Origin of the sequence: Sanguibacter keddieii DSM 10542 (genome assembly GCF_000024925.1) — a bacterium.
Classification (GTDB): domain Bacteria; phylum Actinomycetota; class Actinomycetes; order Actinomycetales; family Cellulomonadaceae; genus Sanguibacter; species Sanguibacter keddieii.
Genome location: NC_013521.1, coordinates 1 through 113436, shown reverse-complemented (window position 1 = coordinate 113436; position 113436 = coordinate 1). Strand labels below are relative to the sequence as shown.

At 71.9% G+C, this 113436-nt stretch carries 104 protein-coding genes, 3 tRNA genes, 1 pseudogene and 2 riboswitches (1 of these 110 only partly in view); of the genes and pseudogenes, 47 read left to right on the top strand and 61 right to left on the bottom strand.

What is annotated here, in order from left to right:
- The 7 genes from SKED_RS18745 to SKED_RS00500 all read right to left on the bottom strand — a co-directional run.
- Positions 1-194: the 5' portion of a hypothetical protein gene (locus SKED_RS18745; RefSeq protein WP_052293852.1), read on the bottom strand. Its footprint begins 100 nt before the window's first position; only the first 194 of its 294 coding nucleotides appear in the window; the start codon lies at positions 192-194; the stop codon falls past the left edge of the window.
- 154 nt (positions 195-348) lie between these two features.
- Positions 349-732 (bottom strand): D-ribose pyranase, encoded by a 384-nt coding sequence (gene rbsD / locus SKED_RS00525; protein ID WP_012865151.1) that lies wholly within the window; start codon positions 730-732, stop codon positions 349-351.
- On the bottom strand, positions 729-1814 hold the full coding sequence (locus tag SKED_RS00520) for a ribokinase (protein ID WP_245534596.1): 1086 nt from the start codon (positions 1812-1814) through the stop codon (positions 729-731). The genes rbsD and SKED_RS00520 overlap by 4 nt, the downstream gene beginning before the upstream one ends.
- Positions 1811-2770, bottom strand: coding sequence for a substrate-binding domain-containing protein (locus SKED_RS00515; RefSeq protein WP_012865149.1), 960 nt, complete (start codon positions 2768-2770; stop codon positions 1811-1813). The genes SKED_RS00520 and SKED_RS00515 overlap by 4 nt, the downstream gene beginning before the upstream one ends.
- A gap of 100 nt (positions 2771-2870) precedes the next feature.
- Entirely contained in the window at positions 2871-3881 is a 1011-nt protein-coding gene (locus SKED_RS00510) for an ABC transporter permease (RefSeq protein WP_012865148.1), read from the bottom strand.
- Positions 3878-5500 carry a sugar ABC transporter ATP-binding protein gene (locus tag SKED_RS00505; RefSeq protein ID WP_012865147.1) on the bottom strand — a complete coding sequence of 541 codons (1623 nt, stop codon included), beginning with the start codon at positions 5498-5500 and terminating at the stop codon, positions 3878-3880. The genes SKED_RS00510 and SKED_RS00505 overlap by 4 nt, the downstream gene beginning before the upstream one ends.
- Positions 5497-6507 carry a LacI family DNA-binding transcriptional regulator gene (locus tag SKED_RS00500; protein ID WP_012865146.1) on the bottom strand — a complete coding sequence of 337 codons (1011 nt, stop codon included), beginning with the start codon at positions 6505-6507 and terminating at the stop codon, positions 5497-5499. The genes SKED_RS00505 and SKED_RS00500 overlap by 4 nt, the downstream gene beginning before the upstream one ends.
- A gap of 333 nt (positions 6508-6840) precedes the next feature.
- Here SKED_RS00500 and SKED_RS20190 point away from each other — a divergent pair, with 333 nt between their 5' ends.
- The 3 genes from SKED_RS20190 (at position 6841) to hrpA (ending at position 12669) form a co-directional block, all read left to right on the top strand.
- Complete coding sequence (locus SKED_RS20190; protein ID WP_012865145.1) at positions 6841-7608, top strand: hypothetical protein; 768 nt, start codon at positions 6841-6843, stop codon at positions 7606-7608.
- A gap of 67 nt (positions 7609-7675) precedes the next feature.
- Complete coding sequence (locus SKED_RS20185; protein ID WP_012865144.1) at positions 7676-7840, top strand: hypothetical protein; 165 nt, start codon at positions 7676-7678, stop codon at positions 7838-7840.
- 146 nt (positions 7841-7986) lie between these two features.
- On the top strand, positions 7987-12669 hold the full coding sequence (gene hrpA, locus SKED_RS00490) for an ATP-dependent RNA helicase HrpA (protein ID WP_012865143.1): 4683 nt from the start codon (positions 7987-7989) through the stop codon (positions 12667-12669).
- Positions 12670-12676: 7 nt separating this feature from the next.
- Here hrpA and SKED_RS00485 read toward each other — a convergent pair whose 3' ends face one another.
- The gene (locus tag SKED_RS00485) at positions 12677-13051 is read right to left on the bottom strand and encodes a hypothetical protein (protein ID WP_143755603.1); all 375 of its coding nucleotides are present in this window, start codon (positions 13049-13051) and stop codon (positions 12677-12679) included.
- A 21-nt stretch (positions 13052-13072) separates the two neighbouring features.
- On the bottom strand, positions 13073-13702 hold the full coding sequence (locus SKED_RS00480; protein ID WP_012865141.1) for a hypothetical protein: 630 nt from the start codon (positions 13700-13702) through the stop codon (positions 13073-13075).
- A 146-nt stretch (positions 13703-13848) separates the two neighbouring features.
- On the opposite strand from SKED_RS00480, the gene SKED_RS00475 reads away from it, so the two are divergent.
- Together SKED_RS00475 and SKED_RS00470 are read left to right on the top strand one after the other, a co-directional pair.
- On the top strand, positions 13849-14688 hold the full coding sequence (locus SKED_RS00475) for an alpha/beta fold hydrolase (protein WP_012865140.1): 840 nt from the start codon (positions 13849-13851) through the stop codon (positions 14686-14688).
- On the top strand, positions 14681-15268 hold the full coding sequence (locus tag SKED_RS00470) for a TetR/AcrR family transcriptional regulator (protein WP_012865139.1): 588 nt from the start codon (positions 14681-14683) through the stop codon (positions 15266-15268). The genes SKED_RS00475 and SKED_RS00470 overlap by 8 nt, the downstream gene beginning before the upstream one ends.
- On the opposite strand, the gene SKED_RS00465 is transcribed toward SKED_RS00470, so the two are convergent.
- Positions 15246-16673, bottom strand: coding sequence for an MFS transporter (locus SKED_RS00465; protein WP_012865138.1), 1428 nt, complete (start codon positions 16671-16673; stop codon positions 15246-15248). The two genes, SKED_RS00470 and SKED_RS00465, sit on opposite strands and share 23 nt — an antisense overlap.
- A 459-nt stretch (positions 16674-17132) precedes the next feature.
- Here SKED_RS00465 and SKED_RS00460 point away from each other — a divergent pair, with 459 nt between their 5' ends.
- Both SKED_RS00460 and fdxA read left to right on the top strand, forming a co-directional pair.
- Positions 17133-17804: a dihydrofolate reductase family protein gene (locus tag SKED_RS00460; protein WP_012865137.1), complete on the top strand. Its 672-nt coding sequence runs from the start codon at positions 17133-17135 to the stop codon at positions 17802-17804.
- A gap of 112 nt (positions 17805-17916) precedes the next feature.
- Positions 17917-18243: a ferredoxin gene (gene fdxA, locus SKED_RS00455; RefSeq protein ID WP_012865136.1), complete on the top strand. Its 327-nt coding sequence runs from the start codon at positions 17917-17919 to the stop codon at positions 18241-18243.
- A 12-nt stretch (positions 18244-18255) separates the two neighbouring features.
- On the opposite strand, the gene SKED_RS00450 is transcribed toward fdxA, so the two are convergent.
- The 7 genes from SKED_RS00450 to nirD form a co-directional block, all read right to left on the bottom strand.
- Positions 18256-18834, bottom strand: coding sequence for a sugar O-acetyltransferase (locus tag SKED_RS00450; protein WP_012865135.1), 579 nt, complete (start codon positions 18832-18834; stop codon positions 18256-18258).
- Positions 18835-18910: 76 nt separating this feature from the next.
- Positions 18911-19339, bottom strand: coding sequence for a hypothetical protein (locus tag SKED_RS00445; protein ID WP_012865134.1), 429 nt, complete (start codon positions 19337-19339; stop codon positions 18911-18913).
- Positions 19340-19432: 93 nt separating this feature from the next.
- Entirely contained in the window at positions 19433-20026 is a 594-nt protein-coding gene (locus SKED_RS00440) for a GNAT family N-acetyltransferase (protein ID WP_012865133.1), read from the bottom strand.
- A 13-nt stretch (positions 20027-20039) separates the two neighbouring features.
- Positions 20040-21278: an amidohydrolase gene (locus SKED_RS00435; RefSeq protein WP_012865132.1), complete on the bottom strand. Its 1239-nt coding sequence runs from the start codon at positions 21276-21278 to the stop codon at positions 20040-20042.
- A gap of 88 nt (positions 21279-21366) precedes the next feature.
- The gene (locus SKED_RS20180; protein WP_012865131.1) at positions 21367-21522 is read right to left on the bottom strand and encodes a hypothetical protein; all 156 of its coding nucleotides are present in this window, start codon (positions 21520-21522) and stop codon (positions 21367-21369) included.
- A gap of 61 nt (positions 21523-21583) precedes the next feature.
- Positions 21584-22339, bottom strand: coding sequence for a sirohydrochlorin chelatase (locus SKED_RS00430; protein ID WP_012865130.1), 756 nt, complete (start codon positions 22337-22339; stop codon positions 21584-21586).
- A complete protein-coding gene (gene nirD, locus SKED_RS00425; protein WP_012865129.1) occupies positions 22336-22746 on the bottom strand; it encodes a nitrite reductase small subunit NirD in 411 nt (136 codons plus the stop codon). The genes SKED_RS00430 and nirD overlap by 4 nt, the downstream gene beginning before the upstream one ends.
- Positions 22747-23009: 263 nt before the next feature.
- Here nirD and nirB point away from each other — a divergent pair, with 263 nt between their 5' ends.
- Genes nirB through SKED_RS00410 form a run of 3 tightly spaced genes read left to right on the top strand, consistent with a single transcriptional unit; the run spans position 23010 to position 27808 of the window.
- A complete protein-coding gene (gene nirB, locus SKED_RS00420; protein ID WP_012865128.1) occupies positions 23010-25652 on the top strand; it encodes a nitrite reductase large subunit NirB in 2643 nt (880 codons plus the stop codon).
- A 3-nt stretch (positions 25653-25655) separates the two neighbouring features.
- Positions 25656-26678, top strand: coding sequence for a uroporphyrinogen-III C-methyltransferase (gene cobA, locus SKED_RS00415; protein WP_012865127.1), 1023 nt, complete (start codon positions 25656-25658; stop codon positions 26676-26678).
- The gene (locus tag SKED_RS00410; protein ID WP_012865126.1) at positions 26675-27808 is read left to right on the top strand and encodes a uroporphyrinogen-III synthase; all 1134 of its coding nucleotides are present in this window, start codon (positions 26675-26677) and stop codon (positions 27806-27808) included. The genes cobA and SKED_RS00410 overlap by 4 nt, the downstream gene beginning before the upstream one ends.
- A 9-nt stretch (positions 27809-27817) precedes the next feature.
- On the opposite strand, the gene SKED_RS00405 is transcribed toward SKED_RS00410, so the two are convergent.
- The gene (locus SKED_RS00405) at positions 27818-28516 is read right to left on the bottom strand and encodes a DUF47 domain-containing protein (protein WP_143755602.1); all 699 of its coding nucleotides are present in this window, start codon (positions 28514-28516) and stop codon (positions 27818-27820) included.
- A complete protein-coding gene (locus SKED_RS00400) occupies positions 28429-29400 on the bottom strand; it encodes an inorganic phosphate transporter (RefSeq protein ID WP_012865124.1) in 972 nt (323 codons plus the stop codon). The genes SKED_RS00405 and SKED_RS00400 overlap by 88 nt, the downstream gene beginning before the upstream one ends.
- Positions 29401-29647: 247 nt before the next feature.
- Between SKED_RS00400 and SKED_RS00395 the strand changes: the two genes are divergently transcribed.
- The 7 genes from SKED_RS00395 to yczE all read left to right on the top strand — a co-directional run bounded on the left by SKED_RS00395 (position 29648) and on the right by yczE (position 37306).
- Positions 29648-30565, top strand: coding sequence for a carbohydrate ABC transporter permease (locus SKED_RS00395; protein ID WP_012865123.1), 918 nt, complete (start codon positions 29648-29650; stop codon positions 30563-30565).
- Positions 30565-31383 carry a carbohydrate ABC transporter permease gene (locus SKED_RS00390; RefSeq protein ID WP_012865122.1) on the top strand — a complete coding sequence of 273 codons (819 nt, stop codon included), beginning with the start codon at positions 30565-30567 and terminating at the stop codon, positions 31381-31383. Before SKED_RS00395 ends, SKED_RS00390 begins: the two co-directional genes overlap by 1 nt.
- Before the next feature lie 38 nt (positions 31384-31421).
- Complete coding sequence (locus tag SKED_RS00385; RefSeq protein ID WP_012865121.1) at positions 31422-32735, top strand: extracellular solute-binding protein; 1314 nt, start codon at positions 31422-31424, stop codon at positions 32733-32735.
- A gap of 74 nt (positions 32736-32809) precedes the next feature.
- Positions 32810-33445 (top strand): 2'-5' RNA ligase family protein, encoded by a 636-nt coding sequence (locus SKED_RS00380; protein ID WP_012865120.1) that lies wholly within the window; start codon positions 32810-32812, stop codon positions 33443-33445.
- A 148-nt stretch (positions 33446-33593) separates the two neighbouring features.
- Positions 33594-35882: a glycerophosphodiester phosphodiesterase family protein gene (locus tag SKED_RS00375; protein WP_081447867.1), complete on the top strand. Its 2289-nt coding sequence runs from the start codon at positions 33594-33596 to the stop codon at positions 35880-35882.
- A 32-nt stretch (positions 35883-35914) separates the two neighbouring features.
- On the top strand, positions 35915-36517 hold the full coding sequence (locus SKED_RS00370) for a class I SAM-dependent methyltransferase (protein WP_012865118.1): 603 nt from the start codon (positions 35915-35917) through the stop codon (positions 36515-36517).
- An 84-nt stretch (positions 36518-36601) separates the two neighbouring features.
- The gene (gene yczE, locus SKED_RS00365) at positions 36602-37306 is read left to right on the top strand and encodes a membrane protein YczE (protein WP_012865117.1); all 705 of its coding nucleotides are present in this window, start codon (positions 36602-36604) and stop codon (positions 37304-37306) included.
- On the opposite strand, the gene SKED_RS00360 is transcribed toward yczE, so the two are convergent.
- The 3 genes from SKED_RS00360 to SKED_RS00350 form a co-directional block, all read right to left on the bottom strand.
- On the bottom strand, positions 37290-37775 hold the full coding sequence (locus tag SKED_RS00360) for a hypothetical protein (RefSeq protein ID WP_012865116.1): 486 nt from the start codon (positions 37773-37775) through the stop codon (positions 37290-37292). The genes yczE and SKED_RS00360 overlap by 17 nt on opposite strands.
- A 112-nt stretch (positions 37776-37887) precedes the next feature.
- Positions 37888-38775, bottom strand: coding sequence for a formate/nitrite transporter family protein (locus tag SKED_RS00355; RefSeq protein WP_012865115.1), 888 nt, complete (start codon positions 38773-38775; stop codon positions 37888-37890).
- 170 nt (positions 38776-38945) lie between these two features.
- The gene (locus SKED_RS00350) at positions 38946-39407 is read right to left on the bottom strand and encodes a MarR family winged helix-turn-helix transcriptional regulator (RefSeq protein ID WP_012865114.1); all 462 of its coding nucleotides are present in this window, start codon (positions 39405-39407) and stop codon (positions 38946-38948) included.
- Positions 39408-39551: 144 nt separating this feature from the next.
- On the opposite strand from SKED_RS00350, the gene SKED_RS00345 reads away from it, so the two are divergent.
- On the top strand, positions 39552-41030 hold the full coding sequence (locus tag SKED_RS00345) for an MFS transporter (RefSeq protein ID WP_245534595.1): 1479 nt from the start codon (positions 39552-39554) through the stop codon (positions 41028-41030).
- Between the two features lie 145 nt (positions 41031-41175).
- On the opposite strand, the gene SKED_RS18740 is transcribed toward SKED_RS00345, so the two are convergent.
- Entirely contained in the window at positions 41176-42054 is an 879-nt protein-coding gene (locus SKED_RS18740) for a hypothetical protein (protein ID WP_012865112.1), read from the bottom strand.
- 174 nt (positions 42055-42228) lie between these two features.
- Here SKED_RS18740 and SKED_RS00330 point away from each other — a divergent pair, with 174 nt between their 5' ends.
- Positions 42229-43224: an LLM class flavin-dependent oxidoreductase gene (locus tag SKED_RS00330; RefSeq protein WP_012865111.1), complete on the top strand. Its 996-nt coding sequence runs from the start codon at positions 42229-42231 to the stop codon at positions 43222-43224.
- Positions 43225-43277: 53 nt separating this feature from the next.
- Here the strand turns inward: SKED_RS00330 and SKED_RS00325 are convergent, their stop codons facing one another.
- From SKED_RS00325 to SKED_RS00315, 3 genes are all read right to left on the bottom strand, one after another.
- Positions 43278-44210, bottom strand: coding sequence for an ROK family protein (locus SKED_RS00325; protein WP_012865110.1), 933 nt, complete (start codon positions 44208-44210; stop codon positions 43278-43280).
- Positions 44207-44989 (bottom strand): glucosamine-6-phosphate deaminase, encoded by a 783-nt coding sequence (gene nagB, locus SKED_RS00320; RefSeq protein WP_012865109.1) that lies wholly within the window; start codon positions 44987-44989, stop codon positions 44207-44209. The genes SKED_RS00325 and nagB overlap by 4 nt, the downstream gene beginning before the upstream one ends.
- 109 nt (positions 44990-45098) lie before the next feature.
- Positions 45099-46256, bottom strand: coding sequence for an ROK family transcriptional regulator (locus tag SKED_RS00315; protein WP_012865108.1), 1158 nt, complete (start codon positions 46254-46256; stop codon positions 45099-45101).
- A gap of 89 nt (positions 46257-46345) precedes the next feature.
- Between SKED_RS00315 and SKED_RS00310 the strand changes: the two genes are divergently transcribed.
- Positions 46346-47767 (top strand): family 20 glycosylhydrolase, encoded by a 1422-nt coding sequence (locus SKED_RS00310; protein WP_012865107.1) that lies wholly within the window; start codon positions 46346-46348, stop codon positions 47765-47767.
- A gap of 13 nt (positions 47768-47780) precedes the next feature.
- On the opposite strand, the gene nagA is transcribed toward SKED_RS00310, so the two are convergent.
- Entirely contained in the window at positions 47781-49010 is a 1230-nt protein-coding gene (gene nagA / locus SKED_RS00305; RefSeq protein ID WP_012865106.1) for an N-acetylglucosamine-6-phosphate deacetylase, read from the bottom strand.
- A 150-nt stretch (positions 49011-49160) separates the two neighbouring features.
- Here nagA and SKED_RS00300 point away from each other — a divergent pair, with 150 nt between their 5' ends.
- From SKED_RS00300 to SKED_RS00260, 9 genes are all read left to right on the top strand, one after another.
- Positions 49161-49898, top strand: a complete 738-nt coding sequence (locus SKED_RS00300; RefSeq protein WP_052293850.1) for a helix-turn-helix transcriptional regulator — start codon at positions 49161-49163, stop codon at positions 49896-49898.
- Positions 49899-49973: 75 nt separating this feature from the next.
- On the top strand, positions 49974-50513 hold the full coding sequence (locus tag SKED_RS00295) for a PH domain-containing protein (RefSeq protein WP_012865104.1): 540 nt from the start codon (positions 49974-49976) through the stop codon (positions 50511-50513).
- Positions 50514-50598: 85 nt separating this feature from the next.
- Positions 50599-51186 (top strand): DUF2238 domain-containing protein, encoded by a 588-nt coding sequence (locus SKED_RS00290; protein ID WP_012865103.1) that lies wholly within the window; start codon positions 50599-50601, stop codon positions 51184-51186.
- Positions 51183-52079, top strand: coding sequence for a glycosyltransferase family 2 protein (locus SKED_RS00285; RefSeq protein WP_012865102.1), 897 nt, complete (start codon positions 51183-51185; stop codon positions 52077-52079). Before SKED_RS00290 ends, SKED_RS00285 begins: the two co-directional genes overlap by 4 nt.
- A 7-nt stretch (positions 52080-52086) precedes the next feature.
- Positions 52087-52191: riboswitch (SAM riboswitch) on the top strand.
- Between the two features lie 6 nt (positions 52192-52197).
- Positions 52198-53262, top strand: a complete 1065-nt coding sequence (locus SKED_RS00280) for a methylenetetrahydrofolate reductase (RefSeq protein ID WP_012865101.1) — start codon at positions 52198-52200, stop codon at positions 53260-53262.
- Positions 53263-53273: 11 nt separating this feature from the next.
- Positions 53274-55631, top strand: coding sequence for a 5-methyltetrahydropteroyltriglutamate--homocysteine S-methyltransferase (gene metE / locus SKED_RS00275; protein WP_012865100.1), 2358 nt, complete (start codon positions 53274-53276; stop codon positions 55629-55631).
- Positions 55632-55728: 97 nt separating this feature from the next.
- Complete coding sequence (locus SKED_RS00270; RefSeq protein WP_012865099.1) at positions 55729-56613, top strand: sugar phosphate isomerase/epimerase family protein; 885 nt, start codon at positions 55729-55731, stop codon at positions 56611-56613.
- Positions 56614-56722: 109 nt separating this feature from the next.
- Positions 56723-57100, top strand: coding sequence for a hypothetical protein (locus SKED_RS00265; protein WP_012865098.1), 378 nt, complete (start codon positions 56723-56725; stop codon positions 57098-57100).
- A gap of 234 nt (positions 57101-57334) precedes the next feature.
- On the top strand, positions 57335-58150 hold the full coding sequence (locus SKED_RS00260; RefSeq protein WP_012865097.1) for a PadR family transcriptional regulator: 816 nt from the start codon (positions 57335-57337) through the stop codon (positions 58148-58150).
- A 43-nt stretch (positions 58151-58193) separates the two neighbouring features.
- On the opposite strand, the gene SKED_RS00255 is transcribed toward SKED_RS00260, so the two are convergent.
- Positions 58194-59267 (bottom strand): LCP family protein, encoded by a 1074-nt coding sequence (locus SKED_RS00255; RefSeq protein WP_012865096.1) that lies wholly within the window; start codon positions 59265-59267, stop codon positions 58194-58196.
- A gap of 285 nt (positions 59268-59552) precedes the next feature.
- Between SKED_RS00255 and SKED_RS00250 the strand changes: the two genes are divergently transcribed.
- Complete coding sequence (locus SKED_RS00250) at positions 59553-61001, top strand: SDR family NAD(P)-dependent oxidoreductase (protein WP_012865095.1); 1449 nt, start codon at positions 59553-59555, stop codon at positions 60999-61001.
- A 32-nt stretch (positions 61002-61033) separates the two neighbouring features.
- Here SKED_RS00250 and SKED_RS00245 read toward each other — a convergent pair whose 3' ends face one another.
- The 5 genes and pseudogenes from SKED_RS00245 to gcvP all read right to left on the bottom strand — a co-directional run bounded on the left by SKED_RS00245 (position 61034) and on the right by gcvP (position 66871).
- Positions 61034-61471 carry a (deoxy)nucleoside triphosphate pyrophosphohydrolase gene (locus tag SKED_RS00245; RefSeq protein WP_012865094.1) on the bottom strand — a complete coding sequence of 146 codons (438 nt, stop codon included), beginning with the start codon at positions 61469-61471 and terminating at the stop codon, positions 61034-61036.
- A gap of 139 nt (positions 61472-61610) precedes the next feature.
- Positions 61611-61838, bottom strand: a pseudogene (locus SKED_RS20590) (LuxR C-terminal-related transcriptional regulator); the annotation flags it as partial.
- 356 nt (positions 61839-62194) lie between these two features.
- Positions 62195-62566 (bottom strand): glycine cleavage system protein GcvH, encoded by a 372-nt coding sequence (gene gcvH, locus SKED_RS00235; RefSeq protein ID WP_012865093.1) that lies wholly within the window; start codon positions 62564-62566, stop codon positions 62195-62197.
- A 59-nt stretch (positions 62567-62625) separates the two neighbouring features.
- On the bottom strand, positions 62626-63771 hold the full coding sequence (gene gcvT, locus SKED_RS00230; protein WP_012865092.1) for a glycine cleavage system aminomethyltransferase GcvT: 1146 nt from the start codon (positions 63769-63771) through the stop codon (positions 62626-62628).
- Between the two features lie 70 nt (positions 63772-63841).
- Positions 63842-66871: an aminomethyl-transferring glycine dehydrogenase gene (gcvP, locus tag SKED_RS00225; protein ID WP_081447865.1), complete on the bottom strand. Its 3030-nt coding sequence runs from the start codon at positions 66869-66871 to the stop codon at positions 63842-63844.
- 156 nt (positions 66872-67027) lie between these two features.
- A riboswitch (glycine riboswitch) is annotated at positions 67028-67139 on the bottom strand.
- 132 nt (positions 67140-67271) lie between these two features.
- Here gcvP and SKED_RS00220 point away from each other — a divergent pair.
- The gene (locus SKED_RS00220; RefSeq protein WP_012865090.1) at positions 67272-68318 is read left to right on the top strand and encodes an NAD(P)-dependent alcohol dehydrogenase; all 1047 of its coding nucleotides are present in this window, start codon (positions 67272-67274) and stop codon (positions 68316-68318) included.
- Between the two features lie 103 nt (positions 68319-68421).
- Here the strand turns inward: SKED_RS00220 and SKED_RS00215 are convergent, their stop codons facing one another.
- Positions 68422-68994 (bottom strand): NADPH-dependent F420 reductase, encoded by a 573-nt coding sequence (locus SKED_RS00215; protein WP_012865089.1) that lies wholly within the window; start codon positions 68992-68994, stop codon positions 68422-68424.
- Between the two features lie 102 nt (positions 68995-69096).
- On the opposite strand from SKED_RS00215, the gene SKED_RS00210 reads away from it, so the two are divergent.
- Positions 69097-69579: a MarR family winged helix-turn-helix transcriptional regulator gene (locus tag SKED_RS00210; protein WP_012865088.1), complete on the top strand. Its 483-nt coding sequence runs from the start codon at positions 69097-69099 to the stop codon at positions 69577-69579.
- Here SKED_RS00210 and SKED_RS00205 read toward each other — a convergent pair.
- The 7 genes from SKED_RS00205 to SKED_RS00175 all read right to left on the bottom strand — a co-directional run bounded on the left by SKED_RS00205 (position 69571) and on the right by SKED_RS00175 (position 76027).
- Positions 69571-71124: an AlkA N-terminal domain-containing protein gene (locus tag SKED_RS00205; RefSeq protein ID WP_012865087.1), complete on the bottom strand. Its 1554-nt coding sequence runs from the start codon at positions 71122-71124 to the stop codon at positions 69571-69573. The two genes, SKED_RS00210 and SKED_RS00205, sit on opposite strands and share 9 nt — an antisense overlap.
- Before the next feature lie 67 nt (positions 71125-71191).
- The gene (locus SKED_RS00200; protein ID WP_012865086.1) at positions 71192-72052 is read right to left on the bottom strand and encodes an isocitrate lyase/PEP mutase family protein; all 861 of its coding nucleotides are present in this window, start codon (positions 72050-72052) and stop codon (positions 71192-71194) included.
- 115 nt (positions 72053-72167) lie between these two features.
- Positions 72168-72560, bottom strand: coding sequence for a type II toxin-antitoxin system VapC family toxin (locus SKED_RS00195; protein WP_012865085.1), 393 nt, complete (start codon positions 72558-72560; stop codon positions 72168-72170).
- Positions 72557-72787 (bottom strand): type II toxin-antitoxin system Phd/YefM family antitoxin, encoded by a 231-nt coding sequence (locus tag SKED_RS00190; RefSeq protein ID WP_042437634.1) that lies wholly within the window; start codon positions 72785-72787, stop codon positions 72557-72559. The genes SKED_RS00195 and SKED_RS00190 overlap by 4 nt, the downstream gene beginning before the upstream one ends.
- 90 nt (positions 72788-72877) lie before the next feature.
- Positions 72878-73555 carry a DedA family protein gene (locus SKED_RS00185; RefSeq protein ID WP_012865083.1) on the bottom strand — a complete coding sequence of 226 codons (678 nt, stop codon included), beginning with the start codon at positions 73553-73555 and terminating at the stop codon, positions 72878-72880.
- Between the two features lie 106 nt (positions 73556-73661).
- Positions 73662-74834 (bottom strand): pyridoxal phosphate-dependent aminotransferase, encoded by a 1173-nt coding sequence (locus SKED_RS00180; protein ID WP_012865082.1) that lies wholly within the window; start codon positions 74832-74834, stop codon positions 73662-73664.
- Complete coding sequence (locus SKED_RS00175; RefSeq protein WP_042438230.1) at positions 74831-76027, bottom strand: App1 family protein phosphatidate phosphatase; 1197 nt, start codon at positions 76025-76027, stop codon at positions 74831-74833. The genes SKED_RS00180 and SKED_RS00175 overlap by 4 nt, the downstream gene beginning before the upstream one ends.
- 263 nt (positions 76028-76290) lie before the next feature.
- On the opposite strand from SKED_RS00175, the gene SKED_RS00170 reads away from it, so the two are divergent.
- Positions 76291-77742, top strand: a complete 1452-nt coding sequence (locus SKED_RS00170; RefSeq protein ID WP_012865080.1) for an outer membrane protein assembly factor BamB family protein — start codon at positions 76291-76293, stop codon at positions 77740-77742.
- Positions 77743-77770: 28 nt separating this feature from the next.
- Here the strand turns inward: SKED_RS00170 and SKED_RS00165 are convergent, their stop codons facing one another.
- Both SKED_RS00165 and SKED_RS00160 read right to left on the bottom strand, forming a co-directional pair.
- Entirely contained in the window at positions 77771-78286 is a 516-nt protein-coding gene (locus SKED_RS00165; protein ID WP_042438227.1) for a low molecular weight protein-tyrosine-phosphatase, read from the bottom strand.
- Between the two features lie 526 nt (positions 78287-78812).
- Positions 78813-79727 (bottom strand): LysR family transcriptional regulator, encoded by a 915-nt coding sequence (locus tag SKED_RS00160; RefSeq protein ID WP_012865078.1) that lies wholly within the window; start codon positions 79725-79727, stop codon positions 78813-78815.
- 143 nt (positions 79728-79870) lie between these two features.
- Here SKED_RS00160 and SKED_RS18735 point away from each other — a divergent pair, with 143 nt between their 5' ends.
- The 4 genes from SKED_RS18735 (at position 79871) to SKED_RS00140 (ending at position 83118) form a co-directional block, all read left to right on the top strand.
- Positions 79871-80326 carry a CBU_0592 family membrane protein gene (locus SKED_RS18735; RefSeq protein WP_012865077.1) on the top strand — a complete coding sequence of 152 codons (456 nt, stop codon included), beginning with the start codon at positions 79871-79873 and terminating at the stop codon, positions 80324-80326.
- Complete coding sequence (locus tag SKED_RS00150) at positions 80327-81460, top strand: LLM class flavin-dependent oxidoreductase (RefSeq protein WP_012865076.1); 1134 nt, start codon at positions 80327-80329, stop codon at positions 81458-81460.
- Positions 81461-81615: 155 nt separating this feature from the next.
- Entirely contained in the window at positions 81616-82047 is a 432-nt protein-coding gene (locus tag SKED_RS00145) for a hypothetical protein (protein ID WP_143755601.1), read from the top strand.
- 135 nt (positions 82048-82182) lie between these two features.
- Complete coding sequence (locus tag SKED_RS00140) at positions 82183-83118, top strand: endo alpha-1,4 polygalactosaminidase (protein WP_012865074.1); 936 nt, start codon at positions 82183-82185, stop codon at positions 83116-83118.
- Between the two features lie 12 nt (positions 83119-83130).
- Here SKED_RS00140 and SKED_RS00135 read toward each other — a convergent pair whose 3' ends face one another.
- Positions 83131-83322 (bottom strand): hypothetical protein, encoded by a 192-nt coding sequence (locus tag SKED_RS00135; RefSeq protein WP_012865073.1) that lies wholly within the window; start codon positions 83320-83322, stop codon positions 83131-83133.
- Positions 83323-83412: 90 nt separating this feature from the next.
- The gene (locus tag SKED_RS00130) at positions 83413-84021 is read right to left on the bottom strand and encodes a winged helix-turn-helix domain-containing protein (RefSeq protein ID WP_042437627.1); all 609 of its coding nucleotides are present in this window, start codon (positions 84019-84021) and stop codon (positions 83413-83415) included.
- 165 nt (positions 84022-84186) lie between these two features.
- Between SKED_RS00130 and SKED_RS00125 the strand changes: the two genes are divergently transcribed.
- Positions 84187-85338, top strand: coding sequence for a glycerol dehydrogenase (locus SKED_RS00125; protein WP_012865071.1), 1152 nt, complete (start codon positions 84187-84189; stop codon positions 85336-85338).
- Between the two features lie 206 nt (positions 85339-85544).
- Here SKED_RS00125 and SKED_RS00120 read toward each other — a convergent pair.
- Positions 85545-85627 (bottom strand) — tRNA-Leu (locus SKED_RS00120).
- A gap of 196 nt (positions 85628-85823) precedes the next feature.
- Here SKED_RS00120 and SKED_RS00115 point away from each other — a divergent pair.
- Genes SKED_RS00115 through pknB form a run of 7 tightly spaced genes read left to right on the top strand, consistent with a single transcriptional unit; the run spans position 85824 to position 95645 of the window.
- The gene (locus tag SKED_RS00115; protein WP_012865070.1) at positions 85824-86543 is read left to right on the top strand and encodes an FHA domain-containing protein; all 720 of its coding nucleotides are present in this window, start codon (positions 85824-85826) and stop codon (positions 86541-86543) included.
- 10 nt (positions 86544-86553) lie between these two features.
- Positions 86554-87036, top strand: coding sequence for an FHA domain-containing protein FhaB/FipA (locus tag SKED_RS00110; protein WP_012865069.1), 483 nt, complete (start codon positions 86554-86556; stop codon positions 87034-87036).
- Positions 87037-87039: 3 nt separating this feature from the next.
- Complete coding sequence (locus SKED_RS00105) at positions 87040-88563, top strand: Stp1/IreP family PP2C-type Ser/Thr phosphatase (RefSeq protein ID WP_012865068.1); 1524 nt, start codon at positions 87040-87042, stop codon at positions 88561-88563.
- A complete protein-coding gene (locus SKED_RS00100; RefSeq protein WP_012865067.1) occupies positions 88563-90116 on the top strand; it encodes an FtsW/RodA/SpoVE family cell cycle protein in 1554 nt (517 codons plus the stop codon). The genes SKED_RS00105 and SKED_RS00100 overlap by 1 nt, the downstream gene beginning before the upstream one ends.
- Positions 90113-91582 carry a peptidoglycan D,D-transpeptidase FtsI family protein gene (locus SKED_RS00095; RefSeq protein ID WP_012865066.1) on the top strand — a complete coding sequence of 490 codons (1470 nt, stop codon included), beginning with the start codon at positions 90113-90115 and terminating at the stop codon, positions 91580-91582. Before SKED_RS00100 ends, SKED_RS00095 begins: the two co-directional genes overlap by 4 nt.
- Positions 91579-93570: a serine/threonine-protein kinase gene (locus tag SKED_RS19330; protein ID WP_012865065.1), complete on the top strand. Its 1992-nt coding sequence runs from the start codon at positions 91579-91581 to the stop codon at positions 93568-93570. The genes SKED_RS00095 and SKED_RS19330 overlap by 4 nt, the downstream gene beginning before the upstream one ends.
- Entirely contained in the window at positions 93570-95645 is a 2076-nt protein-coding gene (pknB, locus tag SKED_RS00085; protein WP_012865064.1) for a Stk1 family PASTA domain-containing Ser/Thr kinase, read from the top strand. The genes SKED_RS19330 and pknB overlap by 1 nt, the downstream gene beginning before the upstream one ends.
- A gap of 125 nt (positions 95646-95770) precedes the next feature.
- Here pknB and SKED_RS00080 read toward each other — a convergent pair whose 3' ends face one another.
- Positions 95771-96406 carry an aminodeoxychorismate/anthranilate synthase component II gene (locus SKED_RS00080; protein WP_012865063.1) on the bottom strand — a complete coding sequence of 212 codons (636 nt, stop codon included), beginning with the start codon at positions 96404-96406 and terminating at the stop codon, positions 95771-95773.
- 138 nt (positions 96407-96544) lie between these two features.
- The gene (locus SKED_RS00075; protein ID WP_012865062.1) at positions 96545-97297 is read right to left on the bottom strand and encodes a DUF881 domain-containing protein; all 753 of its coding nucleotides are present in this window, start codon (positions 97295-97297) and stop codon (positions 96545-96547) included.
- A gap of 93 nt (positions 97298-97390) precedes the next feature.
- Here SKED_RS00075 and SKED_RS00070 point away from each other — a divergent pair, with 93 nt between their 5' ends.
- The gene (locus tag SKED_RS00070) at positions 97391-97660 is read left to right on the top strand and encodes a cell division protein CrgA (RefSeq protein WP_012865061.1); all 270 of its coding nucleotides are present in this window, start codon (positions 97391-97393) and stop codon (positions 97658-97660) included.
- A 233-nt stretch (positions 97661-97893) separates the two neighbouring features.
- Here SKED_RS00070 and SKED_RS00065 read toward each other — a convergent pair whose 3' ends face one another.
- Entirely contained in the window at positions 97894-98628 is a 735-nt protein-coding gene (locus SKED_RS00065; protein ID WP_342626429.1) for a rhomboid family intramembrane serine protease, read from the bottom strand.
- A gap of 155 nt (positions 98629-98783) precedes the next feature.
- Positions 98784-99323: a peptidylprolyl isomerase gene (locus SKED_RS00060; protein WP_012865059.1), complete on the bottom strand. Its 540-nt coding sequence runs from the start codon at positions 99321-99323 to the stop codon at positions 98784-98786.
- A 146-nt stretch (positions 99324-99469) separates the two neighbouring features.
- On the opposite strand from SKED_RS00060, the gene SKED_RS00055 reads away from it, so the two are divergent.
- Positions 99470-100549 (top strand): hypothetical protein, encoded by a 1080-nt coding sequence (locus tag SKED_RS00055; RefSeq protein WP_012865058.1) that lies wholly within the window; start codon positions 99470-99472, stop codon positions 100547-100549.
- A 218-nt stretch (positions 100550-100767) separates the two neighbouring features.
- Here SKED_RS00055 and SKED_RS00050 read toward each other — a convergent pair.
- The 11 genes from SKED_RS00050 to dnaA all read right to left on the bottom strand — a co-directional run bounded on the left by SKED_RS00050 (position 100768) and on the right by dnaA (position 113300).
- Positions 100768-100840 (bottom strand) — tRNA-Ala (locus SKED_RS00050).
- A 28-nt stretch (positions 100841-100868) separates the two neighbouring features.
- Complete coding sequence (locus tag SKED_RS20455) at positions 100869-100988, bottom strand: DLW-39 family protein (RefSeq protein WP_012865057.1); 120 nt, start codon at positions 100986-100988, stop codon at positions 100869-100871.
- A 28-nt stretch (positions 100989-101016) separates the two neighbouring features.
- A tRNA-Ile gene (locus SKED_RS00045) sits at positions 101017-101090 on the bottom strand.
- A gap of 120 nt (positions 101091-101210) precedes the next feature.
- Complete coding sequence (locus tag SKED_RS20450) at positions 101211-102038, bottom strand: DUF3566 domain-containing protein (RefSeq protein ID WP_012865056.1); 828 nt, start codon at positions 102036-102038, stop codon at positions 101211-101213.
- On the bottom strand, positions 102035-104686 hold the full coding sequence (gyrA, locus tag SKED_RS00035) for a DNA gyrase subunit A (protein ID WP_012865055.1): 2652 nt from the start codon (positions 104684-104686) through the stop codon (positions 102035-102037). The genes SKED_RS20450 and gyrA overlap by 4 nt, the downstream gene beginning before the upstream one ends.
- Positions 104687-104784: 98 nt before the next feature.
- Positions 104785-106836: a DNA topoisomerase (ATP-hydrolyzing) subunit B gene (gene gyrB, locus SKED_RS00030; protein WP_012865054.1), complete on the bottom strand. Its 2052-nt coding sequence runs from the start codon at positions 106834-106836 to the stop codon at positions 104785-104787.
- Between the two features lie 295 nt (positions 106837-107131).
- Complete coding sequence (locus tag SKED_RS00025; RefSeq protein ID WP_012865053.1) at positions 107132-107722, bottom strand: DciA family protein; 591 nt, start codon at positions 107720-107722, stop codon at positions 107132-107134.
- Complete coding sequence (gene recF / locus SKED_RS00020; protein ID WP_012865052.1) at positions 107715-108959, bottom strand: DNA replication/repair protein RecF; 1245 nt, start codon at positions 108957-108959, stop codon at positions 107715-107717. Before recF ends, SKED_RS00025 begins: the two co-directional genes overlap by 8 nt.
- Before the next feature lie 90 nt (positions 108960-109049).
- Positions 109050-109949 (bottom strand): phosphogluconate dehydrogenase (NAD(+)-dependent, decarboxylating), encoded by a 900-nt coding sequence (gene gnd, locus SKED_RS00015; RefSeq protein WP_012865051.1) that lies wholly within the window; start codon positions 109947-109949, stop codon positions 109050-109052.
- Between the two features lie 20 nt (positions 109950-109969).
- Positions 109970-111100, bottom strand: coding sequence for a DNA polymerase III subunit beta (gene dnaN / locus SKED_RS00010; protein WP_012865050.1), 1131 nt, complete (start codon positions 111098-111100; stop codon positions 109970-109972).
- A 727-nt stretch (positions 111101-111827) separates the two neighbouring features.
- Positions 111828-113300, bottom strand: coding sequence for a chromosomal replication initiator protein DnaA (gene dnaA / locus SKED_RS00005; protein ID WP_012865049.1), 1473 nt, complete (start codon positions 113298-113300; stop codon positions 111828-111830).
- Positions 113301-113436: the final 136 nt, after the last annotated feature.

Here is a 113436-nt window from a genome sequence, read left to right as displayed (position 1 = left end):
ACGTCGGCGGGGTTGGGGCGGCTGAGGATGTCGAGGGCGCTGGCGAGGGTGGTGACGAGCTGTTGGTGGCCGCCGCTCTTGTGTCGGGAGCCGGGTGTGCGGATGCACCCTGAGCGCGCGGAGCGGTGGGGCGCGGCGTCGATGGTGGGGAAGCGTCGGGCCAGGGCCTCGACGAGTTCGCGTGCTTCGAGCATGCCGAGACGACGGGCAAGAGGGATGTAGATGTGGCTGCCCCCGTTGGGGAAGACGTCTTCGATGACCCGGGCGACGCACTCGATGCGGCCCCGGAGAGCGCGAACCAGGCGCCCGAGGTGTGTACCGGCGACCCTCAGGTTCCTCTCCGACCCCTCAGAAGGGCACCCCGCACCGCAGCCCGACGTTGGCCCACGCCGTCGCCTCGCCCGTGCGGATCACAAGCGCCGCACCGGGAAGCAGGGCCTTGAGGTCCTCGTGCGGGACGAGCTCCGGGCTCAGCCCGCGCTCCTCGAGCCACCCGGCCACGACCGTCCCCGCCGACTCGCTCGCGGCGACCGACCCCTCGACGACGATCTCGTCGAGGACGGCGTCGAGCACCTGCGTGAAGCCCGGCACCCCGGCGACGACCGAGACGTCGACGACCCGTGCGCCTGGCGGGATCGGCGTCCCGCAGTCGACGACGAGCACGAGGTGCCCGTGGCCGAGCCGGGCCAACCCCTCTGCGAGCGCCGGGTTGAGGACCCCCGAGCGCTTCACGACGCGGCCCCGCGGTCGCTGCGGTCGACGTCCTCGACCTCGGGCAGCGCGTCCCCCGCCCAGGGGTAGGACGGCTGCGCGCCGCTCCCCCGCACGGCGTACGCACCGACGCGAGCAGCGAGCCTCGCCGCCTCGACCAGCCCTTCCCCCTCGGACAGCCGATGGGCGAGCGCACCGACGAACGCGTCGCCGGCCCCCGTCGTGTCGACCGCGTCGACGCGCGGCGACGGCACCCGGGTGGTCCCGGACCCGTCGGCGACGAGCGCTCCCCGCGCCCCGACCGTGAGCACCACGGACGGGACGCCGTGCGCGAGCAGCGCGTCGACGACCCGCTGCTCGTCGTCCTCTGCATCCTGCCGCTCACCGTCAGCACCGGTCGCACCGGTCGCACCGGTCGCACCGGTCGCACCAGCATCTCGCTCAGCGATGCCCGACTCCCCGTCGAGCGCCGCGAGCACCAACGCCGCCTCGTGCTCGTTGACGACGAGCGGGTCCGCGGCCAGCAGGACCTCGCGGTCCACGTCGACCACGGGCGCGAGGTTCACGACGAGCCGCCCGCTGGTGTGCCGAGCGGCGGCCTCGATCCCGGTCCTCGGGATCTCGCCCTGCACGACCACCACGGCCGCACCGGCGATCACCGCTGCCCGTGCGTCGACCACCGCACCGTCCACGGACGCGTTCGCCCCGGGGATCACGACGATGGCGTTCTCCCCGTCGGCGGAGACGGTCACCTGCGCGACGCCGGTGGCCCCCTCCACGACAGCCACGGCCTCGAGGTCAACCTCGGCGGCCCGCAGGCCGGCCAGCGCCGGCTCCGCGAACTGGTCCGTGCCGACGGCCCCCACGAGCGTGGTCTGCGCGCCGAGCTGCGCGGCGGCGACGGCCTGGTTGGCCCCCTTGCCGCCGGGCAGCACGTCGAGCGTGCGGCCGAGGACGGTCTCGCCGGGGCGCGGGTGCTGCTCGACCGTGGTGAGCAGGTCGGCGTTGACCGACCCGACGACCACCACACCGGTCCGGCCGTGCGCTGCGGGTGGTCCCCCGGCCACCTCGGGCCGGGGGACGGTGCGGGTGTGCTGTGTCACGACTGGTAGTCCCCCACGTTGTCGACGGTCACGGTCTCGACGGCCACGGGGACCTCGCTGTCGACGGTCTCGCCGGCGAGCACGTCGGCCATGAGCTGGACGGACTGGCGTCCGAGCTCGCGGGGCTGCTGGGCGATGGTCGCCTCGAGGGTGCCGGCCTCGACGGCGGCGAGGCCGTCGTCGGTGCCGTCGAAGCCGACCACGTGGACGTCGTCGCCGGCGCGGGCGCCGAGGGCCTGGATGGCACCGAGGGCCATCTCGTCGTTCTCGGCGAAGATGCCGACCACGTCGGGGTTGGCCTGGAGCAGGTTGGTGGCGACGTCGAGGGCCTGCGCGCGGTCGAAGTTCGCGGTCTGCATGGCCACGACCTCGATGCCCGGGTAGGCGGCGATGCCCTCGGTGAAGCCGGCGCCGCGGTCGCGGCTGGCGGACGTGCCCGGCTGGCCCTGGAGGACGATGACCTTGCCCTCCTCGCCGATGGCGGCGGCGAGCGCGTCGGCCGCCTGGCTCCCGCCGGCGACGTTGTCGCTCGAGACGAGCGAGGTGATCTCGGCGCCGTTCACGGCGCGGTCGACGCCGATGACGGGCAGGTCGCCCGAGAGGGCCGGTGCGACGGCTGCCGCGGCGGCGTCGGAGTCGACGGCGTTGATGAGCAGGCCGCTCGTCCCGGAGGAGACCGCGGAGGCGATCTGGTCGGTCTGCGCGGTCGAGTCGTTCTGGGCGTCGACGACGGTGAGGTCGATGCCGAGCTCGTCGGCGGCCTCCTGGGCGCCGTCGCGCACGTCGACGAAGAACGGGTTGTTGAGGGTGGACAGCGACAGGGTCACGGACTCGCCGGACCCTTCGCCGGAGCCGGCGCCGTCGGTGTCGCCGCGCCCGCAGGCTGCGGTGCCGGCGAGGACGAGGGAGGTGGTCAGGACGGCTGCTGCGAGGCGGCCTCGGGTGGTGAACGTCATCGTTCGCTCCTTGATCAGGGTGAGGGGAACTGCAGGGTGTGGGGAACTGCGGTGGGGGTTGGGTTCAGGGGTGAGTTCAGGGTGGGCCGGTCGGCCGAGGTCAGGTGCGGGTGCCGCGGCGGCGCAGCACGTCGACGAGGACGGCGAGCGCGATGACGAGGCCGATGACGACCTGCTGCCAGAACGACGAGACGCCGAGGACGTTGAGGCCGTTGCGGATGACGGCGAGGATCAGCGCACCGACGAGGGTGCCTGAGGCCCTGCCGACACCGCCGGACAGCGACGCCCCGCCGATGACGACGGCGGCGATCGCGTCGAGCTCGTAGCCCGAGGCGGCCTGCGGCTGGGCGGAGTCGAGGCGTCCGGCGATGAGCATCCCGGCGAGGGCCGCGAACAGCCCGGACAGCGCGAACACGGTGACCAGGACGCGCTTGACGGGGATGCCGGACAGGCGTGCGGCCTCCTCGTTGCCACCGACCGCGTACATCGAGCGGCCGATCACGGTGCGGTTGAGGATCACGGCGGTGACGATGCCGGCGACGGCCAGCACGATGATCGGCACCGGGACACCGAGGACGTCGCTGCCGAGCCAGGAGACCGCGGGCGACGTGCGGATGGGACGGCCGTCGGAGATCACGAGGGTGAGGCCGCGGGCCACCGACAGCATGGCGAGGGTCGCGATGAAGGCAGGCAGCTTCCCGTAGGCGACCGCGAACCCGGAGACGGCGCCGGCCACCAGGCCGGTGAGCAGGCCGCCGACGAGCGCCAGCCACCCGGGCAGGTCCGCGGTGGCGAACATCCAGGCGGAGAGCATCCCGGAGAGCGCCGCCACGGAGCCGACCGACAGGTCGATGCCGCCGGCGACGATCACGAAGGTCATGCCGAAGGCCATCACCGCGATGGTCGAGGCCTGGACGCCGACGTTGAGCAGGTTGCCGTAGGTGAGGAAGTTCGGGGTGAGGATGAACAGCACGAGGCAGAGGACGAGCAGCCCGATGAAGGGCAGCAGCGTCGTGGCCAGCTGGCCCTGGAGGCCGGGCAGCCGCAGTCGGCTCCCACTCGTCGAGGTCGCCGGGGTCTTGGTGGGTGCGGTGGTGCTCGAGCCGCTCATGAGGGGCTCCCTTCGGGTCCGTGGGAGGGGGCGACGTGGTCGTCGTCGTCCGCGTGCTTGACGGCCAGGGCCATCACCTGGTCCTGGGTGGCGGTCGCGGCGGGCAGCTCACCGGTGAGCCGGCCGCCGCTCATCACCAGGACGCGGTCGCTGACGCCCAGGACCTCGGGGAGGTCGCTGGAGACCAGCAGGACGGCGCCGCCGGCGGCGGCGACGGCGTTGATGAGCTCGTAGATCTCGACGCGGGCGCCGACGTCGACGCCGCGGGTCGGCTCGTCGAGCAGCAGCACGCGGGAGCCGGCGAGCACCCAGCGGCCGAAGACGATCTTCTGCTGGTTGCCTCCGGACAGGTCGCGGGCCGCCTGGTCGACGTCGCGCATGCGGATGCGCAGGCGGGACGCGACCTCCTGCGCGCGGCTGCGCTGGCCGCGCCGGTCGGCGAACCCGGCACGGGAGGTCGCGGCGAGCGTCGCGTAGCCGAGGTTCTCGGCGACCGAGGCGTCGAGCACGAGGCCCTGGCCCTTGCGGTCCTCGGGGACGTGGCCGATGCCGGCGGCGACGGCGCTGCCGACCGAGCGTGGCGGCAGCCGCTGCCCGTCGACGTGCACGGTGCCGGCGTCGTAGGGGTCGGCCCCGGCGATGGCGCGGAGCAGCTCCGTGCGGCCGGCGCCGACCAGCCCGGCGACGCCGACGACCTCGCCGGCACGGACCTGCACGTCGATGTCGTGCAGCACGCCGGTCCGGGACAGGCCACGGACGTCGAGCAGGACCTCGTCGCCGGGGGTGTGCGTCCGGCGGGGGTACTGCTCGGTGATGTCGCGGCCGACCATGAGGCGGACCAGCTCGTCCTCGTGCGTGGACGCGGGGACCTCGGCGACGAGGGCGCCGTCGCGCAGGACGCTCACCTCGTCGCCGATCGCGGCGATCTCCTCGAGGTGGTGGCTGATGAACACCATGGCGACGTCGTCGCGCCGGAGCTCTTCGACCACGCCGAACAGCACCTCGGTCTCGCTGCCGGTGAGGGCGGCGGTCGGTTCGTCGAGGATGAGCACGCGGGCGTTGAGGCTCAGCGCCTTGGCGATCTCGACGAGCTGCTGGCGGGCGATGCCGAGCTCGCCGACGGGGGTGTCGAGGCTGACGTCCAGACGGACGCGGTCGAGGGCCTCGCGGGCGAGCCGGCGCATGGTCCGGCGCGACACGAAGCCGCCGCGGGAGGGCAGCCGGCCCATGAGGACGTTCTCGGCCACGGTCATGCTGGGCACGAGGTTGAGCTCCTGGTGGATGGTCGCGATGCCCAGGCGCTCGGCGTCGCGGACGCTCCCCAGGTGCACCGGCTTGCCGTCGACGACCACGCGGCCGCCGTCGGGCTGGTAGATCCCGGACATCATCTTGATGAGCGTGGACTTCCCGGCGCCGTTCTCGCCGAGCAGCACCTGGACGCGGCCCGGGCGGACGTGGACGGTGATGTCCTTGAGGACGTCGACGGGGCCGAAGGACTTCGAGACCGAGTCGAGGGTGAGCACCGGCGCGGGGGCCGGGACGGACGTCCGGCTGCGAGCCGGGCCTGACGCCCGACCGCCAGACGGCTCGCTGGCGGGGACGGGTGCTGCGGCGGTCATGCGCTCCTCCTGGCGGGTCCGGTCGAGGCGCGCTCGACGAGGTTCGAGGCCAGCACGGCCGAGGTGACCGGCTCGCCGGCGAGCAGGTCACGGATCATGGCGACGGCGAGCGCCCCCATGCGGGCGGGGTCGTGCGCGATCACGGTCACCGGCGGGTTCACGAGCCGGAAGGAGTCGATGTCGTCGTAGCCGATCACCGAGACGTCGTCGCCGATGCGCACGCCGCGGTCCTGGCACTCCTGGAGGACGCCGAAGGTCATGAGCGAGTCGGCCGCGACGAGCGCGGTCGGGGCGTCGTCGAGGTCGAGGAGCGCGCGGGCACCGGCGACGCCCGAGGCGACGCGGAAGTCGCCCTGGTAGACGAGCGCCGGGTCGGCGTCGAGGCCTGCCGCGGCGATCGCCTCCCGGTACGCGACGAGGCGCTCGCGCCCGGTCGAGGTCTCCTGCGGTCCGGCGACGAAGCCGACCCGGCGGTGCCCGAGGGCCGCGAGGTGCTCCACGGCCGCGGTGACGCCCGACCGGTTGTCGGAGGTGACGCTCGGGACGTCGACGCCGTCGATGACGCGGTCGACGAACACGACGGGCAGGCCCAGCTTGAGCACGTCGCGTAGCGACCCGGAGCCGTCGCCCTGCGGGGTGACGATGATGCCGTCGACGCGCTGGGACACGAGGAGGTCGAGTGCGTGGTCCTGCTGCTCGGTCGACTCGTCGGCGTTGCAGAGCAGCGTGGCGATGTCGGACTCGAGCGCGGTCTGCGCGACGGTGTGCGCGATCTCGGCGAAGAAGGGGTTGCGGACGTCGGAGAGCAGCACGCCGATGGTGTCGGTGCGGGTGCGGCGCAGCGACCGTGCCTGCGCGTTGGGGCGGAAGCCCATCTCGGAGGCGGCGGCGAAGACCTTCTCGCGAGCCGAGGCGGAGGTGCGGGGGTCCTCGGAGAGGACGCGCGAGACGGTGGCCACCGAGACTCCTGCTCGGGCGGCGACATCGCGGATCGTCGGCGTCGACATGCGGACTCCTCGGTGAGCTCGGTCGTCTGGCGCTGCGGTGCACCAGTCGTGTAATCGTTTCCATGGAACCGATTACATGGAGACTAAGGGGGATCGTCGGAGAGGTCAAGAGGCCCCGGGTCGTGCCTGCTCAGGGGCCCGCCCGGTCATCACCCCGAGACCGAGACCGGCCGTCCCACGCGCGGGTGAAGAACCGCCGTCCCTGCGGCTGAGAGCCTCAGAGCGGCACCTGCATGGGGAGCTCTCCCCTGCTGATCGGCGGGTTCTGGCCGCTCCCGCGACCTAGGGTGAGTCCCAGCCACCCCGACACCCCCCTCACCTGCTGGAGCCCCGATGCGACCGATCTCGCGCCCCGCCACCCTCACCGCCCTCGCCCTCGCGACGGCGCTGACCCTCACCGCCTGCAGCGGCGACGACGCCGGGTCGGACGCGACCCCGTTCTCGGCGGGTGCCGACAGCACTTCCGAGAGCACCACCGAGACGGACCCGGCCGACGCCGAGACCACGGAGGCCGAGGTCACCGAGGAGCCCTCCTCGGAGCCCACGCAGCTCGAGGTCCAGTACGACGTCGCGGCCGTCGAGTTCGGCGAGCCGGGCGCACTGACCAACCCCGGGACCCCGCTCGCCAAGGGCGAGCCGGCCTGGCTGAACCAGACGGCCACCTACGTCGACCAGGAGGTCACCGGCCCGGTCGCGCTGAGCGTCCTGGACGTGCGTGCCCTCGACGCGTCGATCTTCGACCAGTACAGCAACGCCGCGGACTTCGCGGAGTACACCCCGTACGCCATCACGTTCCAGCAGCAGTGGTTCTACGACATCCCCGAGGGCTCTGACCCCGTGACCACGGACCTGTTCCCGCTCATGGAGGACGGCACCGACGCGGAGTACCTCACCGGGCAGTTCGGCTTCGGCGCCGCGAAGAACACCTGCGGGCTCCAGCTCCCCGAGTACGACGAGGAGACCAAGACCCTCGTCTCCTGCATCATCGGCCTCAGCAAGGACCAGCCGATCACGACCGCCATGTACAACGGCGAGAGCTACATGTCGTTCATGGCCTCCCCCGACAACGCGTACTTCACCCAGCCCCTCAGCTGGAGCTGACGCACCCGGTCCGACCAGCGCCGCCCTGCTACCGTTGCCGGGAGAATCTCAGTCTTGGAGGAAGCCCATGCGCGGCATCACGTTCGTCGTCACACTCGCCCTGTTCTTGCTCGGCTTCTACCTCATGGCCGTCGCCTTCACGACGCCTGACCTGGAGTTCCTGCTCTTCGGCGGCGGTCTCGTCGCCGTGTGCCTCGCGTTCTTCGTGCCGCTGCAGCTCAGCAGGGACTGACCAGCACCGCAGGGACATCACCGCCAGGAGGGGCGGCTCGCCGACGACGGCGGGCCGCCCCTCCTGCGTGCGGGCGACCGGCACGCCGCTGAGCACCGGGACAGCTGCGCCAAAAGAGTTGCAGACGCCTGGGAGGATGGTGGGTTGTGAGCACGGCACCGAACTCCCCCGCCCCCCAGGACCCGCAGCGGCCGGGGAGCGACGCGCCCGCAGCCGGTGCCGGCGGACCCACCCGACGAGACGGCGGCGGACGCCGTCGTGGCCGCGGTGGGCGCGGACGCGGACAGAGCGCGGAGAAGCCTGCAGAGCCGGGCGGCCGTCCTGCCGACGCGGCTGGCGCGCAGGGCGACGAGGCCCGTGAGCCTGCCCCGCGTCGTGACGAGCGAGGTGGCGAGCGCCGCGGAGAGCCACGCCGCGGCGACGAGCGCCGAGGCAAGGACCGCCGCACCGGTGACCGCCGCCCGCGCGTCGACCACGCACGCCTGGAGCGCGCTGCGGCGGCCCGCACCGCCGTCGACCTCCCGCCGATCGTCTTCCCCGAGCAGCTGCCCGTCTCGGCGCGCCGCGAGGACATCGCGGCGGCGATCCGCGACCACCAGGTGGTCATCGTCGCGGGCGAGACCGGCTCGGGCAAGACCACCCAGCTCCCCAAGATCGCCCTCGAGCTGGGCCGTGGCCGCGCCGGGCAGATCGGCCACACCCAGCCTCGCCGCATCGCGGCGCGCACCGTCGCAGAGCGCATCGCCGAGGAGATCGGCACCCCGCTCGGCGAGATCGTCGGCTACCAGGTGCGGTTCACCGACACCTCGTCGGAGAACACCCTGGTCAAGGTGATGACCGACGGCATCCTGCTCGCGCAGATCCAGCGCGACCCGCAGCTCCTCGCGTACGACACCCTCATCATCGACGAGGCGCACGAGCGCTCCCTCAACATCGACTTCATCCTCGGGTACCTCACACAGCTGCTGCCGCAGCGCCCGGACCTCAAGGTGATCATCACCTCGGCGACCATCGACTCCGACCGTTTCGCCCGGCACTTCGCCCCGCGCGACGCGCAGGATGCAGCGAAGGCGGCTGCGCAGACCGAGCCGGTCGACGGCACCGATGACACCTCCGCCGACGACGCCCCCATGGCACCCGTCGTCTCCGTCACCGGCCGCACCTTCCCCGTCGAGGTCCGCTACCGCCCGCTCACACCCGAGGACTCCTCGGCCAAGAAGGGCGCCGAGCGCGACCTCATGACGGGCATCTGCGACGCGGTCGACGAGCTCTGCGCCGAGGGACCGGGCGACATCCTCGTGTTCCTGTCGGGCGAGCGCGAGATCCTCGACGCCCAGGACGCCCTGGCGAGCCACCTGGGCGCACGCGTGAACGACCCACGCCGCCCGGACCACGTCGAGATCATGCCGCTCTACGCCCGGCTCTCGGCCGCCGAGCAGCACCGCGTGTTCCAGTCCCACCCCGGGCGCCGCGTGGTGCTGTCGACCAACGTCGCCGAGACCTCGCTCACCGTTCCGGGCATCCGGTACGTCGTCGACCCGGGCACGGCGCGCATCTCGCGCTACTCCAAGGCCACCAAGGTGCAGCGCCTGCCGATCGAGCCCATCGCGCAGGCGTCGGCCAACCAGCGCTCCGGTCGCTGCGGCCGTGTCGCCGACGGCATCGCGATCCGCCTCTACTCCGAGGACGACTTCCTCTCCCGCCCCGAGTTCACCGAGCCCGAGATCCTGCGCACCTCCCTCGCCTCGGTCCTGCTGCAGATGATCTCGGTCGGCGTGGTCCGTACCCCGGACGACGTCGCGCGCTTCCCCTTCGTCGAGCCGCCGGACACCCGCGCCATCCGCGACGGCGTGCAGCTGCTCACCGAGCTCGGCGCGCTCGAGACGCGCAAGCCCGAGCGACGCGGGGCCACGTCCCGCCCGGCGGGCACTCACGTCGAGGGAGGCTCGTCGGCCCCGTCGGACGAGCGCGCCTCGCGCGACGCGCTCGGCTCCGGCGGCGGGACCCGCCTCACCGAGACCGGCCGTGCGATCGCCCAGCTGCCCATGGACCCGCGCCTGGCCCGCATGATCGTCGAGGGCGGGCGCCGCGGCGCCGCCCGCGAGGTGATGATCATCGCCGCCGCGCTCTCCATCCAGGACCCGCGCGAGCGGCCGACCGAGCAGCGCGCGCAGGCCGACCAGCAGCACGCGCGCTTCACCGACCCGACCTCGGACTTCCTCAGCTACCTCAACCTCTGGGAGTACGCGCGGGCCCAGCAGCGCGACCTGTCGTCCTCGGCCTTCCGCCGGCTGTGCCGGGCGGAGCACCTGAACTTCCTGCGCATCCGCGAGTGGCAGGACGTCGTCGGGCAGCTGCGTGACATGTCCAAGCCGCTCGGCATCGTCATGAACGCCCCCGGGCGACGCTCCGGCGGGTCGAGCACCGACGAGCCCGTGGCCGACCTCGACCTGCGACAGACGTGGGACGGCGACACGATCCACCAGTCGCTGCTCGCCGGGCTGCTCTCGCAGATCGGTATGCAGGAGGCCACCGAGGTCAAGGCATCCGCCGTCAAGGGCCGCGAGACCGCGGCCGACCGCCGAGCCAAGAAGTTCGCGCGCAACGAGTACCTCGGCGCGCGCGGGGCCCGCTTCGCGATCTTCCCCGGCTCCGGCCTCGCCAAGAAGCCGCCGGTCTGGGTGATGGCCGGCGAGCTCGTCGAGACCTCGCGCCTGTGGGGCCGCGACGTCGCGAAGATCCAGCCCGAGTGGGCCGAGGACCTCGCCGCGCACCTCGTCAAGCGCACCTACTCCGAGCCGCACTGGTCGAGCAAGCAGGGCGCCGCGCAGGCGATCGAGAAGGTGCTGCTCTACGGCGTGCCCATCGTCGCCGACCGCAAGGTCCTGTTCTCCAAGGTGGACCCGGAACAGGCGCGCGAGCTGTTCATCCGGCACGCCCTGGTGCAGGGCGAGTGGACCACGCACCACACCTTCTACGCCGACAACCGACGCCTGCTCGACGAGGCGGCCGAGCTCGAGGCCAGGTCCCGGCAGCGTGGCCTGGTGGTCGACGACGACGCGCTCTTCGCCTTCTACGACGAGCGCGTCCCCGCGTCCGTGGTGTCCGCGCGGCACTTCGACCAGTGGTGGAAGTCCGCGCGCCGCGAAGACCCCGACCTGCTGACCTTCACGCTCGACCTGCTCGTCCCCGAGGGCACCGAGGTGTCGGCCGAGGACTTCCCGCAGGAGTGGGTCCAGGGCGACCTCACGCTCCCCCTCACCTACCAGTTCCAGCCCGGGACGGACGCTGACGGGGTCACCGTGCACGTGCCCATCTCGGTGCTCAACCGGGTGGTCCCCGACGGCTTCGACTGGATGGTCCCCGGCCTGCTCGACGAGCTCACCACGGCGACCATCCGCGCGCTGCCCAAGCCGGTGCGCGTGCAGCTGGTGCCCGCGCCGGACGTCGCCCGCGGCGTCGTCGCGTGGATCCGCGAGAACACCCCGGCCTGGGGCGATGTCACCCGGGCCGGCGACATGGCCGAGTCCTACGAGTCCGCCTTCACGCGTGCGGTCAAGGCGCTGCGCGACGTGGACGTCCCCGAGGACGCCTGGGACCGCGAGCGGCTCCCCGGGCACCTGCGGATGACCTTCCGGGTCTTCGAGGAGCGCGGCGGACGCGGCTCCGGCCCGCGCGGCGAGGTCGTGCTCGACGAGTCCAAGGACCTCGTCGCGCTCCAACGTCGTCTCGCCGCGCAGTCGCAGGCCGCGGTCCGGTCTGCGGTCAAGAGCGCCGTCGGCACCGCGCTCCGCGAGGCGCAGCAGGAGGCCCAGGACGCCGCGGCAGCGAGCCAGAAGGCCGGTACAGGTGCACCGGGGGCCGCGGCAGCGACCGGTGGACCGACCGCGCCAGCAGCGTCGACCCCTGACGCACCGACGGGCGTCACCGTCGCCGAGGTCGCCTCGCTCGCGACGTGGCCCTCCGCCCTGCCCGACGGCGTGCTCCCGGCCCAGGTCGACACCCCGGGCCCCGGCGGCATGGTCGTGCGCGGCTACCCCGCGCTCGTCGAGGAGAGGTCGGGGAGCACCACCACGGTCGCGCTCCGGGTGCTCGCCGACGCGTCGCGCCAGGAGGTCGAGCACACCCGTGGCGTCCGTCGGCTGCTGCTCGGGGAGACCGCGCTGCAGCAGTCGCGCATCACCTCGCGGTGGTCCGGCACGCAGTCGCTCACGCTCGCGGCGAGCCCGTACAAGAACACCGGCGCGCTCGTCGCCGACCTCCAGCTCGCCGCGGTCCAGTGCCTCACGCCCGACGCCGGCCAGGTCCGCGACCTCGCGGCGTACACGGCCATGCGGACGGCGGTGAAGAAGGCGCTCGAGGAGGAGATCCACACCGTGGTCGGCCACGTGGTCGCCGCGCTCACCGCGGCGCGCACCGTCGACGGCGAGATCCGGTCGTCGAGCTCGCTCGCGCTCCTCAACACCCTCGCCGACGTCCGTGACCACGTCGCGGGGCTCGTCTACGACGGCTTCGTGGCGGCGACGCCGCCAGGACGCCTGCCGCACCTCGCGCGCTACCTGCGCGCGGCGTCCTACCGGCTCGAGAAGGCCGCGAGCAACCCGAACCGCGACGCCGAGCTCGCGTGGAAGGTGCACGACGTCGAGGATGCCTACGACGCGGCCCGCGCCGCGTACGCGGCAGGCCGCCCGGACCCCGCACGGGCCTCGGAGCTCGCGCAGGCTCGCTGGATGATCGAGGAGCTGCGCGTCTCGCTGTTCGCCCAGCAGCTCGGCACCGACGGGCCGGTGAGCGAGAAGAGGATCAGGAAGCTCCTCGCCGGGGGCTGAGCCGAGGTCAGAGCCCCTTGTTCTTGCGGTTCTTGTAGAGGATGCGCAGCCCGACGATCCGGCCGATCGACCCGACGACGAGCAGGACGAACCCGGCTGCGGCGAGCCAGGCGTAGCCGCCGGAGGGGGAGGTGCTCGCCTCGGGGGGCGTGGTCGACGCCGCGTCGGTACTGGCGAGCGCGTCGACGAGCGGCGCCTCGAAGGCCTCAGCAGTCTGGCTGCCAGCCACCTGCACCTGGGCGACGACCTCTCCGCGCCCTGTGTCGACGGCCTGGGCCGCAGGGGCGGCGAGGAGGGCGGACCCGGCCACCAGGCCGGCGGCGAGGACGAGCGAGGCTCGTCGTCGCACGGAGACGGTCGGGGCAGGGGCGGGAGAAGTCACCGCACCACCCTAGGCCGTCGCCTACTGCGCGACGAGCGTGAAGGTGCTGCTCAGCTGGTCGCCCGTGTCGTAGACGGCGAGGTTGCCGCTCTCCGTGTCGACACCGAGGTAGCCGGCGGGGTTGGTGAGCGCCACCTGCTCCGGGCTGTCGAGCGGCGTCACGACGAACACCTGGTCGGGGTCCGCGGCGTCGCAGGACGTGGTCGACGGGTCACCGCCGAACGGCACGGTGAGGCAGGTCGGCTGCCCGTCGGTCTCCGCGACCGTGACGATCTGGTACCCGATGCCTCCTCCCTCGACCGGGGTGACGACCCACTGCGCAGGCACCTCGTTGGCAGCGGGGTCCGGGACCAGGGCGACGCCTCCCTCGACCGTGGGAGCGAGGTAGGTCCCGGCGTAGGACTGGATGTCGACCGGCTGGGTCCCGTCCATGAGCCCGCCGTCCTCGGGCCCCTCGGCGGGTTCCGTCGTGGCGGTCTCCGGGGCTGCCGGCTCGGTCGCGTCGTCGGTCGGCGTGGCCTCGTCCGTGGTCGCGGCCGTCGACGTGGGGTCCGTGGTCGCCGCATCCTCGTCGCCGGACGAGCACCCGACGAGAGCGAGACCGGCGCCCAGCAGGGCGATGGACAGGGCGGTGCGCTGTGTCGTCCTCATCGTCCGAGTCCACCACAGCACTGCTGGGCGTGCAGGTCGGGGGCGGTCCAGGTGCAGTCGGGAAGCACCTCTTGACGACTTTGGCTAACGCCGCTAGCCTCAGGCTAAGAGCATTAGCCATATGGGGCACCGCACCGGAGGACACCATGACCCAGCATCTGAGCATCGGCACCAGCACCCTCGCGTACGACCTGGTCGGCGAGGGCCCTCTCGTCGTCCTCGCCCACGGCATGGGTGACACCCGGAACTCCTACCGGCACGTGGTCCCCGGTCTGGTCGCCGCCGGGTACCGGGTCGCGAACGTCGACATCCGCGGGTGCGGAGAGTCCAGCGTGGAGTGGGACGGCTACAGCCGGACCGACATCGCCGGGGACCTCGTCGCGCTGGTCCGTCACCTCGGCGGACCGGCCGTGGTCGTCGGGCAGTCCCTCAGCGGAGGGGCCGCGACCATCGCGGCGGCGACCGCTCCGGACCTCGTCGTCGGCATCGTCGAGCTCGCACCCTTCACCCGCAAGCAGCCGATGGTCGACCTCGGTGGCCTGCTGCGGTCTCCGGCCTACCGCAAGGGCTTCGCGCGGCTCGCCCAGGTCCTCGCGACCGGCAGCCTCACCGCCTGGAAGAAGTACCTCGACGTCGCCGTGCCGACCAAGCCGGCCGACTGGGACGCCGGGCTGGCGCACATCGAGGCGACCATGAGCGAGGCTGGTCGCATGAAGGTGCTGCAGAAGATGTGCCAGACGAGCCCGGTCGACGCCGGCGCCCACCTCGGAGGAGTCCGCTGTCCCGTGCTCGTCGTCGAGGGCAGCGCCGACCCGGACTGGTCCGACCCGCGTGCCGAGGGCGAGCGCATCCTCGCCGACCTGCCCGACGGCCTCGGCGAGCTCGCCGTGATCGAGGGTGCCGGCCACTACCCGCACACGGAGACCCCCGACGAGGTCCTCGCCCTGGTCCTGCCGTTCCTCGCGAAGGCCCACGCCCGTGGCTAGGGCCGGGCTCGCCCCCGCATCCGTCACCGAGGCGGGTGCTGACCTCGCCGACGAGGTCGGGTTCGACCGGCTCAGCATGGGGCTCCTCGCCGAGCGGCTCGGGGTCAAGACACCGTCGCTGTACAAGCACGTCGACGGCCAGGCCGACCTCGCCCACCGCATCGCGGTGCTCGGCGCGAACGAGCTCGCCGACGCCGTGCGCGACGCCACGCAGGGGCGGTCGGGGCGTGACGCCCTGGTCGCCGCGGCGGCCGCCATGAGGACCTTCGCCCGTGAGCACACCGGCCGGTACGACGCGGCGAACAGCGCCCGCCCGAGCGACCCGGACGACCCCTTCGTGGCGGCGAGCGGCCGGCTGCTCGACTCGCTCGCCGCCGTGCTGCGCGGGTACCGGGTCGACCCGGCCCAGGAGGTCCACGCGCTCCGCATGCTGCGCAGCGTGCTGCACGGCTTCGCGACCCTCGAGGTGACGGGCGGGTTCCGGCTCGACACCGACGTCGACGAGAGCTTCGACTGGGTCGTCGCGCTCGTCGACCGCGGGCTGACCAGCCTCGGCGTCAGTGGCCCGTCGGGACCATGACCTTCTCCTCGGCGGCGACGGCCGCGCGGTCGTGCTTGGGCAGCGCGACGAGCGCGATGACCGCACCGAGCACCATGAGGCCCGCGCTGCCGACGAACACGGCCGAGTAGCCGTCGACGAGGGCGTCGAGCGTCATGGCGGTGCCGGTCGCACCGGCCGCGACCGTGGTCCAGACGGCCAGGCCCACCGAGCCGCCGATCTGCATCGAGGCGGTCGACAGGGCGCCGGCGACACCGGCGTCGTGAGGGCTCACGCCACGCAGCGCGACGTTCTGCAGCGGCAGGAACACCATGCCCATGCCGACGCCGGTGAGGGCGAGGCCGGGCAGGACGTGCGTCGCGTAGCCACCGTCGGCCGTGATGAACGAGAGCCAGAAGAGACCGGCGCCGGTGAGGACCGGACCGAGGACGAGGAACGGCTTGGGGCCGATGGCCTCGAGGTATCGCGAGCCCACACCCGCCACGATCATGATGAGCACCGTCTGCGGGAGGGTCGCCAGACCCGCCTCGAAGGGCTTCATCCCGAGGACGACCTGCAGGTGCAGCGTCAGGTAGAGCATCGAGCCGATCATCACGGCACCGGCGATGGCCTGGATGCTGAAGGCCGTCCCCCGCACCCGGTGGGTGACGACGCGCAGCGGCAGCAGCGGGTTGGCGCGACGAGTCTGCGTGATCACGAAGGCGACCACGAGCAGCACCCCGAGCACGAGCGAGACGATCACCTGCGGGGAGGTCCAGCTCTTCTCGGCCTCGGTGAGGCCGAACACCACGGCGCCGAGGCCGAGGACCACGAGGAGCGCACCCCAGCCGTCGATCGGCTTCTCACGGTCCGGCGGCGAGTGCTGGAGGGTGACCGAGCCGACCACGACGATGAGCACCGCGATCGGGACGTTGATGAGCAGGCACCAGCGCCAGGTCGCGTACTCGGTGAGCAGGCCGCCGAGGAGCAGGCCGATCGCTGCGCCGACTCCGGCGACGGTGCCGAACACGGCGAAGGCGATGTTGCGCTCGCGCCCGGACGTGAAGGTCAGGGTGAGGATCGCGAGGGCAGCCGGCGCGAGCAGCGCGGCGAACACGCCCTGCAGTCCGCGGGCGATGATCAGCTCGGTGCCGTTCTGCACGATGCCGCCGAAGCCGGAGGCGATCGCGAAGCCGACGATGCCGATCATGAAGGCCTTCTTGAGGCCGAGGTAGTTGACCAGGCGTCCGCCGAGGAGCAGCAGACCGCCGAAGGCGAGCGCGTAGGCCGTGACGACCCAGGACCGCTCGCTGTCGGAGAGCGCGAGGTCGGCCTGCGCCTGCGGGAGGGCGATGGTGACGATGGTGCCGTCGAGGACGACGACGAGCTGGACGAGCGCGACCGTCGCGAGGACGATCCAGTCGCGCCGGGTGGCGTGCGAAGACATGTGTTCCGTTCAGGGATGGTCGCACGACACGCAACGCTCGGCTGCGGTCGCAGCGTCGCGGAGGTGTGGGCGGTGGTGTGGAGGGAGAGCGCCGTCGGCGTCAGCGACGGATGAGCAGGTGCGCCGTGGTCCGGCTCGCGGGGCGAGCGGTGGCACGGTCTCAAGACCGGCACAGGGCAGCACCTAGAACTTATCCGCTCTCGTGCCCCGTGGCATGCCTGGCGAGGCGTGTGCATGATCATGCCCGCGAGGGGTGGACTTTCTGGCCTCCGTCCTACCTCTCGGGGGGGCTCGGAAAGGGTGCTCGAGCGCTCGACGGAGCGCCTGACCGTCAGGCACCGTCGACACCGCAGGGCACCGGCGATACGGTCGACAGGACGACGGCAGCCCGCACGGTCGCGCACCGACGCGCGACCTCCCGCACGGCCACGGACCGCCGACCGCAGACCTGGAGGCAGCATGTCCCGAGTCCGTGTCCACAACTTCTCGGTGTCGCTCGACGGCTTCGGCACGGGCGAGGGGCAGTCGCTCGACGCGCCCTTCGGTCATGCCGGGTCACGTCTGATGGAGTGGGCCTTCCCCACCCGGACCTTCACGCGGATGGGGCTGCACGGCGGCGGCGAGGGGTCGACCGGCGTCGACGAGGTCTTCGCGAGCCGGTGGGCCGACGGGATCGGCGTCGAGATCATGGGGCGGAACAAGTTCGAGCCCCGGCGCGGGCTCGCGGACGGCGAGGAGTGGCGGGGCTGGTGGGGCGAGGACCCGCCCTTCCACACCCCGGTGGTGGTCCTCACCCACCGCCCGCGCCCGACCCTGGAGATGGCGGGCGGGACCACCTTCCACTTCGTCGACGCAGGCCCGGCCGAGGCCCTCGAGCTGGCCCGGGACCTGGCGGGCGACCTCGACGTCAGGATCGGCGGTGGCGCGAGCACGGTCCGTCAGTTCCTGGCGGCCGACCTCGTCGACGAGATGCACGTGGCCCTCGTCCCCGTCGTCCTCGGGCGCGGCGAGCGGCTCTGGGACGGCCTCGAAGGGCTGGAGCAGCGCTTCGAGGTCGAGGCGACACCCTCGCCGAGCGGCGTGGTGCACCTGACCTTCAGCCGACGACCCCGGGGCGACGACCAGTCCTGATCCGGGCGTCCGGCCCCCGTCCTGCTCCCCGACTGGACCTCAACCGCCGTTGAGGTCGTACCGTGGAGGGGAGAGCGCCCGGTGCCGGGTGCCCACCTACGGACGGAGGCCCATGACCTACGTGATCGCGCAGCCCTGTGTCGACGTCAAGGACAAGGCGTGCATCGAGGAGTGCCCCGTGGACTGCATCTACGAGGGCAAGAGGTCGCTGTACATCCACCCGGACGAGTGCGTGGACTGCGGTGCGTGCGAGCCGGTGTGCCCGGTCGAGGCGATCTACTACGAGGACGACGTGCCTGACGAGTGGTCGGAGTACTACAAGGCGAACGTGGAGTTCTTCGACGACCTCGGCTCGCCCGGCGGCGCGGCCAAGATGGGCGAGATCGACAAGGACCACGCCGTCATCCTCGCCCTGCCCGCGGGGATCAACGAGGGCTGACGCGGCCAGGCCTCAGATCTCGCGGATCACCCGGGCCGGGTTGCCGACGGCGACGACGTTCGCCGGGACGTCCTTGGTGACCACGGAGCCCGCACCGATCACCGAGTTCTCGCCGATGGTGACCCCGGGGCACACGATGACGCCGCCGCCGAGCCACACGTTGTCGCCGATGGTGATGGGCAGCGCCGCCTCCCACTTGTCGCGGCGCGGGCCGGGCTCGACGGGGTGCGTGGGTGTGAGGAGCTGGACGTTCGGGCCGATGAGGACGTCGTCGCCGATGGTGATCGGGGCGACGTCGAGCGCCGTGAGGTTGAAGTTGGTGAAGCACCGGGCACCGAAGGTGATGTTCTTCCCGAGGTCGACGTAGACCGGCGGCCGGAGCTCGGTCTCCTCGCCCACCGAGCCGAGGAGGTCGTCGAGGATGAGCCGGCGCAGCGGTCCCTGCCGGGCGGTCGTCGCGTTGTAGGCCTGCTGGAGGTCCTGGGTCTTCGCGATCGTCTCGCCGATCTGCGGGTCGTCGGCGATGTAGAGGTCGCCGTCCAGCATGCGCTGGTACATGGTGCGGTCGTCGCCGGGTTCGATGATGCTCATAGGTACGAGCGTACGCTCAACCGGGCCTGAGGCGCGACGGCGCCTGCCGACCCGACCGCGCCTGCAGGTGCTGGACCTACCCCGGCTCGCCGGACGGCCCGACGACCCGGGCGACCTGGACCGGCATGCCGGTCGCACGGATCCGCGCCGCGTAGTCCTCGAGCCAGGCGTTCGCCGCAGCCACCGGGTCCCCGTCGTGCTCGACGAGCGCCCAGAGCGCCATCCCCTCGGAGGTCGGCGTGTAGACGGTCTCGCCGACGCTCACGTCGTGCCACTGCGCGGCGAGCCCTTCCGCCTCCGGGAGCGCGTCGAGCTCGGCCTGGACCGCGTCGTGCGCCTGGTCGTAGGTGAGCCCGTCGGGGCCGACCTCGGCGCGGATGAGCGCGTCGTCGGCCACCAGGCGCACCCGCAGGCTCGTCCAGCGCGCGGCGTCGTCCGCCACGCCGTCCGCCGCACCGAGGGCGCTCTGCTGCGTGCTGTCGTCAGGATGCGTGCTGTCCGTCATCGATCCGTCCTCTCGTCCCGACCGCGCACCGTGCGCCGCTGCGGTCGGCCTCAGTCTTGCAGCGGCGCGCCCGCCGGGGCCACCGCGCAGGGCTCAGGAGGAGCCGTGTTCGCCGCGGGCCGATCCCTGCGAGGTCAGCTGCCCGTACATGTACATGTCGCGGGACACCCCGGCGACCCGCTCCCAGGCGCGGAGCAGACCCTCTCGCTCGTAGCCGGCCGACTCGGCAGCGCGCCACGACCCCTCGTTCCACGGCTCGACGTACAGCTCGAGCCGGTCGAGCTCCGGGAGGTCTACCGCCCACGCCGTGAGCGTCTGCAGCGCCTCGGCCGCGTACCCACGACGGCGCTGCGACGGGCACACCCAGTAGCCGACGCTGCCGCGCGCCCCCTCCGCCAGACGGAGCTGGAGGATGGCGTGGCCGACCGCACGGTCGTCAGCGTCGGCGATCGCGAAGGCGTACCCGGCACGGGTGCGCAGCCGGTCGTGCTGGCGCTCGACGAAGGCGAGCGCCTCGTCCTCGCTGTCGACCGACGGTACGGACGTGATGAGCGGGATGAGCGGGTCGTACGACGCCTCCCGGACCGCGTGCGTGTCCGTCGCCCGCCAAGCCCGCAGACGCACCCGCGGCCCGGTCAGCTCCGGCAGCCGCAGCGGACCGGGCGACGTGCGCTCGTCAGAGACCATCCCGCCCCGCCCGTCAGCCGGCGGTGCGACCGAGGCGCTCGACGGCGCGGCCGACGTGGGCCTCGGCGTCCCAGGTGAAGACCTCGCGCCCGTCGATGAACACGCGCTCGGCACGGGACATCGCGTCGAGGGGGTCGCCCGACCACACGACGACGTCGGCGTCGAGGCCCTCGGCGAGGGCGCCGATGCGTCCGTCGAGGCCGAGGAACGACGCGGGGTTCGTGGTGAGCGCCTCGAGGGCCGTCTCGCGCGGCAGGCCGTCGCGGACCGCGAGCGTCGCCTGGGTGATGAGCAGGTTGATGGGGATCACCGGGTGGTCGGTGGTGATGGCGACGCGGACGCCGGCCTTCGCGAGGGCCACGAGGTTGGTGATCGCACGGTCGCGGAGCTCGACCTTGCTGCGGTTGGTGAGCATGGGGCCGTAGATCACCGGGATGTCGCGCTCGGCGAGGACGTCGGCGAGCTTGTGGCCCTCGGTGCCGTGGTTGATGACCAGGCGGTAGCCGAACTCGTCGGCGAGGCGGATCGCGGTGGCGATGTCGTCGTGGCGGTGCACGTGCTGGTCCCAGGCGAGCTCGCCGTCGAGCACGCGGGCGAGCACCTCGAGGTCGAGGTCGCGGGCGAAGGGCTCGCCCTTCTTCTCCGCCGCGGCGCGCGACGCGGCGTAGTGCTCGGCCTTCGCGAAGGCCTCACGCAGGATGAACGCGACCCCGAGGCGGGTCGACGGCATCTGCTTCTTCTCGCCGTACACGCGCTTGGGGTTCTCGCCGAGCGCCGACTTCACGCTCACCGACTCGCTGATGACCTGCTCGTCGATGGTGCGGCCGCCCCACGTCTTGATCGCGACGGTCTGCCCGCCGATGACGTTGCCCGACCCGGGCTTGACGACCACCGAGGTGATGCCGCCGGACAGCGCGTCGCGGAAGCCCTCGTCGTCGATGTTCACGGCGTCGATCGCGCGGACACCGGGCGTGGTCGGCCGGGTCATCTCGTTGACGTCGTTGCCGATCGGGCCGTTGCCCTCCTCGTCGATGCCCACGTGGCCGTGCGACTCGACGAACCCGGGCAGGACCCACTTCCCGGCGACGTCGACGACGGTCGCGTCGGCCGGGACCTCGACGTCGGCGCCCACGGCGACGATCTTGCCGTCCCGCAGGAGGACGGTGCCGCGCTCGACCGGGGCGGAGGAGACGGGCACGACATAGCCGTTGACGAGGGCGGTCAGGGGGGAGGTTCCACGTGGATCAGTCATGGGACCAACCTATCGCCGGGTGCGCACTCGCGTCGCGAGCCAACTGAACTGTGCACGAGCCAAGAAAAGTTGTCGTCGACGAGACCGATCACCACTCGGTCTGATCGAGCATCGATCGCTCCGAGAGCTGCTGGAAGAACCTGTCACCAGTCGGCTGTCCAGCTCGGTCCATCGCAGCCTTCGCACGGCTGGTCAGCGCGGTCGTCAGGACGGACTCCTCGACCGTCGCGTTCGTAGGCTCCATGCAGCGAGTATGACCCGTCGCGCTCGCCAGGGCGGAAGAGCAGTCCCGACGACGGCCGGTCTCAGAGTCCGTACCGCTCCACCACGAGCTCGACCATCTCGGCCGGGGCCGGGTCGGCGGCGCTGAGCAGCGGCTCGGTGACGACGTCCGCCCCGGCCCGGCCCGCGAGGTCCGCGAAGTAGCCGGGTGCCAGCAGGTAGGTCGCGACGACCACCCGGCGCCCGCCGTGGCGCGAGCGCGCGGTCTCGACGGCGTCGGGCAGGGCGGGCTGGACGGCGGAGATGTAGCCGACGAGGACGTCGCGCCCGATCGCCTGCCCGAGGAGGCGGCCCATGACCTCGCAGTCCTCGACGGCCCGGGCGTCGGAGGACCCGGCGACGGCCAGCACCACGGCGTCGTCCGGCGCGAGACCGGCCTCGTCGAGGCGGGCGACGAGCTGCCGGACGAGGCGCGGGTCAGGGCCGAGGGCCGGGCGCACCACGGCGTCGGGTGCCTCTGCGGCGGCCTCGGCGAGGTCGACGTACACGTGGAAGCCGGCGGAGAGCAGCAGCGGGACGATGTGCACGGGCTCGTCGCCGATGTCGCCGAGGGTGGTGGGGACGTCGGGCTGCTGGACGTCGACGCAGCACCCGAGGACGTCGAGGTCGGGGCGGCGCAGCGCGACGGCGTCGACGAGGGCGCTCACGGCGCGCTGGCCGGTGGGCGACGAGGTGCCGTGCGAGCAGGCGACGAGGACCGGCGTCCGGCCGACCTCGGCGTACGCACGAGCGTACGGACCGGCAGGGGCCTGGAGGGCACCGTGGTCGAGCGCCGTCACGCGGCGGCCCGCACCTCGACCTCGACCGCCACCTCGAGGGCGACCTCGACGTACCCGTCGACGACCTGCGTCGGGAAGGTCTGCAGGTGCAGCGCGGGGCTGGTGAAGCACTCGCCGGTCTCGATGTCGTAGACCTGCTTGTGCAGCGGGGACGCGACGGTGACCCGCTCCCCCGAGGCGACGGTCTTGGAGCCGGTGATGCCGCGGGCCATGACGTGCGACCCGGTCGCGGGGTCGCGGTGGCTCACGGCGTAGACGCCGGCGTCGGCGAGGCGGAACAGCGCGACCTGCGCGCCGTCGACCATGGCGGCCTCTCCCCAGCCGGTCTCGAGCTCGTCGAGGCGGCACACGCGCCGCCACTGCTGGGAGCTGGTGGTCCGGGGGCGAGCGACGATCGTCTCGGTCATGTCGGGCTCCTGTCGTGGCGGTGGTGCAGCGGGCCTCTGGCCTGCTGACGGTCGGGGCGACCGTCGGTGAGCCCGACGCTATCGACGGCGTGTTTCCCGGAGGTCGGCGCGGGGTTTCCCTCTCGTGACCTTCTTCTCACACCCGCGCGAGAGGGCGGTGACAACCTGGTGACCCGGGGGACACCCGAGGGCAACGGCAGGGAAACGGCACGACCGTACGGTCGCATCTCACCCGCTCGTCGTCGCCCCCTGGAGGTACTCGCATGACCGGAAACGCCGCAGCCCCCACCCCCGGACGGCACGTCGTCGTCGTCGGTGGCGGCCCCGCCGCGCACAGGTTCGTCGAGGCGATGGCGTCCCGTGACACCGCGGGCCTGCGCATCACCGTCCTCGCCGAGGAGGTGCACCAGCCCTACGACCGCGTCGCGCTGAGCAAGGCCTTCGTCGGCGACGTCGACCTCACCCTCGGGGGCGGCGAGCTGTGGGACCACCCCGCGGTGACGCTGCGCACCGGCGAGCGCGCCGTCGCGGTCGACGCCCAGGCCCGGACCGTCCAGACGTCCACCAGCACCGTCGCCTACGACGAGCTGGTGCTGGCGACGGGCTCCGACGCGGCCCGCCTCACCTTCCCGGGCGGCGACCGCACGCACGTGTACCGGACCGTCGACGACGTCTGGGGCCTGGCGGCCGAGGTGACGCGCCTCGCCGCCGAGCTCGGCCGGGCGCCCCGCGCGGTCGTCGTCGGTGGTGGTCTGCTGGGTCTCGAGGCTGCGGGCGGTCTGCAGGAGCTCGGTGCCGAGGCGGCCGTGGTCAACGGCGCCGGGTGGCTGATGAACGCCCAGCTCGACGAGGGCGGCGGGCAGGCCCTCGGCCGGCTCATCGCGTCGACGGGCATCGAGGTGCACTGCGGCACCCGACCCGTGGGTGTCCTGGTCCAGGACGACCGCGTCGTGGCCCTCGAGCTCGGCGACGGCGCGGAGCTCCCGGCAGACCTCGTGGTCGCCGCGATCGGCATCCGGCCTCGCGACGAGCTCGCGGCCTCCGCCGGCCTGGTCACCGGGCCGCGCGGCGGCGTCGAGATCTCCGACGACTGCTCGACCTCGGTCCCCGGCATCTGGGCGATCGGCGAGGTCGCGAGCTTCGAGGGCCGGTGCGTCGGCCTCGTCGCGCCGGCCAACACCATGGCCGAGGTGGTCGCCGACCGTCTGCACGGCGGTGCCGCGACCTTCCCCGGCTTCGACACCGCGACCCGCCTCAAGCTGTCGGGCGTGGACGTCGCGAGCTTCGGCGACGCCTTCGGCGCGAGCGAGCACTGCCTCGAGATCGTCTACGCCGACCCGGCCCGCGGGATGTACCAGAAGATCGTCGTCACCGACGACGCCAAGACGCTCCTCGGCGGCATCTTCGTGGGCGACGCCACCCCGTACACCTCGCTGCGGCCGTTGCTCGGCCGCGAGCTCGGCGCCGAGCCCGGGGCGTTCCTCACCGCAGCGGGCGGCGGCGAGGCCCCGCAGACCGAGCTGCCCGACGACGCCATCCTCTGCTCCTGCAACAACGTCGCGGTGGGCACGGCCCGCGCCGCCGTCCACGGCGACGCCAAGACCGCCCCCTGCCACGACCTGGGAAAGCTCAAGACCTGCACCCGGGCGGGCACGCAGTGCGGCTCGTGCGTGCCGATGCTCAAGAAGCTCCTCGAGGGCGAGCTCACCAAGGCCGGTGTCGCCGTGTCGAAGGCCATGTGCGAGCACGTGCCCATGTCGCGGGCCGAGCTGTTCGAGGGTGTGCGCGCCCTCGGCCTCACGTCCTTCGAGGAGATCCTGGGCCGCTTCGGCTCCGGCCGCGGCTGTGACATCTGCAAGCCGGCCATCGGGTCGATCCTCGCCTCGCAGCACACCGACTACGTGCTCGACCCGGGGCGCGGCGCCCTCCAGGACACCAACGACCGCGCCCTGGCGAACATGCAGAAGGACGGCTCGTACTCCGTGGTCCCCCGCATCCCCGGCGGCGAGATCACGCCGGAGAAGCTCGCGGTCATCGCGAAGGTCGCGATCGAGTTCGGGCTGTACACGAAGATCACCGGCGGGCAGCGCATCGACCTCTTCGGGGCACGGCTCGACCAGCTGCCGGAGATCTGGAAGCAGCTCGTCGAGGCCGGCTTCGAGTCGGGCCAGGCCTACGGCAAGGCGCTGCGCAACGTGAAGTCCTGCGTGGGCTCCACCTGGTGCCGCTTCGGCGTGCAGGACTCGGTGGCCATGGCCATCCAGCTCGAGCTCCGGTACCGCGGGCTCCGCGCACCGCACAAGTTCAAGATGGGGGTGTCGGGCTGCGCCCGCGAGTGCGCCGAGGCGCGCGGCAAGGACGTCGGCGTCATCGCGACCGACACCGGGTGGAACCTCTACGTCGGCGGCAACGGCGGGTTCCAGCCCGTCCACGGCCAGCTGCTCGCCAAGGACCTCGACGACGAGACCCTCATCCGGTACGTCGACCGCTACCTCATGTACTACATCCGCACGGCCGACCGCCTGCAGCGCACGGCCCGCTGGATGGAAGACCTCGACGGCGGGGTCGACCACGTGCACCAGGTGGTCGTCGAGGACTCCCTCGGCATCGGGGACGACCTCGAGGCCGCGATGGCCCTGCACGTCGAGCACTACGAGGACGAGTGGGCCGCGACCCTCAAGGACCCCGACAGGCTGCGGCGGTTCCGCTCCTTCGTCAACGCCCCGACCGAGGCCGACCAGTCGACCGCCTACGTCCGCGAGCGCGGGCAGCGTCGTCCGGCGACGCCCGCCGAGCGGGCCGGGGACCTCGGCCCAGGGATCGAGAGCTTCGACGAGCCGGTGCGCGGACCCGTCATGCTGGCGGGGCTGAGCATCCCCGTGCGTCCCGAGAACCAGGAGGGCTGACCCGTGAACCTCGACCTCGACCTCGCCGGCACCACGGTGCTGATCCTCGGCACCGCGCACAGCGCGCGGCGTGCCCTGCGGCGCTGCACCCACGCCGGGGCGGTGGTGCGCACCGCGCACACGCCGGCCGACGTCGACCTCACGGGCCTGGAGGACGTGCGGCTCGTCATCGCGGTCGACGACTGCCAGGGCGGGTGGGACGACGTGGTGGCCCGGTTGCGGAGGACGCACCTGGTGGTCCGCGAGGACGCCGCAGCTCCTGGGGGCCAGGTCATCCTAGTGGGTGGTGGGCCCGGCCAGGACGAGCTCCTCACGGTGGCGGGCCGTCAGGCTCTCGCGGACGCCGACGTGGTGCTCTACGACCGGCTGGCCCCGCACGAGAACCTCGCCGAGCTGACCCACGGTGCCGAGCTGGTGGACGTCGGCAAGCGTCCTGGGCACCACGCGATCACACAGCGTGGCATCGAGGAGCTCATGGTCGACCGGGCGCGGGCCGGCGAGACGGTGGTGCGCCTCAAGGGCGGCGACCCCTACGTGTTCGGACGTGGTTCGGAGGAGGTGCTGGCGGCGCGGGCTGCGGGCATCCCGGTGCGGGTGGTCCCCGGCATCACGTCGGCCGTGTCGGTGCCGGCGGCGGCCGGCATCCCGGTGACGCACCGTGAGGTGTCGCGCCTGTTCACGGTGATCTCGGGCCACGTGCCGCTCACGGCGTCGGAGTGCGAGCACCTGGCCGGGCTGGGCGGGACCATCGTGGTGCTCATGGGGATCGGCACCATGCACCAGACGATGACGGGTCTGCGGCAGGCGGGGATGACGCCGGACATGCCGGTGGCCGTGGTGGAGCGCGGGTACAGCATGAACCAGCGCACGACCTGCTCGACTCTCGGCGAGGCGACGTCAGCGGCTACGCTCGCGGGATGTTCTAACCCGGCCGTCCTCGTCATCGGCGAGGTCGTCCGCCTCGGCCACGACTGGCCCCGTGAGCTCACCGAGCTGGCGGGCGCCTCGCTAGGAGTATCTGGATGAACGCTGCCGACGACACGTCCGGTGTCACCGAGTTCAGCAACGACCAGCTCTCGGGGTTCCGGATCGGCGTGACGTCGGACCGGCGGTCGGACGACCTCATCGCGGCGCTCGAGCGGCGCGGCGCGCAGGTGATGCACGCCCCCGCGCTGCGCATCGCGCCCGTGGAGGAGGACGTCGACCTGCTCGCGGACACCCGGGCGATCCTGGAGACGCCGCCCGACGTCATGGTGGTCACCACGGCCTACGGCATGCGTCGGTGGAGCGAGGCTGCTGACGCCGCGGGCCTCGGCGACCCGCTCACCGAGGTGCTGCAGGCCTCCCGGATCTTCGTCCGCGGTCCCAAGGCCCGCGGCGCGGTCCGCGCGGCGGGCCTGGACGACGTCGGCATCGCGCACGACGAGCGCACCTCGTCGGTGATCGACATGCTGCTCGACGAGGGCGTCGACGGGCTGACGGTGGCCGTCCAGCTCCACGGGTACACGGACGGCCAGCAGCTCGAGCGGCTGCGTGCCGGCGGGGCGCGGGTGCTCACCGTCGAGCCCTACCGCTGGGTGAAGCCCGACGGCGCGGAGCGGCTGCCGAGGCTCATCGACGCGGTGTGCTCGCGCAACCTCGACGTCGTCACCTTCACGAGCGCCCCGGCGGTCGACGCGTTCCTCACCTCGGCGATCGAGCAGGGTGTCCTCGACCAGCTGCTCGACGCGTTGCGCACCGACGTGGTGGCGGCCGCCGTCGGTCCGGTGACCGCAGGGCCTCTCGAGGTCGCCGGCGTGACGCCGATCATCCCCGAGCGGTTCCGCATGGGCGCGCTCATCCGGCTGGTGTGCGAGCACCTCGCGCTGCACCAGGTGGCCGAGTTCCCCACCGCGCTGGGGCAGGTGCAGATCCGCGGGCGCTCGGTGGTCTTCGACGGCCGCGCGGGCCAGCTGGCCCCCGCCCCGCTCGCGCTGTTCCGTGCCCTCGCCGCGAGCAAGGGGGCCGTGCTCACCCGCAAGGACCTCATGGCGCACCTGCCCGAGGCCGAGAACGAGCACGCCCTCGACATGGCGATGAGCCGGCTCCGGGCGTCGCTGCCCGAGCCACGCCTCGTGGCGACCGTGGTCAAGCGGGGGTACCGGCTCAACGTGTGAGGTGGGCCCTCACACCCCGCGCTTGACCGCCGCGGCCGCAAGGTGGTCAGCCGCCTCTGAGAGCCGGATCCCCACGATGTCCAGACGGCGGAGAGCCTCCCGGCGGCGGAGCGTCGAGTCGTCGAGGGGCTCCGCCAGCAGGCGAGCCATCGCCAGCTGGTAGTGCAGCCGCACCGGGACCTTCTTGGCGGTGAGCGCGGCGAGCGACACGCCTCGGACGTCGTCCCGGAGCGAGCCCGTCGCGTCGGAGAGCGCCAGGACCCCCTCCCGGATCTGCTCGAGGACGGCGATCCAGTCCTCCCCGGGGGTCACGTCGTAGAGGTCGACCTCTCGGACGAAGTCCCGCAGGTTGTCCAGGACGTCGTCGACCGCGCGCGAGAACGTGAAGAAGTCCTCCCGGTCGAGGTAGCTGGTGAGGGCTCTCGCGAGGGACTCGACGACCTGCTCGCGCCAGTCGTCACCGGCGTGCTCGACCTCCGCCACGACGGACCGTGCCGTGGACGCGTCGAGCTCACCGCGGGCGAGACGGAGGGCGACGTCGCACGCCTGCTCGGTCGCCCGGAGCTGACCGAGCAGACCGTCGACGAGGTCGTCACGACCAGCCCCCGAGAGGTTCCTGGCTAGCCGTCGGACACGCCCGCGAGGACGGTCGTCAGGCGGGCTGCGCCAATCCCCACGACGACGGCCGCGGGCACCGTCAGCACCCATGCCAGAGCGATCCTTGCCACGTGCTCCCACCGGATCTTTCCTCTCCCTCGAGCGATTCCTGCACCTACGAGCGAGCCGGACAGCGTCTGCGCCATGCCGACGGGGCTCCCTGCGCGGGAGCTGAGCAGCATGACGACGGCTGTCGACGTCTGCGTGATCACCGTGTCGAGACCCTGGGCGGCCACCACGCCACGATTTACGGTGCGTTCCATGCGGCTCAGGCCGAGGGCCGCGCCTGCGGAGAAGAGCGTCGCGCACACCACCAGCTGCCAGGCGACCACCTCGACGGCAGCCGCGACCGGGGCAGAGGCGACCGCGACCACCGCGAGGATCTTCTGCGCGTCGTTCCCGCCGAACGCGAGGCACAGGACGCAGTACGAGACCGCGTGCCACCGCGGCAGCGCCGCGATCGGGACCTGCCAGCGCCGGGTCGCGCCGTGCAGCACCCGCGCGAGCGCGGCGCCTGCGAGCGGCGCGACCGCGATCAGCCCCAGGACGCGCAGCAGCGACGCCCAGGCGACCTCTTGGCCGGCTCCGAGCGCCGCGCCGGCGATCCCGGCGACCAGGGCGAGCGTCAGGCTCGTGGGTTGACGGCACCGGCTGAGCACCGTGGTCACCACGAGAGCCGCGACGACCGCTCCCAGGAACACCGCACGCCCCGTGTCGGCGCCGCCGTCGGACGGCACCAGGTCGTGGGCGACGGTCGTGGCCACAGCGGTCCCGAGGACGACGGGCGCCAGCACCAGGGCTGCGCCCAGCACCGCCACAGCCGCCCAGGGGCGGGCCCCGTGCACGAGGACGCTGGTGGCGGCGATGGTCGCCCCGGCGTTCGAGCCGTAGACGAGAGCCAGCAGGCAGGCAGCGACGAGCAGCGCGATCTCCATGTCCGCCTCCTGATCCGTCCTGGCTCGTGGCTCGTCGTGACGCGGCGGCGACCCCTCCTGGGCAGCCGCCTGGCGTCTCCCGGTCCGGGACTTGCGGACGCACCGCGCACTCCCTATATTGCCCGATTAGCCCCAAGCAGGACAAAACGTCAACCTGACCCTGACGCAGCACGCTCGCTCGACGTCGAGCAGCAGCTCCCACCTCTCCCGCTCGCACAGCCGCGGCGGGCCGCCCACCGGAGGACTCATGCCTCACCTGGCCACGACCGGATCTCCGGCCACCCGCCCTAGACGCCGGAGTCGGGCGGCACCGTGGGCCGTCTGGGCGCTGGTCCCCACAGCGGTCACGCTCCTCGCCTTCAACTACTGGCCGCTGGTGCGTACCGCCGTGCTGTCGTTCCAGAGCTCCGACCTCTTCGGGCGACCGTCCGGCTTCGTCGGGCTCGACAACTACGCGACGATGCTCGGGTCCGCCGACTTCCGCCGGACCCTGGTCATCACCTTCACGTTCGTCGGACTCAGCGTCGCAGCGAAGCTGGTCGTCGGGATGGCGCTCGCCGTCCCCCTCGCGGCGCGGCTGCGAGGCACCGGGTTCTCCCGGGCGATCGTCCTCATCCCCATGGCGGTGTCCGCCGCCGTCGCCGGCCTCGCGTTCCGTGCGCTCATGAGCCCGACCTACGGGCTGCTCGACCAGATCGCCATCTGGCTCACCGGACAGCCCGCAGGCTGGATCACCGAGCCCACGATGGCCATGGTGTCGATCGTCATGGTCGACGTCTGGACGTCCATCGGCTTCGTCACCCTGCTGCTCATCGCGGCGATCGACGCCGTCCCGCCCGAGGTCGACGAGGCGGCCGCGATCGACGGCGCCTCACGTGCGCGGGTGCTCGCCTCGATCACCGTCCCGCTCATCACGCCGACCCTGTTCTTCCTCGTGGTGACGCAGTCGATCCAGGCGATGCGGGAGTTCACGATCATCCAGGTCGTGACAGGGGGTGGTCCGGCGCGCTCGACGCAGACCCTCGTGTTCGACATCTGGGCCAAGGCCTTCAGCGGGACTGCCGACTACGGCGCGGCGTCAGCCCGCGGGATCATCCTGCTCGTCATCATCGCGGCCCTCACCGCAGTCCAGTTCGGGATCCTCGAGCGGAAGGTGAGCTACTGATGCGCCCCACGATCGCCCGCACCCTGATCGTCGTGTACCTGGCGGTGGCTGCCCTGCTCGTCGCCCTGCCGCTGCTGTACGTGACCTTCGCGGCACTGCGGCCGGGGCAGGCGCTGACGGGGTCGCTGCGCGACCTGGTACCGACCGGCATCGCCTTCGACAACTTCACGTCCGCCCTCCACCGGGCGCCCCTGCTGCAGCAGATGGTCAACTCGGTCGTCGTGACGGTCGCCCAGACGGCCGCGCAGGTGCTCACCGCGCTGCTCGCCGCCTACGCCCTGGTGTTCGGGCGCCTGCGCAGACCGAACGTCGTCTTCGCGTTCATCCTGCTGACGATGATGATCCCGGGCGAGACGATCCTCGTCGCCAACTACCTCACGATCCGCTCGCTCGGCCTCTACGACACGATCCTCGCGGTCTTCCTGCCGTTCCTCGTCTCGGCGTACACGGTGTTCCTGCTGCGGCAGACCTTCCTGTCGTTCCCGAAGGAGATCGCCGAGGCGGCGACCGTCGACGGAGCCGGCCCGGTGCGCTTCCTGTTCGGGTTCCTCGTCCCGCTGTGCCGACCCACCGTCGTCACCGTCACCCTCATGGCCGCGATCTCAGCCTGGAACGGGTACCTGTGGCCGCTCGTGGTCTCCGAGAGCCCTGGGTCACGCACCGTCCAGGTCGGCGTGAAGATCCTGTCCGACGAGTCGGGGACCGACATCGGCGCCTCGCTCGCCGGAGTGGTCGTCGCCGCTCTGCCCACCATCGTGCTGGTCCTGATCGGTCAGCGCTTCCTCGCCAAGGGCCTCACCCAGGGCGCCGTCAAGTGACGCGAAGGCGCGTCACCACCCACCGAAGGAGAACCACCATGCACAAGCTCACCAGAGCCGGCACCCTCAGCGCGTCCGTCGCCGTCAGTCTCGCGCTGGCGGGCTGCGCGGGCGACGGCGACGAGGCTGCCACCGACGGACGCATCGACCTCGACTTCTGGTACTCGGTGTCCGGCGTGCCCGCCGACATCCTCACGGAGCTGGTCGACGACTTCAACGAGGCGCACCCCGACATCTCCGTGAACGCCGTCTACCAGGGCAGCTACTCCGAGTCCATGTCGAAGCTCACCAACGCCGTGCAGTCGGGCGACCTCCCCCAGCTCGTGCAAGGCGGTGACACGTTCTCCACCTACCTCCAGGACACCGGGCTGACGATCGCGCCGGGCGAGGTGACCGCGTCGGACGGCACCGTCTTCGACGAGGACGACGTCGTCCCGGTCATCGCCAGCTACTACACCTCGGACGACGTGCTGACCTCGGTGCCGATCATGGTGTCGCAGCCGGTCGTCCTCTACAACCAGGCGCTGCTCGAGAGCGCCGGCATCGACCCGGCGTCGCCCCCGGCCAGCCTCTCCGAGCTGTTCAGCACGGCCGAGTCCGTGCACGCCCAGACCGGCACGGCAGGGCTGACCAAGTTCCTCGACCCGTGGTGGGCGGAGCAGTTCACCGCCGCGGAAGGGCTGCAGTACTGCACCCCTGACAACGGGACCGCCGCGCCCGCGTCGGCCTTCAGCTACACGGCAGCACCGCAGGTCGCCGTGTGGGAGAAGATCCAGGAGCTCGTGTCGAGCGGGGTGATGCTCAACACCGGGACCGACGGGAGCGCGTCGCTCAACGCGTTCGCCGCCGGCGAGGCAGCGCTGATGATCCAGTCGTCGCGCATCTTCGGCGACGCCGAGCGGGCGGCCGACTTCGAGTTCGGCGCATGGCCCCTGCCGGTCGGCAGCGCCGACGGCGGTGCCGTCCCGGGCGGCAACTCCGTCTGGATGATCGACGACGACCAGAGCGACGAGACGCTCGCCGCATCGGCGACCTTCGTCCAGTACATGGCGTCGCCCGAGGTGCAGACCAAGATCTTCCTCGAGTCCGGATACCTCCCCACCTCGACCACGGCGCTCGAGTCGCTCGACGACGTGTCCGACATGCAGCAGGTCGTCCTGGACCAGCTCGCGGGGACGACCGACTCGGTCCCGAGCGCCGGGTGCCACTCCGGCGCGATGAACGAGGGGCGCGACGCGGTCCGCAGCGCCATCGAGGGCATCGTCGGGGGTGCCGACGTCACCGCGACGCTCAAGGACGCCGAGGAGCGCGGCAACGCGGCCATCCAGCACTACCTCGACCGGCTCGGCTGACCACCTGGGAGGGGCGGCCAGACCAGGCCGCCCCTCCCCCGTCCCCCCTGATCCCCACGAACGAGAGGGCTGTCATGTCAGAGCCTGTCTACGGAGTCTTCCTGCTGCCCGACGCCGCCACCTCGGCCGCGATCTCCAGCATCACCTTCAGCGTCGAGCGGCAGTTCGGGCTCGTCTCCGCCGGGCGCTTCCCCCCGCACGCCACGCTGGCCGGGTCGGTCCCGATCACCGCCCCACCCGAGCGCGTCGCGGACTCGCTCGACCCGGTCCTCGACCAGAGAGCCGCCTTCGACGTCTACAACCGAGGGATCGCCAGGCACGGAAGAGCCGTCGCCTACGACATCGACACCCTCCCCGACGGCAGCACCAACCTCGCGCTGCACCGGCTCGCGGTCGACGTCAACCGTGCGCTCGCCCCGCTGGCGCACCAGATCGACGCGACGCTCGTCTCGCCCTTCGCGGCGGACCGCTTCCGGGCGCACCTCTCGCTCGCCTCCCACGAGCTGAGCACCGACCCCGCGATCGCGGCAGACGTGGAGGCGTTCATCCGTGAGGTTCCCGCCCCGGCCCCCGCCGAGCACTTCACGGCGCGGAGGGTCGCGCTCTACTCGTTCACCAGCGACTGCTGGGGCGGCGCGTGGTGGCGCTCCCTCGCGTGGGAGCGGATCCGGACCTGGTCGCTGCGGGAACAGCCGGCGCAGGGGGCGTGACGCGAGGCCGCGCGGACCGACGAGGCACAGGTGCCGCGCCGCCCTTGTCGGGGCACCTGCGCTGTCGTAATGTCGGAGATGCCCCCCGCAGACAGTCCTCGAGCCGCCGTGAACCGGTCGGCCTACGACGACGTAGGAGGCACAGACCATGCATCTCCGAGCCCGCCGCGCCCTCGTCGTGCCCGTCCTCGCAGCACTTCTGGTGACGTCCGCAGCGATCACCACACCCCCGGCCCTGGCGGACCCGGCCGCTGTCGGGGAACCCGCGGGAGAACCTCGGACGACAACCGCAGGCACCCTGTCCGACGACGACGTGGCGCGAGAGATCGCGCACGGGTGCACCAAGTCCGGCGACGAGATCCTCGCCACCATCCAGGGGCTGAGGGGCGAGGAGCAGTTCACCACGATCCGGCACCGTGGGGACTTCGACGCGAACATCCCCGAGAACAGCCTCACCGCGTTCGAGGAGAGCTATCTCCGATGCCGGCCAGGGATCGAGACCGACCTCCGCCGCACGGCAGACAACACCTTGGTGATGTTCCACGACACGCACGTCGGCAAGATGCTCGAGCCGTCGTACGACCCCCTGACCGGACAGGGACCGAACGCGGCGCTCAGCAGCCTGACATGGGACCAGCTGCAGCAGAAGACCTTGGTGAACATCACCCGAGAACCGCAGGCCGGCGAGAAGGTACCGAGCCTCGACCAGTTCCTCGACCACTACCGCCGCGTCGGGGGCCAGTCGTTGCTCTACGTCGAGATCAAGAACAGCACGAACGAGAAGGCCGCCGCGCAGGCCGAGATCATGGACGCGGTCGAGCAGGTCGCTGCCTTCCACCGGGCACATCCCGAGGTCGGCATCTTCGACCGGGTCGTCTTCAAGTTCCGGATGAGCGCCTTCCCGCTCTTCCCCGAGTGGGCGGAGCGCACACGGGCCATCCCTGACCTCCCGCGCGTACCGCTGACCCAGGTGCAGGTCTCCCGTCAGATCGCCCGCGACCTCGCCAGCGACACCACCATCCCAGGGCACGACGGACCTGCCGGCCTGCGGATGGAGGCCGCTGTGCACAGCTGGTCGACGCACAGCGCGACCACCGACGGCGTCCTCTCGGTCGAGGTCACCATGAAGGACTCCACGGGATACACGGAGACAGACATGCGCGGCCTCTCTGACCAGCTCCCCTTCCCCTTCCGCGGAGTCACCTATCACTCCCCGCACGACGACTCCTCCGCCCAACCCGGGACGATGGCGTCGGCGGTCGACGTCGTCCACTTCTTCGACAAGCCCCTCGGCCAGTTCGTCCCCGTCCCCGACTGGGTCATGTTCCGTGCCCCCGGGTCCTTCAGCTGGGACGACGTGCTGCCGAACGTCGATGCCGGTCACTCGAGGACTCCCGTCACACCGATGGAGGCCTTCTTCAACAACAGCTCGCAGTGCTGCTACTCCCTGCGCGATCGCGTGGACGACCACGCGCAGCTGGACGACGACCCAGAGCAGAACGACCAGCGGATCCTGCTGCCGTGGCTCGAGGACATCAAGGCCACGGTGCTGACGGCCGACGACACCGACAGCATCGACGCCTACTTCACCACCCGCGGGAAGAAGCTCGACGCCGGCGACCACAGCGTCAGCCCGAACCGCCCCGACCCGACGATGAACTCGCTGATCTACCCCGGCTCGACCCGGTTCCCGTCGCTGATGAAGTTCGTCACGGTGGAGCTCGCACCGCGAGGGGACCCCAGGTCATGGTTCGTCCAGGGGAGCGCGGTGGTCTCCGAGGACAGGCCCACGTCCCAGCAGAAGGCGGCTCGGGTCGTCTCCCACGACGGGCCCGCGGGGTTGATGGCGGTCTACGGGCAGGCCACCCTGACGGTCGACATCGCGTGGTCCTGGTACGACTCGCCGGACGTGCGGAACGACGAGACCAGGACCACCTGGGTGATCCCAGAACACCTCTCCGACGGTCGGCACTCCTTCCCGGCGCAGGTCGGCACGACCACCGTCGACGTCCACGTCACGCTGTCGAGACGATGGGCCTCCGCGACAGACGCGAGCATCGAGGTCGTGCGGACCGACCGGTCCTCGCTCTGGGGCATGGTGTGCGGAGGTTCGCTCCACACCCCGACCGACGTCTCGCGGTGCAACTGGTTCGACCAGGCAGGGTCCAAGCTGCTCGACCTCCCCTCCTATCGTCCGACCGAGGTGAGGCCCGGCGACGTCATCGGCATCAGCTCCTCGCACGGGGCCCGTCCGCTCACCGTCAGCACCGCACTCTGGGGCCGAGGGTGGAACGACGTCCCCGTCTCGATGTCGTCCTCACGGATCGACGCCGCCGGCCGGTGGGACACGCCGCTCTCGGTACCAGCGCCCGGCGACCACGGCCTCGTCGACGTCCGCTACGTGCTGCGCGCGGACAGCTACCGGACACCGCTCTGATCCTGCTTGCCGCTCCCCGATACCCTCGACCGATGACCGGGACCAGCGCCGCGTACTCCGCCCGGGCTGCGGAGTACGCAGATCTCCTGGGCTCGATGACTGCGGTGCACCTCGCTGACCGGCAGCTCGTCGACTCGTGGGCCGGAGGTCTGAGCGGCCGCGTCCTCGACGCCGGGTGCGGCCCCGGGCACTGGACCGCCCACCTGCAGAGGCTCGGTCTCGACGCCTACGGGATCGACCTCGCACCGGCGCTCGTCGAGCACGCCCGGTCGACCTACCCGGGCGTCCGCTTCGAGCTGCAGAGCATCGACCAGATCGACGAGCCCGACGGCTCGCTCGGCGGGGTCCTCTCCTGGTTCTCGACCATCCACCACGAGCCGTCGACCATCAGCGTGCCGATCGCCGAGCTTGCCCGCACCCTCCGGCCGGGAGGCCAGCTCGTGCTGGGGTATTTCGACGGTGACGTGTGCGAGCCCTTCGACCACGCCGTCGTGCGCGCGTACCGGTGGCCGGCGGACGAGCTCCACCGCGTCCTCGAGGCGGCAGGGCTCGAGGTGGTCGAGACCCGTCGACGGTCGGCCCGCGGCGAGAGGCCCGTAGGTGCGATCGTGTGCGAGAGACGTCCGCTGCCGTGATCACCTGACTCGACAGCACCCACGGCTGCGGACGCATCCGAGGTGAGTGACCGCGGCACCCCCGCCAGCACCTAGGGTGAGCCGGTGACCACCGCCCGCGTCCTCCAAGACCTCACGCCGCTCGAGCAGCTGCGTGCCGGTCGCATGCCTCGTCGTCTCGTCCAGCTGGTGCTCGGGCTGGTGCTCTTCGGGGTGTCGCTCGCGATGGTGCTCCGCAGCGGGCTGGGCCTCAGCCCCTGGGACGTGCTGCACCTGGGCATCTCGCGCAGCACACCGCTGTCCATCGGGACAGTGGTGGTCCTCATGTCGCTCGCGGTCCTCGCGCTGTGGATCCCGCTCCGGCAGGCCCCGGGGCTCGGCACCATCGCGAACGCCCTGCTCGTCGGAGCGGTGATCGACCTGTCGCTCAAGGTGGTCCCCGACGTCGACCACCTCGCTCTCCAGGTGCCCATGCTGGTGGCGGGGGTGGTGCTCAACGCCCTGGGCGGTGCCCTCTACATCGGCGCGCAGCTCGGGACCGGGCCTCGTGACGGCCTCATGACCGGCCTCTCGCGGCAGACCGGGCTGTCGCTGCGCCTCGTCCGCACAGGGATCGAGGTCACCGCGCTCGTCGCCGGCTGGCTGCTCGGTGGGACCGTGGGCCTCGGCACCGTCCTCTACGCGATCGCGGTCGGACCGCTGGTGCAGCGGTTCCTGCCGTGGTGCGTCGTCGTGGTCGAGAAGCCTGCGCCTCGCCGGCCGAAGACGTCAGATCCCGAGACCCCAGGGCCCGTCACCCCTGGCCCGTGAGCCGGGCCCACAGGCCACGCTTGCGAGCGGTCCACCCGTTGCGCTCGAGGACAGCCTTGACCGGTGCCCTCATCTCGTCGGAGTCGAACCGCCACCCGTAGGTGTGACCCACCTGCCCGTGGTTCGAGGCGATCGGTGAGTACGAGCGGTTGAAGCTCTTGCTGCGCACCGTCCCACGGAACCTGGTCGAGCTGTAGCTGGCGCCGAAGCCCCCGCCGCCGGTGGACCCGACCCTCGCCTCGCTCGCCGAGCCGTGGTCGGTGAGGGAGTACGTCCCGTCGTCGTGGAGCTCGACGACCAGCCGATACGTCCGGTCGACGGTCCCAGCGGCCATGAGCCCGGCCCAGCGCGCGTCGGCGTAGTCCCAGGTCCCCGTCACACCTGCGGGCGTCGCGGTGAAGACGTAGGGGACCTCGGGCGTGCCGAGCGCGACGATCTCGGCCGTGACGTGCTCTCGTGGTGCGGCCATCGGTGTGCCTCCTGTGGTTCCTGCGGGAGACCCAGCCTGCCGCAGGGGAGACACCGGCGCGCTCCCGCGGCACGGGGAGAGGTCCCCGTGCCCACGAGAGCGCGTCCGCCGGTCAGGCGTCCTGGAGCTCAGAGGCCGCAGCGGCAGGCTTCGTCGGGGCGACCGGGGCCGTCGGGGCGCCGGTCACGTCGCCCGTGAGCGCGAGGCGGGACTCGACGCTGCGGCGGTGCGCCCAGTAGAGGCCGAATCCGGTGAGGAGGACACCTCCGACGAAGTTCCCGGCGAGGACGGGCAGCTGGTTCCACAGCCACCAGTCGCCGACGGTGACGTCGGCGCCGAGCATCATGCCGGCGGGGATGACGAACAGGTTGACCACGGCGTGCTCGAACCCCTGCGCGAAGAACGTGGTGACCGGCAGCCACATCGCGATGATCTTGCCGCCCGTGGACCTCGAGGTCATCGCCATGACGACGCCGAGGGTGACCATCCAGTTGCAGAGGACCGCCTTGAGGAACACCAGGGCCAGGCCGCTCGCGCCCATCGCCTCGTAGCCGATGGTCTTGGCCTCGGCGATCTGCACGAGGTTCGCCACGAGCGGGTTCTCGGTGTCCGTCCCCATGCGGCTGATGACCGCGACGTAGACCGCCGCGTAGCCGACCGCACCGACGACGTGCCCGACGAGCACCACGCCGAAGTTGCGGAGCATCCCGCGGACCGTGGCCCGCCCCGTGAAGACCGCGAGCGGGATGAGCGCGAAGCTGCCCGTCACGAGCTCGAGGCCCAGCAGCACGATCATGATGAACCCGACGGGGAAGATGATCGCGCCGACGATCGGCTGCCCCGTCTGGACCGTCGCCTGGAAGGCGAGCGTCGTCGCGCACGCGAGGATCGCCCCTCCGAGGACACCCCGGACGAGGAGCTCGGGGGTGGACAGCGCGGCCTTGGTGGCCCCTGCGTCGATCGCGGTCGCGACGACCTCGTCCGGCTTCACATAGCTCATGGGTGGCTCCCTCTGGTGGAAGGACGGCTGTCACCGTCGTCCCTCGAGCCTGGGCCTCGTCTCGGCACGCACCGTTGCGCGGCGGTAACCCGTGCGTAAAGGTCTTCTCATCACCCTCCCGGAGGGCGGTGAGGTCGCGGTCCGGCAGCGCCGGACGTGGCGGCAGGCCGTCAGTCGACGGGGCGCGGCCAGGGGCGACCCTCGAGCGCCTCGATGCCGCGGTTGAAGCGCTCGAGGGAACGGGCGAAGTCCTCGACCTCGGCCTCCGACCACCCCGACATGATCCGCCCGAGAGACTCGACAGTCCTGGCACGCGCGTACTCGAGGCGCTCCGCGCCCTCGTCGGTCATCGCCAGACGGCGGGCCAGGCCGCCCGCCGGGTCCGGGATCCGCTCGATGAGGTCGGCCTTGAGCATCGCGGCCGTCTGCCGGTTCACCGTCGAGGTGTCGAGCCCGAGGGCGGCGCTGAGCTCGCCGATGGTCAGCGGCCCGTCGAGCTCGATGCGGGTGAGGACGATGTAGGCGCTGCGGTCCACCTTCTTGTGGGCGTCCGCCTTGCGGGGTCCGTCGAAGTAGCTGTGCCGGTTGAGCAGCGTCAGCTCGAGCTCGATCTGCCGCGAGGGCTCCACCATGAGTCTCGGCCATCCTCTCGTCGGTCCGTGGCGCCGTGCGACAGACCAGTCATGTGCATGATACATGTCGTGTGTATAGTGCACATCGAGCACGACGCACCCGCCGGGCCCACGCAGCACCACCGGACGGAAGGACCCACCCGCATGAGCAATTCCACCATGCGCGAGACCCCGGCACACGAGACCGCCCCGCACGCCCGCCCCCAGGTGGTCGTCGCGACGCTCGCCCTGGCCGGCATCGTCGCCGCACTCATGCAGACGCTCGTCGTGCCGCTCATCGGCGACCTCCCCCGCCTCCTCGACGCCTCGCCCTCGAGCACCACCTGGGTCATCACCGTCACCCTGCTCGCCGCCGCCGTCGCGACGCCCGTCGCCGGCCGCCTCGGCGACATGTACGGCAAGAAGCGCCTCATCCTCGCCTGCACGGTGCCGCTCGTCCTCGGCTCCGTCGTCTGCGCGCTGTCGTCGTCGGTGGTCCCGATGATCGCCGGCCGAGGGCTCCAGGGGCTCGGCATGGGCATCGTCCCGCTCGGCATCAGCCTGCTCCGCGACGTCCTGCCCGAGCAGCGCGTCGGGTCGGCCATCGCGCTCATGAGCGCCTCGATGGGGGTCGGCGGCGCGCTCGGCCTGCCGTTCGCCGCGGCGATCGCGGAGCACGGCAGCTGGCGGACCCTCTTCTGGGTGGCGGCCGGGCTGTCGCTCGTCGTCGCCGTCATGGTCGCGGTCTTCGTGCCGAAGGGCGCCGCACGCACCACCCCGGGACGCTTCGACCTCCTCGGGGCGGTCGGGCTCGGCGCCGGCCTGGTCGCGCTGCTGCTCGCGATCTCGCGCGGCTCCGACTGGGGCTGGGCCAGCGGCACCACGGTCTCGCTCTTCGTCGGCGCGGCCGTCGTCTTCACCGCCTGGGGCTGGTGGGAGCTGCGCACCCGGCAGCCTCTGGTCGACCTGCGTGTCACCGCACGCCCGCAGGTCCTCATGACCAACCTCGCGTCGGTCCTCGTCGGGTTCGCGATGTACGCCCAGTCCCTCGTGCTCCCGCAGCTGCTCCAGCTGCCCGTCGAGACCGGGTACGGGCTCGGTCAGACCATGCTCGCCATGGGCCTCTGGATGGCGCCGGCGGGTCTGATGATGATGGCCGTCGCGCCGGTCGGGGCGCGGCTGTCCGCCGTCCGCGGCCCCAAGGTGACCCTCGCGCTCGGGGCGCTGGTCATCGCCACGGGGTACGCATCCTCCATGCTGCTGCTCGGCTCGACCTGGGGGATCCTCGTGGTCACCCTCGTGTGCAACAGCGGTGTCGGTCTCGCCTACGGCGCGATGCCCGCCCTCATCATGTCGGCCGTCCCGCGCGACGAGACGGCCGCGGCCAACAGCTTCAACGCGCTCATGCGCTCGATCGGCTCGTCGGTCGCCGCGGCGATCATGGGCATGATCCTCGCCCACATGACCATGGACCTCGGCGGGACCGCGCTGCCCACCGAGGCCGGGTTCCGCACCGCGCTGCTCATCGGTGCTGGCGTCGGCCTCGCGGCCGCGGTCGTCGCCGCCCTCATCCCCGTCCGCCGGGCGACGGTGACCGGGGACCCGGTCGAGGCGACCCCGGCACGCACAGCCGCCCGCACCTGACTCCACCGACGTCGCACCACCTCCGCCGAGGTCGCACCGACACGCCAGATCGCCACCACTCGAGGACCGGCCTGGCGTGTCAGTGCGACCTCGACTGCATCTGTGCGACCTCGCGGACCGGGATGCGACCTGGCGGGTCTGACCGTCAGGACTCGGGCTCGACCAGGCCGCCGTCGCCGGCGACGAGGTCACCGCAGGAGACCTCCTGCGCGGTCGTGACCACGGCGTCCGTGGCGGCGGCATCCTCGGCGACCACGTCGACCGCGCCGTTGGTGGCGACGTCCCCCGAGGGCGTGAGGTCGACGAGGGTGCGGGTGACCGTCCAGCCGTCCCCCTCCTCCGTCGCGAGGAGCCCGGCGAGGTGCAGCACGCCGTCGACGTCGGTGCAGCCGACGCCCGTGCCCTGGTCGCCGAAGCCTCGGTCGAACACGTACGGCTGGCCGCCGTCGTCGACGGTCTGCGTGACGGCGCAGCCGTCGAGCGAGAAGAGCTGCGCCTGGCGGCCGAGGTCCACGAGGGCGATCGGGGTGAGGTCCGCGCCGACGGTGTTGACCACGGCCGAGGCACCGATCGGGCTCGCCGACTCGATCGGGGCCGAGAACGTCGCCCCCGAGGCCGTGGTGATGCCGAAGGTGCGGTCCGCGCCGCCGGTGATCCACGCGGTGTCGGCCCGGCCGTCACCGTCGACGTCGACCACCTCGCTCGTCGCCGCGCCCTCCGGGATGCCGCCGTCGGTCGCCGGGCAGCCGGCGCCCACGCCGGGCTCGGGGGTCGAGGTGGCCGAGGGCTCTGCGGAGGGCTCTGGTGCAGGCGTCGTCGGCTCCGGTGAGGTCGGCTCGCTCGTCGCCGACGGTGCCGGGGCGGAGGTCGCGCCGCCTCCCCCGCCGTCGTCGTCGGACCCGCAGCCCGCGAGCAGCAGGCCGGCCGCGGCGAGCGCGGCGGTGAGGGACAGGGACCGGCGGCGCGCCGCCGTCCCGGGTCGCAGGCTGGCAGGACGGGCGGGGGTGCTGGTCGAGGCGTTCATCTCTTCGGTCTATCACCGGCCTGTGAGAGGCGCACGCGGTGCGGACGGCTGCGGTCGGCTGCGGACGGCCCAGGCCTTCCCGGCCCGGCCGACCGTGGGTACGATCGTACAGATCGAGTACGGGCGCCCCGCTCCCCCGCCGACCCCAGCTCCCCGACCACCGAGGACCACGCCATGACCACGACCGACCCCGCCACCACCATCGACGAGCCCACCGGGACCCCTGGCCGGCGTCGCACCGGCGTCATGCTCCCCCGGGACCTCCCGCCCACCGAGGTCCTGACCTTCGCGCGTCGCGCGGACGAGCTCGGCTTCGACGAGCTGTGGGTGGTCGAGGACCTCGGCTTCCGGGGCGGCATGACGCAGGCCGCGGCGGTGCTGGCGGTCACGCCGAGGATCACGGTCGGCATCGGGATCGCGCCTGCGGCAGCGCGCCACGCAGCCTTCGCCGCGATGGAGGTCGCGACGCTCGGCCAGCTCTTCTCGGGCCGCGTCATCGCCGGCATCGGGCACGGGATGCCCGCGTGGATGCGCAGCCTCGGCGTGTGGCCGTCGAGCCCGCTGACGCTGCTCGAGGAGACGACCACCGCCGTGAGGTCCGTGCTCCGGGGTCGCGCCGTCCCCGACGGTCGGTACGTGACGCTGCGGCACGAGGAGTTCACCGAGCTCCCCGACGTGGTGCCACCGGTCGTGCTCGGTGTGCGCGGGCCGAAGTCCCTCGCGCTCTCGGGCCGGGTCGCCGACGGGACGATCCTGGCCGAGCCCGCACCGCCGACCTACATCCGCGCGGCCCTCGGGCACATCGCCGCCGCCGGAGAGCACGACCTCATCGCCTACGACGTGGCGGTCGTCGACGACGACGGCGAGCGCGCCCTCGAGGCCGTGCGCCCGGGCCTGGCCTACGTCGGGGAGCCCGACTGGGCGCCGCACCTCGTCGACCTGGACTTCGCCGACGACCTCAGGGCGCTGCGTTCCCGGTGCGGCTCACCTGCTGAGCTGGCCCGTGAGATGCCGCGCGAGTGGGTCGACGCCCTCAGCCTGGCCGGGACCCCGGACGCGGTGCGCGCCAAGATCGCCGCACGGCACGAGGCCGGTGCGGGCAGCGTCGTGCTCACGCCCGTCGGGGACGACCGGCTCGCCCAGCTGGAGCAGCTCGCCCGCGCGCTGTAGCCAGCACCGCCGCATCCTGCACCGCGGCAGCCTGTACCGCGGTGGTCGAGCGCTCACACCAGCTGGGTGCGCTCGATCGCCGCGAAGGTCGCGAGCCCCGACCCGAGCACGCCGGCCCGCTGCCCGAGCGACGCGGTGACGATCTCGGGGACCGCGGCCACGTGGGACAGCGCGTCGAGCCGGGTGCGCAGCGCGTCGACGAGGACGGCGCCGGACGCGGACAGCCCTCCGCCGAGCACGATGCGCACGGGCGAGAGCAGCGTGATGGGGCCGAGGAGCCCGTGGGCGAGCCAGTCCATGGCCTCGGACCACACGGCGTCGGCCCGGGGGTCCGTGCCGAGAGCCGTGACCACGTCGAGGGAGGTCGCCGAGACGTCCCCGGTGACCGCGCCGTAGGCACGGCCGATGGCTCGCGCCGAGGCGTACATCTCGAGGCACCCCGTCTGCCCGCACGGGCACGGGCGCCCGCCCTGCTCGACGGGCATGTGCCCGATCTCGCCGGCCTGGTGCAGGCCGCCGGACACCACCTCGCCGCCGGTGACGACGAGCGCCGCCATCCCGGTCCCGATGAACACGGCGAGCAGGTCGGGCGCGCCCGCGCCGGCACCGAGGCGGTGCTCGGCGAGCCCGGCGGCCGTGACGTCGTGGTGCAGCACGACCTCGAGCCCGAGCAGCGCGGACAGCCTCGCGGCCACGGGCTCGTCCGACCACCCGAGGTTGCTCGCGAGGCGCACCACGCCGGTCTCGGCGTCGATGATCCCGGGCACGGCGAGCCCGACGGCCTGCACCCGGGCGCGGTCGGTCTCGGAGAGCCCGGCGAGCAGCAGCCGGCACAGCGACTCGATGGTCGCGATGGTGGCCTCGCCGTCCTGCTCGGGGGTGGGCAGGTCGGCGCGGACCAGGGGTGCGCCGAGGCGCACGTCGAGCACCTCGCCCCGGGCGTTGGTCCCCCCGATGTCGAGCGCGAGGACCAGGCGGTCGCTCACAACCCCTGCCAGGCGGGTTTGTGGGCGTAGGTGTGGCGGTAGTAGTCGGCGAGGCGCAGGCGCGACGCGGCGGCCTCGTCGAGCAGGACGCTCACGTGCGGGTGCATCTGGGTGACCGACGCGGGGCACACCTGGCTCACAGGACCCTCGACCATCGCGGCGACGGCCTCTGCCTTGCCCTCGCCGGTGGCGACGAGCACGAGGTGGCGGGCCTCCATGATCGTCCCGAGGCCCTGGGTGAGCACGTGGTACGGGACGTCGTCGACGTGGTCGAAGAACCGCGCGTTGTCCTGCCGGGTCTGCTCGGTGAGGGTCTTGAGCCGGGTCCGCGAGGCGAGCGACGAGCCAGGCTCGTTGAAGGCGATGTGGCCGTCCGACCCGATCCCCAGCAGCTGGAGGTCGACGCCCCCGGCGGCGTGGATGGCCTCGTCGTAGCGCCGTCCCGCGGCGGCGACGTCGTCCGCCCCGCCGTCGGGGCCCTGGACGGATGCGGCCGGGATGTCGACCAGCCCGGTGAGCTCGCGCCGGATGACCTCGCGGTAGGACTCGGGGTGGCCGTGCGGCAGCCCGACGTACTCGTCGAGCAGGAACGCGCGGGCGTGCGCGAGGCTCAGGCCGTCCTCCGTGTGACGCCGCACGATCTCTCGGTACACCGGCAGCGGGGACGAGCCGGTGGCGAGGCCGAGGACCGGGGTCTCGTGGGTCCGCAGCACCTGCTCGACGGCGTCGGCGGCGGCCGAGGCGATGCGCTCGGTGCTGTCCAGGATCACGATCTCCATGAAGGGGTCCTTCCGTCGTGCGTCGGTGCGACGCGTCGGCGTCACGGTCAGGCTCGGTCAGGTGGCTCGGGTCGCGTGGACGACCGGTGCGCCGGGAGGTGGGCGGTGCCTACGACAGGCCGAGCTCTCGGCCGAGGACGTGGGCGGCGGCTCCGGCCAGCACGCCGTCGTGCCCGAGGGCCGACATGCGCAGCCGCACGTGCTGGTCGCCGAAGGGCCGGGTCAGCGCGAGGACGGTGGACTCGGCCGCCTGGAGCAGCGGGCCGCCGAGCAGCTCCTCCGGGCCGGAGAGCACGACGTCGCGCAGCCCGAGCGCCTGGGTGACGGGCGCGAGGATCTTGCCGAGCTGCCGTCCGGCGGCGGCGAGCACCCCGGCGGCCTCGGCCGCGCTGAGGCCGTCGATCCTGGCCCGCAGCCGCGGGGCCGACACGAGCGCCTCGAGGCAGCCGCGCCGCCCGCAGGAGCACTCCGGGCCGTCGGCGAGCACGTTGACGTGGCCGATCTCGCCCGCGGTGCCGTCGGGGCCGCGCAGCAGCACGCCGTCGACGAGGATCCCGGCACCGACACCGTGGCCGATCTCGACGAGCAGCAGCCCGTCGCCCGACCCCTGGCCGAAGGTGTCCTCCGCGAGCGCCGCGGTGTCGGCGTCGTTGGCGACGTAGGTGGGGTGCCCGAGGGCCTCCTCGATCTCTCTGCGGAGGTCGACGTTGGTCCAGCCGAGGTTGGGGGCGCGCCGGACGACCCCGTCGACGGACACGACGCCGGGGGTGCCGACGCCGACGCCGAGGACGCGCCCGGGGGCGGTGTCGACGAGGCGTCGGGCGAGGGTGACGGTCTTGTCAACGGCGTCCTGGCCGGTCGCTCCGTCGAGGTCGACCTGGGTGGTCTTGACGCGGGTGCCGGCGAGGTCGACGAGCGCGCCGCGGAGCACGGCGTCGTCGGAGAGGTCGAGGCAGACCACGTAGGCGCCGGTGACGTCGACGCCGACGAGGGTGGCGGGCTTGCCCATGTGGGTGCCGGGGCGGACGCCGAGCTCGGCGACGAGGCCGGCCTCGAGGAGGTCGCTGACGACGTCGGAGACGGTGACCCGGGCGAGCCCGGTCATGCGGGCGAGGTCGGCGCGGCTGTAGGGGCCGTCGTCGAAGAGGTGCTGGAGGATCAGCGACCTGTGGTGGATGCGGGCGTCCGAGGGCAGGAGCTTGCCGGGTGCCGAGCCCGGTCTCGCCGTCGCACGGCGGGTCTCGGCAGGTGCGGGGTTGCGTGCCATAATACTAAGTACACCTTACATACTTAGTCGCTGTCAATCGCCCGACCGCGACTCGTCCACCACTCCGCACGACGTCCTGAGGTGACACCATGACCCTTCCTCTCATCCCTGCTCCGCAGACGATCGCGACCACCGACGCGACGACGACGCCGCTCACCGCAGCCCACGTCGACTCCCTCGCCGCAGCCCTCGAGCCGTGGGCGCCCCGCGCGAGCGCAGCAGCCAGGCGCCTCCTGACCCGGGGCGTCACCGCCGACGCCCCGACCCCGACGGTCGTGGTCGACGCACGGCTCGACCCCTCGCTCGCGGCCGAGGGCTACACCCTGGACCTCGCCCCCGAGGCCTGGACCCTCACGGCCGCCGACGAGGCCGGCGCGTTCTGGGCCGTCCAGTCGCTCGCGCAGATGGTACGGGACGGCGGTGTCCCGGCCGTGACGCTGTCCGACGCCCCCACCTACCCCGTGCGCGGCATGATGCTCGACATCGCCCGGTTCTACTTCGGCCCCGCGGACATCCGCCGCGTGATCGACCTCGCGGCGTCCTACCGCCTCAACCAGCTGCACCTGCACCTCAGCGACGACCAGGGCTGGCGCCTGGAGATCCCGAGCCGACCGCTGCTCACCAAGCTCTCCTCCGCGCAGGACGTCGCCGGCGGCGAGGGCGGGTCGCTCACCCTCGCGGACTACCACGAGCTCCAGCAGTACGCCCTCGACCGGCACGTGGTGATCGTCCCCGAGGTCGACCTCCCGGGGCACACGCACGCCGCGCAGGTGGCCTACCCCGAGATCAGCCCGGACGGCCAGGAGCGCGAGCCCTACACCGGGACCGAGGTCGGCTTCAGCTCGCTGCACCTCACCTCCGACGAGGCGTGGGCCTTCGTGGACGACGTCGTCGCGACCCTCGCCGAGCACACCCTCGGGGAGTACATCCACCTCGGCGGCGACGAGTCGCTGACCCTCACCCGCGAGCAGTACGTCACCTACATGGAGCGGCTCGGCGCCGTCGCCGCGGCCCACGGCACCAAGGTGGTCTTCTGGCAGGAGGCGGCGGGTGCCGCCCTCCCCCCGCAGACACGCCTGCAGTACTGGACCTCGCAGTTCGAGACCGGCCACATGGGGAAGGTCGCGCGCGAGCAGGACGTCCAGTTCGTCGCGTCGCCCGGCAACCGCGCCTACCTCGACCAGAAGTACACGGCCGACTTCCCGCTCGGCCTGGACTGGGCGGCGCTCATCGACGTCGAGGACGCCTACGACTGGGACCCCGTCGCCGAGCTCCCCGACATCCCCGCGGAGTCGGTGGTCGGCGTCGAGGCCTGCCTCTGGACGGAGACGCCGCGGTCCTTCGACGACCTCACCATGCTCACCCTGCCGCGGCTGCCCGCCATCGCGTCCGTCGCCTGGGGCTCCCCCAAGGACCTCGGCGCCTTCCGCACGGCGCTCGCCCAGCACGGGCGGTGGTGGGACGAGGACGGTCTCGTGTTCTACCGGTCGACGCAGGTCGACTGGGACTGAGCAGACCCGGTCCTCAGGCCTGAGAGGCCTGGTGCAGGGCGGGCGCGGCGACCGCCACGCTGCGCCCGCCCTGCACCACGGCGACGACCGCGAGCGCCTCGTCGAGCACGACGAGGTCGGCCCGGGCTCCCGGCTCGAGGGCGCCCACGTCCGTGCGCCCGAGCACCCGAGCCGGGGTGGTGGTCAGCGCGGCGACCGCGTCCTCGAAGGGCACCCCGGCCGCGACGGCCCCCTGGAGGGCGTGGTCGAGGGTGAGGGTGCTGCCGGCGATCGCGCCGTCGTCGCGGACCCGCGCGACCCCGTCGAGGACGTCGACGACGAGCGCCCCGAGCAGGTACTCCCCGTCGGCGACCCCGGTCGCCGCCATGGCGTCCGTGACGAGGGCGGTGCGCCGCGGGCCGGCCGACCGTGCGGCGTGCTGGAGCGTGAGCGGGTGCAGGTGCACCCCGTCGGCGATGAGCTCGACGGTGACGCGGTCGTCCTCGAGCAAGGCGAGCACCGGGCCCGGTGCCCGGTGGTGGACCGGCGGCATGGCGTTGAACAGGTGGGTGGCGAGGGTCGCCCCGGCGTCCACCGCGGCGACCGCCGTGGCCGCGTCGGCGTCGGTGTGCCCGATCGCCGCGACAGCACCGTGCTCGACGATGCGGCGGACGGCCTCGAGCCCGCCCGGCAGCTCCGGGGCGATCGTCACGACCGCGACGACCCCCGGCCGCGCACCCAGGAGCAGGTCGACGTCGTCGAGGAGCGGCTCGCGCAGCAGCGCGGGGGCGTGGGCTCCGCGGTGCAGCGGGCTGAGCCACGGGCCCTCGAGGTGCACGCCGGCGAGCTCGCCGCTCTCGACGAGGGGCGCCAGGGCGAGGACCGACGCGTGCAGCTGCTCGAGCGGGGCGGTCACCAGGCTGGCGACGAGCGTCGTGGTCCCGTGCGCCCGGTGCGTGGCGGCGACGACGCGGGCGTCGCCGACGACCGTCGCGGCGTCGTGGCCGGCCCCGAAGGCCGCTCCCCCGCCACCGTGGCAGTGCAGGTCGACGAAGCCCGGGACCACGGTGCGCTCACCGAGGTCGACGTGCTCGGCGGCAGCCCAGGCGGCGTCGGGAGCGCCCTCGCCGACCGCGGCGACGGCACCGTCGACCACCGCGACCCAGCCCGGCCGCAGGGAGATGTGCCCGGTGTGCACGACGGCGGCGCGGTAGACGGTGGGACCGGGCGCGCCGGCGGGGTCTGCGGGTGGGGCGCTCGACATGTCCCCACCCTAGCGACACGCCCTCGTGGCACAGACCCGCCGGACCTCCCAGACCCGTTCTCCTGGGCCGCAGAGACGGTGGGATACCCTCGAGATCACACCACTGGTGCCGGCAGAGAGGGGGTCGACGACGTGTCACCGGAGCTCTCTGTGCCGACGGCGCACGACGACGACCCTCCGGGGGAGCCGAGCCTCGCCGGCGCGGCAGACGGACCGCGCACCCTGGACGTGGGGGCGGGGGTCGAGACGCTCACCGACCAGGGCACGATCGTCGCGCTGCTGGCCGAGCTCATCGCCACCGCGACCACCAGCCTGTGGGGCGCGCACCCGGGTGCTGGCTTCGGACCCGACCACGTGGAGACCTGGTGGGGTCCTGTGTCCGACATGGCGGCTCGCGACGTCGAGGTCCGCACGCTGCTGCAGCACAGCACCCGGGCCCAGACCGCCACGCAGAGCTACGCCGCGCTCGCGCTGCCCGCAGGCGTGCTCATCCGGACCGTCCCGGTGATCGCCGCCCGGACCCTCATCTTCGACGACACCACGGCCCTCGCCACCCGGTTCGTCGAGGGCCGTTCGGAGGGTGCGCTGCTCATCCGGGACCCCGGTCTCGTCGCCTACCTCGCCCGCGGCTACGAGGCGGACTGGGCCCTGGCCCAGGACTTCCCGGCGCTCCTCGACGCCGAGGGGCAGACGGTGGAGATCGACCAGACGGCTCGGACGGTGCTCGCGCTGCTCGCCGACGGCCACAAGGACGAGGTCGTGGCCCGGCGCCTCGGCTGCTCCGTGCGGACCGCCCGGCGCCACGTCTCCTCCCTCATGGAGCTCCTGGACTCCAGCAGCCGGTTCCAGGCGGGTGCGCGGGCGGCCCAGGCAGGCCTGCTCGACTGAGCCCACCGGCACGCGCCGCAGACGCAGCGTGGACTGGGGGTAGAGCCCAGGCGCGCGCGGTGCGACGATGACCGCATGAGCATGCAGAGCAGGCTGGCCGACGGAGAGCACGTCGTCCTGGACCTCCGTACGCACGTCAAGGCGTTGTTCGGCGCGATGGCGCTCTTCGTCGTGCTCCTCGTCGCGGCGGTCGCGCTCGTGGTGCTGCTGCCGGAGAGCTCGGCGCGCGGCTGGCTCCTGCTCGCCGGAGGGGTGGTCCTGCTCGTGCTCCTCGTGGGGTGGGTGCTGCTGCCGTTCCTGCGGTGGACCACGTCGCGGTACACGGTGACCAACCGCCGCCTCATCACGCGCAGCGGCATCATCACGCGCACGGGGCGCGACATCCCGCTCTACCGGATCAACGACGTCTCCTACGAGATGGGCCTGACCGACCGGCTGCTCGGGTGCGGGACGCTCGTGATCTCGGACGCGACCGACAAGGCCGGCGTCACCCTCCACGACGTCCCGCGCGTCGAGAAGGTGCAGGTCACGCTGCACGACCTCCTCTTCACCGCCGACGACGGCACGGACGACGGCGAGCGCCCGCCCCGCGAGCCCCGTCGCGGCGGGCGCTGACCGGGCGCACGGCTCGCGAGCGCGTGACGCCTCCGTCCTGGCTCTCCGTCCGGCGCGGGTGGCACCTGGCACCTAGGGTTGCCCGATGACCGTCGGCACCTCCGCACGAAGACCGTCCACCCTGGTCGCCGGCGACGCCGTCCGCTGGGTCGCAGGCGCGAGCCTCGTCGTCGGCACCGCGCTGTACGGCACCGTCGGCGCGGCGCTGCTCTCCCTCGTCCTGCTGGGCGCGGTGGTCCCGCGGGCGCTCGGCCTGCACGGGGTGCACGACCCCGTGCTCGGGCTGGTGCTGTCTGCTGCGGCGTGGATGGGCCTGCTCGACCTGTACGCGGCCGTCCCGTGGCTCGACCTCGCGGTGCACCTGGTCGCGACGGGGGTCCTCGCCGACCTCGCGTGGCGGACTCTCGTGCGCGTCGGTGCGGTCGCGAGCCCGCGACCCGCTCAGGTCTCCGGTGCGGACCCCTCGACGCCCGCGCGCCCGGCGCTCGGGATCGTCGTGGTCACGACGGCGCTCGGCGTGATGCTCGCCGTCCTGTGGGAGCTCGGCGAGTGGGCGGGGGCGACCTTCGTCGACGGGTCGATCAACGTCGGGTACACCGACACCCTCGGGGACCTCGCCGCCGGCGGGGTCGGCGCGCTCGTCGCCGGCGTCCTCCTCGCGAGGCGCTCGTGAGCACCGCCGAGGGCACCGCCCCGGTCCCGGGGCGCCTGGACATCACCGTGGTCATCCCGGTCAAGGACGACGCCGTGCTCCTCGCACGGTGCCTGGAGGCGCTGGCCCTCCAGACCCGGCGCCCCTTCGAGGTCGTGGTGGTCGACAACGCCTCGACCGACGACAGCGCCGCGGTCGCGCGGGCGGCCGGCGCACGGGTGGTCGTCGAGCCGACCGTCGGGATCCCCGCGGCGGCCTCGCGCGGGTACGACGCGGTCCAGGGCGGGATCATCGCGCGGTGCGACGCCGACACGCTGCCACCCACGGACTGGCTGGACCGCGTGCACCGGTCCTTCGTCGCCGACCGCGAGCTCTCCGCCGTCACCGGTGCGGGGACCTTCTACGACCTTCCCCGCCTGCGCGGGCGCGCGGCACGGGTCTTCTACATGCGCGGGTACTTCTGGGGCATGCGCGCCGCCCTCGGCAACGTGCCGCTGTGGGGGTCCAACATGGCGATCCGGGTCACGACGTGGCACGAGGTCCGCCACCTGGTGCACCGGGACGACCCGACGGTCCACGACGACACCGACCTCAGCTTCCAGCTCGGCGCCAGGGCCCGGGTCCGGTACGACCCGCTCCTCACGGTCGGGGTCTCGGGGCGGACCTTCGCCTCTCCGGCCAGCCTCGGCCGACGGTTCCGCTGGGCGCGACGGACGCTCGAGGTCAACTGGGCCGTCCGCCCGCCGTGGGACAGGTGGGCTGACCGCCTGACCGCTCCACGGGGTGACGCTCCGCGCCAGCTCGCGGGCGGCCCGGTCCCGCTGCAGCTCCCCACGGGCTCGACCCCTCGCCAGGTTCGAGCACAGAAATCCCGCGATGTGGACGGTGTAGACCGGATCGTGGATAGATCGTAGGGTCGTGGCACCATCCAGAGCGGTTGAGAGTCCTGGCTCGACGACGCCGCAGCAACCCCCCACAATGGAAGCCTCCTGAGGGTGCGGGTGCTAACGCCAGGTCCGATGGAGTGAACTCATGACGGCTTCCGACGTACCACCGACCCCTGCCGGGGGCGGTCCGACCACCGCCCCGCCGGGGCGGCACGCGGCGCGCCTGCGCCGCCCCACGCTCTCCTTCGAGCTCATGCCGCCCCGCAACCCCGCGGCGGCACCGAAGTTCTGGAGCACCGTCGACCACCTCGTGGCCGCGCGCCCCGACTTCGTCTCGGTCACCTACGGTGCCGCGGGCGGAGACCGCACCACCGCCCAGACCGTGGTGCGCCGCATCCTCGAGCACGCCCCCGTGCTGCCGATCGCCCACCTCACCTGCGTGGGCGCCTCCCGCGACAACGTGGCCGAGGTCATCGACGAGTTCCTCGCCGAGGGCGTCCGCAGCTTCCTCGCGCTCCGCGGCGACCCCCCGCGCGACCAGCCCGACTGGCAGCCGCACCCCGACGGCGTGAACTCGAGCGACGAGCTCGTGGCGCTCCTGCGCGAGGTCGAGGCCCAGCGCTGCGCCGAGGACCCGTCGTCCGCCCTGCGCTCGGCGGCCCGGCCGCTGACCATCGCCGTCGCGACCTTCCTCGACGGCAACGCGGCAGCGGGCACCACACGGTCCCAGGAGGTGCAGCGCCTGCTCGAGAAGCAGCAGGCCGGCGCCGACTTCGCGATCACCCAGCTGTTCTACGACGCCGACAGCTACGTCGGCTTCGTGGACGAGGCCCGGCGCGCGGGAGTGACCCTCCCGATCCTCGCCGGCCTGCTCCCCATGACCGACCCGGCGCGCCTCGCCCGGGTCGAGACCCTCACGGGCGTCCCCGCCCCGAAGGCTCTCGTCCGCGACCTCGAGTCGCTCACCGACCCGGCCGCCCGGCACGCGCACGGCATCCGTGCGTCCGTCGAGCTCGCCGAGGCGGTCCTCGCAGCCGGAGCCCCGGGCCTGCACATCTACACCTTCAACAAGCACGAAGCCGCACTAGACCTGCTCGAGGGCGTACACCTCGGCGGCGGACCAGCGCACCCGGCAGCAGCCGACGCCGGTCCCGACCTGGCCAGCGGGCCGTGGGTCGGCGCATCCCAACCAACCGCAGCTCTGATCTAGAGGGATGACCCATGACGACACATACTGAGCTCAGCTCTGACCAGCAGAACCCGACCTTTGCCGCTTTCCCGGCAGCGACCATCCTCGGCTACCCCCGCATCGGGCCGCGCCGCGAGCTCAAGAAGGCCGTCGAGTCCTTCTGGGCCGGCCGCATCGACGCCGACCAGCTCGAGGAGACCGCCGCAGCACTGCGGAAGTCGACCCGCGACCGCCTCGTCGCGCTCGGCCTGTCCGCCACGGACGGCTCCGTCCCCGAGACCTTCTCGTACTACGACCAGGTCCTCGACGCCGCGGTGACCGTCGGCGCCGTGCCCGAGCGCTTCGCGACCGAGGGCGACCTCGACCTCGCCGGGTACTTCCGTGCCGCCCGCGGCGAGGGCGACGACGCCCCGCTCGAGATGACCAAGTGGTTCGACACCAACTACCACTACCTCGTGCCCGAGATCGGCCCGTCCACCACGTTCCGCCTCGCCTCCGACCGCGTGGTGCGCCAGTTCGCCGAGGCCCTGGCCGACGGCGTGACGACCCGTCCCGTGCTCGTCGGCCCGGTGACCTTCCTGCTCCTCAGCAAGGCTGCGGACGACGCCCCCGCCGGCTTCGAGCCGCTGTCGCGTCTCGCCGACCTGCTCCCCGTCTACGCCGAGCTGCTCCGGGCGCTGGCCGCCGCCGGGGCTACCTGGGTCCAGCTCGACGAGCCCGGTCTCGTGACCGACACGATCGACGTGCCGCTGGGCGACGTCCTGACGGCCGTCACCGAGGCGTACCGCGTGCTCTCGACCGAGCTGGCCCGTCCCGAGCGTCCGGCCATCCTGCTCGCCGCACCCTTCGGCGACCTCCAGGAGGCCCTCCCGGTCGTGGCCGGGACCGACGTCGAGGCCCTCGCGGTCGACCTCGTCAAGGGTTCTGCGCCCACCTCGCCGGTGCGCGGCCTGGAGTCCAAGACCCTCGTCGGCGGCGTCGTCGACGGGCACAACATCTGGCGCGCCGACCTCTCCGCCAGGCTCGAGGTGCTCGAGGCTCTCGAGGGCCTCGGCGCCGGGGCCGTCGCGGTCGGCACCTCGACGTCGCTCCAGCACGTCCCGCACGACGTGGCCGACGAGCCCGCGCTCGACCCGACGCTCGCGAGCTGGCTCGCCTTCGCCGACCAGAAGGTCGCCGAGGTCGTGACGCTCGCAGAGGGGCTGCGCGAGGGCCGCGAGGCCGTGCACGAGCAGCTGCTCGCCGCGAGCGCCGCCGTCTCCTCGCGCGCCACCGCAGCAGGGGTGTCGGTCGCCGCGGTCCGCGAGCGCACCGCGGCCCTGACCGACGGCGACTTCCACCGCGGCCCGGCGCAGGAGCGTCGTGACGCCCAGCAGGAGCGGCTGGACCTGCCGCTGCTGCCGTCGACGACCATCGGGTCGTTCCCGCAGACCGTCGAGATCCGCAAGGCTCGCGCCGCGCACGCGAAGGGCGAGCTGTCCCTCGAGGCGTACGAGGACGCGATGCGTGCCGAGATCCAGCAGGTCGTGGAGCTGCAGGAGCGGATCGGCATCGACGTGCTGGTGCACGGCGAGGCCGAGCGCAACGACATGGTGCAGTACTTCGCGGAGCTGCTCGACGGCTTCGCGGTGACGCAGAACGGCTGGGTGCAGTCCTACGGGTCTCGCTGCACGCGCCCGTCGATCCTCTGGGGCGACGTGTCGCGCCCGGCGCCGATGACGGTGCGCTGGACGGAGTACACGCAGTCGCTCACGACCAAGCCGGTCAAGGGCATGCTCACGGGCCCGGTGACGATCATGGCCTGGTCCTTCGTGCGGGACGACATCCCCCTGGGCGAGACGGCCAACCAGATCGGCCTGGCGCTGCGCGACGAGATCGCCGACCTCGAGGCGGCCGGCATCGCGATCATCCAGGTCGACGAGCCGGCGCTGCGCGAGCTGCTGCCGCTGCGCCGCGCGGACCAGCCGGCGTACCTCGACTGGTCGGTCGGGTCGTTCACGCTGTCGACCGCCGGGGTGCGCCCGGACACCCAGATCCACACGCACCTGTGCTACTCGGAGTTCGGCGAGGTCATCGGCGCGATCGACGCCCTCGACGCCGACGTCACGTCCATCGAGGCAGCCCGCTCGCGCATGGAGATCCTCCCCGACCTCAACGCCTCCGGGTTCTCCCGCGGCGTCGGTCCGGGTGTCTACGACATCCACTCCCCGCGCGTGCCGTCGCAGGAGGAGGTCACCGAGCTCCTCGAGCTCGCCGTGAAGTCCGTCGACCCGGCGCTGCTCTGGGTCAACCCCGACTGCGGCCTCAAGACCCGCGGCTATGCCGAGACGACCCCGTCCCTCGAGCACCTGGTCGGCGCGGCGAAGGCAGTGCGCAGCCAGCTGGGTTGAGCCTGCGGGTGACCACGGCCCCGCTCTGCCCTCTCGGGGGGCAGGGTGGGGCCGCGCTCACGTCGCGCGTCCAGGATGGCGCACTACTGTGGGGAGCATGTCCTCCCCCGCGGCAGACGACGCGTCTGCCACCACCCCCCGCTCGGAGCCGATCAAGGTCACGCTGTCGAGCGCGTCTGTGTACCCGCGCAAGGTGGCGTACGCCTTCGAGCTCGCTGCCGAGCTCGGGTACGACGGCATCGAGATCATGGTGTGGGGCGACTCGGCCACCCAGGACGACAACGCCCTCGCGCACCTGGCGCAGCAGCACGGCGTCGAGATCCGCAGCATCCACGCCCCGACGCTCCTCGTCAGCCAGAACGTGTGGGGCGGCCGTCCCGCGCCCAAGCTCGCGAAGGCCGTCGACATGGCGCAGTCGCTCGGTGCGAGCACCGTCGTGGTGCACCCGCCGTTCGCGTGGCAGCGCAGCTACGCGCGGCAGTTCGTCGACCAGGTCCGTCAGCTGACCGAGGAGTCCGGGCTGACCGTGGCGGTCGAGAACATGTACCCGTGGCGGTCGAAGAAGCGCGAGTACGGTGCGTACCTGCCGGGCTGGGACCCGTCGGAGCACTCCTACGACGCCGTGACCCTCGACCTGTCGCACGCCGCGACGGCACGCCAGGACAGCCTGGAGATGGCCAAGACCTTCGGCGACCGCCTCAAGCACGTGCACCTCACCGACGGCAGCGGCTCTGGCAAGGACGAGCACCTGGTCCCCGGCCGTGGCACGCAGCCCTGCCAGGAGCTGCTCACGCACCTGGCACGGACGGGCTGGGAAGGTGATGTCGTCGTCGAGATCGGCACCCGCAAGGCGCGCACGGCGACCGAGCGTCGTGACGACGTGGCGGCGTCGCTGGCCTTCGCCCGCACGCACCTCGCCCACGACGTCACCACCCTCGTCGACCGGCCGCCGGCGCAGCACCGCCCCAGCGACGCCTGGTAGCAGCTGAGACGCAGCCCTCCCGGCCGCACCCTCACACCTCACGTCCCGGCGCCGATGGGGTCCCGAGGAGACGCTCGAGCACCGGGCGTCCACAGGCGAGGAGCAGACCGTGAGCGGCATCGAGCTTCGAGGGGTCACCTCGAACCAGCAGTCCCAGGGCACGAAGGGCTCGGCGGGCAGCTCGCCGGCCGAGCGCGAGTACGCGAACGCCGTGAAGGAGCTGGCCCGCCTGCAGAGCAAGCTCGCGAGCAGCGCGGCTGGCGGCGCCGAGGTGAGCGACGAGCAGATCGCCGCGGACCAGGAGGCCATCACCCTCGCGGCGGCCCGGGTCGCCATGGCGGCCGCCGCCGTCGCCCAGGAGCAGCAGAAGGCTGCCGAGGAGCGCTCTCACCAGGGGCAGGCCGCGACCCCCACGGTCTCGACGGCGGACCTCGTCGCGGAGGAGCAGCGCGCCGCGCGGCTGTCGCGGGTGGACCGCACCGCCTGAGGGCCGTCCTGACCGTCACCTGATCTTCACAGATGTGCCTTGTGAAAGATATATCGACGATATATCTTTGAGTCATCGGTCGAGCCTGAGATCTCTCAGACCAGGCTCCCGACGTCTCGGACCGCCCGCCGACAGCACTGCCCAGAGCAGTCGCCGTCGAGCCCGCGACCCGCACCGAGAGCCGGACGGCTCTCCACCACCACACATCTGTCGAACCCCTTCAGGAGCACCCTCATGCGACCCGACACCACACGCACCTGGCGCGGACAGCGCCCCACCACCGACGACGACCCGCGCACCCAGCGCGACCACCACTCCGACGACCACAGCCACCGCGAGCGCCGCGGCGGCTTCGGTCGCGCCATGCGAGGCGACGGGCCCGGCGGCTTCGGCCGCGGGTTCGGCTCCGGCTTCCCGGGCGGACCTGACGGTCCGCGCGGCGACGGCTCCGACGAGGGCCGTGGCGGACGCGGCCCCGGCGGACGCGGCGGCCACGGCCGCGGTCCGGGCGGCCCAGGCCGCGGCCCCGGAGGGCGCGGCTCCCGCGCCGGACGCGGCGACATCCGCGGCGCGGTCCTGCTGCTGCTCAGCGAGCAGCCCATGCACGGCTACCAGCTGATCCAGGAGATCACCGAGCGCTCCGGCGGCCGCTGGTCTCCGAGCCCGGGTGCGATCTACCCGGCGCTCAACCTCCTCGAGGACGAGGGCCTCATCGTCATCACGGCCGACTCCGGGCGCAAGCTCGCGAGCCTCACGCCCGAGGGCGTCAGCCACGTCGAGCAGCACCGCGAGGACCTCGTCGCACCGTGGGACCGGGCCACCGGCCAGGCCGCCCACCCCGCACGAGCGCTCCGTGAGGCGATGGAGTCGCTCGGCGGCGCCGCGCACCAGATCGCCCGCACCGGCACGCAGGCTCAGACCGCCCAGGCGCTGCGCACCCTCGAGCAGGCCCGCCGCGAGCTCTACCTCGTGCTCGCCGGCGAGACGGTGCACCCGTCCGAGGACGGCGACGCGGAGCACGGCACGTCCGCCTCCGACACCCAGGGCTGACACCCCCGCACCCGACGAGCCGCGCCCTGCGCGCGGGCCCCGGTCACCCCCGGGCCTGCGCGTAGGGCGTCGCCGTCGAGATCCCGGTGATCGGCTGGTCTGTCCGCACCGCCTCCCAGAGCTCGTCGGCCTCGGGGGTCCACGCGACGTACCCGTCGTCGGCGGCAGCCGCGGGGACCGTCGCGAAGGTGATCGCGTCCGCGTCGAGCGAGCGCATGCTCCAGCCCAGCCCGGTGATCTCCTTGATCGAGTCGAGACCGGGAGAGAGCGTGAGCGACGCGGTCGACGCCCCCAGGAACCTGCTCAGCGCGACCGGGTCGCTCAGGACCCGGGGTGACATGACCTTCTCGGCCAGCGCGGCGACCACGGACTGCTGACGCGGCTGCCGCTGGGTGTCGGAGTTGTCCCCGACCCCGTACCGCACCCGTGCGTACTCGAGCGCGAGCCACCCGTCCATGTGGTGCAGGCCGGCGTCGAGGGCGAGCGTGTTGTACCGGTGCGGGACCACCGCCTCGGGGACCGAGACGTCGATGCCGTCGACCGCGTCGACCATGTCGCGGAAGCCGACGAAGTCCACCACCACGAAGTCGTCCACCTGCACCCCGGTCATCTCCTGCACCGTGTAGATCGTGCAGGCGGCTGCGAGCAGCAGGTCCGTGGCCGGGTCACCCGTGGCAGCGCTCGCGCCCGTGGCGAAGGCCGCGTTGAACTTGGCCGTGACCGGTGCGGAGAGCCGCTCCCCCGGTGTCGTCGTGAGGTTGCAGGCGGGGACCGTCGCGCGGGTGTCCCGGGCGATCGACACGACGTCGACCCTCCTGCGGTCGGCCGAGACGTGGACGAGCATCGTCGTGTCGGAGCGAGCCCCGTCCACGTACCCGCCGAGCTCGGCGTTCTCGCCCGACCTGTCGTCGATGGCCATGACCAGCACGTCGCGGTCCCGGCCCGCACCCGGGTCCTCCGGGTCGACGGGCGTCGGGTCCGCGACCGGCGGTCCCACGAGCCCCCGGAACTCCTCCGTGCCCTGGAGCGACCCGTCGAGCCGCACGTACTGGGTCGCCACCGCGGTCGCACCGAAGGTCACGGCGCCCACGACCCCGAGGGCGACGACCCGCGGCACCCGACCTGCTCCCCTGCCCGCCCGGTGGGCGGCGGCATGGCGTCGCCCCGAGCTCCCCCTGCTGGTCCTGACCACGACGACCCCCTCGCCTCGTCGCAGGTCGCGCGTCGGCACCGACGACGACCCGGCACCCCCTGCGGGCACCGTCGACGCAGGTCAGCCTAGGGACGGGACGGGCGTGCGGTGCGGCGTTCCTGGGTGGTCACTGTGAAGGCCCTCCGCCCGGCCCGCACGTGTGACCAAGGCAGTGCCGAGACGGCACCGATCCGAGGGATAATCGTCCACATGCCTATCGATCCTGCCGAGCTCGCTGCTGCCATCCGGGTGCTCGAGGCCGCCGACGCGCTCGAGCCGGAGCACCCCGACAAGATCGCGCTCCAGCGCGCCACGGCCCGTCTCTACAAGACGGTCAAGAAGCAGCGCCGCGACAGCGCGAAGGAGGCGATCCGCTCGGCGGACAACGCCGTCATCGCCGCGACCGCGACAGGGGCACCGACCCGCATCGACGACGAGACGCAGGGTCTCGAGCTCCTGCCCGCGGCGACCGGGCACTCCGCCGGCCGGCTCATCAAGTCGCAGGCGTGCTACGTCTGCAAGGAGCAGTACCACGACGTCGACGTGTTCTACCACCAGCTGTGCCCCGACTGCGCCGCCCTCAACCGGTCGCGCCGCGACGCGCGGACCGACCTCTCGGGCAAGCGCGCGCTGCTCACCGGTGGACGCGCCAAGATCGGCATGTACATCGCCCTGCGCCTGCTGCGCGACGGCGCGCACACCACCATCACCACGCGGTTCCCCAACGACGCCATCCGCCGGTTCAAGGCCATGGAGGACTCGGCCGACTGGATCCACCGGCTCCGGATCATCGGCATCGACCTGCGCGACCCGGCCCAGGTGGTCGCGCTCGCCGACGACGTCGCAGCACAGGGGCCCCTCGACATCCTCATCAACAACGCGGCCCAGACCGTGCGCCGCTCCCCCGGTGCCTACGCGCCGCTCGCGGCAGCCGAGGACTCCGAGCTGCCCGCAGGCTACCTCCCGGAGACCCTGACCTTCGGTCGCAGCCACGACACCCACCCGGCCTCCCTCGAGGGCACGGTGCCCGCCGAGGCCACGGCCGTCGCCCACGCGTCGGTCACCTCGGCAGACCTCCTCACCAAGCTGGCGCTCACCGCGGGCTCGGCCTCGATGGAGCGCGTGGCCAACGCGACCGCCATCGACGCCGGCGGGCTGGTCCCCGACCTCGTCTCGACCAACTCCTGGGTGCAGAACGTCGAGGACGTCGACGCCCTCGAGCTCCTCGAGGTCCAGCTGTGCAACAGCACCGCGCCGTTCATCCTCATCAGCCGGCTGCGCGAGTCCATGCGCCAGGCCGCCGCCGACCGCACCTACATCGTCAACGTCTCGGCGATGGAGGGGCAGTTCTCCCGCGGCTACAAGGGCCCGGGGCACCCGCACACCAACATGGCCAAGGCCGCGGTCAACATGCTCACGCGCACCAGCGCCCGCGAGATGTTCGAGTCCGACCAGATCCTCATGACGAGCGTCGACACCGGGTGGATCACGGACGAGCGTCCGCACACCACCAAGGTCCGCCTGGCCGAGGAGGGCTTCCACGCCCCCCTGGACCTCGTCGACGGGGCCGCGCGGGTCTACGACCCGATCGTCCGGGGCGAGCTCGGCGAGGACGTGTTCGGCTGCTTCCTCAAGGACTACAAGCCCTCCGCCTGGTAGGCGCGGCGGCCGGCCTGACGCGAGGAGCCAGCTCAGCCGGCCGCGACGGAGGCGCTGTCGAAGTACCCGGTGATGTGCTCGACGATACGGACGTCCCCGTCGAGCCACGGGACGTCGTCGAACTCCGCGGGGGCGAGCCACCGCAGCTCGTCGTGCTCGACGAGCGGCGCGGGCTCCCCCGCGACGACGCGGGCGAACCACAGGCGCATGACGTGCCGGTCCGTGATGGTCCAGCCGCCGGCGTCCGGGCCGACGACCTCGTCACCCAGCTCGACGGTGACGCCGAGCTCCTCGCAGATCTCGCGGTGCAGCGCCTGCTCGGGGGTCTCACCGGGGTCGACCTTGCCGCCGGGGAACTCCCAGCGGCCCACGAGGTGGGCTGGACGTGACCGGCGCGCGCCGAGGAAAGCCGTCGGGCGCGCGAGGTCGTCGACGATCACTGCGGCGACGACGAGGACGGGGGTCTGCATGCAGACCAGTTTCTCAGGTCTTCCGTGTCCGGCGGGTAACGCCGGGTAACGGCCGATGACGCACCGGCCGCAGGCGTGCTGCTCGAGTCAGGGCGCGGCGCGCCCCGAGGGGCGCACCGGGGCAGCCTTCGTCGGTGTACAGACCTGCGGCGCGAGCCCACTCGACCGCTTCGGCGCGGGTCGAGACACCGAGCTTGCGGTACACGCTGCGCACCTGGGACTTCACGGTGTTGCGCGTGACGTAGAGCTTCGAGGCGATCTGCTCGAGGGTCACTTCTTCGGTGAGGTTGGAGAGCACCACACGCTCACGTCGCGTGAGCGAGCCGGTCGTAGGCCTGGCGGATCCCGAGATCTCCGTCGTCGTCATTCTTCCTCCAACATTTCCCGGCGGTCCAGCGTCTCTGGTCCTTGCGTCCGGGTACTTCGACTTCTGGTCGAGGCGAGAAGAACGTCGCGTGACATGTGGACGCCCCCTCCCACCCTGCGACTCTCACGAGCCGCAACGACACCGACTGGACGCGGATCTGTCCGTCGGGTCGTCCGATGCTGTGATCTACCACATCGAACGTTCCCGGCCGTTCAGTACCCCCACCACCGAACCGCGTGTGTGATGAGTATCACATGTCACGGTGTGGTGCAGAATTCATCCACTCCTAGAGGTCATCCAACACATCATCCACCGAACCGACAAGCCCCCACATGTGGCAGGTTGCTGCCAGACGACTACGAACCGACCTGCGCGGCGTACTCCTCGGCGGTGAGGACGGGCCCGGTCGAGGTGACCTCGACCTTCACGAGCCATCCTGCACCATACGGGTCGGAGTTCACGATCTCCGGGTTCGCGACAGCCTCGTCGTTGACCTCGACGACGGTGCCGCTCACCGGCGAGAACAGCTCGGACACCGACTTGGTCGACTCGACCTCGCCGACCACGGAGCCGGCCTCGATCTGGGTTCCGACGGCCGGGAGCTCGAGGTAGACGATGTCGCCGAGCGCGTCCTGGGCGTTCCAGGTGATGCCGACGGTCGCCGGGCTGTCCGAGGTCAGCCACTCGTGCTCGGCGGTGTAGGTGAGGTCTGCGGGGATGTTCGACACGGTGTGCTCCTGGGGTTCGGTGCGGGGACGGGGGCTGGAGGGGTGGGGGCTGCGGGCGGTCAGCCGCGCGGGCGGCGGTAGAACGGCGTCTCGACGACCTCGACGGCCTCACCGCGGCCACGGACGTCGACCGCCAGGCGGGTGCCGGCAGCAGAGTACTCGGGCGTGACGTAGGCGAGCGCGACGGGGTAGCCGAGCGTCGGCGACGGGGCACCGGAGGTCACGGTGCCGATGACGAGGTCCAGCTTCGAGGCGTCGACCACCACCGGGTACCCGGCGCGGGCCGGCCGACGGCCGAGCGCCTTGAGCCCGACGAGGACGCGTGCGGGCTCCGAGGACTTGCGCGCCTCGAGGGCCGCACGTCCCACGAAGTCGACCGGAGCGCCGTCGGCGTCGGTCTTGTCGAGCCGGACGACACGTCCCAGACCTGCCTCGAAGGGCGTGGTCGTGAGGTCGAGCTCGTGCCCGTAGAGCGGCATGCCGGCCTCGAGCCGCAGGCTGTCGCGGGCGGAGAGGCCGGCCGGGACGAGCCCGAGCGGCTCGCCGGCGACGAGCAGCGCGCGCCAGAGCGCGACGGCGGCACCGTTCTCGACGAAGAGCTCGAAGCCGTCCTCCCCGGTGTAGCCGGTCCGCGCGACCAGCAGGTCGGTACCGGCCACCGTCGCCGGGGTGATCGCGTAGTACTTGAGCGACGACACGGCGTCCTGGTGCTCGGCGGCGGTGAGCGACAGCAGGATCTCGGCGGCGCGCGGCCCCTGGACCGCGACCAGGGCGACCTCGGGCGAGGTGAAGGTGACCTGGGCGTCGAAGCCCACCACCCGCTCCTCGAGCGCGGCGAGCACCACCTCGGCGTTGCCGGCGTTGGCCACCACGAGGAAGGTCTCGTCCGCCGTGCGGTAGACGACGAGGTCGTCGACCACTGCGCCGTCCTCCTGGGCGATCATCGAGTAGCGGGCACGCCCGACCTCGAGGGTGCTGAGCCACCCGACGAGGGCGTGGTCGAGCGCCGCACCGGCGCCCGGTCCTGACACCTCGATCTCGCCCATGTGGGACAGGTCGAACAGCCCGGCGGCCGAGCGCACCGCGGTGTGCTCGGCGATGTCGGAGCCGTAGCGCAGCGGCATCATCCAGCCGCCGAACTCCGTCATCGAGGCACCGAGCGCCAGGTGCTCGTCGTGCAGTGGGGTGGAGCGTGCGGTGCTCATGCGTCGTCCTCGTCTGCCGTGCGGGTGGTCGGGCGTGCGGTCAGGTGGGCGGTCGCCAGACGCCGGGTGCTCATGCGCCCACCGCGGCGTGCGCGAGGGTGGTCTCGGTCGGCTCCGCGACGTCGTCGGCGTAGGCCTCGATCGGCGGGCAGGAGCACACGAGGTTGCGGTCGCCCTTGGCGCCGTCGATGCGGCGGACCGGCGGCCAGTACTTCGCGGCGCGCAGCGCGGCCACGGGGTAGGCCGCGAGCTCGCGCGAGTACGGCTTGTCCCACGCGTCGGAGACCACGGACGCCGCGCTGTGCGGGGCGTTGCGCAGCGGCGACCCGGCGAGGTCCCAGGTGCCGTCGGCCACCTGGTCGATCTCCGCGCGGATCGCGAGCATCGCGTCGACGAAGCGGTCGATCTCCGCGAGGTCCTCGCTCTCGGTCGGCTCGACCATGAGGGTCCCGGGGACCGGGAACGACAGGGTCGGGGCGTGGAAGCCGTAGTCCATGAGGCGCTTGGCCACGTCCTCGGCCGTCACCCCGGTCTGCGCGGTGAGCGGCCGCAGGTCGAGGATGCACTCGTGGGCGACGAGCCCGCCCGGTCCGGTGAACAGGACCGGGAACGCGTCCCGCAGACGGACCGCGAGGTAGTTCGCGGAGACGACCGCGGTCTCCGTCGCACGGCGCAGGCCGTCCGGTCCCATGAGCGCCACGTAGGCGTACGGGATCGGGAGGATGCCGGCCGATCCCGCAGGCGCAGCCGAGACGGGTGCTGAGCCGGCTCCGGGCAGGAACGGCACGAGGTGCTCCGCGACGCCGACCGGCCCGACGCCGGGGCCGCCGCCGCCGTGCGGGATGCAGAAGGTCTTGTGCAGGTTGAGGTGCGAGACGTCGCCGCCGAACTGGCCGGGCTTCGCGAGACCGACGAGGGCGTTGAGGTTCGCACCGTCGATGTACACCTGGCCGCCCGCGGCGTGGACGAGGTCGCACACCTCACGGACGGTGTCCTCGTAGACGCCGTGCGTCGAGGGGTAGGTGATCATGATCGCCGCGACCTGCGGGCCGTGCTGCTCGAGCTTGGCCCGGAGGTCGTCGAGGAGGATCTCTCCGTCGTCGGCGGTCGCGACGACCACCACGCGCATGCCCGCCATCGCGGCCGATGCGGCGTTGGTGCCGTGCGCGGAGGCCGGGATGAGGCAGATGTCGCGGCCCGCCTCGTCGCGCGAGCGGTGGTAGTTGCGGATCGCGAGCAGGCCCGCGAACTCGCCCTGCGAGCCGGCGTTCGGCTGCACCGAGACCGCGGCGTAGCCCGTGATCTCGGCGAGGTTCGCCTCGAGGGTGCCGATGAGCTCGTCGTACCCGCCGGTCTGCGCGGCCGGCGCGAAGGGGTGGATCCCGGCGTACTCGGGCCAGGAGATCGGCTCCATCTGGATCGCGGCGTTGAGCTTCATGGTGCACGAGCCGAGCGGGATCATCGTGCGGTCGAGCGCGAGGTCCTTGTCGGCGAGGGTGCGCAGGTAGCGCATCATCTGCGTCTCGGACCGGTGCGCGTGGAACACGGGGTGCGTGAGGTAGTCCGAGGTCCGGCGGTGCTCGGCGGGCAGGTCGCCGACGGACACGAAGTAGCCCGAGGCGCTCGACCCGGGGACGAAGGCCTCGACGACGGCGTCGAGGTGCGCGTCGGTCGTGGTCTCGTCGCACGCGACCTGCACGTGGTCGGCGTCCGGCGCCCAGAGGTTGATCCCTGCGGCGTCGGCGCGGGCCACGACCTCGGCGGCGGTGCCAGGGACGGCGACGCGGACGGTGTCGAAGAAGACCGCGTGCTCGACGTCGAGCTCGGCGCCGCGGAGGCGGTCCGCGAGCGCGAGCGCGTGACCGTGCACGCGCTCCGCGATCGCCCGCAGCCCGGCGGGGCCGTGGTAGACGGCGTACATCGAGGCGACGATGGCGAGCAGCGCCTGCGCGGTGCAGATGTTGCTCGTGGCCTTCTCGCGGCGGATGTGCTGCTCGCGGGTCTGCAGGGCGAGGCGGTAGGCGACGTCTCCGTCGGCGTCGACGCTCACGCCGACGAGGCGACCGGGGAGCATGCGCTCGATCCCCTTGCGGACGGACATGAAGGCGGCGTGCGGCCCGCCGAAGAACAGCGGGACGCCGAGGCGCTGCGCGGAGCCCACGGCGATGTCGGCACCGACGTCGCCCGGTGCGGTGAAGAGCGTGAGGGCGAGCAGGTCGGTCGCGACGGTGACGAGCGCGCCGGCCTCCTTCGCGGCGGTGACGAGGGGCTCGAGCGCGCGGGCCTGGCCGCTCGCGCCGAGCTGCTGGACGACGAGGCCGACGACGTCGGAGCCCTCGAGGCCGGCGGCGGCGAGCGCGGCGTCGACCCCGGCCTGGTAGCCGGCGTCGAGGTCGGCGACGACCACGGGGAGGCCGATGGCCTCGGCGCGGCCGAGGGTGACGGCGACGGTCTGCGGGAAGAGGTCGGCGTCGAGGACGACGACGCCCGGCCCGGCCGTGGCGGGGCGCTTGGCGGCGCGCCACATGAGGGCGACGGCCTCGGCGACGGCGGTGGCCTCGTCGAGGAGCGACGCGTTGGCGACCTCGAGGCCGGTGAGGTCGGAGACCACGGTCTGGAAGTTGAGGAGGGCCTCGAGGCGGCCCTGCGAGATCTCCGGCTGGTACGGCGTGTAGGCGGTGTACCAGGCGGGGTTCTCGAGGACGCCGCGTCGGATCACGGCGGGGGTGACGGTGTCCCAGTACCCCTGGCCGATCATCTGGACGCGGGTCTCGTTCTGGCTGGCGAGGCGGCGCAGGTCTGCGAGGACCTCGGTCTCGGTGCGCGCGGCGGGAAGGTCGAGCGGCCCGTCGAGGCGGATGGACGCGGGGACGGCGGCGTCGATGAGCGCGTCGACCGAGTCGTAGCCGAGGTGGCCGAGCATGTGGGCGACGTCGTCGCGGCCGTCGGTGCCTGTGCGGGGGCCGATGTGCCGGTCGACGAACACGTCGCCGGGGGCGGACTCGGGGCGGTGCTGTGCGGGGGTGGTCACGACGAGCTCCTGGGGGTCGGGGGCGCACTCGGTGCGCACCACGTGCGTGGACCCTCCCCGCTCTGTCATCTGACCGTGGGGACGTCGGGGACGTCCGGTCGACCTGAGAGTTTGGCCCGCGAGGTGTGCGGGCTTGCCCCTTCGGTGAGGCGCGCGCCAGCCGGCGTCGTCCGCTCGTGGTGAGCGTCCGGGTGCTTGACACGCGCGCCTGCTGTCCAGAGTTGCCTCACCTCGGCGGTACGGGTGCCTGAGAGTTTCCCGGGGAGGGTTTGCTCCTTCGGCGCCTGACGTCGTGTGGTCGGCGAGCTGCCCGTCAGGGCTCTCCCACCGAGGTTCGAGCGGCGCTGCATTCGGTTGTGAGGACAAGACTACCGGGCGCGACCTCGAGGTGGGCAAGGGTCTCCACGAGGCTCGGAGGAGAGATACGGTGGGGGGACAGTAGTTGACGATTCAAGGAGAAGTGCCCCGCATGCAGGCTGTCGTGTTCACGGACTACAAGACCTTCCCGTCGCTCCAGGAGGTCGACAAGCCGTCACCCGGCCCTGGCGAGGTCCTGCTCAAGGTCGCCGGCGCGGGCGCCTGCCACTCCGACGTGTCGATCTACAGCCACTTCGAGGAGGGTCAGCCCGGCGCGCAGAAGCCCGGCTTCGTCCTCGGCCACGAGAGCTCCGGCTGGGTCGAGTCCGTCGGCGAGGGCGTCTCCGGCTTCGAGGTCGGCGACGCGTACCTCGTGTACGGCCCGATCGGCTGCGGCCACTGCGCGGCGTGCTCGCGCGGCCAGGACACCTACTGCGAGAACGCCGCCACCATGCCCTACCTGGGCACCGGCCTGGGCCGCGACGGCGGCATGGCCGAGTACGTCACGGTCCCCGCGCGCAACCTCGTGCCGCTCGGCGACTCGGACCCCGTGACCGCCGCACCGCTCGCCGACGCAGCCCTCACGCCGTACCACGCGATCAAGCTCTCCCTGCCGAACCTCGCGGGCGGCGGGCGCTACGCCCTCGTCGTCGGCCTCGGCGGGCTCGGGCAGATCGCGGTGCAGATCCTCACGGCGATCACCGGCGCGACCGTCATCGCCACGGACATGAAGCCCGAGGCCATGGAGAAGGCCGCCGCTGCTGGCGCGATCACCGTCCCGAGCGGTCCGGACCAGGCCGACCGCATCCGTGAGATCACCGGGGGCAAGGGCGTCGACGCGGCCTTCGACTTCGTCGGGGTCACCCCGACCATCGGACTCGCACGCTCCGTCATGGCGCAGGGCTCGCGCCTCACAGTGGTCGGCATCGCCGGCGGCACCGCCGAGTGGTCGTTCTTCACGACGCCGTACGAGTCGGTCATCACCAACACCTACTGGGGCACGATCGAAGAGCTCCACGAGGTCGTCGCGCTGTACCGCGACGGCAAGATCGCGCCCGAGGTCGAGCGCTTCGCCCTCGCCGACGCCCTCGACGCCTACCGGAAGATGGAGGCCGGCGAGCTCACCGCCCGCGCGGTCGTCGTGCCGCACGGCGCGTGACGCGCTGAAAGGCTGAGGTCCTGAGACAGCAGCGCCCCCGGCTGGTCGAGCCGGGGGCGCTGCTGCGTGCTGGGACGAGGTGGGCGTCCGGTGCGGGCGATGCTCAGCGGACGAGCGCGAAGCCTGCCGTCCAGGAGACCGCCTCGCGAGCGGCGAGCGTGAGCTGCAGGAAGCCGATCGCCTCGAGCTCGTGCGCCCGCGAGAGCGACCCGGCGTCGACGGCGTCGAGGCCGCCGGCGGTGACGGCCGCCACGAGGGTCTGCTTCGCCGCCTCGTCGTCACCGGCGACCAGGACGGTCGTGCGGTCCGTGCCGACGGTGCCCGACGCGAGGGTGGCCGCGAAGTTCGTGTTGAAGGCCTTGAGGACGTGCGACTGCGGGAGCGCCCGGGCGATCTCGGCCGTCGCGGAGCTGCCTGCCGGGACGACGAGCGAGTCGAAGGTCTCGAAGTTCAGCGGGTTGGTGATGTCGACGACGACCTTGCCGGCGAGCTGGTCGGCGTAGGTCGAGACGATGTCCGCCACCGAGGGGTACGGGACGGCGAGGACGACGACGTCGCCCGTGAGGGTCGCGGTCTCGCCGCGTCCGACGTGCTGGACGGAGGCCCCGCCAGACGCGAGGACGCCTGCGATCGCGCTGCCCATGTTCCCTGAACCGAAGATCGTCACCGTGGTCATCGTTGCTCCTCGTCCGGGGGTCTCACGACCCCGTTTGTTGTATGTACAAGTAACCTAGCACCGGTTAGTTGTAGCGTCAACCAATGGCGGTAGGGTGGGGGTATGGACGACGTCACCTGGCTCGACAGCGACGAGCACACCGCCTGGGTGCGGCTCATGGCCGTGCTCACCCTGCTCCCCGGCGCGCTCGACACCCAGCTCGGCCGCGACTCGGACCTCAACCACTTCGAGTACTTCACGCTCGCGATGCTCTCCGAGGCCCCGGGGCGCCGGCTGAGGATGTCGGCGCTGGCAGCACGCACCAACGCGACCCTCCCCCGGCTCTCCCGCGTGGTCTCCCGGCTCGAGACCGCCGGGCTCGTCGAACGGTCGCCCTGCCCCGAGGACGGGCGCGCGACCAACGCGACCCTCACCGAGGCCGGCTGGGAGAAGGTCGTCCAGGCAGCCCCCGGCCACGTCCGGACGGCCCGCGAGCTCGTCGTCGACGCGCTCGAGCCCGAGCAGGTCGGTCAGCTCGCCGAGATCGCCCGCCGCATCCTCACCACGCTCGACCCCGAGCAGAAGATGTTCGCGACCTCAGACTGACGCCGCGCGCCACAGGTGCACGACGGCGTAGGACCGCCACGGGGCCCACACCGACGCACCCTCTGCCAGCGCACGGTGCGCCGCAGAGGTCGTCTTCTCGGTGCCGAGCAGACCGACGGCCCGCGCCCCGGCCACGAGCGCCACGTCACCGGGCAACCAGGCGTCCGGGTCACCCAGCACCCGCATCGCCACGTAGGCCGCGGTCCACGGCCCGATGCCCGGGCGGTCGACCAGCTCGGCCCGCAGCGCCGCCGCATCGGCTCCGACGTCGACCACGAGGTCCCCGTCCGCGAGCGCACGTGCGACGGAGACGACCGCCCGGACCGACCGCCGCGGCAGCCGCAGCGGCCTGTCGGGGTCGAGCACCTCGTCGTCCGCCGGCACCGGGACCCCGGCTGCGACCTGTGCGGCCGTCGGGAACAGCCGGTCGAGCCCCGCGAACGCCGAGCGGTAAGGCGTGCCGAGCCGCGCGGTGAGCCGGCCCAGGTGGGTGCGGGCGGCGGCGACGGAGATCTGCTGCCCCACCACGGCGCGCACCACGAGCTCGTGCGGGTCGACGGCTCCGGGCACACGGGTCCCCGGACGCTCTTCGACGAGAGGTCGCAGCGCCGGGTCCTGCGCGAGCGCCGAGTCGACGGCCACCGGGTCGGCGTCGAGGTCGAGCAGGCGTCGCACACGGGCGACGGCCGGCGCGACGTCGCCGAGGGCGGCGAGCTCCAGGCGCGCCCGCATCTCCCACCGCCCCTGACGCCGGACGGCGACCACCTCGACGGCTCCCGGGCCGTGCGGGAGGTCGAGGGTCCGTGCGTAGCGCATCGTCCCGTCGTCCTCCGTGGTCGCCGTCTCGACGCCTGCGACGGCCCGGTCGGCGAGGAAGCCGAGCACGCCGGCCGCGTCGAAGGGCTGACGGACCGGGAGGTCGACGACCAGCCGGACCTGCGCCCCGTCCACCTCCAGCCCGTCGTGGGCCGCGGGTCGGCGGGCACGGGCGCGCAGCTCCGAGGGCCGCGCGGCGAAGACCCGCCGGACGGTCTCGTTGAACTGGCGGACCGACCCGAAGCCTGAGGCGAACGCCACCTCGGCGAGCGTGAGGTCGGTCCCGACGAGCAGCGAGCGGGCCGTCTGCGCGCGCTGCGCCCGGGCGAGCGCCGTCGGTCCGGCGCCCAGCTCGGCGACCAGCAGGCGGTGCACGTGCCGTGACGTGTAGCCGAGCCGGGCCGCCAGCCCGTCCACCCCCTCACGGTCGACCACCCCGTCCGCGATGAGCCGCATCGCCCGACCGGTCAGGTCGCGTCGCAGGTCCCACTCGGGGGTGCCGGGCGTGGCCTCCGGGAGGCAGCGTCGGCAGGCGCGGAAGCCGGCCTCGTGCGCGGCGGCCGACGTCCGGTAGAAGGCCGTGTGGGCCGGCTTCGGGGTGCGCGCCGGGCAGGACGGGCGGCAGTAGATGCCGGTGCTCGACACGGCCGTGACGAACTGCCCGTCGAACCGGGTGTCGCGGGCGTCGATCGCCGCGTAGCGCTCGGCGAACAGCGGGTCGCCGGGCACGCAGGCCGGCTGGCGGGGGGTGGCCGGGTCTGCGGGGGCTGGCGGTCGGTGGTCGGCGCTCACGCTCCTATCGTCCTCCCCCGGGCCGCTCGGTCCGCCCTTCTCGGTGCGCCGCTGCCGCGTGCAGGAGCCCGTCGACCTCGGCGTAGCCCAGCGCTCCCGTCAGAGAGTCATAGGTGCCGCCGTCGAGCAGGTCGACGGTCGCCCTGCGGACGGCGGTGTACGCCGCCTGTGCGACGGCCGACCCCAGGCTCGCCCGGGCGACGCCGAGCCCTGAGAGCTCGGTCGGCGCCGGTGCGCCAGGACCGACCATGACGTTGAGCGGGACCGGCAGAGACGCTGCGAGCGCGGCGATGGTCTCAGGGTCTACGACCCCCGGGACGAAGATGCCGTCGGCCCCGGCGTCGACGTAGCGCGTGGCCCTGCGGACCGTCTCGACCAGGCAGGCACCCGGCTCGACGAGCCCCCGCAGGTACACGTCGCACCGGGCGTTGACGAACAGCGGCACCCCCTCGTCGTCCGCAGCGACCCGGGCGGCGGCGACGCGGCGTCCGGTCTCCTCGGGGGACCGCGCGCCGTCCTCGAGGTTGATGCCGACAGCCCCGGCCTGGACGACTCCTCGGACGGTCTCGGAGACACCGGCCGCGGTCTCGGCGTACCCGCCCTCCAGGTCCGCCGACACCGGGACCTGCACGGCGCCGACGACGGCTGCCACCACGGCCAGCGCCTCGGCCCGGCCGAGGTGGTCACCGTCGGGGAGACCGCGCGACCAGGCGACACCGGCGCTCGTCGTGGCGAGCGCCGGAGCGCCCGCGTCCTGGGCGACGAGCGCGCTGGCCACGTCCCAGACGGTGGAGAGGAGGAGGGGGTGACGGGGGTCGTGGAGGGAACGGAACCGGTGTGCTCGATCGAGCGTCGTCAAGGTCATGCGGACCAGTCAAGCGCCGGGCGACGACCGGCGTCTGGCACGTTTCGGACATGACCGTCGGCGGGAGGGATCCCGCTATCCTGCCGCGGGACGATCCGAGGCCGCAGGTCCCGTCTCAGGCAGGCAGGACCGCAACACGCTCGTGCCCGACGATCACGGCGTCTCGCGTGACCAGGGTGGCCGGCTCGAGGGTGGCCTGGGCGACCAGCAGCCGGTCGAAGGGGTCGCGATGCTCCCACAGCATCGACCCTGCCAGCACCGCGTGCTCGCCGCTGATGGCCAGCTCGCGCGCCCCGATGCTCGCGACGGCGTGACGCCATGTGGTCACGACGGCGAGGCCGTCGAGCTTTCCGAGGCGGGTCTTGGTAGCGATCTCCAAGCCTGAGACCGCGGAGACGAGCAGGGTGTGCTCGGGGTCTGCGAGCGTCTCCCGTACCCCGACGTCGATGCGTTCCGGCTCGCTGAGGAGCCACAGGAACACGTGGGTGTCCAGGAGATAGGTGCTCACTGGTCCCAGGCCGCCAGCTCGTCGGCAGGCAGCGGAGCGTCGAAGTCGTCGGGGACGACCAGGTTGCGCATCGTGCCGAAGGTCCGCCCGGGGGTCGCGTCGACCGGGACGAGGCGTACCACCGGCCGGTGCGCCCGGCCGATCACTACGTCTTCTCCTGCCTCGGCGCGGGCGAGCAGCTGCGAGAGGTGTGCCTTGGCCTCTTGGACATTCACCACCGTGGACATGACACCACCCTATCCACTCCCGTCTACCTGGTCCAGACCACCTGGTCCAGGTGGAGCCTCGACCGTGCTCCGGTATGCCCCGGGAGCGCCTCAGGCCGTGGGGTCGGGTGCGACGACCGGCGCGCTGAGGCGCCGTGCCCGGAGCTTGACGAGCACGAACCACAGCACCAGCAGGGTGCCGATGCTGATGACGGCGATCTTGGCCGGGCCGGAGAACGACTCCACGACGTACCACCGCTCGCCGAGGAGGAACCCGGCGGTGACGAACAGCGTGTTCCAGAGCAGGCTGCCGAGCCCGGTCAAGCCCATGAAGAGCCAGATCGACATGCGCTCGACGCCCGCGGGGATCGAGACGAGGGTGCGGACCACGGGCACCATGCAGCCGAGGAACACGGCCTTCTTGCCGTGCCGCAGGAAGAACGCCTCGCCCTTGTCGACGTCCTCGACGCTCACCAGGGGTACCCGCGCCATGAAGCGGCGTGTGCGGTCGCGACCGACAGCAGCCCCTACCAGGTAGAGGATCGTGGACCCCACGACCGACCCGACGGTGGTCCAGACCACGGCCTCGACGTAGCCGAAGCTGCCCTGGCTGGCGGTGAACCCGGCGAGCGGGAGGATGACCTCGCTGGGGATCGGCGGGAAGAAGTTCGCGAGAGCGACCGCGATCCCGGCTCCGACGACGCCCAGCGTCTCCATGAGCTCGACTGCCCACCCGGCCACGCCGTCGAGGGAGGGCGTCTGGGGCGGGGTCACGGTCGCAGAAGACATCCGGGACAACGTACCGTCGCCCGGCCCGGCTGGCGCACCATCTGCCCGGACCGCACGAGGCCTTCACCAGGTCTCGGCGACCTGGTCCCAGGAGCAGCAGCGCTGCTCAGAGCGCGCGCTGCCAGGCGATGACGCGGTCGACCGCCTCGGACACGACCTCGGGCGCGGCCGCGAACGACAACCGGACCCACGCAGTCCCCGCGACCGAGTCGAAGTCGGTCCCGGGCGTGAGCGCGACCCCGGTCTCGGCGAGCAGCCTCTCGCAGTAGGTGACGGAGTCCATGCCGTACCGCGAGACGTCAGCGTAGACGTAGAAGGCCCCGTCCGCCGGCGCCACCGGCCCCCACCCGAGGTCGTCCAGGCGGGACAGGACGTTCTCCCGCGAGGCCGCGTACTGCGCGACGTTGGCGCGCGCCGCGGCGTACCCCTCGTCGCTGAAGGCCGCGACACCGGCGTGCTGAGCGAGAGCGGGCGGGCACAGCGCGACGTTCCCCGCGAGCGCGTCGACCGGCGCGACGAGGTCGTCAGGCAGGATCAGCCATCCCAGCCGCCAGCCGGTCATCGCCCAGTACTTGGAGAACGACGACACGACCACGGCACCGTCGCCGAGGTACGAGGCCGCCGTCGGCGTCGGGGCCCCGCCGGTCCCGTAGGTGATGCCGTGGTAGATCTCGTCGCTCACCAGACGCACGTCGAAGTCGGCGCACCAGGCGGCGATGCCCGCGAGGTCGTCGGGCGAGACCATCGTCCCGGTCGGGTTGGCAGGGCTCGCGAGCACCAGACCGTCGAGGCCGCCGCCGTAGTAGGCCTCCTGCAGCTGGGAGAGCGTCGGCTGGTACCGGGTGGCAGGTCCGCAGTCGAGCTCGACGACCTCGCAGCCGAGCGCCGTGAGGATGTTCTTGTACGCCGGGTACCCCGGCCGGGCGAGCGCGACCCTGTCGCCGACGTCGAAGGCGGCCAGGAAGGCGAGCATGAACCCGCCGGACGAGCCCGTGGTCACGGCGACCCGGGAGGCGGAGACCTCGACGTCGTACCAGCGGCCGTAGTGCTCGGCGATCGCGGCGCGCAGCGCAGGCGCCCCCAGGGCCTCGGTGTACCCGAGGTCACCGGTCTGCAGGAGGTCGACCGCCCGCTGGCGGACCACCTCGGACGCCCCGGTCGACGGCTCGCCCGCGCAGAGGTTGAGGACGGGCTCCCCGGCCGCGCGGCGTGCGTTCGCCGCGGCGAGCACCTCCATCACGGCGAAGGGTGGGACCTGGGCGCGGCGCGAGACCTTCATGCGTCCATCGTCGCAGGCCCGCCCGGCAGGACGCCCGCCGCGCGCAGGGAGCGTCGCAGCCGCGCCCCGTCGGGCGCGCTGACCACGGGGATGGCGGGGCCCGCACCGGCCGACATGCCGGCCCGAGCCTGGACCGTGGGGGTGGGCGCCCCGTGCGCGAGGACCTGCTCGCCGGGGCTCAGCTGACGGATCGCGATCGCCCGGACGTGGTCGGGGTACATCTGCGCGAACCGGTTGTAGACGAGGGGGTCGTGCTGGCCGTCGTCGCCGACAAGGATCCAGCGCACGTGCGGGAGCTCGCGCGCCAGGCGCTCGAGGCTGTGGAACTTGTGCTCGCGGCCGCTGCGGAACCACCCGGTGTTGGTGGGACCCCAGTCGGTCAGCAGCATGGGGCCCGCAGGCAGGCCGTGGAAGGCGAAGAACCGTCGCAGCGCGGCCGCCCCGTTCCAGGTGTTGGTCGACAGGTACACGACCGGGAGCTGGTCCTCGAGGGAGTCGATCTCCGCGTAGAGGTCGGCCATCCCGCGGACCGGTCGGCGGGCGTCCTCGTGCAGGACCAGCAGGTTCCAGATCGCGGTGAGGGGACGTGGCAGCGAGGTCACCATGACGGTGTCGTCGACGTCGGACACGAGCCCGGTGCGCACCTGGCGACCGACGACCCGGACCGGGGCGCTGACCGTCGGGCCGTCCTCCGCGGGCCGGACGCTCACCTCGTGCCATCCCTCGCCGAGTCCCGACGAGACGACGACGTCGACGTAGCCCCCTCGGTCGGCGACCGTGCGGTGCTCGTGCCCGTCGACGGTCACGATCACGTGGGCGCCAGGGAGCTGTGCCGTGAGGAAGCTGCGCCACCCGCGCACGGCACGTAGCGGCTCCGGCCCCTCGGCGCGTGGCCGCCCGAGACGGCGGGGGGTCGGGGCAGAGGACTCGGGGAGTGCTGTCGGGTCACCCAGGGAGCCGTGCTTGGCGGCTCCGGCCTGGCGGGGGGCGAGCACGACGCGGCCGAGCACGCGGACCCAGCCGTCGCCTAGGTAGCCCGCGTCGCCTGGGTCGGTGGCCGCGAGGCCGTAGCCCGTGTACGGCTCGATGCGCGGCTCCCAGCCCCGTCGCCTCAGCACGCTCGCGAGGGCCGCGTCGAACCTGTTCTCCCAGCGGCTGGCCCAGTGCGGCCTGCTCGACGTCGTCTCGCTCATGCTCTCGGAGTCTTCCAGAGGTCGGGGCGCCCCGCCGGTCGAGAGCGCCACCGGCCCGTCGTCTCCGGTGCGCGTCGACGGCTCCGCGTCGCCGGCAGAGGGGCCCGTCGTCTCCCCAGGTCACAGGTGTGTCGCGATCTGCCGTCAGAGCGCCGGGACGGTTGCTGCGGCAGAGACGGCACGGGACGATGGGGCATCCCTCCGGCCGGACCGGTGGTGGGGGACAGACGAGGGTCGCGCGAGCGACGACAGGGGCAGCAGACATGGCAGACGACTCGAGCACGCCGGCAGACCGCGCACCGGACGACGAGCCGGGACGGCCCGCACGACGGCGGGTCGGACGGACCGTCGCCGTGGCCGCGGGGGCCGCCGTGCTCCTCGGCGCGGTGGTCGTCGGCGCCCAGGCCCTCACCTCGTCGGACGAGCCCGCCGAGGCGGCGCCCTCGACCTCTCCCGCCCCGGAGCCCACGACACCCTCCCCCGAGCCGACCGAGACGGCCGAGCCGACGGTCGAGCCCACCGAGGCCCCGACCACACCGGCCGCGAGCGCCCTGGCCGGTCAGCCCACGACGGCCTGGACGGTGTCCGGGACGTCGTACGGGCCCGCGGGGACAGAGGTCTGGCTGGCCGACGAGCAGCCGCTGGGTGTCCCCAACGTCTCCGACGTGGCCGTCGTGCGCGTGTACGCCGAGGCCGGTCCGCTCGTGCTCGGGCTCGACCGCACCACCGGCGACGAGCTCTGGCGGTACGAGCCCGGCCCGGGTGCAGAGGCCTGGAGCACCGTCCTCGACGACGGCAGCACCGTCGCCCACTGGCAGGGGGCTGACGACGGGACCTTCACCCTGACGACGCTCGACACCGCGTCCGGCGAGGTCCTGGGCACGGTCGGGCTGTCCGCCGAGCCGGCGTACGCGTTCTCCGACGAGACCGGCACGGTCGTCGCGTCTGTCGTCGACGGGGCGATGCTCTTCCAGGCCTTCGACGACGACCTCGTCGAGGTGTGGTCGAGCTCGACGGAGCCGGGCCTCGTCCCGGCGACCGAGGCCTACGGCGTGGTCACGGCAGACTCCGGTCAGGTCGCGTTCTTCATGTCGGGCGCGTCGGCCGTCGTCGACCGCACCACGGGAGAGGTCCTCACCACCTCGGGCGACTCGGCGCTGCTCCTGCTCCCCGGCGGGCTGCTGCGCGACATCAGCTCCGTGGACGGCGGCGCGACGATCACGGACGGCGTCGACGGCCGCGTGATCACCGACGGTGCGGGCGGGGCGTGGAACCTGCTCGGCGAGGTCGACGGGCTCGCCCCCGTCGTGGGGGTCGGGTCCCGGGCCGTCGACCCCACGACCGGGGAGTCGCCGTGGAGCCTCGAGGGCGACCCCGCCGGGCTGACCGCGACGGTGGTCGGTGACCTCGTGGTCCCCTTCGACCGGACCGCCCAGACCCCCGTGGTCGCGGTCGACGCCCGCACGGGAGAGCAGCGCTGGGTCTCGAAGGCGCTGAACGGCGAGCTCGGCCTGCACGACGGGACGCTCGTGGTCGAGACGGAGGAGACTGTCGTCGGCGTAGACCCCACGGACGGTGCCGTCCTCTGGACGGTCGACCACACGCATGCGACGTCACCGACGTCCTTCGACCGGTCGAGCTACCAGGTGATCGGCGGTTCCCTCGTGACCTCGACGGTCGCCGGTGACCTCACCGGGTACACCTTCGCCCCCTGAGCCGCGGCGCTCGCTCGTCGGCCCGGGGTCACTCGTGCCCGAGCCGGGCGCGGGCCCACTCGACGACCCCGTCGACGGCCGCCTCGACCTGCGCGAGGCACTCCTCGAAGTCGGCCGGACCGCCGTACCAGGGGTCCTCGACGTCGAGGAGGTGCTCGTCCTGCACCCCGCGCGTCGCCGGGGCGGCCGGGTCGAAGGTACGGAACATGACGATGTCGCCAACACTGTCCGGCTGGCCGCTGCGCTCGGCGAGGCGGCGCAGCGCGGCGGCGTGCGACGCCGTCATCGGCAGCAGCAGGTCACGGTCGCCGAGGTCGGCGGCGCCGACCTGGCGTGCCGAGTGCCGGTCGAGGGCGGCGTCGGTGTAGCCGGCCGCGGTCAGCACGGCGCGTGCTCGGCGGTCCATGGGGTTGCCGTGCTCCTCCGAGCTCACCCCGGTCGAGTCGACGACGACGCGGCCTGCGAGCCCGGCAGCCTCGAGCCGGTCGCGCAGCACGACCTCGGCCATCGGCGAGCGGCAGATGTTGCCGGTGCAGACGGTCATGATCCGCAGGATGCGTGCGGGCGGGGTGCTGGTCTGCGAGGAGTCGGTCACGGGGAGTTCCCTCCAGGTCGGGGTGGGGTCTGCCTCAACCCTGTCACGGGCGGGGCCCCGGTCGCAGGACGAGCGGGAGCCGCCCACCGGGGCCTGACCGGCCCGCCCAGATCTGCTCTCGGTAAAACCCTTGAGCGCCCCCGGTGCGCAGGCGTAGCGTCGTGCTCACATCGGAAGGAGGTGGTCCCAGACATGAAGTTCACCAGGACTCGTGAGGTGGCTGTCCGCTAGTCGCCACCAGCACCGACCAGCCCTGCTGGTCGGGGACCAGCGCGCAAGGTCGCGCTGGCAGCTGTCGGACGAACCGGTTGTCAGTACTCGCCGGCCCCGCACCGGACGCGGTGGGCGCCCAGCGAATACCAGGCAGTCACCGGAGCCCGTGGGCGCCGCGATCTCGTCCTTCGCGGCAGGTGGGTCACCCCACCAGCCCACGGGCTCTTCCATGCCCACGCACCGTCAAGCCGACGTGGCACCGTCACCCGATGTACCCCAGGTCGAGCGTGACCACCTGTGCGAGCAGCGCGTCGATGACGGCTGTCACGGCGGGCGTCGGCTCGTGGCGGTTGGCGCGGTGGCGGGCCGCGATGTGGCGCATGCCGAGGCCGGCGATGGGCACCATGTCGACGCCCGTGAGGTCGGCGTGCTCGAGGGCGAGCGCCGGGAGCAGCGCGACGCCCTGACCCGCGGCGACCAGCGCGATGGCGACCTCGTAGCTGTAGGTGCTGTGCAGCGTCGACCGGGTGGGGCGTGCGAGGTCGACCACGCGGGACAGCGCCCGGGCCGCCGCCGTGGTCTTCTCCGAGCCGATCCACACGGCCTCGGTGAGGTCCTGGAGGCTCGTGGGCGTGGCCATCGTGGTCGGCACGGCGATGCGCCACGGCTCGTCGAGCAGCGGGACCTCGCGGAAGCCGCGCGGCACGGGGCGCTCGGCCGAGGAGTCGTGCTCGACGATCGCGATGTCGTACTCGCCGCTGCGCAGCCCGCGGTTGGCGTCGTCGGTCTCCACCTCGTGGACGTCGATCTCGAGGCCCGGCGCGGTCTCCGCGAGCTCCACCAGCATGGGCGCGACCACGCTGCGGGTCACGGTCTGGAACGCACCGATCGTCACCCGGCCGCTCACGTCCGGCCCGATCGTGGCGATCTGCTTGCGGGCCTCGACGAGCTCGGACTCGATGCGCTCGGCCGCCTCGGCGAGCATCAGCCCGACGGCCGTGAGGGTCACCCCGCGGGGGCCGCGGTGCAGGACCTCGACGCCCTCTTCTGCCTCGAGCTTGGCGATCTGCTGGGAGATCGCGGAGGGCGTCAGGTGCAGCAGGTCGGCGGCTGCCACCACTCCTCCAGCCCTGTGGACCGCCAGGAGTACACCAAGTCTTCGCGCGTCCAGAGCCATGTAGTGATGCTACATGGGGTTTGGAGAATGATTCGATTGTGCTACAGCATCCAGAGCCTCATGATTGTGCTCATCACCTCGTGGTCCGCAGCCGGTGGCTCGGCATGACCACACCCCCCACCGCACGTCATCAGGAGTTCGTCATGTCCGCTGCCGCCCAGATCTTCCTCACCCTCGCCGGGTGGACCGGCGCCATCAGTGCCGTCGTCGCCTACGGTCTGGTCACGATGAAGCGGATCTCTCCTGACTCCCTGACCTTCCAGGGACTCAACATCGTCGGCGCCGGTCTCCTCTCCGTGAGCGCGTCCGTGCACAGCGCCTGGCCCTCGGCCGTGGTGAACGTCGTCTGGGTCGCGATCGGCATCTACGCCGTGCGCGCCCTCTGGAACGCGCGCCGCGCCGCCGTCACCACGGAGACCACGGTCGAGGAGTCCCCCGAGGCCGTCCTCGCGACCGGCTGGGAGGCACCGGCCTCCTCCGTCGCCGAGCACGACACCCTCATGGACTCGCTCTTCGCGGGGACCGACGTGGCAGACCCCGCCGCGACGCTCCTGGGGTCCGAGAGGAATAGCGCGCACCGCACGCCCGTTGCCGCCTGAGTGAGCACAGACACCACCACCGGCTCGCCGGTGGCCCCAGCGCCCGTCGACAGCACCCCTGTCTCCGCACTCTCCGTCCTCGACCTCATCCCCGTCCGGACGGACCAGACGACCGCTGACGCGATCGCCGCCACCACCCGTCTCGCGCAGACCGCCGACGAGCTCGGCTTCCGCCGCTACTGGGTGGCCGAGCACCACAACATGCCGGCCGTCGCCTCGACGACGCCTCCCGTGCTCCTCGCGCTGCTCGCCTCGGCGACCCGGCAGATCCGCGTCGGGTCGGGCGGCGTCATGCTGCCCAACCACGCGCCTCTCGCCGTCGCCGAGCAGTTCGCGGTCCTCGAGGCTGCCTTCCCGGGGCGCGTCGACCTCGGGATCGGGCGCGCCCCCGGCTCCGACCCGGTCACCAGCCACATGCTGCGCTCGAGCGCCGCGCAGGGCTCCGACCCCGTCGACACCTTCCCGGACGACGTCCGCGACACCATCGAGCTGATGTCGCCGGAGGGCATGGTGCTCGACCTCCGCGGCCGCAGCTACCCCCTCAAGGGCACACCCCGCGCGGTGACCGTCCCCGAGACCTGGCTCCTCGGCTCGTCGATGTACTCGGCGCAGCTGGCCGCAGCCCTCGGGCTCCCCTACGTCTTCGCCCACCACTTCGCCGGGCAGGGCACCCGCGAGGCGATGCAGACCTACCGTGCGGCGTTCCGGCCGTCCGAGCACCTCGCCGAGCCCAAGACCTTCGGCATCATCAACGCCGTCGTGGCCGAGACCGCCGAGGAGGCCGAGCGTCGGGCGCTGCCCTACGTCCGCTCGATGATCCGGCTGCGCACCGGTCAGGGCCTCGAGCCGCAGGAGCTCGTCGAGGACGCCGAGCGCGAGGGCATCCTGCCCGAGCACGCGAGCATCGCCCAGGCGATCCGCGCCTCGTGGGCCGTGGGGACCCCCGAGGTCGCCGCCGCCAAGGTCCGCGAGCTCGCGGCGACGGTCGGCACGGACGAGATCATGATCTCGCCGGTCTCGTCCGCCTACGTCGGCAGCGACCCGCGCCGGGTCGAGACGCGTGAGGAGACGCTGCGCCTGCTGGCCGGCGTGCTGCTCCCCGAGCACGCGGGAGTGTCCAAGCACACACCGTGATCTCGGGGCCCTGAGGCGCCTGCGGGACGCCGACGGCGTCCATACGCACCCTCTCGCCCGATTCGTCGTGACACCGGCCCGGCAGTCCCGGAAATCCGGTTGCGCACCGCGGCTACGATGACGGTATGAAGAGGATTGCTGTAGTTATGTGCTCGTTGGTTCTGCTTTCTGCGTGTTCGGGCGGAGACGACTCCGCCTCCGAGGGCTCGTCGCCCTCGACCTCGGCACAGTCCGGCGCGACCGCGCAGGCTGTCTCCAAGGACCCCCTCGCCGTGTGCGAGGCGCTGTTCGACGGCGAGGCGGACAGCCCCATGGGCCGCCTCGCAGCTCTCGACGGCGTCGTCGTCGACGAGGCCGGCCTGACGGAGGTCAACGACATCCGCCAGGAGCTCGTCGCCGCGATCGCGAAGTCCCCCACGGACCTCGCGGCGAACATCGAGGCGCTGCGCGCCCCGCTCGGTGACGTCATCAGCCAGGTGTCCTCGGGCACCGCCGACGTCATGGTCGACTCGGCCGCCGTCGCGACTGCCACGACCGACCTCACCGCCACCTGCGACGAGGCCGGCTACACGGTCCCCGCCGCCTGACGGAGCACGTGAGCCGGGCAGCGACGCTGCCCACGACGACGGCCGGACCCCACGGGGTCCGGCCGTCGTCGTGTCCCGGGCGCACCGGGGCGCCCCTGCCGCCTGGAGCCCCGGACTCGCCGCATACTGGTGCGCATGACCGACGCCACGACGACGCCCCACCGCCGAGCAGCCCGTCGCCGAGCCGTCGCGGCGTGGGTCGCCGCCGGCACCGCGAGCGCCCTCCTCCTCGCCGGGTGCGGCACCTCGTCCGAGCCGGAGGCACAGCAGCCCGCCGCGGAGAGCACACCGTCCACGGACGGCGCGGGCGACCCGGGCACCTCGTCGACGGTCCGGCTGCTGCCCGAGGGCGGGCTCGTCGACTACCAGCTGGGCGGCCCCTACGACCCGCCGCCCGGCGTCACAGTGGTGGTCCGCGACGTCACCGCGTCGCCCTCGGGAGCGGGCTACGACCTCTGCTACGTCAACGCCTTCCAGACCCAGCCCGGCGACTCCGAGGCCTGGCTGGCCGACCACCCCGAGCTGGTCCTGCACGTCGACGGCGTCCCCCTCGAGGACCCTGACTGGCCGGACGAGCTCATCCTCGACACGTCGACGGCCGAGAACCGCACGGCGATCGCGGAGATCCTCGGCGAGCAGGTCGACACCTGCGCCGCGAAGGGCTTCGACGCCGTCGAGCCGGACAACCTCGACTCCTTCACGCGGTCGGCGGGGCTCCTGTCCGAGGACGACAACCTCGCGCTCGCGAGCCTGCTGGTCGAGCGCGCGCACGCGGCCGGCCTCGCGATCGCGCAGAAGAACACCGTCGAGCTCGGCGAGCGGGGCCGCGAGGCGGGCTTCGACCTCGCCGTGGCGGAGGACTGCGCCGTCTACGACGAGTGCGGCGACTACACAGCCGTCTACGGCCGGCAGGTGATCGAGATCGTCTACGACGACGCCCCCGACTTCGAGGCCCTCCTCGAGGCGTCCTGCGCCGACCACGGGCGCGGAGACGACGCGATCTCGGTGGTCGGCCGGGACCGCCCGCTGAGCCTGCCCGGCGACCCGGGGTACACCTTCGTCACCTGCTGAGAGATACCGCACTCAGTAGGTCGGCATCTGCCCGAGCATCTTCTCCGTGTCGTCGACGATGGACTGGCACAGGGGCAGATCCTGGTGCACGTCCTCGGGAGTGGCTGGCTGCTCCTGCAGGTAGTCCCCGTCGTTACGCTGCCGCCGGATCCTGCCGTATGGCGCCAGCACCTTGCCCAACGGCGGGTCGAGCTGCGCTCGCACGGCCTCGGGCGCCCTCGAGGTTCGGAGGGACTCTCTCGAGCCTCCCGCTGAGCAGCAGTGCGTCGATCTCGGCACTCCCAGGGGTCCAGCTCATCCGTCCTCCTCGGTCTCGCGGTGCAGGTCCAGTTCGACCGTGGGGCGCGAACGGACGGTGCTGATGAACGGGTCGGTGACGTCCTGCCACCGTTCCGGGCTGACGTAGGTGACGTTGACCTCGCGACCCAGGACGCCCTCGAGCTCTTCGAGTGCTGAGTCGACCTCTCGACGGGAGGGTCGGCCTACCAGCAAGAGGTCGACATCACCCGGAGGCCCTCCTGGTTCGCCGTGGTAGCGCGCAGCCCACGAACCGTGGACACGGGCGCTCTCCAGGCCTTCCACCCCGGCCAGCGCTCGCTCGAGGACCTGCGCAGGACCGAAGGTCACGATCAGCAGCTGTCGCAGAGGAGCGGTCGCGGGGTTCTCCGGCACCGGCCGCAACCGGACGGCGCGTCCCACCCGCTCGCCACGCAGCAGGCCGGCATCGATCAGACGACGGACCTCGCGTGACACCGTCGCGTCGGGTTCTCTCAGCGTCCGAGCCAGGTCTGACGCCGTCACCGGCTCTGCGGACGTCAGGACGCGCAAGAGCAGCCGCGCCTGCAGCTGCGAGCGGAAGATCGGCATCAGTGGTGGAGCGTCAGTTCTCACATGACGCACCATATCACTCGTCAAATGAGCATAAAGGCGAGCGTCGGTGACGCCCGCCGGGGTACACCTTCGTCACCTGCTGAGAGATACCGCACTCTGCGCCGCGGGCCCGGGCGGCGCCTCCCGACGGAGCCTAGGGTCGAGGAGACCAGCACATCCCGTCGTGAAGGAGATGCCATGTCCGCCTCAGCAGTCCCCGTCCGCACCGTCATCAGCCCCGGACGCTACGTCCAGGGCAAGGGCGCCATCGCGCGGCTGGGAGAGTTCACCGCCCCGCTCGGCTCGACGCCGATCATCGTCGCCGACGACGTCGTCTGGGGCATCGTCGAGGAGCAGGTGACGGCGTCCTTCGAGGCGGCCGGCCTCGCCGTGGTCCGCGAGTCCTTCGGCACGTACGCGACCAAGACCGAGGTGGAGCGCCTGGTGGCGGCCATCGAGGCCGCAGGCGCCGACGTCGCCGTGGGCATCGGTGGCGGCAGCACGATCGACGCCGTGAAGGCCGCCGGGCACCTCGCAGGCACCCGCTGGGTGTCGGCACCCACCGTCGCCTCGACCGACGCCCCCACCTCGGCGCTGTCGGTCATCTACACCGAGGAGGGCGCCTTCGAGGAGTACAGGTTCTTCCCGCACAACCCCGACCTCGTCCTCGTCGACACCCAGCTCGTGGCGAACGCCCCGGTGAAGTTCCTCGTGGCAGGCGTCGGCGACGCCCTCGCCACCTGGCTCGAGGCCCGTGCGACCCGGCGTGCGCACGCCACGACCATGGCGGGCGGACTGCAGACGGAGACCGCGGTCGCGCTCGCGAAGCTCTCGTGGGACCTCATCTGGGAGAACGCGCTCCCAGCCATCGCGGCGGTCGAGGACGACCTCGTGACGCCGGCCGTCGAGAAGCTCGTGGAGGCCAACACGCTGCTCTCCGGCCTCGGGTTCGAGTCGGGAGGCCTGGCGGCCGCCCACGCGATCCACAACGGCCTCACCGCCGCACCGCAGACCCACGGGCTCACGCACGGGCAGAAGGTCAACATCGGGTCGCTGACCCAGCTGGTCCTCGAGGGGGCGCCCGCCGAGGAGATCCGCGACTTCATCGTCTTCACCACCAAGGTGGGGCTGCCCAACACCCTCACCGAGATCGGTCTGAAGACCACCGACCTCGAGGACCTGCAGCGGGTCGCCGAGGCCTCGGTCGTGGAGGGCGAGACCATCCACAACATGCCGTTCCCCGTGACCGCGGCCGACGTGGTCGACGCCCTGCGCTCGATCGAGGGCTACTCCCGGCAGGTGCGCGCGGAGGCCGGGCTCCCGGAGCCGATCTTCTACACCGCTCACTGAGCCCAGCGCGTCGCACCGACCCAGAGGGGTCTCGCCGCGGGGCTCTCCGCGGCGAGACCCCGCGGGAAGACACCGCGGGGAGACTTCGTGCGGGTCGCGTGAGCCTGGACGAGCCAGCATCCACGCGACCCGCACAGCCTCACCACGCAGAAGGCCCCGACCGGAACCCGGTCGGGGCCTTCTGCTGTCCGGAGACCGGACCTGTGTGCGTGAGGGGGGACTTGAACCCCCACGTCCTTACGGACACTGGCACCTGAAGCCAGCGCGTCTGCCATTCCGCCACTCACGCGAGACGAGAGGAACTTACCACGTCTAGGCTGACCTCTGTGCATCCACGCACCGTCGACCCAAGTGTCTATACGATGGGGGGACGTAGGAGTGCGAGTCGCGACCGGCTTCCGGTCGCTCCTCGGCCATCATAGGTCCAGCACACGGGCCTGCGCGTCGTCCCCGGCGACGCGCGCCGGAGGATCGGAGGAGGTGACATGGGAGTTCTCGATCGGTTCGAGAAGAGCGTCGAGCGCGCTGTGAACAACACGTTCGCCCGCGTCTTCCGAAGCGAGCTGAAGCCCGTCGAGCTGGCGAGCGCGCTGCGCCGCGAGGTCGACGACCGCGCGGCAGCCGTCGACCGCGACCGCACCGTGGCACCCAACGAGTTCACCATCCAGCTGTCGGTCGACGACTTCGCGCAGATCGAGAGCTGGGGCGCTGAGCCCCTCGCCGACGAGCTCGCCGCGAACGTCACGCAGTACGCCGGCACGCAGCACTACGCCTTCGTCGGCGCCGTGACCGTCACCTTCGAAGAGGTCGAGGGTCTGGACACCGGTCGCTTCGAGGTCCGCTCGTCGACCGTCCGCGGTGCCGTCGCCCCCGCGAGCGCCGGCGCAGCACCGAGCTCGCGCCACCCGCTCGTGGACATCGACGGCCAGCGGTACCTGCTCACCGGGCCCGTGACCGTGATCGGCCGCGGCGCCGAGGCGGACATCGTCGTCGACGACCCGGGCGTCTCGCGCAGGCACCTCGAGATCCGCGTCACGCCCGACGGCGTCGTCGCGACCGACATGGGGTCGACCAACGGCCTCTACGTCGAGGGCCATCAGGTCCCGGCCGCCACGCTCCTCGACGGCAACTCGCTGACCATCGGTCGCACGCGCATCATGTTCTGGACCGGGGTCGCCGACGACTCCGCCGACGGGGAATGGTGACCTGCCCCGGATGAACGAGCTGACGATCACCCTGCTGCGGCTGGGTTACCTGGTCCTGCTGTGGCTCTTCGTCTACTCCGTCGTCCGCGTGCTCCGGCACGACCTCTACGGCACCAGGATCACCACCCGCAAGGGCGCGCGCGAGACGTCGGTCGGCAAGGTCGCCGCACCCGCCCCGGCCGCACCCGCGCAGAGCAAGAACCGACCCACCCGTCTCGTCGTGAGCGAGGGGCCGCTGCGCGGCACGACGCTCCCGCTCACCAGCTCGGCGATCCTCATCGGACGCGCGCCCAGCTGCACCCTCGTGCTGGACGACGACTACTCCTCATCACGCCACGCCCGGATCTTCCCGTCCGGTGACCAGTGGATCCTCGAGGACCTGGGGTCGACGAACGGCACCTTCATCGGGAACCAGCGGGTGTCGTCACCGACCCCGCTGTCCCCCGGGACGCAGGTGCGCATCGGTCAGAGCGTCGTCGAGCTGCAGAGGTAGGCCATGACCATCGCCTTGCGCTACGCCGCGCTGTCCGACGTCGGGCTCGTGCGCTCCAACAACCAGGACTCCGCCTACGCGGGGCCGCACCTGCTGCTCGTGGCCGACGGCATGGGCGGGCACGCCGGAGGCGACATCGCGTCCTCCCTCGCGGTGGCCTCGCTCGCCCCGCTCGACGGAGAGGCCTTCGGCTCGTCGGAGATCCTCGAGCGCCTCGGAGAGGCGATCGAGACGGCCCGCCTCGAGCTGGTGCGCCGGGCCCGTGAGGACTCCGAGCTCTCCGGCATGGGCACCACGGTCACGGCGCTGCTGCGCTCCGGGAACAAGCTCGCCATGGCCCACATGGGCGACTCCCGCGGCTACCTGCTGCGCGCCGGGTCCCTGAGCCAGGTCACCAAGGACCACACCTTCGTGCAGCACCTGGTCGACACCGGGAAGATCACCGCCGAGGAGGCCGAGCACCACCCGCAGCGCTCGGTCGTCATGCGGGTCCTCGGCGACTTCGACCTCGACCTCAGCCCCGACCTCTCGGTCCGCGAGGCGCACCCCGGCGACCGCTGGCTGCTCTGCTCCGACGGCCTCAGCGGCATGGTGAGCCTCGAGACCATCGAGCGGACCATGGTCGAGAACACCGACGTCACCGCGTGCGCCGAGCGCCTGGTGCAGCTCGCCCTGCGGGCCGGCGGCTCCGACAACATCACCTGCATCGTCGCGGACGTCGTCGACCTCGACGACCTGCCCGACGGCGCCGGCCCGGACTCGAGCGTCCAGGTGGTCGGCTCGGTCGCGGCCACCCGGGACGCGCCGACCGCGGCCCTCGACGGTCCGGCGGCGCGTGCCGCCGCCCTGCTCGCCGAGGCACGTGCGACCGTCGGCGCCCTCGCCGAGTCGTCCCAGCAGAACGTCGCGGCACCTGTCGAGAGCACCGAGGACGAGGCACCGGCCGAGGTCGCGACCGAGCCGGCCCGGCTCTCCCGGTCCGAGGCGAAGGCCGCTCGCGCGCAGGAGCGCGCCGAGGCCAAGGCGGCGAAGGCCGAGGCCAAGCGCGGCACCGGCATCACCTCGGCGGAGCTCGAGGAGGACTCCGGGCGGGGACGCTGGGTCTGGACCGTCGTGTCGCTCGTGGTCCTGCTCGCCATCGTCGGGACCGGCGGGTACTTCGGGTACCGCTGGACGCAGACCCAGTACTACGTGGGGATCGCCGACGGGCGCGTGACCATCTACCAGGGGATCTCGCAGTCGATCGGCCCCCTCGAGCTCTCCGAGGTCTACGAGACCTCCGAGGTCGCCGTCTCAGACCTCGACAGGTTCGAGATCAACCAGCTCGAGCGGACCATCCGCGCGAAGTCCCTCGAGGACGCGCGGCAGCGGGTCGCCGACCTCGCCCCCGACGAGCCCACGAGCGGCACAGACAGCACCGACGGCTCTGACGAGCCGACCGAGACAGCAACGCCCACGGACGAGGCCTCGGCCTCCGCGGCCGGTGACGCCGCCGACGGCCCGACGCCCGCAGGTGGCACCTCCTGATGGCCACGGTCGAACCTGGTCGGGTCCGCAAAGGTCGAGCCAGCGAGTTCGGCCTGCTGGTCCTCGCGCTCGCCATCGGCATCAGCGCGTACGCGATCGTCAGCCTCGTCATGGAGGGCACGCTCCCGGCCAACTTCTACCTGCTCACCGGCGGGATGACGGGGCTGAGCGTGGCGCTGCACCTGCTCGTGCGGTGGCGTGCCCCCTACGCCGACCCGACGCTCGTCCCGATCGCCGTCGCGCTCAACGGCCTGGGTCTGGCCATGATCCACCGCGTCGACCTCGGTCAGCAGCTCAAGGGTGCCTCGAGCGAGCTCGCGAGCCGCCAGCTGGGGTGGACCGCGGTCGGCATGGCGGGCGCCGTCCTGCTGCTGTTCGTCCTCAAGGACCACCGCACGCTGCGCCGCAACACCTACACCGCGATGATCGCGGGCCTGGTCCTCATCCTGCTGCCGCTCGTGCCCGGGATCGGCAAGGAGATCAACGGCTCGCGGGTGTGGGTCGGCATCGGGCCGTTCTCCCTCCAGCCGGCAGAGTTCGCCAAGATCGCCTTCGCGGTGTTCTTCGCGGGATACCTCGTCTCCAACCGCGACACCCTGACGCTCGCCGGGCGCAAGCTCCTCGGCCTCCAGCTGCCACGGTCCCGCGACCTCGGGCCGATCATGGTCGTGTGGCTCGTCTCGATCGTCATCATGGTGTTCGAGAAGGACCTCGGCATGTCGCTGCTGTTCTTCGGGCTGTTCGTCGCGATGATCTACGTCGCGACCGAGCGGGTCAGCTGGGTGGTCATCGGTCTCGTCCTCGTCGGGATCGGCGCGGCAGCCGCCTCGACCGCCCTCCCGCACGTCTCCGGACGCTTCGACGCGTGGATCAACGCCTTCGACTCCGACATCTACGAGCGCACCTTCGGCGGCTCGTACCAGATCGTCCAGGGCCTGTTCGGCATGGCCAACGGCGGCCTCATGGGGACCGGATGGGGTGCCGGGCGCCCGGACATCGTCCCCTACGCGTCTTCTGACTTCATCTTCGCCGCCCTCGGCGAGGAGCTCGGCCTCACGGGTGTCCTGGCGATCCTCGCGATGTACGCGCTGCTGGTCCAGCGCGGGATGCGCATCGCGATCGGGACCCGCGACGGCTTCGGCAAGCTCCTGGCGTCCGGTCTCGCCTTCGTCATCGCCTGGCAGTGCTTCGTGGTCATCGGCGGGATCACCCGCGTCATCCCCCTGACCGGTCTCACCATGCCGTTCCTGGCGTACGGCGGGTCGTCGCTCCTCGCCAACTGGCTCATCATCGCGCTGCTCGTGCGCATCAGCGACAACTCCCGCCGTCCCACCCCACTGCCCCTGCGCGGCACGCCTCGTGCGGCCGAGGACGACGAGCCGACCCGTCGTCCCGCGCGCGTCCCCTCCGGAGCCGCCAGCGCCGCCGGTGCCGCTGCCTCCGCCGACGACGGCACCGCGCAGGTCTCCGGACCCTCGTCGTCCGACGACGCCACCCAGGTGGTCCGTCGCGGGGACGACGAGACCCAGATCGTCCCGGAGCCGCCCCGATGAACGTCCCCATCCGGCGCGTCGCCGTCGTCGCCCTCGCCCTGTTCCTCATCCTCATGGGCGCCGCGACGTGGATCCAGTTCGTCCAGGCTCCCTCGCTCAACGCGGACGGCCGCAACTCGCGGTCGCTGTACCGCGAGCTGAGCATCCAGCGCGGCCCGATCGTCGCCGGTGGCCAGACGATCGCCGAGTCCGTGCCCGTCGACGACGCCTTCAAGTACCAGCGCGTGTACTCCCAGCCCGAGATGTACGCGGCCGTCACCGGCTACTACTCGTTCCGGTTCCAGTCGACCGGTCTCGAGCGGTCGGCCAACGAGTACCTCGCCGGGACCTCCGACTCGCTCTGGTGGGACAGGTTCCGCAACCTCGTGAGCGGCGGCTCACCGCAGGGTTCCTCGGTCGAGGTGACCATCGACCCCGTGGTGCAGCAGGCCGCGTGGGACGCGCTCGGCAACCAGCGCGGAGCCGTGGTCGCCCTCGACCCCAAGACGGGTGCGATCCTCGCCCTGGTCTCCAAGCCGTCCTACGACCCCAACCTCGTCGCCTCGCACTCCGCCGCCGACGCGAGCGCCGCCTACCAGGCGCTCGCCGACGACAGCGCACGGCCGCTCGACAACCGCGCGACCGCCGGCCGGACCTACCCGCCCGGGTCGACCTTCAAGCTGGTCACCGCCGCCGCGGCGCTCGAGGACGGGACCGTGACCACCGAGGACCAGATCCCGGCGCCCGACCAGCTCCAGCTCCCCCAGTCGAGCAGGATGCTCAACAACTTCGGCGGGGAGTCGTGCTCGCCGACCGGCACCATGACCCTCGCCGACGCCCTGCGCATCTCGTGCAACACCGCCTTCGCGCAGCTCGGCATGGACCTCGGGCCCGAGGCCCTCGACGACCAGGCCGAGGCGTTCGGCTTCGACTCCCGGATGTCGGTCCCGCTCCCGGTCACCCCCAGCCACTTCCCGCTCGAGGTCGACGGCCAGACCATCGACGACGCGCAGACCGCGCTCTCCGCGATCGGCCAGTACGACGTCCGGGTGACCCCGCTCCAGGTCGCGATGGTGTCGGCGGCGATCGCCAACGGCGGCACGCTCATGCAGCCGTACCTCATCGACCGGGTCCGGACCCCTGACCTCTCCGTCGCGGTCGAGACCGACCCCGAGGAGATCGGGACGCCCATCTCGCGCTCGACCGCCGACTCGCTCCGCGACATGATGGTCGGGGTCGTGCAGGACGGGACCGGGACCTCGGCGCAGATCCCCGGCGTGCAGGTCGCCGGGAAGTCCGGGACCGCCGAGACGACCGCGGACGCCGCGCCCCACGCCTGGTTCACCTCCTTCGCACCGGCGGACGACCCGCAGGTGGTCGTCGCGGTGATCGTCGAGAACGGCGGAGACGCCGGCAACGAGGCGACCGGAGGTCGCGTGGCGGCCCCGATCGCCCGTGCAGTCATGGAAGCGGTGATCAACCGATGAAGCCAGAGGCGCAGATGGCGCTCGGCGGCAGGTACCGCCTGGTCCGGCAGATCGCTGTCGGTGGCATGGGAGAGGTCTGGGTCGCGCACGACGAGTCGCTGGCCCGCGACGTCGCCGTCAAGGTCCTGCGCGAGGAGTTCGCCGGCAACTCCGACTTCCTCGACCGGCTGCGGACCGAGGCGCGCAACAGCGCCGCCCTGTCCCACTCGAACATCGCCCAGCTCTACGACTACGGCGAGCAGCAGGGCTCCGGCTACCTCGTCATGGAGCTCGTCCAGGGCGAGCCCATGTCCGACCTCCTCGAGCGCGAGCCCGTGCTGCCCGTGCTGCGCCTGCTGTCGATCCTGTCGCAGACCGCACGAGCACTCCACGCCGCGCACGTCGCCGGGGTGGTCCACCGCGACGTCAAGCCCGGCAACATCCTGCTCGAGCGCTCGGGCGAGGTGAAGATCACCGACTTCGGCGTCTCCCTCGCCGCCAACCAGATCCCCATGACCGCGGCGGGGATGGTCATGGGCACCGCGCAGTACCTCTCGCCGGAGCAGGCGATCGGCAAGGCCGCGACCGGGGCCTCGGACATCTACGCCCTCGGGATCGTCGCCTACGAGTCCATCGTCGGCAACCGGCCCTTCACCGGCGCGACCCCCGTCGACATCGCCGTGGCACAGGTCAACGAGACCGTCCCTCCGCTGCCTGCGACGGTCCACACCGGTCTCGCGGACCTCGTCATGCGCATGCTCGCCAAGGACCCGCTCGACCGACCGCGCAGCGGCGCGATCCTCGCGCGGACCTTCGACCTGCTCGCCGACGAGATCGCCGCCGACCCCTGGGGCAACGGGCGCCGCCGGCGCGACCCCGAGCCTGCTCCCGCACGCCGCGAAGCACCCCCCACAGCAGGTCTGCCGACGACCGCACCGGCCGCGCCAGCAGCACCGCCCGCAGCGGCGCTGTCAGCCGAGCCCGCAGCACCCGTGGCGCCCGCGGTGCCGCTGCCGCCCGTGCAGCAGCCCGGCACGTCACGGACGGCGCCGCCTGCTCCCCCGGTCGCCGGTCCCGAGGACCCGGAGACCGCCCACGGCAGCGCACCGTCGGCGCCCGTCGGTCGCCGGATGCTCCCTGCCCCGTCGGAGACCGCCGACCCCCAGCACCTCGCTCACGGCACCCACGGCGCTGAGGGCTCTCAGGGCAGCGCACGCACGTCGCCCGAGCCCACGAGCCTCGGCGGGGCGGGCCGGGAGGCGCACCACCTGTCGGCAGAGCCCGCGCCGCAGGCCCCACCGGCGCGTGCCCGCCACGACGCCCTGCCGCCGCCCCCACCGGCGGACGAGCCGACCCGTACCCTCCCGCAGCGCCAGCCTCGGTCAGCGCCCGAGCAGCGCTCTGCGCAGTGGGAGCCCCAGACCCCGGTGTGGGACGCGGTCGACTCCCCGCGACGCTCGCCGGACGCTGCCGGCCACGGTCAGCAGCCCCCTGCTCCCTCGGAGCAGACCGGTGCGGTGCGACGCCGCGTGCCGCACACCGGTGCGACAGACCGTGCACGCACCTCCGACCAGCCGAGGTCGGCCGGCCCACGGTCGGGACTCCCCCGCACCCCTGCGGCCGGCGGCAGGACAGGTGCGTCCGCGAGCCCGGCAGCACGTGGCAGGTCTGGCAGCGGCAGGCCTGGACGAGGCAGCTCCTCGAGCCGGCGCCGAGGCGCGCAGCGTCGTGGCGGGCTCGCCGGCTTCCTCGACACCGTGCGCTCGGTCGGGTGGCCGACGCTCGCCCTCGTGCTCGTGCTGGTCGTGGTCCTCACCGCGACCCTCGCGAAGGCGCTGCTCGACTCGTCGGGGTCGGAGGACTCCTCCAGCCCGTCGGGCGATGGTCACCTCTCGGAGACGATCTCGGTAGAATCGACCGGCGGGACCGGTACGGATGCCATGATCGTCCAAGCCACGGGCTCACAGAGCCGCGGCGCAGCATCCCCAACAACACCTAAGGACACGTAGTGGTTGACGAGGCACCCCGCACCCTTGCGGGCCGGTACGAGGTCGGTGAGCTCATCGGCCGCGGTGGTATGGCCGAGGTCCACATCGGCCACGACAACCGTCTCGGACGGACCGTCGCGATCAAGATCTTGCGCTCCGACCTCGCTCGGGACCCGTCGTTCCAGGCCCGGTTCCGCCGCGAGGCGCAGTCCGCGGCTGCGCTCAACCACCCCGCCATCGTCGCGGTGTACGACACCGGTGAGGACACCTTCACCGAGCCCAGCGGCGCCGTGTCCCACGTTCCCTTCATCGTCATGGAGTACGTCGAGGGCCACACGGTCCGCGACATCCTCCAGGACGGCAACGCCGTGCCGATCGACGAGGCCGTCGAGATCACCTCAGGCGTGCTCTCCGCGCTCGAGTACTCGCACCACGCGGGCATCGTGCACCGCGACATCAAGCCCGCGAACGTGATGCTCACGCCGACCGGTGCGATCAAGGTGATGGACTTCGGCATCGCGCGCGCCCTCGCGGACTCCGCGGCCACGATGACGCAGACGCAGGCCGTGATCGGCACCGCCCAGTACCTGTCCCCCGAGCAGGCCCGCGGCGAGAGCGTCGACGCCCGCAGCGACCTGTACTCGACCGGCTGCCTGCTCTTCGAGCTGCTCACCGGCCGTCCGCCGTTCACCGGCGACTCCCCCGTGTCCGTCGCGTACCAGCACGTCCGCGAGGCCCCGGTCAGCCCGAGCAGCATCGCGTCCGACGTCCCCGAGACCCTCGACCGCGTGACCCTCAAGGCGCTCGCCAAGGAGCGCACGGCGCGCTACGGCAGCGCCGCCGAGTTCCGCTCCGACCTCGAGGCCGCGATCCGCGGCGGTGCCATGGCAGCCGGGCCGCTCGGCGCCGTCGTCGCGGCGGCAGCTGCGACCGGTCCTGCCGAGGGCGCGACCGAGATCTTCAGCTCGGTGGCCGACGAGACGCAGGTCGCCCCGGCCTGGGCGCCCGTCGCCACGGCCGAGGACCCCCTCGCGGAGCTCGAGACCGAGGACGACGAGGACAAGCCGAAGCACCGTGCCCTCCTCTGGACCCTCGTGACCATCGCCGTGATCGCCCTCGCGGTGATCGCGACGATGTTCCTGCTCAACAACCGCGAGGAACCCGTCCCCAACGAGGCCGTCCCCACCCTCACGGGGATGACGAGGGCCGAGATCACCACGGCGCTGAGCAACGAGGGCTTCACCACCCCGCCCGAGTTCTTCGAAGAGGCCAGCACCGAGGTCGAGGCCGGGCTCTACGTCCGCAGCGACCCGGCGATCGGCGCCTCCGCACCTGCTGACAGCACCATCCAGGTGTGGACGTCGACGGGGCCGGAGGAGGCGACCGTGCCTGACGTCACCGGCTACACGCAGGAGCAGGCGGTCCGCGCCATCGAGGCCGAGGGCCTGGTCGTCGCCTCGTCACGCGAGTCCGAGTTCAGCATCAAGGTGGCCCGCGACTCGGTCACCCAGACCGAGCCGAAGGCGGGCACCGCCGCCAAGAAGGGCGACACCGTCACCCTGCTCGTCTCGAACGGCCAGGTCGAGCTGTCCGACCTCACCGGGATGACCCGGGCCGACGCGCTCGCGACGCTCCAGGCCTTCGGCCTGACGGGGAACTTCGAGGAGACCCCCGTCCCCTTCTCCGAGTCTGAGGGGGTCGCGGACGACACGGTCATCTCGTTCGCTCCTTCTGGCCGGGTCGACCAGGGCGCCCAGATCACGGTGCAGATCGCCAAGATCCAGCAGACGACCGTCCCCGAGAACCTGGTCGGCCTGACCCTGGACGAGGCACGGACGGCGCTCTCCGGGGCGGACCTCGTGATGCTGCTCGCGCCGGAGACCTCGACCCCGAACCCGACGACGAGGGTCGTCTCGTCGAACCCTGCTCCCGGCACCGTGGTGGACCCCGAGTCGACGGTGATCCTCACCTTCGAGCCGGAGCCGTCCCCCGACCCGACCGACACCGAGTCGACACCCTCTGACGACGAGAGCGGATCGGCGGGCGGGAACTCCCCCGGACGCAGCGGAGAGGCACCGGGGCGCAACGACGACTAGCAGCAGCGCACATGAGAGAAGGCCACCACCCGTGACGGGTGGTGGCCTTCTCTCGTGGTCGGTCGGTGGGTGGTGGAGCGAGTGCCCTGACGCGCTCGGTCAGCGGTCCAGCAGCCGTGCTGCCGTCAGCGGTGCAGCAGCGGTGCCAGCCCCTCGGAGCGTGCGACGGCGTCGGTCGACCCGCAGATCTCTAGCCAGTTGGCCAGCAGCCGGTGGCCCCCCTCGGTGAGCACCGACTCGGGGTGGAACTGCACGCCGTGCAGGGGCAGCTCGCGGTGCGCGAGCCCCATGATGATGGTGCCGTGCGCGCCCTCGACCTCCGCCGTGACCTCGAGCTCGTCGGGCACCGTGCCGGTGACGACGGCGAGCGAGTGGTAGCGGGTGGCGGTGAAGGGGTGCGGCAGACCGGCGAGCACGCCGCCGTCACGGTGCGCGACCACGCTGGTCTTGCCGTGCATGAGCTCCGGCGCGTGGGTGACGGTCGCCCCGAAGGCCTCGCCGAGCGCCTGGTGCCCGAGGCACACGCCGAGCATCGGCGTCCCCGTGGCGGCGCAGTCGCGGATCACCTGGAGGCTCTGACCTGCCTCGGCCGGCGTCCCGGGGCCCGGGGACACGAGCACGCCGTCGTAGCCGGAGCGCTCCTCGAGCGCGGGCACGGCGTCGTTGCGGACGACGACGGTCTCTGCGCCGAGCTGCTGCAGGTATCCGACGATCGTGTAGACGAACGAGTCGTAGTTGTCGACGACGAGGATTCGGGTCATGACGGGTCTCCCGCTGGTGGTCCTGTGGTCGCGGTCCCGGCCCCGTCGACGCCCTGGTGGCCGTCCGGAGCGGCGAGTGCCGCTAGAGAAGAGGGTACGTGGGCTCGGGCCGCCATCGGTCCTCGGCCCGGTGCGCGGTCACCGGTACACGTCCACACCCTCGGGCACGGTGGCGTGCTCGAGGGTGAGCGATCCCGTGAAGGCCGGGACGTCGATCTGGTCCTGGCCCTGCACGTCGTAACCGAGGCCGACGGCGGCGACGTACTCCCGGTAGATGCTCAGCGGGCCCGAGGCGTCGAGCGCCGCGCGGAGCTGGTCGGGGTCGCCGACAGCCTCGACCACGTAGGGCGGGGAGTACACACGGCCGTGGAGCGAGAGCACGTTGCCGACGCAGCGGAACGCGGTGAGGGCGGTCACCCGCTCCCCCTGGAGCGTCATGGCCTCTGCTCCCCCGGCCCACAGCGCGTTGATGACGCCCTCGAGGTCCTGCTGGTGGACCACGAGGTCGTCCGGGACGATCTCCTCGGGCTGGGGCCTGTTGGTGGGCGCGTCGTCGAGCTGCACCCGCAGTCCGGGTCCTGTCACGGGGGTCATCCCGGCCTGGATGCCGGAGTTGACGTCGAGGACGGGGTCGAGGGTGGGCGCCTGCACGTCGAGCGAGGCGCTGAGGGTGTCGACGGTCGAGCGCAGGCCCTCCACCTCGGAGAGCAGCTCGTCGCCGCGGTCGACCTCCTGGCGTACCAGCTCCGCGAAGTTCTCGGGCTGACGGTTCTCCTCGCCGCCCGACAGGCGGGCGTTGGCGGTGAAGAGCAGCCCGGACAGGACGAGCACGAGGGTCACCGACAGGGTCGCCCGGATCGACGTCCTGCGGCCGTGCGTCTGAGGTGCCATGGTCCCAACTGTCCACTGTGTGCGGTGCGAGCGCTGCGTGCCACTACGCTAGTCGAGAATACGTCGTCGACCCATCGACAGGAGCCGGCTCCCGTGCCTGAATCGAAGCGCCGCAAGAAGGCCGCCCAGACCTCGTCTGCGCAGGCCTCCGCACCCAAGGTCAAGCAGGTCCGCGAGGGCAACCCGGCCTGGCTGGTGCCGACCATGATCACGATGTTCATCGTCGGGATCCTGTGGGTCGTCCTCTTCTACCTGACGTCGGGTGGCGCGCAGCTGCCGATCCCGCCGATCGGCCGGTGGAACATCCTCGTCGGGTTCATGATCCTGCTCGGCGGATTCGGTCTGTCGACCCGCTGGAAGTAGCTCCGCGAGCAGGCTCTGCGCCTGCCGGGCCCGAGGCCCTCGAGCGTGGCCACGTCGTCGACGTGCTGCCCGCTCGGGGGCCTTCTGCGTCCCTGCAGGAAAGGCGCCGAGATCGGGGGTGGCGTAGATCATGCACAGGCCTGTCCACAGATGTGGATAACTTACAGGTGTGTAGTTCCCGCAAGATCCTGCCGATCGCACCCGAGTATCCCCACCGCTGTGGACAGCGAGCTCTACGCCTGTGAATAACGCAGCAGGGCCGCACCGACCAGCACCACGGCGACCACGACCGTGACGAGCACGCTCACCACGGTGCGCCGCTCGCGCGGCGCGTAGGCGTACACGGCACCGAGCACGGTCCCGGTGACGAGCCCACCGAGGTGCCCCTGCCAGGAGATGTTCGGGACGACGAACCCGACCACGAGGTTGAGGCCGATGATCACGAGCATCCCGCGGGCCTCTTGCCCCATCTTGCGCATGACGACGAAGATCGCGCCGAACAGGCCGAACACCGCGCCGGAGGCTCCGACGGTCCCGGTGAACCACGAGGCACCGGAAGGGTCAGCGAGGAGGACCACCGCGACCTGCCCGCCGATCGCGGAGAGCAGGTAGAGGGCGGTGAACCGGACCCGACCGAGGAGGTTCTCGAGGTAGGGGCCGACGATCCACAGCGCGTACATGTTGAGCGCGATGTGGAAGAAGCTCGTGGAGTGCACGAAGGCGGCGGTGACGAAACGCCACGGCTCGATCTCGCCGAGGGCGGGCGAGAAGGCCAGCCGGCTCGTCCAGCCGCCCCACCCCATTGCGAGCTGGAGGACGTAGCTGGCGAGGCAGAGCCCGATGATGGTCCAGGTGACCACGGGCCGCCCGCCGCGCAGCGGCGCACCGAGGGCGGTGCGGTGCACGGGGGCGTTGCGCTGCGCCTCGCGGACGCAGTCGACGCACTGGACGCCGACGGAGGCCGGCACAGAGCACTCCGGGCACGACGGCCTGCCGCACCGCTGGCAGCGTACGTAGCTCACGCGGTCAGGGTGCCTCGGGCAGGTGGGGACGGTCTGGTCGGCCGCCCCGTGCGGCGTGCTCGGAGTGCTCATGCGTCGGTCGGGCAGCGGCGAGGAGCCGCTCAGTCCTCGATCGTGACGGACGTGATGGTGATGTCCTCGACCGGGCGGTCGCCGGGGCGCGTGGCCGCGGAGGCGATCGCGTCGACGACGGCACGGCTCGAGTCGTCGGCGACCTCACCGAAGATGGTGTGCTTGCCGTTGAGCCACGGGGTGGCCTCGACCGACACGAAGAACTGCGAGCCGTTGGTGCCCTCGGGCTGGCCGGTGATGGCGTTGCGGCGGGTGCCGGCGTTGGCCATGGCGAGCAGGTAGGGCTTGTTGAACGAGAGCTCGGGGTGGATCTCGTCGTCGAACTTGTAGCCGGGGTCTCCGGTACCGGTGCCGAGGGGGCAGCCACCCTGGATCATGAAGCCCGGGATGACGCGGTGGAAGATGAGGCCGTCGTAGAACGGCTCGTTGCTCTCGGCGCCCGTCTTGGGGTCCGTCCAGGTCTTGGAACCGGTCGCGAGACCGGTGAAGTTCTGCACCGTCTTCGGCGTGTGGTTGGGGAACAGCTCGATACGGATGTCACCAGCAGTGGTGTGGAGGGTTGCGAACATGCCGCCATTCTTCCACGGACGCCCGTCCTGTGGGCAGGACGCCTCAGAGTCGTCACAGGACGCCCACGCACGGCTCCGCTGCGTGCTCGCCCCTGAGGTGGCAGAGTGGTGGTAGGTGCATCCCACTACCCTCAGGGAGTTATTCAATGTTGGACGGAATCAAGGGCTCGGCCAAGGCTACGAGCGACAAGATCGACACCGACAAGATCAAGGACCAGGCCGCTGACCTGGCGTCGGTCCTCTCTGACGGTGCGCACCAGGCCGGCGAGAAGGCGACCGTCGTCGCCGGGCAGGCCCGCGAGGCTGCGCTGCAGGCCAAGGACTGGGGCACCCCGAAGGTCGAGGCCTTCGTCGAGTGGGTCACGCCGCGCCTCGAGCAGGCCTGGAACGAGTCGGTCAAGGCTGCTGCCCCCGCCGTCGAGAAGGCCGCCGGCAAGGCCTCCCCCGTCATCGACAGCGCGCACGACAAGCTCGTCGACGATCTGTTCCCCAAGATCGTCGCCGCGCTCAACGACGCCGCCAAGAACGCCGCAGACGCCACCCGCACCGCTGCCGACGCCACGGGTGAGGGTGCGAGCATCGTCGCCTCCAAGGCCTCCGCCGGTGCGTCGCACGTGGCCGAGTCGATCAAGGCCGCCTCGGAGAAGGCACCGATCAAGCTCTCCGACGCGGTCCACGCGGTCGAGAAGCACACCAAGAAGAAGCAGAAGAAGTCCGGCAAGGGCTGGTGGGTCGTCGCAGGCGTCGCCGCTGCGGGCGGGGCTCTCGTCCTGTGGCGCCGTGCCCAGCCGACCACGGACCCGTGGGCCGAGCCGTGGGAGAAGGTCGACTCCAGCACCGCGGACCAGGCCGAGCGCGCCGTGGGCGACGCTGCCGAGGCCGTCGGCGAGGCTGCCGGAGCTGCCGTCGCCAAGACCCGCGAGGTCTCGGGCAAGGTCGCCGACAAGGCCGAGGACCTCTCGGAGAAGGTCGCCGACAAGCTCTCCGAGGCCAAGGCCACCGCCAAGAAGACGACCTCGCGCGCGAAGTCGTCCGCACAGTCCGCCGGTGAGGACCTCGCCGAGGCTGGCGAGAACGCTGCCGACTCCGCCAAGAAGGCGGGCGAGGCCGTCGCCACGAAGATCGGCGAGAAGACCGCCGACGACGAGGACCAGGCCGTGAACAAGGCCGGCCAGAACGCCCCCGACTCCCACGAGTCCACCGGCACCGAGGGCACCAGCAAGTAGCTCTCGCAGCCTCTGTCGGGGCGACGGACGACGGCCACGGCTCTTCCCGAGTCGTGGCCGTCGTCATGTCCGGGATGCAACGCACGGCGCCTTGCCGGGGAGGCTGGCACCGGCACTCACAGGGCTCCGCAGCACCCTGCCCTGCGCCTCCGGGCCCTGAGACGCAGAACACCCCGCCGGATGACCGGCGGGGTGTTCTTGTTCGTGCTGTGTTCTTGTGGAGCCAAGGGGACTCGAACCCCTAACCCCCTGCTTGCAAAGCAGGTGCGCTACCAATTGCGCCATGGCCCCCAGCGCACCAGGTGCGCGTCGTGCCGGACTACTGGAACGTGTCCGTGACCTCAGACCACAGGTCACGCTCTGCGTTGTCCTCGGTGTACTTGCGCCAGACGGCGTACCCGATGCCTGCTACGGCCAGCGTGAACAACAGCTTCTTCATACGTTCCCCCTCTGGTGGGTTCCGACAGTGGGCCTTGGAGGACTTGAACCTCCGACCTCTTCGTTATCAGCGAAGCGCTCTAACCGCCTGAGCTAAAGGCCCGTGCGCACGTCAGGCGGCCTAGGGCCTCCGTGGTGCAGCGCTTGACCTTACCCCACGAGGGACGTGCGGCTCAAACTGAGCCGCTGTCACCTCTGAGAGCCGGTCTTGCGCTCGATGATCTTACTCGTCGATGAGCGTGAGGTGCACACCGCCCACGAGCGAGGCGACCACGTTGTACAGGAATGCCCCGATCGTCGCGAGCGCTGTGAGCAGCACCATGTCGACGATGGCGATGATCGTGGCGAGCGACACGACCCTCTTGAACTCGACGTACTGGAGGACGTTGACGTCGGCGGTGTCGCCGAGGACCTCCTGGACCAGCCTGTCGACCTCGGTGAACACGTACATGCCGTCGAGCACCATCCAGAACACGATGGTCGCGACGATCATCATGATGCCGAGAGCGATCGAGAGCAGGAACGAGAGCTTCATGGCCGACCACGGGTCGATCCGTGCGACGGCGAGACGGACGCGTCGGGGACCCGCGGCAGCCTTCTTCACGGCCGGGCTGGTCTGCGTCGTCGACGCTGCCGGCGTCGCTGAGGGCACCCCGGGAGTGCTGGTGCGGGGCACGGCGGTCGGCGTGGCGGCCGTGACCGTCCCGACCTTGCTGGGCCCCGTCGCCGGCGGGGCCGTGCTCGTGGCCCCCGTGGAGGGCTTCGTCGACGTGCTCGCGGCCTTCGCAGGTGTCTTCACGGCACTCTGCGCACCGGTCGATGTCGACGGCCCAGAGGGCTTGGTCGCGCCAGCGGGCTTCGAGGACCCGGAGACCTTGGTGGCGCCGGCTGCCGAGGTGGGCGAGGCGCTGCCCGGAGCCTTCTTGGGCGGCACGGAGGGCGGGTTCTGGCTCGCGGGCGGCGCCGGTGGTGCTGGCGGTCGCGAGGACGAGCTGCCCTGCGTGGGCTTGCTGCCCGCTGTGGTGGGCTTGCCGGTGGCGTCGCCGCTCATGCGTCCTCCTCGGATCCGGTGCTCAGGTCCGGGGTGACGACGGCGTCGTCAGGGTGCTGCTGGTCGTCGCTCGTGGTCACGGCGCCCCCGTCAGATCCCTCACCGGACTCTTCTGAGTCGATGTCGTCACCCAGGTTACGCTCGACGTTGCGCGCGACCGCGATGATGCGGTCGTTCTTGTCGGGCTTCGCGAAGGTGACGCCCTGCGTGGTTCGCCCGGTGAGGTGCACCTGGTTCACAGCAGATCGCACGATCTTGCCACGCTCCATGATGACCAGGACCTCGTCATCTTCGTCCGTGACCAGAGCCCCCACAAGATCTCCACGGGCCTCGACGAGGTTGGCGACCTTGATGCCGAGGCCTCCACGGCCCTGCACCCGGTACTCGTCGACGCTCGTGCGCTTGGCGAAACCGCCCTCGGTGACGACGAACAGGTGCGCACCGTCACGGACGACGTCCATGGCGAGCAGCTCGTCGTCCTCGCGGAACTTCATGCCGGTGACGCCTGAGGTGGCACGTCCCAGGGGGCGCATGGCCTCGTCGCTCGCGGTGAAGCGGATCGACTGGCCCTTGCGCGAGACGAGGATGAGGTCGTCGGTCGCGTCGACCAGGCGTGCCGAGACGAGCTCGTCCGGCTGGCCGTCTGCGTCCTCGCGCAGGTTGATGGCGATGACGCCACCGCTGCGGTTGGAGTCGTACTCGGACAGCCGGGTCTTCTTGACGGTCCCGCGACGGGTGGCCAGGACCAGGTAGTCGGCGACGTCGTAGTCGCGCAGGTCGAGGACCTGGGCGATCTTCTCGCCCGGCTGGAACGCCAGCAGGTTGGCGACGTGCTGACCCTTGGCGTCGCGGCCGCCCTCGGGCAGCTCGTACGCCTTGGCGCGGTACACGCGGCCGAGGTTGGTGAAGAAGAGCAGCCAGTGGTGCGTCGTCGTGACGAAGAAGTGGTCGACGATGTCGTCCTCGCGCAGCTGGGCGCCACGCACTCCCTTGCCGCCACGCTTCTGCGCGCGGTAGTTGTCGCTGCGCGTGCGCTTGGCGTAGCCGCCGCGGGTGATGGTGACGACCATCTCTTCTTCCGCGATGAGGTCTTCCATCGAGACCTCGCCGGCGTGCGGGAGGACCGTGGTGCGACGCTCGTCGCCGTACTTCGCGACCAGCTCGTTCAGCTCGTCGGAGACGATCTGACGCTGGCGCGACTCCTTCGCGAGGATGTCCTGGTACTCGAGGATCTCCTTCTCGAGCTTGTCGTGCTCGTCGATGATCTCCTGGCGCTGCAGGGCCGCGAGGCGGCGGAGCTGCATGTTGAGGATCGCGGTCGCCTGGATCTCGTCGATGTCGAGCATCTCGATGAGGCCCTGGCGCGCGCGGTCGGCGTCGGGGGAGCGGCGGATGAGCGCGATGACGTCGTCGAGGCGGTCGAGGGCCTTGAGGTACCCGCGGAAGATGTGGATCTTCGACTCGGCCTCGCGCAGCAGGAACGCCGTGCGACGGACGATGACCTCGAGCTGGTGGGCGACCCAGTGGCGGATGAACGCGTCGATGCTCAGCGTGCGCGGCACGCCGTCGACGAGCGCGAGCATGTTCGCGCCGAAGTTGTCCTGCAGCTGCGTGTGCTTGTAGAGGTTGTTGAGCACGACCTTCGCGACGGCGTCGCGCTTGAGCACGATCACCAGGCGCTGGCCGGTGCGGCCCGAGGTCTCGTCGCGGATGTCGGCGATCCCCTGGACGCGCCCGTCCTTGACGAGCTCGGCGATCTTCAGCGCGAGGGTGTCGGGGTTGACCTGGTACGGCAGCTCGGTGACGACGAGGCAGATCCGGTTCTGGATCTCCTCGACGTTGACGATCGCGCGCATGGTGATCGAGCCGCGGCCGGTGCGGTACGCGTCCTCGATGCCACGGTGGCCGAGGATCGTCGCGCCGGTGGGGAAGTCCGGGCCCTTGATGATGCGGATGAGCGAGTCGAGGACCTCTTCGGGCGAGGCGTCCGGGTGGTCGAGGTACCACTGGACACCCTCGGCGACCTCACGGAGGTTGTGCGGCGGGATGTTCGTCGCCATGCCGACGGCGATGCCGGAGGAGCCGTTGACCAGCAGGTTCGGGAACCGCGACGGCAGGATCGACGGCTCCTGGGTGCGGCCGTCGTAGTTGTCCTGGAAGTCGACGGTGTCCTTGTCGATGTCCCGGACCATCTCCATGGCGATCGGCGCCATCCGGCACTCGGTGTACCGCGGGGCAGCCGCGGGGTCGTTGCCGGGGGAGCCGAAGTTCCCCTGGCCGGCGACGAGCGGGTAGCGCAGCGACCAGTCCTGCACGAGGCGCACGAGCGCGTCGTAGATCGCGGTGTCACCGTGCGGGTGGAACTTCCCCATGACGTCGCCGACGACGCGGCTGCACTTGGAGAACGCGCGGTCGGGGCGGTAGCCGCCGTCGTACATCGCGTAGAGCACGCGCCGGTGGACGGGCTTGAGCCCGTCGCGCACCTCGGGGAGCGCTCGTCCGACGATGACGCTCATCGCGTAGTCGAGGTAGGAGCGCTGCATCTCGAGCTGGAGGTCGACGCTCTGGATGCGTCCGTGCTCGATGGCGAGCCCGTTCTCGCCGAGGATCTCGGGAGTGCTGGGCTCAGGTGTCAGATCGTCTGTCACGGTGTTCCTCGTTCTCGGTCCGGCGCGATCGCCGTATCGGTGTCAGGTCGTCAGGGCTGCGTGGTCGTACGACCGGCCGGGGCCGGTCACGACTGTCGCTAGATGTCCAGGAACCTGACGTCCTTGGCGTTGCGCTGGATGAAGTTGCGGCGGGACTCGACGTCCTCGCCCATGAGCACGGAGAAGATCTCGTCCGCGGCGGCCGCGTCGTCGAGCGTGACCTGCAGCAGCGTGCGGTGGTCGGGGTCCATGGTCGTGTCCCAGAGCTCGGAGTAGTCCATCTCGCCGAGACCCTTGTAGCGCTGGATGCCGTTGTCCTTGGGGATCCGCTTGCCGTTCGCGAGCCCTGCGGCGATGTACTCGTCGCGCTCACGGTCGGAGTACACGTAGTCGTGCTCGGCGTTGGACCACTTGATGCGGTACAGCGGCGGCTGCGCGAGGTAGACCATGCCGTGCTCGATGAGCGGGCGCATGTAGCGGAACAGCAGCGTGAGCAGCAGGGTGCAGATGTGCTGGCCGTCGACGTCGGCGTCGGCCATGAGCACGATCTTGTGGTACCTCAGCTTGGCGATGTCGAAGTCCTCGCCGATACCGGTCCCGAAGGCCGTGATGAGCGCCTGGACCTCCTGGTTGCCCAGCGCCTTGTCGAGGCGCGCACGCTCGACGTTGAGGATCTTGCCTCGGATGGGGAGGATCGCCTGGGTGCGCGGGTTGCGCCCGCGGACCGCGGAGCCACCTGCCGAGTCACCCTCGACGATGTAGACCTCGCACTCCTCGGGCTTGTTCGACTGGCAGTCGCGGAGCTTGCCCGGCATACCACCCGACTCGAGGAGCCCCTTGCGGCGGGTGGCCTCGCGGGCCTTGCGGGCGGCGAGGCGCGCCTGCGAGGCCTGGATCGCCTTGCGGATGATGTCCTTGGCCTCGACCGGGTGCGAGTCGAGCCAGTCGCCGAGCTGCTCGTTGACGACCGACTGGACGAAGGTCTTGGCCTCGGTGTTGCCGAGCTTCGTCTTGGTCTGGCCCTCGAACTGCGGCTCGCCGAGCTTGATCGAGATGACGGCCGTGAGGCCCTCGCGGATGTCGTCGCCCGTGAGGTTGTCGTCCTTCTCCTTGATGATGCCCTTGGCCCGCGCGTAGCGGTTGACCAGGGACGTCATCGCGGCGCGGAAGCCCTCTTCGTGAGTTCCGCCCTCGGTGGTGGAGATGGTGTTGGCGTAGGTGTGGACCGACTCCGAGTAGGCGTTGGTCCACTGCATCGCGACCTCGAGCGAGATCCGGCGCTCGGTGTCCTCCGACTCGAAGGCGATGATGTCCTCGTGGACGATCTCGACGCGCTTGGCGGAGTTGAGGTGGGCGACGTAGTCGAGCAGGCCGCGGTCGTACTTGTAGACGACGGTGCGCGCCTGCGCGCCGGCACCCTCGCCGTCCTCGGCACCGGTGACCTCGTCGTCGGTCTCGGCGACGTCGGAGCGCTCGTCGGTCAGCGAGATCTGCAGCCCCTTGTTGAGGAAGGCCATCTGCTGGAAGCGCGCGCGGAGCGTCTCGAAGTCGTACCGGGTGGTCTCGAAGATGCTGCCGTCGGCCCAGAAGGTCTGCTGCGTGCCGGTCTGGTCGGTCGCGTCGCCCTTGCGGAGCTCCCCGACGGGCTTGCCACCGTCGGCGAAGGACTGGTGCCACGTGAAGCCCTGGCGCCGGACGACGGTCTCGACGCGCGTCGACAGCGCGTTCACCACGGAGATGCCGACGCCGTGCAGACCGCCCGACACCGCGTAACCGCCGCCGCCGAACTTCCCGCCGGCGTGCAGGATCGTCATGACGACCTCGACCGTGGGACGCCCCTCGGTCGGGTGGATGTCGACGGGGATCCCTCGTCCGTTGTCGACGACCCGCACACCGCCGTCGTCGAGCAGCGTCACCTCGATGTGGTCGCAGTACCCGGCGAGAGCCTCGTCGACCGAGTTGTCCACGACCTCGTAGACGAGGTGGTGCAGACCGCGTTCTCCGGTCGAGCCGATGTACATGCCGGGGCGCTTGCGCACGGCCTCGAGCCCCTCGAGGACCGTGATGTCGCTGGCGCCGTACCCTCCGTCGACGGTTCCGGGGACGTGGGTCGACGGCTCGGAATCGGCGGCGTTGTTGAGTTCTGCCACGGCTGGTGGTGCTCCTAGTCCTCTTGCAGCGCGCACACAGCACGCATCGGGCGGACCTCACGTGCTCCGGGGTCCGACAGCGCTGCCGCAGCGGTTCGGCTGCTCTTTTCCGCCTGCGGGAAAGCGGACGGAATGACCGTCACAGTCTACCGGAAAGACGCTGATTCGCGGTGATTACAGGCCGATTTCCACAGGCCTTCCCACGGGTCGTCCCACGGGGCGGTGACGGGTGCGCCGACGAGGGCCCGTTGACCGGCCCCGCCAGCCGTGCTCGCGTCGCACCGGGGGGCGCCGGTCACCCGTAGGTGTCGCGCGCACCACGGCCCTGGACCGAGCGGAATCCCTTGCCGAACCCGGGTCCTGCTGGGCCCTGGACGGTGATCGTCTGGACCACGTCCTGGCCGACCTCGCGCTCCAGGACGCCGAGGAGCTGGGGGACGAGCAGACGGATCTGGGTCGCCCACGCCGTGGACGAGGCACGCACGGTGAGGATCCCGTTGTCGAAGGTCTCGGGCTCGCAGTGGTCCGCGATGTCGTCGCCCACCACCTCGCGCCAGCGCCCGATGACCCCTCCGACCGACACCTCCTGCACCCAGCCACGCTGCTCGAGGAACGCGGAGAGCGTCTCGGCGAACAGCTTCGGGTCGCGCCCGTCCTTGCCGGGGCCGCTGCGGCGCGGCTCGGCGAGGATGCGGCGGCGCTGGGCACCTGGGTAGAGGCCCTTCGCCTTCGCGGCCGCGCGGGCACGGTTGAGGGCCTCACGGGCGACGTCCCCGGGGGCCTTGAGCTCGATGATCTCGCTCACGGGGCGGTCGTCGGGCAGCCTCGGCCCGTCCTCCGGCTGCTCACCGCCGTCGGGCTCCGCCCCGTCCCTGGGGTCAGGCACGGGTCACCGTCCCCCCGGACACCGCGAGCCGTGCGCCGTCGAGCTGCGCGGGGATGTCCTCGCCGACAGCCGCCGTGATGAGCACCTGGCTCGCTCCGGCCACGAGCTCCGCCAGCCGGCCACGACGGCGGGAGTCGAGCTCGGCGAAGACGTCGTCGAGCACGAGGATCGGTTCGGTGTCCGGGCCGGTGTCGGCGAACCAGAAGGCGGCCTCCGCCGTCGACGGGTCTGGCCCGTCCGTGAGCAGGCGGTACGACGCGAGCCGCAGCGCCAGCGCGAAGGACCACGACTCGCCGTGGCTCGCGTACCCCTTGGCGGGGAGCCCGCCGAGCGTGAGCGTGAGGTCGTCGCGGTGCGGCCCGACCAGGCAGACCCCCCGCTCGAGCTCCTTGGGGCGGACGGCGGCGAGCGCCTCGAGCAGCCGGGCCTCGAGGTGCTCTGACGACGGCGCTCCGGCACCGGCGTCCGGTGCCGGCACGGGTTCTGCCGCGAGCCCGGAGATCGACCGGTCGTCCACGCCCGAGAGCACCGCATCGAGCGAGGACCTGTAGGCGATCTCCGCGTGGCCCTGCCCCGAGCTCACCTGGTCGTAGGCGACGGCGACGTGCGGCCGGAGTGCCGCGACGAGCTGGAGCCGTACCGCGACGATCTGCGCGCCGACCTGTGCGAGCTTGGCGTCCCAGACGTCGAGGGTCCGCAGGTCCGGCGGGTTGGAGGACCGTCGCGCGGCACCGGCAGACTTCAGCAGTGCGCTGCGCTGGCGCAGGACGCGCTCGTAGTCCGAGAACACGCCGGCCATCCGGGGGAGCAGCAGCACGGTGAGGTCGTCCAAGAACCGGCGGCGCGCGTCCGGGTCCCCCTTGACCAGGACGAGGTCCTCCGGGGCGAACAGCACCGTGCGGGCGATCCCCAGCACGTCGCGGGGGCGCTGCACGGGGGAGCGGTTGAGCTGCGCACGGTTGGCCCGACCCTGGGCGATCTCGATCTCGACGACGCTCGCCCGGTCGCCCCGCACGATCCTGGTGCGCACGACGGCGCGAGACGCCCCGGCCCGGATGAGCGCGGCGTCGGAGGAGACGCGGTGGCTGCCCAGCGTCGCCACGTACCCCAGGGCCTCGACGAGGTTGGTCTTGCCCTGGCCGTTCGGGCCGACGAGGGTCGTGACCCCGGGCTCGAGCTCGACGTCGACCTGCGTGTAGGAGCGGAAGTCGAGCAGCGAGAGGTGAGAGACGTGCATCAGTCGATCATGCCTGACCCGTGCGGGGACCTCGGACCCCGGCGGGGGACCAGCCGCTGGAGAGCAGCCGGGACCGCCGGGGACCGGTGGTCACTCGGGGCTCTGGCCTGCGGGACGGACGGCGTGGCCGCCGAACTGGTGGCGCAGGGCCGCGACGGCCTTCATCGCCGGGGACGCGCCCTGGCGCGAGGAGAACCGTGCGAACAGCGCTGCGGAGATGACCGGGAGCGGCACGGCCGAGTCGATCGCCTCGTCGACGGTCCACCGGCCCTCGCCAGAGTCCTCCACCCAGTCGCTGATCTCGTCGAGGGACGGGTCTTCCTCGAGGGCCTTGACGAGCAGGTCGAGCAGCCAGGAGCGCACGACGGTGCCGCGGCTCCACGCCTTGAGGGTGCCCGGGACGTCCGTGACGATGTCCTTGGCCTCGAGCAGCTCGAAGCCCTCGGCGTAGGCCTGCATGAGGCCGTACTCGATGCCGTTGTGGACCATCTTGGCGTAGTGGCCCGCGCCGACGGCCCCGGCGTGCACGAAGCCCTCGTCACGCGGTCCCTCGGGGCGGAGGGCGTCGAAGACCGGGAGCGCACGCTCGACGAGCGCCGCGTCACCGCCGACCATGAGGCCGTAGCCGTTCTCCAGGCCCCACACACCGCCCGAGACGCCGACGTCGAGGTACCCGATGCCGTGCTCGGCGAGTGCCTGCGCGTGCCTGGCATCGTCCTGGTAGTGCGAGTTCCCACCCTCGATGACGGTGTCACCCGGGGCGAGGAGCCCGGCGAGGGCGCTGACCACGCCGTGCGTGATGTCGCCGGCGGGCACCATGACCCAGACGAACCTCTCGCCGGCGGGGAGCGCGTCCACCAGCTCCGCGAGGGACCCGACGTCGGTCACCTCCGGGTTGCGGTCGTACCCGACGACGTCGATTCCTCCGGCGCGCAGACGGGTACGCATGTTCGCGCCCATCTTGCCCAGTCCGACAAGTCCGATGCGCATGTCACCCTCCTCAGGGAAGCTCAGCTGGCGAACCGGATCGGGACCAGCAGGTAGCGGTAGTGAGAGCTGTCCTCGCCGTCGAGGGAGTCCTGTCCGGTGAACTCCACCGGCTTGTTCGGGTGCGTGAAGCTCAGCCGGACGAAGTCCGTCCCGAGGGCGCCGAGCCCGTCGAGCAGGAACTGCGGGTTGAACGCCACGGAGATGTCCTCGCCGACGAGGACCGCCTCGAGCGCCTCGGAGGCCTGCGCGTCGTCGCCCTGGCCGGCGTCGAGGACGACCTGGCCCTCGGAGAAGCTCATCCGGATCGGGGTGTTGCGCTCGGCCACGAGAGCCACGCGCTTGGCGGCGTCGATCAGCGGCTGCGTCGGCACGACGGCGTGGATCGGGGTCTCGTCCGGGAACAGCCGTCGCACGTGGGGGTAGTCACCGTCGACGAGCAGGGAGGTGGTGTGGCGCCCGCCGGCCTCGAAGCCGACGAGGTCGACGCCCGTGCCGGTGGAGAGGGCCACGTTGACCTCGCCCGAGCCACCGAGCGACTTCGCGACGTCGGACAGGGTGCGTGCGCGGACCAGCGCGACGGTCGAGATGTCCGGCGACGCGGGCTTCCAGGTCATCTCGCGGAGCGCGAGGCGGTAGCGGTCGGTCGCCAGCATGGTGATCCGCTCGCCCTCGATCTCGACGCGGACGCCGGTGAGCAGGGGGAGGGTGTCGTCACGGCTCGCGGCGACGGTCACCTGCGCGACGGCGTGGGTGAGCTCGTCGCCCTGGACCGTGCCGCTGATCTCGGGCATGGAGGGCAGCGCGGGGTAGTCCTCGACCGGCATGGTGAGGAGCGTGAACCGGCTCGCGCCGCACACGACGGTGACCTTAGTGCCCTCGACGGTGAAGTCGACGGGCTTGGCGGGGAGGGCACGCGAGATCTCGGCGAGCAGGCGTCCGGACACGAGGATCACACCGGGCTCTGAGACCTCGGCGGGGATCTCCGAGCGTGCCGAGACCTCGTAGTCGAAGCTCGAGAGCCCGAGGGTGCCCTCGGCAGAGGCCTCGATCCGGACACCGGCGAGGACCGGTGCAGGCGGGCGGGTCGGCAGGGTGCGAGCCGTCCAGGTGACTGCCTCGGCAAGAACGTCGCGCTCAACCCGGAACTTCATCCCACACCTTCCTCGACCTGCACGCTGGGCAGGTCTTGTGTCCGTCCAGGAGGAGCCCCGACGTCCGTTGATCTTCTGGTGACTTCGTCGTGCTGCGCGTGCAGCGCCCTTCGCCGACCTTCTCGGGCCGGACCGGCGGCAGCCCTGACGGGGTGCGCACGCAGCAGAGGTCGAGACGGTCGTCCGGAGCAGGCACGTCTGACGAGCCCCCTCGCGTGGTTGAACCTTACGCGAGTCCGTCCCTGACTGGCGACCGAGGGTGTGGATGAGCCTCGAGGTCGTCCGAAGGTCCCGGTGAAGGGTGTTCACCGAGACTGCGCGGAGCTCTTCCGGAGCTCTGTGTGCACAGCACTTTGCGCTCATCTCGGACTTCTGGGCTCGGCTGATGAAGGTGAGTCGATTGTCTTCTGAGAGAGCAGTCGTAGTCGTAGTAGCCGTTGTGAATCGTGTGGAGATAGGGCGTCGTCGCAGGTCAGAACCGTTTTTTGGCTGTGTGCACAGCTGTTGCCGAACTGTGGACGACCAAGGGCGCCTGTGGATGACAACTTTTGAGCCACAGGCTGTCCACCGTGAACGCCGTTCGCGTCCACAAGATCCAAGGGCGTCGTCCACCGCTATCCACAGGCCTGTCCACAGCTGTGAACATTCGTCCCACGGCTGCTTCCGCGACACCTCCCGTCCACCTCGCGCCGCCTGCCGGAGCGGGCTGGCGGACGGTGGGCGGAGGTCAGCCGCGGTGCTGCTGCTTGATGCGGCTCGTGAGCTCGGTGACCTGGTTGAAGGTCGACCGGCGCTCCGCCATCTGCTCGGTGATCTTGCGGTTCGCGTGCATCACGGTCGTGTGGTCGCGGCCACCGAACTGCTGACCGATCTTGGGCAGCGAGAGGTCCGTGAGCTCGCGGCAGAGGTACATCGCGATCTGCCGGGCGGTGACGAGCACCCGAGAGCGCGAGCTGCCGCAGAGGTCGTCGATCGTCAGGCCGAAGTAGGCCGCCGTCTGGGCGATGACGCTGCCAGCGGTGATCTGCGAGGCGTCGTCGTCGGTGATGAGGTCCTTGAGGACGATCTCGGCGAGGGCGAGGTCGACCTGCTGCCGGTTGAGGTTCGCGAAGGCCGTGACGCGGATGAGTGCGCCCTCGAGCTCGCGGATGTTCGACGAGATCTTCGAGGCGATGTACTCGAGGACGTCGTCGGGCGCCGCGAGACGCTCGCCGCTGGCCTTCTTGCGGAGGATGGCGATGCGGGTCTCGAGGTCGGGCGGCTGGACGTCGGTGATGAGGCCCCACTCGAAGCGTGACCGGAGCCGGTCCTCGAAGCCGTTGAGCTGCTTGGGCGGCAGGTCCGAGGTGATGACGACCTGCTTGTTGGCGTTGTGGAGCGTGTTGAAGGTGTGGAAGAACTCCTCCATCGTCTGCTCCTTGCCCTGCAGGAACTGGATGTCGTCGATGAGGAGGAAGTCGACCTCGCGGTAGCGGCGCTGGAAGGCACCGGCCTTCTCGTCGCGGATCGAGTTGATGAAGTCGTTCGTGAACTCCTCGGAGTTGACGTACTTGACGCGGACCCCGGGGTAGAGGTTGTAGGCGTAGTGCCCGATCGCGTGGAGCAGGTGGGTCTTGCCCAGACCGGAGTCGCCGTAGATGAACAGCGGGTTGTAGGCCTTGGCAGGTGCCTCCGCCACGGCGACGGCCGCGGCGTGGGCGAAGCGGTTGGACGAGCCGATGACGAAGGTCTCGAACAGGTACTTCGGGTTGAGCAGGGCGGGCTCGACCGAGGTCGAGCCGCTGCCTGCCGAGCCCGACGACATGGAGGCGCGGCGACGGGAGATCTCGGCGATGTCGGCGTGGGCCGGGGGACCCTGACGCTCAGGTGCCGGTGCGGGCGCGTCGGTGGTGCTCGGCGACGACGTGGTCGAGGAGGACTCCTCGTCGAACCCGAGCTCGGGGTCGACGGTGATCGCGAAGCGCGCGTCGCGCCCCAGCGCGTTCGACAGCGCCTGGACGACCTCGGCACGGACCCGGGTCTCGAGGAAGTCGCGCGTGTGGTCGTTGGCGACAGCGATGATCACGGTGCCGTCGAACAGCCCGAGCGGCTTGGCGAGCTTCACGAAGGCCAGCTGGCGAGGCGTGATGTCCGGGCTGGCCTCGAGCTCGGCGATGGCCTGCTTCCAGATCTCGCTGATGTTGTCGTCTGTGGTCGCCACGTGGTCTTCCTGTTGGTCACGATGTCCCGGGAGGGGTGTCGCGCTCCCGAGTGCCGAGCCCCGCGCCGGTGCTGTGCACCCGGTGGAGAACTGGACCAGCAGTCTCGCACGGGGAGACGCTGTCCACATAGTTTTC

Excerpts from the sequence above, each read along its gene's own strand:
- SKED_RS00515 (WP_012865149.1), bottom strand. The coding sequence starts at position 2,770 with ATGACGTTCACCACCCGAGGCCGCCTCGCAGCAGCCGTCCTGACCACC.
- SKED_RS00510 (WP_012865148.1), bottom strand. The coding sequence starts at position 3,881 with ATGAGCGGCTCGAGCACCACCGCACCCACCAAGACCCCGGCGACCTCG.
- SKED_RS00505 (WP_012865147.1), bottom strand. The coding sequence starts at position 5,500 with ATGACCGCCGCAGCACCCGTCCCCGCCAGCGAGCCGTCTGGCGGTCGG.
- SKED_RS00500 (WP_012865146.1), bottom strand. The coding sequence starts at position 6,507 with ATGTCGACGCCGACGATCCGCGATGTCGCCGCCCGAGCAGGAGTCTCG.
- SKED_RS20190 (WP_012865145.1), top strand. The coding sequence starts at position 6,841 with ATGCGACCGATCTCGCGCCCCGCCACCCTCACCGCCCTCGCCCTCGCG.
- SKED_RS20185 (WP_012865144.1), top strand. The coding sequence starts at position 7,676 with ATGCGCGGCATCACGTTCGTCGTCACACTCGCCCTGTTCTTGCTCGGC.
- SKED_RS00480 (WP_012865141.1), bottom strand. The coding sequence starts at position 13,702 with ATGAGGACGACACAGCGCACCGCCCTGTCCATCGCCCTGCTGGGCGCC.
- SKED_RS00475 (WP_012865140.1), top strand. The coding sequence starts at position 13,849 with ATGACCCAGCATCTGAGCATCGGCACCAGCACCCTCGCGTACGACCTG.
- SKED_RS00465 (WP_012865138.1), bottom strand. The coding sequence starts at position 16,673 with ATGTCTTCGCACGCCACCCGGCGCGACTGGATCGTCCTCGCGACGGTC.
- SKED_RS00460 (WP_012865137.1), top strand. The coding sequence starts at position 17,133 with ATGTCCCGAGTCCGTGTCCACAACTTCTCGGTGTCGCTCGACGGCTTC.
- fdxA (WP_012865136.1), top strand. The coding sequence starts at position 17,917 with ATGACCTACGTGATCGCGCAGCCCTGTGTCGACGTCAAGGACAAGGCG.
- SKED_RS00450 (WP_012865135.1), bottom strand. The coding sequence starts at position 18,834 with ATGAGCATCATCGAACCCGGCGACGACCGCACCATGTACCAGCGCATG.
- SKED_RS00445 (WP_012865134.1), bottom strand. The coding sequence starts at position 19,339 with ATGACGGACAGCACGCATCCTGACGACAGCACGCAGCAGAGCGCCCTC.
- SKED_RS00440 (WP_012865133.1), bottom strand. The coding sequence starts at position 20,026 with ATGGTCTCTGACGAGCGCACGTCGCCCGGTCCGCTGCGGCTGCCGGAG.
- SKED_RS00435 (WP_012865132.1), bottom strand. The coding sequence starts at position 21,278 with ATGACTGATCCACGTGGAACCTCCCCCCTGACCGCCCTCGTCAACGGC.
- SKED_RS20180 (WP_012865131.1), bottom strand. The coding sequence starts at position 21,522 with ATGGAGCCTACGAACGCGACGGTCGAGGAGTCCGTCCTGACGACCGCG.
- nirD (WP_012865129.1), bottom strand. The coding sequence starts at position 22,746 with ATGACCGAGACGATCGTCGCTCGCCCCCGGACCACCAGCTCCCAGCAG.
- nirB (WP_012865128.1), top strand. The coding sequence starts at position 23,010 with ATGACCGGAAACGCCGCAGCCCCCACCCCCGGACGGCACGTCGTCGTC.
- SKED_RS00410 (WP_012865126.1), top strand. The coding sequence starts at position 26,675 with ATGAACGCTGCCGACGACACGTCCGGTGTCACCGAGTTCAGCAACGAC.
- SKED_RS00405 (WP_143755602.1), bottom strand. The coding sequence starts at position 28,516 with ATGGGTGCTGACGGTGCCCGCGGCCGTCGTCGTGGGGATTGGCGCAGC.
- SKED_RS00400 (WP_012865124.1), bottom strand. The coding sequence starts at position 29,400 with ATGGAGATCGCGCTGCTCGTCGCTGCCTGCCTGCTGGCTCTCGTCTAC.
- SKED_RS00395 (WP_012865123.1), top strand. The coding sequence starts at position 29,648 with ATGCCTCACCTGGCCACGACCGGATCTCCGGCCACCCGCCCTAGACGC.
- SKED_RS00390 (WP_012865122.1), top strand. The coding sequence starts at position 30,565 with ATGCGCCCCACGATCGCCCGCACCCTGATCGTCGTGTACCTGGCGGTG.
- SKED_RS00385 (WP_012865121.1), top strand. The coding sequence starts at position 31,422 with ATGCACAAGCTCACCAGAGCCGGCACCCTCAGCGCGTCCGTCGCCGTC.
- SKED_RS00380 (WP_012865120.1), top strand. The coding sequence starts at position 32,810 with ATGTCAGAGCCTGTCTACGGAGTCTTCCTGCTGCCCGACGCCGCCACC.
- SKED_RS00375 (WP_081447867.1), top strand. The coding sequence starts at position 33,594 with ATGCATCTCCGAGCCCGCCGCGCCCTCGTCGTGCCCGTCCTCGCAGCA.
- SKED_RS00370 (WP_012865118.1), top strand. The coding sequence starts at position 35,915 with ATGACCGGGACCAGCGCCGCGTACTCCGCCCGGGCTGCGGAGTACGCA.
- SKED_RS00360 (WP_012865116.1), bottom strand. The coding sequence starts at position 37,775 with ATGGCCGCACCACGAGAGCACGTCACGGCCGAGATCGTCGCGCTCGGC.
- SKED_RS00355 (WP_012865115.1), bottom strand. The coding sequence starts at position 38,775 with ATGAGCTATGTGAAGCCGGACGAGGTCGTCGCGACCGCGATCGACGCA.
- SKED_RS00350 (WP_012865114.1), bottom strand. The coding sequence starts at position 39,407 with ATGGTGGAGCCCTCGCGGCAGATCGAGCTCGAGCTGACGCTGCTCAAC.
- SKED_RS00345 (WP_245534595.1), top strand. The coding sequence starts at position 39,552 with ATGAGCAATTCCACCATGCGCGAGACCCCGGCACACGAGACCGCCCCG.
- SKED_RS18740 (WP_012865112.1), bottom strand. The coding sequence starts at position 42,054 with ATGAACGCCTCGACCAGCACCCCCGCCCGTCCTGCCAGCCTGCGACCC.
- SKED_RS00330 (WP_012865111.1), top strand. The coding sequence starts at position 42,229 with ATGACCACGACCGACCCCGCCACCACCATCGACGAGCCCACCGGGACC.
- nagB (WP_012865109.1), bottom strand. The coding sequence starts at position 44,989 with ATGGAGATCGTGATCCTGGACAGCACCGAGCGCATCGCCTCGGCCGCC.
- SKED_RS00315 (WP_012865108.1), bottom strand. The coding sequence starts at position 46,256 with ATGGCACGCAACCCCGCACCTGCCGAGACCCGCCGTGCGACGGCGAGA.
- SKED_RS00310 (WP_012865107.1), top strand. The coding sequence starts at position 46,346 with ATGACCCTTCCTCTCATCCCTGCTCCGCAGACGATCGCGACCACCGAC.
- nagA (WP_012865106.1), bottom strand. The coding sequence starts at position 49,010 with ATGTCGAGCGCCCCACCCGCAGACCCCGCCGGCGCGCCCGGTCCCACC.
- SKED_RS00295 (WP_012865104.1), top strand. The coding sequence starts at position 49,974 with ATGAGCATGCAGAGCAGGCTGGCCGACGGAGAGCACGTCGTCCTGGAC.
- SKED_RS00290 (WP_012865103.1), top strand. The coding sequence starts at position 50,599 with ATGACCGTCGGCACCTCCGCACGAAGACCGTCCACCCTGGTCGCCGGC.
- SKED_RS00280 (WP_012865101.1), top strand. The coding sequence starts at position 52,198 with ATGACGGCTTCCGACGTACCACCGACCCCTGCCGGGGGCGGTCCGACC.
- metE (WP_012865100.1), top strand. The coding sequence starts at position 53,274 with ATGACGACACATACTGAGCTCAGCTCTGACCAGCAGAACCCGACCTTT.
- SKED_RS00270 (WP_012865099.1), top strand. The coding sequence starts at position 55,729 with ATGTCCTCCCCCGCGGCAGACGACGCGTCTGCCACCACCCCCCGCTCG.
- SKED_RS00260 (WP_012865097.1), top strand. The coding sequence starts at position 57,335 with ATGCGACCCGACACCACACGCACCTGGCGCGGACAGCGCCCCACCACC.
- SKED_RS00250 (WP_012865095.1), top strand. The coding sequence starts at position 59,553 with ATGCCTATCGATCCTGCCGAGCTCGCTGCTGCCATCCGGGTGCTCGAG.
- SKED_RS00245 (WP_012865094.1), bottom strand. The coding sequence starts at position 61,471 with ATGCAGACCCCCGTCCTCGTCGTCGCCGCAGTGATCGTCGACGACCTC.
- gcvT (WP_012865092.1), bottom strand. The coding sequence starts at position 63,771 with ATGAGCACCGCACGCTCCACCCCACTGCACGACGAGCACCTGGCGCTC.
- gcvP (WP_081447865.1), bottom strand. The coding sequence starts at position 66,871 with ATGACAGAGCGGGGAGGGTCCACGCACGTGGTGCGCACCGAGTGCGCC.
- SKED_RS00220 (WP_012865090.1), top strand. The coding sequence starts at position 67,272 with ATGCAGGCTGTCGTGTTCACGGACTACAAGACCTTCCCGTCGCTCCAG.
- SKED_RS00215 (WP_012865089.1), bottom strand. The coding sequence starts at position 68,994 with ATGACCACGGTGACGATCTTCGGTTCAGGGAACATGGGCAGCGCGATC.
- SKED_RS00210 (WP_012865088.1), top strand. The coding sequence starts at position 69,097 with ATGGACGACGTCACCTGGCTCGACAGCGACGAGCACACCGCCTGGGTG.
- SKED_RS00200 (WP_012865086.1), bottom strand. The coding sequence starts at position 72,052 with ATGACCTTGACGACGCTCGATCGAGCACACCGGTTCCGTTCCCTCCAC.
- SKED_RS00190 (WP_042437634.1), bottom strand. The coding sequence starts at position 72,787 with ATGTCCACGGTGGTGAATGTCCAAGAGGCCAAGGCACACCTCTCGCAG.
- SKED_RS00185 (WP_012865083.1), bottom strand. The coding sequence starts at position 73,555 with ATGTCTTCTGCGACCGTGACCCCGCCCCAGACGCCCTCCCTCGACGGC.
- SKED_RS00180 (WP_012865082.1), bottom strand. The coding sequence starts at position 74,834 with ATGAAGGTCTCGCGCCGCGCCCAGGTCCCACCCTTCGCCGTGATGGAG.
- SKED_RS00175 (WP_042438230.1), bottom strand. The coding sequence starts at position 76,027 with ATGAGCGAGACGACGTCGAGCAGGCCGCACTGGGCCAGCCGCTGGGAG.
- SKED_RS00170 (WP_012865080.1), top strand. The coding sequence starts at position 76,291 with ATGGCAGACGACTCGAGCACGCCGGCAGACCGCGCACCGGACGACGAG.
- SKED_RS00165 (WP_042438227.1), bottom strand. The coding sequence starts at position 78,286 with ATGACCGTCTGCACCGGCAACATCTGCCGCTCGCCGATGGCCGAGGTC.
- SKED_RS00160 (WP_012865078.1), bottom strand. The coding sequence starts at position 79,727 with ATGGCTCTGGACGCGCGAAGACTTGGTGTACTCCTGGCGGTCCACAGG.
- SKED_RS18735 (WP_012865077.1), top strand. The coding sequence starts at position 79,871 with ATGTCCGCTGCCGCCCAGATCTTCCTCACCCTCGCCGGGTGGACCGGC.
- SKED_RS00140 (WP_012865074.1), top strand. The coding sequence starts at position 82,183 with ATGACCGACGCCACGACGACGCCCCACCGCCGAGCAGCCCGTCGCCGA.
- SKED_RS00130 (WP_042437627.1), bottom strand. The coding sequence starts at position 84,021 with ATGGTGCGTCATGTGAGAACTGACGCTCCACCACTGATGCCGATCTTC.
- SKED_RS00125 (WP_012865071.1), top strand. The coding sequence starts at position 84,187 with ATGTCCGCCTCAGCAGTCCCCGTCCGCACCGTCATCAGCCCCGGACGC.
- SKED_RS00115 (WP_012865070.1), top strand. The coding sequence starts at position 85,824 with ATGGGAGTTCTCGATCGGTTCGAGAAGAGCGTCGAGCGCGCTGTGAAC.
- SKED_RS00110 (WP_012865069.1), top strand. The coding sequence starts at position 86,554 with ATGAACGAGCTGACGATCACCCTGCTGCGGCTGGGTTACCTGGTCCTG.
- SKED_RS00105 (WP_012865068.1), top strand. The coding sequence starts at position 87,040 with ATGACCATCGCCTTGCGCTACGCCGCGCTGTCCGACGTCGGGCTCGTG.
- SKED_RS00100 (WP_012865067.1), top strand. The coding sequence starts at position 88,563 with ATGGCCACGGTCGAACCTGGTCGGGTCCGCAAAGGTCGAGCCAGCGAG.
- SKED_RS00095 (WP_012865066.1), top strand. The coding sequence starts at position 90,113 with ATGAACGTCCCCATCCGGCGCGTCGCCGTCGTCGCCCTCGCCCTGTTC.
- SKED_RS19330 (WP_012865065.1), top strand. The coding sequence starts at position 91,579 with ATGAAGCCAGAGGCGCAGATGGCGCTCGGCGGCAGGTACCGCCTGGTC.
- SKED_RS00080 (WP_012865063.1), bottom strand. The coding sequence starts at position 96,406 with ATGACCCGAATCCTCGTCGTCGACAACTACGACTCGTTCGTCTACACG.
- SKED_RS00075 (WP_012865062.1), bottom strand. The coding sequence starts at position 97,297 with ATGGCACCTCAGACGCACGGCCGCAGGACGTCGATCCGGGCGACCCTG.
- SKED_RS00060 (WP_012865059.1), bottom strand. The coding sequence starts at position 99,323 with ATGTTCGCAACCCTCCACACCACTGCTGGTGACATCCGTATCGAGCTG.
- SKED_RS00055 (WP_012865058.1), top strand. The coding sequence starts at position 99,470 with ATGTTGGACGGAATCAAGGGCTCGGCCAAGGCTACGAGCGACAAGATC.
- SKED_RS20455 (WP_012865057.1), bottom strand. The coding sequence starts at position 100,988 with ATGAAGAAGCTGTTGTTCACGCTGGCCGTAGCAGGCATCGGGTACGCC.
- SKED_RS20450 (WP_012865056.1), bottom strand. The coding sequence starts at position 102,038 with ATGAGCGGCGACGCCACCGGCAAGCCCACCACAGCGGGCAGCAAGCCC.
- recF (WP_012865052.1), bottom strand. The coding sequence starts at position 108,959 with ATGCACGTCTCTCACCTCTCGCTGCTCGACTTCCGCTCCTACACGCAG.
- gnd (WP_012865051.1), bottom strand. The coding sequence starts at position 109,949 with ATGCGCATCGGACTTGTCGGACTGGGCAAGATGGGCGCGAACATGCGT.
- dnaN (WP_012865050.1), bottom strand. The coding sequence starts at position 111,100 with ATGAAGTTCCGGGTTGAGCGCGACGTTCTTGCCGAGGCAGTCACCTGG.